This window comes from Coprococcus sp. AM14-16 (assembly GCF_003434675.1).
Taxonomy (GTDB): domain Bacteria; phylum Bacillota; class Clostridia; order Lachnospirales; family Lachnospiraceae; genus Coprococcus; species Coprococcus aceti.
Map to the genome: position 1 here is coordinate 1,130,952 of NZ_QTLL01000001.1, position 115,343 is coordinate 1,246,294.

Below are 115,343 nucleotides of genomic sequence, written 5' to 3' on the forward strand. Positions count from 1 at the left end.
TCAATGTCAACAACTTTTTTCATCTTTTTTCAAGTCATTTCGTCAGCTCTTATGAACTGATTTCGTGTCATAACCGGGTGATTATATAACGAATAAATCTCAAAATCTGATGCTTTATAGATGTTTCTGACACCGTCTCACGCGACAGCTTTTATAAGATACCACCATCATTTGGCAAAGTCAAGCACTTTTATTGAATTTTACACGAAATAATTTTGGCCACAATACCAAATGATACTGTGGCCATGCTCACCGCTATTATCGTGCTTTATATGATTGAATATTTTCTTCTATATATACTCCAGTGCCTGCTGTATATTTGCGACACCTACCACCTTCATGTCTCCAAGGTCTTTCATCTTCTTCACATTGTCCAGATTGGATCTCGGTATGATACAGGTCTTAAATCCCATCTTTGCGGCCTCGCGTACTCTCTGCTCAGCACCTGACACTCCACGCACTTCGCCTGAAAGTCCCATCTCTCCGAACATGACCATATCAGAAGGTATGGCACGGTTCTTGAAGCTTGATACAAGAGCAAATACTATTCCCAGATCTGCCGACGGATCATCAAGGCGCATACCTCCGGCTATATTCACATATGCATCACAGCCCGCCATAACTATGCCGCCTCTCTTCTCGAGAACAGCAAGCAAGAGATTTACCCTGTTGTAGTCGAGTCCCACACTTGTTCTTCTTGGCAGATTGAAGCTTGACTGGCACACCAGAGCCTGGATCTCAAGCAATATCGGTCTTGTTCCTTCCATTGTACATACTACTACAGACCCGGATGTGTCATCAGGTCTTCCATCCAGCATAAGCTGTGACGGGTTCTTCACCTCTGCAAGTCCGGTTCCCTTCATCTCAAATACACCGATCTCATTTGTCGAGCCAAATCTGTTCTTTACTGCACGAAGGACTCTAAACCCGGCATTACGCTCGCCCTCGAAATAGAGAACTGTATCTACCATATGTTCAAGGGTTCTTGGGCCTGCCACGGTTCCCTCTTTGGTAACATGTCCTACTATGAATATGGCGATCCCTGTCTGCTTCGCCATCCTCATGAGTCTGGCTGTAACTTCCTTTACCTGGGATACACTTCCCGGTGCAGACTCCACGTCATCCGTAACTATGGTCTGTATGGAATCTATAACAATGACCTTTGGAGTGTCCTTCTTGACATACTCCTCCACATCCTCGAGATTGTTGACACAGAGAAGCAGCATATCCTTTGTAAAATTTCCGATACGCTCTGCCCTCATCTTTATCTGTGAAAGAGACTCCTCACCTGACACATAAAGTATCTTCTGTCCCATCTCTGACATATTCCTGCACATCTGCAGCAATATGGTGGATTTACCTATACCCGGATCTCCTCCCACCAGCACAAGGGATCCGCTCACTATCCCGCCGCCTAATACTCTGTTTAATTCGCCTATTCCTGTGGTAAAACGCGTCTCGTCGGTGGTCTCCACCTCCAAAATGCTTGTAGGCGCCACGACAGTCCGCTTGCCGGACTGGCTCTTGGCGCCTACTGTCACTTTCTCCTCGCAAAATGAATTCCACGCTTTACAGCCGGGACACTGCCCCATCCATTTTGTCGATTCGAATCCACATTCCTGGCAAAAAAACACCTGTTTTCCTTTTGCCATAAATATCTCCTGTGTATGCTATATTAGTCAAATGCTCTCTTAACATCAACCTTGACTGGTCTGCCCTCTTCAAGATCTACGCTTATGCTCATCTTGCCACCGAGGTTGGTCTTGTTCTTGCCGACATATACATCGTCTACGTGAACCTTGTACTCTGTCTCAGGCTCAAGCTCAAGTGTGATGGACGCATTCTCTGGTCCCTCAACTACAAATGTAACATCGTTCTCATCAGCCTTGAAACCATGTACTGCTGTTCCCGGTACTGACTCATATACGAACATTCCGTTCTTCTCAAGCTTTGTGATCTCGTTGAAAGTCTTTATCTTGTAGATATCTCCCTGGAACTCAAAACCGTCCTTCTTGGTCTTTGCTCCAAGCTCATAATTACCGAATTCCAATGACTCCCCCTGTGCATTTATCAATTCATTTACTACTGACATTGATCTTATCCTCCTGTTGTTTTTGTATGATCTGAACTCTATCGCAATAATATCCTGATATATATCAATAATCTCTGTATACTATCCGTTAGTGATTTTCATTATACAGTAATGCATCCTTTTTTTCTACAAAATTATGCATTTTCACCAATATTTCATATTAATTTCTACTGCTATTTTTCCGCACTTGGCACTACTGTATATCATGCTCACATCACAAATATCTAATCCGACATCATTCCTCTGTCTTTTGTTTCGCTGTAAGTGATATTTTCTCAGTGGTTTTTCCGTCGGCTTCCTTCTTTTTCTTCGTTGACACTGTGACTGTATCACCTTTTTTGACATCACCTCTAAGCATCGCCTCCGCAAGCACATCCTCCACATATGTCTGAATAGCCCTTTTGAGTGGTCTTGCTCCATACTTCTTGTCATAGCCTTTTCCAAAGATATATTTCTTTGCATGGTCGGTGAACTTAAGCTCAATATCCATCTGTGTCTGGACACGGTTCTTAAGTTCCTTTAACATAAGTCCGGTTATATCCTTTACATTTGCCTCGCTCAGGGCATGGAACACGATTATGTCGTCTATTCTGTTCAAAAACTCCGGCTTGAAGGTTCTCTTGAGCTCATCCATTACATTGCTCTTCATCTTCTCATGTTCCTTTGTCTCATCGCTTACCGTGACAAATCCAAGCTGCTTAGGGTCAACTATACCCTGTGCCCCTGTATTGGAGGTCATGATTATGATGGTGTTCTTGAAATCCACCTTTCTTCCCTGGGAATCCGTTATATGTCCGTCATCAAGTACCTGAAGGAGAATGTTGAACACATCGCTGTGAGCCTTCTCTATCTCGTCAAACAGCACAACAGAATACGGATTGGTCCTGACCTTCTCGCTGAGCTGTCCGCCCTCCTCAAAGCCTACATAACCCGGAGGTGAGCCTATCATCTTGGACACGCTGTGCTTCTCCATGTACTCCGACATGTCAACTCTTATCAGGGCATCCTCACTTCCAAATACTATATCTGCAAGAGCCTTGGAAAGCTCTGTCTTACCGACACCTGTAGGTCCGAGGAACAGAAATGATCCCATCGGTCTCTTCGGATCCCTAAGTCCGACTCTGCTTCTCTTGATAGCACGTGATACGGCTGTAACAGCCTCCTCCTGGCCAACTACCCTCTTGTGAAGTTCACTCTCAAGGCGTTCAAGCTTCTTTGACTCCTTCTCCGTGAGCTTGCTCACAGGGATCTTGGTCCACACGGACACAACATCCGCAATATCGTTCTCCTGAACTGTGATATTTCTCCGGCTGGAAGACTGCTTTCTTGCATTCTTCTTTGCAATCTCCTTCTGTCTCGCGCTCACCTCTGCCGCCGCCTCTATATTGCCAGCCATGAGTGCCTTCTCCAGATCGTCGTTGAGCGTTGTAAGCTCAGCCTCCACAGCCTTTTTCTTCTCATAATTATGTCTGTCCGATGAGAATCCGAGCCTTTTTCTGGAGCATGCCTCATCCATAAGATCTATGGCTTTGTCCGGCAGGAATCTGTCTGTTATATATCTGATGGACAGATCCACCGCAGCTTCAACCGCATCATCGCTTATATCGACATTGTGATGCTGCTCATAGCATGGTCTGAGTCCCTTGAGTATCTCCACTGCCTCATCCCTTGTAGGCTCATCCACGTACACCGGCTGGAATCTTCTCTCAAGGGCCGCATCCTTCTCTATATACTTCCGATATTCGTTCAGAGTCGTAGCACCTATCATCTGGATCTCCCCGCGTGACAGGGACGGCTTCAGTATATTGGACGCATCTATTGCACCCTCGGCACCGCCTGCCCCTATGAGTGTGTGAAGTTCATCCACAAACAATATGATATTGCCATCCGATATGACCTCTCCGATAACCTTCTTTATCCTGTCCTCAAACTCTCCTCTGTACTTGGAACCGGCAACCATGCTTGAAAGGTCAAGCGAAAGGAGCCTTTTACCCTTTACAGTATCCGGCACTTCATCGTGGGCTATGAGATATGCTATGCCCTCCACAACAGCAGTCTTTCCAACACCCGGCTCTCCGACCATACATGGATTGTTCTTCATTCGTCTGCTGAGTATCTGCATGACTCTCTCTATCTCTTTTGTACGTCCGATGACCGGATCCATATTGCCCATCCGTGCTTCCTGTGTCAGATCTCTGGAATACTGATCCAGTGTAGGTGTGGATGTCTTGCTCTTATTTCTCGACTTTTTCAGTGCTGCATATTCTCTCTTTGCCGTATTCGCATCGCTTCCACAGGCCAGAAGTATGTCTGTGTACACCTTCTGGATATTTACATTCTCTGATGCCATAAGCTTTACAGCTACACAGTCTGTCTCCTTTATAAGTGCCAGAAGGATATGCTCTGTACCCACCTCCTGGGAATTGAGTCTTCTCGCCTCATACTGTGAGTCATCGAGAATCCTTCTTGCGCTCATCGTATATTTGTCTCTCTCCCCTGTGACTACTCCACCGGGTTCCAATGTATACTTCAACGCATCTATGATCTTAACTATATCCAGACCATTCTCGTTCAGAATACTGTACGCTGTTGTATCTGCTACGGATGCCAGTGCAACGATAAAATGCTCGCTTCCGACAAAATTCTGTCCAAGCTTCCTCGCCACCCTGTTTGCCTCTTTTATAACTATGTCAGATTCTTTGCTGTACGGTAATTTCATTCAGTCCACCTCAAATCTAAATAATCTAGGATTTTATGCGCTTCATTATAGCATATGTCGTCGTGCGTAAGCGCGATGACCTACGCACGCATCAGCGTGCTTCATTATAGCATATATATTACAGGAATACAAAAGAGGTTTTGAGACAAATTCTCTCAAAACCTCTTCCGTAAATATATATCTATAGATTACTGCTCGTCTATAGCCTTACCTATATCATGTCTCATGTACTTGTTGTCAAATGTGATCCACTCTGTCGCAGCATATGCATTCGCACGAGCCTCGAAAAGATCCTTGCCCTTTGCTGTAACACCGAGTACACGGCCGCCATTTGTCACGATCTGATCACCGTCAAACTTTGTGCCGGCATGGAATACAAAGTAGTCATCCTTGCCGTCAAACTTCTCAAGTCCATGTATAGGATAGCCCTTCTCATATGATACAGGGTATCCGTCTGATGCAAGAACTACGCACACTGCCGCATTGTCCTCAAACTGAAGATCAACTTTATCAAGTGTTCCGTCGATACATGCCTCCATGACATCGATAATATCATTCTTCATACGAGGAAGAACTACCTGAGCCTCAGGATCGCCAAATCTTGCATTGTACTCGAGAACCTTAACACCATTTGGTGTCATCATGAGTCCGCAGAACAGAACTCCCTTGAACTCTCTGCCCTCTGCCTTCATGGCAGCCATGGTTGGCTTGTAGATGTTCTCCATGCAATACTCGTCTATCTCTTTTGTATAGAAAGGACTTGGGGAGAATGTTCCCATTCCGCCTGTGTTGAGTCCCTGATCTCCATCCTTTGCTCTCTTGTGATCCTGTGCTGAAGTCATAGGCTTGATCGTTGTTCCATCACAGAAGCAAAGGACTGATACCTCACGTCCTGTCATGAACTCCTCTATTACCATGGTATTTCCGGCTGAACCAAAGTGCTTGTCAAGCATGATCTCCTTGACGCCTGCCTTTGCCTCCTCAAGGTCATTACATATGAGAACACCCTTGCCGAGTGCAAGTCCGTCAGCCTTTAAAACTATAGGGAATGTGGCTGTCTCAAGGTACTTGAGCGCTGAATCGGCATCTGTAAAGTTCTCATAAGCCGCTGTAGGTATGCCATACTTCTTCATGAGATCCTTGGAGAACGCCTTTGAGCCCTCTATGATTGCTGCATTTGCACGAGGTCCGAATGCTCTGATACCGGCTGCCTCAAATGCATCGACCGCACCTGCAACAAGCGGATCATCCGGCGCAACAACAACCAGATCGACTGCCTTATCCTTTGCAAATGCAACCAGCTTATCAAAATCCATCACACCTATATCAACGCACTCTGCAAGTGCTGCGATACCTGCGTTGCCAGGTGCACAATATATCTTGGATACTTTATCACTCTTTGAAATACTTGTAACTATAGCATGCTCTCTTCCGCCGCTTCCTACTACCAATACTTTCATGGATATTCCTCCTAATCTTCTACAACTGCAATTCCATCTTCAACATGTACTTTGCCATGGGCGATCTTGTCTATAACCGCAGGCAGAAGCTTCCACTCAGCCTGTTCCATCACACGCTGCTGCAGAGCTTTCGGTGTATCACCATTCTGTACTGCAACTGCCTTCTGCATGATGATCGGACCTGTGTCAGTGCCTTTATCTACAAAATGGACCGTAGCTCCCACTACCTTGACACCTCTTGCAAGGGCTGCCTCATGAACTTTAAGTCCATAGTAGCCTGTTCCGCAGAATGCCGGTATGAGTGATGGGTGTATGTTGACTATCTTATTCGGATATGCATCTATCACTATCTCAGGTATGACCACAAGATATCCTGCGAGAACTATAAGATCCGCTCCGGTCTCCTGAAGCTTTGCGAGGAGTGCCTCGTTGAATCGAGCTCTGTCCGCGTAATCCTTAGGGCTTACGACCTCCGCTGCTATTCCCACCTTCTTCGCCCTCTCAAGAGCAAATGCATTCTTATTGTTGCTTATGACCGCAACTATCTCCGTATCTGTTATGACTTTATTATCTATGGCATCTATGATGGCCTGAAGATTGGTTCCGCCGCCTGATACCAGAACTGCAACCTTTAGCATAAGTCTACTCCCTTTTCACCAGCTACAACTGTACCGAGAACAAATGCCTTGTCGCCGGCAGCTTCTATAGCTGCAATAGTCTTATCTGCGTCTGCAGGGTCTATAGCAAGACACATACCAACTCCCATGTTGTATGTGTTGTACATCATATGCTCATCTATATCGCCTTTCTTTGCGAGAAGCTTGAATATAGCCGGTACCTCATATGAATCCTTCTTAACCTGAGCACGAACTCCGTCTGGAAGCATTCTTGGGATATTCTCATAGAATCCACCACCTGTGATGTGACTGCATCCCTTGATCGTAATGCCTGCATCCTTCACTGACTTGAGAGCCTTTACATAGATTCTTGTAGGCTCAATAAGTGCCTCACCGAGTGTCTTGCCAAGCTCGTCGTAATATGTATCAAGAGATTCCTTTGTCATCTCGAAAACCTTTCTTACAAGTGAGAAACCGTTGCTGTGCACTCCACTTGAAGCGATACCTATAAGTGTATCTCCAGGCTTAATGCTCTCTCCTGTAATAAGATCCTTCTTCTCAACAACACCTACTGCAAATCCTGCAAGGTCGTACTCATCCTCAGGCATAAGTCCCGGATGTTCTGCTGTCTCACCACCTACGAGGGCAGCTCCTGACTGGTTGCATCCCTCTGCAACGCCGCTTACTATAGTTGCAATCTTCTCAGGATAGTTCTTGCCACATGCTATATAGTCAAGGAAGAAAAGTGGCTCTCCACCAGAGCATGCGATATCATTCACACACATTGCCACTGCGTCGATTCCGATGGTGTCATGCTTATCCATAATATAAGCGAGCTGAACCTTTGTTCCACATCCATCTGTTCCTGACAGAAGTATAGGCTCTTCCATATCCTTGATCTTAGCGAGACTGAAAGCTCCTGCGAATCCACCAATTCCGCCAAGTACCTCGGGTCTCATGGTTGTCTTGATGTGCTTCTTCATAAGCTCCACAGACTTGTATCCAGCTTCAATATCTACTCCGGCATTCTTGTAATCCAATTTCTTATCCTCCTGTTATCTGTTTTGTACAAGGCGCACCGGCACCTTTTCAAATATTCCAATAAATTATAGATTATATCGAATACTTTGTAAAGATTGAGATGATTACAAATTGATAATGTGGTGAACGTGTGGTATAATCACAATATATTGTGATTATAGCTATCCGCAATATATAACAGTCGATTATACTACAGTAAAAGCAGTTACTAAAGGAGCACCCGCATGACCAACAACAGATTGAACATCGGTATTTTTACGTGTCATATTGATAACGATTACGCAACAGAGGTTTGCAAAGGAGCTGAATACGCAGCAAAGGAACTTGACTGCAATCTCATCGTATTTCCGGGCATGTTTCTGAATGCCTCCTTTTATGATCCTGCCAATCAACTGTATGATTACCAGTATAATTCGATTTTCTACTATGCACATCCTGAGTGTCTGGACGCACTTATCATCTCCGTCGGAGCTATATCATCTCTGTTATCGGAGAAGGACATGAATTCTTTCCTTTCCCATTTTGATGGAATACCTATCCTCACACTGGAGGAGAAGCTTCCGGGATATCCATGCATCAGAACAGACAATTCAAGAGGAATGAGGGATGCCATAGAACATCTCATAAAAGAACACAAGAGAAAGCATATATGCTTTGTTGCCGGCAAGGATGACAACACCGACAGCAATCTCAGGCTCAAGATATACAGAGAGGTTCTCTCTGAGAACGGACTCAGCGTTGAGGACCGCATGATAATACACGGCGACTTCGCAGAATACTGTCAGGATGAGACTGCACAGCTTCTGGATGTAAACCCGGATGCCGATGCCATCGTATTTGCAAATGATCGCATGGCAATAGGCGGTTATGCAGAACTCAAGTCCAGAGGAATACGCATAGGAGAAACCATGTCAGTCATCGGTTTTGACGATTCACCATCTTCCGTCAACATGGATCCCCCCCTCACCACAGTCAATATCAATTCCTGTGAACTCGGTTTCCGTGCAGTGTATGCGGCGGTGAGACTTGCCCAGACCGGCAACATGAAATCCGAGACTCTGGATTCCAGACTTATAAACAGACTGTCCTGTTGCTGTCACCTGTGCACAGAGAGCGACTTGATAGATGCCGGCAGACATTTACTGGATCTTGACATACCGGACATCATCGATATTCTCGACGGACGACTCTTCGGAGAGATTGCAGATTCTTTCTTTGCCTCCAAAGTCATGTCCGCATACAACAGGATACTCATTGATATAGTATCCGTGATCAAGAGCGACATTGATACGGAGTATCCACAGAACAAGATCATCGATGAACTCAAATGTATTCTCGAATCTGACCTGACCGATTTTTATTCTGTCCAGAAAACAGCATACATGTTCCGTGAACTGGCTTCCATCTTCTCAAGCTGTAAATTGTCTGCAGCCAAGAGTCTCCAGTTCAACAGACTTAACACGACCATAACCAACACCATATCACTCTTCATCTCGAATCAGCTTTACAACACGATATACGAGAACAAGATGATGGGCTGGTCATCAATATACATAACCCGTGACACCCTGACATACGGCGAGGATCTTGGCAAGACATACACATCCATCCTCCACAAGCTTCAGGGGCTGAATTACGAAGGAGCTTACATCTACACCTACGACGATCCTGTGCGCATCACAGACACGGGAAGCTGGATCGTTCCAAAGTCAGTCTTCCTTCAGGCTTTCTTCAACCCGAACAATTGTCAGGTGCTTTTCGGAGAGTCCAGAAGGGTTCCTTCTGTAGAGATTTTTGACAACGAATATACATACTATGACAAGCGTTTTACATCCGTCATAGTTCCTATATTTACAAACGAAGATCACCACGGAGTGTTCATATGCAACACAGATGTGGCTCACTTCAGTTCCATATATTCCACCAGCCTGCAGCTCGGTGCAGCACTGAAATATATGTCGCTGCTCCGTGAGCAGAACATCACGCAGGAACAGCTCAGGATGTCTCTGAACGAGATCCACGAGAAGAACGAGCTTCTGAACCACCTGTCGACATCAGATGAGCTGACGGGTATATATAACAGACGTGGATTTATGGAGCGGGTTGAATACTATATCAACATTCCGTCAAACTGTGGAATGAAGGCCATACTTCTCTTCGCTGATATGGATTCACTGAAAGTTGTAAATGACAAATTTGGACACAAGGACGGTGACTTCGCCCTCAAGAACATCGCGAACATCCTGTCCCAGAGCTTTGGTCCACATGATGTCATCGGTAGAATAGGCGGCGATGAGTTCGTATGCTTTGCATTTATAGACGACTCCGATTACGTCACCGAAGTGCAGCGCAAGATCAAGGATTTCTCAGCCGAGCTGAACGCAACCTGTGGCAAGCCATACTTCATAGAGATGAGCGTTGGTGTTACTGAATTTGTCTGCGATGGAGAACAGACCATCGAGGATCTACTCTCACAGGCAGACACGGCACTTTACTCAAACAAGAGATACAAGAGAATGTCCATACTGAAGTAATCTTCAGTATCAGAACAAAGATATATACATAAAGAGAGACAGATATTTATTTCGACTGAAATAGATATCTGTCTCTTTTTGTCCTATAGGTCTACTTTGCCTGATCCAGCGCTTCATTGAGCTTCTCTGTTCCCGGCAGGACAAATCTGCCCTTCTCGATGATCGGAACTTCAGTTCCATCCGGATGAACGGAATATATTCCTCCTATCTCATCGTAAGGTATTGTTATGTCTGTATGGCAGTTGAAATACGCCTTTGACACATCTGTTTTTCTCAGAATAGAACACTCATTGTCCTTTGCCACGATCTCCTTGCCATCAGGATTATGGAGCACATTTTCCTCACTCCAGCTATAGCATGTATCTCCCACAGCAAAATGCGGTCCCATCTTCTCAACTATGAGGATAGGCAGTTTATACACTATGTCATATTTGTTTGCCATGACGTATGCTGTCGTATTTGTTCCTATTGCAAACTCTCCTATAGGAAGTGTATCCCTTCCGCCCAGAAGATTCTCCTTTATATACGCCTTGTTCTTCTCCGTATCCGGATAGTTGTCACATGTATAGTCCGCTATTTTTCCATCCTCAAATGTAAGCTTGAGATTCACATATTTCAGGCCGTCCAGGAATACTTCACTTACGTTTAATATTCCGTGGGTTCCGGTGAGCTTCGGTGAAGTGAACACCTCTCCAACAGGTATATTCACATCGGCTACGCAGTTCTCAAAGTTGGTCTCCTTCGATGGATCTGTCATCTCGTGCATCATAACGGTCATATCAGTCACATTTGCTCCCTGACCGACAACCCTCACGTGTTCAGCCCTATCAAGCTCATCTATCATACTCTGATGGATCGCCCTGAACAGATCATTGTCCAGTGTGTTGATCCTGACAGTATCCCTGAATATATCTCTGTATCTATCTCCGATCTCCGGCACAGGGTATGCTATTATAGTGAAGCTGCACTGATCCTGGGCTATATATTCATTTACGATCTGTGAACTCATTGTGCGGTATGAGATCGCAGCCTCCTGCTGTTTCTTGTCGAGCACAGGATTCAGTTCACTGTTCTCCGGCTCAAATGGGTTCTCGCCGAACACCTCGACCACCGCAGGGCCCGCATATACTGAAGCCTCATAGGCCATATTCTTGTATGCCTGTCTAAGCACCTCCAGCTTTCTCTCCATGAGCTTCTTGTCCATGAAGAGTGCCTCATCCATCCTGTGATCGTACTCGAGCTGTCTGTTAGGAACGCTTGACGAATAACCTATCCTGTGTATAAGTCTCCTGTTGATCCTGTTTGCCGCATATCGGTAGCATATCGGCCTCAGACCCATCTGCTCAAACTGCAGTATCGCGGCTCTTATCATCCTCTCCTGTCCAAGGAAATATCGGATATTTACAGTTTTCTTCTTCGAGAGATCTATTCCGGCAGCCTCGAATCCCAGTCTGTAGCCCTCGGTGAATGTTCTTGCCATGGCCTCTATCTCTGAATCCGGCAGGGTACTCATGAAAATCGCCGTGTCGATCTCATTTTTCCCTACATACTCTCCATATCTGTACAGATACGTGACATCGCCCAAATCGCTGTTCATGATGATATCCGTCGCAAATGTGAGATCAGGGTCAAGCTGCTCTCTTATCCTGTACGTGATCCAGAACTCGGCATAATCGTTCTCAAAATAATACACAGCGGATTCCAGATCCTTCACGGAAAAATCATCCTGAAACATGAAATATATCTGGACAAACAGCTCCGCAAACAAAGTTATGTCAACCACTCTGCCCTCAAATGCGTACACTGTCATTCCTCTTATCTCGTTGTACACAAATCCCAGAAGCTGGGCGATGCGCTTTATCTCCTCTTTGTCACGGGTGTAATCCTTTGAAAACTCACCCATGATATATCTGTAATTTGCATAGCTTCTATTGTAGTTGTCTCCCAGTATGTCATTGTACAGCCCATGGTTCATCGCCTGAAGCTGATCAAGGCTCCTGTCTGGCAGTGCGTCATTTTTTACCAGTTCCAGAACATCTCCTATTCTAGCTATAAATCCGGCAACATGACTGAAATAATCTCTGTACGGCTCCTTTACCAGTGATTCATGGATTATCTGTCTCACACGTTCCATGATAAGCTCATAGCGCTCTTCTATATCATCATATTCTTCTGTAAGATTCTTATAATAATTCATCGCATGCCCTTTCTATAATCCCATCAATAAAAATATAACAGACGCTCCAAGAACTATAACATTAAGTATGATCGCCATCTTCTTGTTTGTTATACCTCCGTTGTCCGCCCTGTAGCCTATGGCCGAGAATACCAGGCCTGTAAATGCCATCAGCATCGCGCTGACCATGAGGACTCCGTACACCCTCTGTACCTTTCCCTGGGTGAGTATGGATTTTATGATGGATATGACCACAAACACTCCGCCAAATCCGCCCAGAAAGTATCCAATTATGGTGTCCGTCGGCAGACCCGGTGTCGAAACTTTGAATTCCTTACTTCTTTGCATGATATCTCCTGATAAGTTTTGCTGTAACGTAATATATACAATATCCTATGACTCCACCAAGCGTATTCATGATGATGTCATCGATGTCGAACACACCCAGTTTGGTTATGTACTGCACCGTCTCTATGGCAAGTGTAAATCCCAGAGAGTACAGGAGAGCCTGTACAAATGTCGTGTTCTTATTTCTCGCCCATCTGAGCAGCATACCAAACGGTATAAATGCGATTATATTGCCATAGAGATTCAGAAATACACTCATTGGCGACATCTGATCACCGTATGTGATAAATCGATGTATTTCCTGCAGAGGGTGAAGATTGTATCTGCGTTCATCATATCCCCCTCTGCCAAACATATCGCTGAAAATAAGAAAGTAAACGATACAGATTATATAAAGCACAAACAACACAGAGCACACAGCCCTGAGTTTTTTTCTATCTATCTGCTTCAAAATATTACTCCTGTCAGGACAGGTCTGCAACTTTACGCATCTCCATTATTCTGTCAAGAAGCATGTCTGCACACTCTTCCTTTGACATCATCGGAAGTTCACTGATACTGTCCCTTGTAATGAGAGTGAGAACATTGGTGTCAACACCAAATCCCGCCCCTGCGACCTTTAAATTATTTGCCGCAATAAGATCTATATGCTTTGAATCTATCTTCTTCCTTGAATTCTCTATGAGATCCCTCGTCTCCATGGAGAATCCGCAGATGATCTGATCCTGTATCCCCTTTTCAATTCTCTGATTTCCAAGTGCAAGCAGAATATCCTTCGTTCTCGAAAGCTTGATGCTCATGTCTCCGTCAGCCTTCTTGATCTTGTGTTCTGCCACCTCTGCAGGCCTGTAATCAGCCACCGCAGCAGCCTTGATGATCACGTCCTGCTCTGTACTTCTGTCCATGACAGCCTCGTACATATCCTGAGCCGATGTTATGTCAACCACATTGACAAATCTCGGCGGTTCTATCTCCACCTTGCCTGTGACCAGGGTGACGTCCGCCCCTCTGAGCATGGCCTGTCTGGCAATGGCATATCCCATCTTGCCTGTGGAGTGATTCGTTATATATCTGACCGGGTCTATGGCCTCACGGGTAGGGCCTGCCGTAACCAGAAGTCTCACCCCGGCCATATCCTTTTCTTTCGCTATGGCCTTAAGGATATAATCCTGAAGAACCTCCGCATCAGGGAGCTTGCCCTTGCCTGTGTCTCCACATGCAAGGTATCCAGTTGCGGATTCCACTATCTCATATCCATATGACTCAAGCTTCTTTATATTGTCCTGTACTATAGGATTCTCTATCATTCCGGTATTCATGGCCGGTGCTATGATCTTAGGACATTTTGCCGGCATGATCGTTGTGCTGAGCATATCGTCTGCTATTCCCCCCGCTATCTTGCCGATTATATTGGCCGACGCAGGTGCCACCATGAACACATCCGCCCTCTTTGCCAGTGCTACGTGCTCCACGTTGAACTGGAAATTCCTGTCAAATGTATCGACCAGGCATTTGTTGCCTGTGAGCGTCTCAAATGTGATCGGATTGATAAAGTTTGTTGCGTTCTCCGTCATGATGACATGCACATCCGCATGCTTTTTCACCAGCATACTTGCCAGATTGGCTATCTTATATGCCGCAATGCTTCCTGTGACTCCGAGAACTACTGTCTTTCCTTTTAACATACTGTGTATTTTATCCTTTCTTCAAAGGCTGTATTCTATAACTCAGCTATAAAGTTGTCAATCAGTCTCGCCTTGCCAAACTTGACTGCCATTGCACAGAGTACATGTCCTTCTGCCTTCTCTATGGACTGCATGGTATCCATGTTGACCATCTCTACATAGTCGATAGTTGCAAGCGGTTCAGCAGAGATGAGCTTCTTCATCTCACCAACGATCTTCGCTGCGTCTCTCTCTCCGTCAGCTATCATGTCCTGACCAAGCTTTACGGCCTTGCTGAGAACTACTGCAGCCTTTCTCTCCTCTGGTGTGAGGTAGATGTTTCTTGAGCTCTTTGCCAGTCCGTCCGCCTCTCTTATGATTGGACAGCCGACTATCTCTATATCAAAGTTCAGATCCTTGACCATTCTCATGATGATGGCAAGCTGCTGGGCATCCTTCTGTCCAAAGTATGCTCTGTCAGGTGTAACTATATTGAAGAGCTTTCCTACAACTGTACATACGCCCTTGAAATGTATTGGACGTGTAAGTCCGCAGAGTGCATTTGGAAGTCCTGTCATGTTGATGAATGACACGAAGCCGTCTGCGTACATCTCCTCAGGCTCCGGATTGAATATGATGTCTGCACCTGTGCTCTCACAGAGCTTTGCATCAGCCTCAAGATCTCTTGGATAGCTCTCAAGATCCTCGTTTGGTCCAAACTGTATAGGATTTACAAATACGCTTACAACTGTTCTGTCGTTCTGCTCCACTGACTTCTTGATAAGACTCTGATGTCCCTCGTGAAGATAACCCATTGTAGGAACAAGACCAACTGTAAGTCCCTGCTTCTTCCACTCTTTAACCTGCGCTCTTACCTCATCTATCTTCTTTAAAATTACCATGATCATTTTCTCCTTTAGTATAACTTCTCTATTACTTCATCGTCTATCTTGTATGTGTGCTCAGGGCCCGGGAATGTTCCGGCATTTATCTCATCGATATAAGCCTTAACCGCACCTCTCATAACATCGCCCACATTTGCAAACTGCTTTACGAACTTTGGAACAAAGTCTGAATACATGCCAAACATATCCTGATTTACAAGCACCTGTCCATCGCAGTAACGGCCTGCGCCTATTCCTATGGTAGGGATGCTTACTGTCTCTGTGACTATCTTCGCAAGCTTCTCCGGTACGCACTCCATTACGAGCATGAATGCGCCTGCCTCCTCAACAGCCTTTGCATCCTCTATGAGCTTCTTGGCTGCAGCCTCTGTCTTGCCCTGCACCTTGAATCCGCCAAATGCGTTGATGGACTGTGGTGTGAGTCCAAGATGTGCACATACAGGTATGCTCGCCTTGACTATGGCGCTTATCTGCGGACACATGTCCTGACCGCCCTCAAGCTTCACCGCTCCGGCACGTCCTTCCTTCATGATCCTTCCGGCATTGACAACCGCATCATACACGCTGGTCTGATAGGACATAAATGGCATATCTGTGATAACAAGAGCATTCTTTGCGCCCCTTGCCACCGCTGCACTGTGATGTATCATATCATCAACAGTTACAGAGATCGTGTCCTCATATCCGAGGATAGTGTTGCCCAGGGAATCTCCAACAAGAATAGTGTTGACTCCTGACTCATCCACGATCTTCGCCATGGTGTAATCATACGCTGTGATCATGGATATCTTCTTGTCCGTTCCCTTCATCTGCCTGAGTGTTGCCGTCGTGTTCTTCATAATTAAATTCTCCTATTCCGTTCAGTAGACGTATCAAACCGCTATAATCTCTGTCCGGGTGCTTTCTCTCTGCCACCGGCACAAGACATCTGGACACCGCAGCATATGCGCTCCGTTCATCTCCGCTCAATGCATTCAGATGCTTTCTCACAGTTTCTGTATCGCATCTCTCAACAGGCCCTGTCAGGCTGTCAACCGTTCCCCTGTCAGCCGCAGCTTTCGCATTGCCGAGGAACAAAGGCACTATAGCCCTCTGTGCCTCCTCCGCCGAGAAGCCGCACTGTGTCAGAAGCTCCTGTGAAACCGCCAGCAGCCCTGTTACCAGATTGCTTGCAAACACCGCAGCGCCGTGATACTTCACCTTGTCGGTACCATCAATGCGCACGCAGCTATTGCCGAGGGCTCTTATGACAGAACATACCTTATCGACATATCTGTCATCTCCCTCAACTGTAAAAAATGAATTGTCCAGTTCTTTATAGGATTCGTACTTTGAACTTATTGCATACATAGGATGAATCGAATAACCAAAGGCTCCCGCCTCTGTTATACCTGAGAAAATATCTGATGTCATCGCCCCACTGGCGTGACAAATGATCCTGCCACGAATGTCAAGATCCTTTATACTCTTCCACACCTCTCCTATCTGTCCGTCAGGAACAGTGAGAAAAATAATTTCACTATACTCACACAGCTGCTCCAGGCTGTCGTACACACAGGTCTCGGTAAACTCTGCTGCAAGCTCCGCACTCTGTCTGCTGGCGCTAAAATATCCACCAACATCCAGGCACAATGCTCCATCCGTTTTCTCTCTGACAAGCTCTCTCTTCTCTGCGATATACCTGCCAAATGTGAATCCGACTTTTCCAGCTCCAATAAATCCAATCCTCATACAATCACCTGCTTAAATCTGTTGTCAGTATCCGTGTATGCGCTTCCTGTGGAAGCATGATTCAGGTACAGCTTCTTTCGAATACCATCCATCCAACATACTAACATTCCACTTTTTAATTGTAAAGTTAGTACTTAAACTTTTCTATTACTTCTTCGTTAGCTTTCATGGCAGCCTTTTCCATGTCTCTACGCTCATCCTGAAGCTTTAATCTGACTGCCTCGTTGTTGACACCGATTATCTGAAGGGCAAGATATGCAGCATTCTTGCTTCCGTTTATCGCAACTGTTGCAACAGGGATTCCTGAAGGCATCTGAACGATAGAAAGAAGTGCATCCATTCCATCAAGAGTTGCGCCTGAGAGAGGTACTCCAATAACAGGGAGAACTGTCTGTGATGCCACAACTCCAGGGAGTGCTGCCGCCATTCCTGCAGCCGCGATTATGACCTCTGTTCCGTTATTGTTAGCTTCCTCGATGAATTCTGAAAGTCCTGCGTGTGCTCTGTGTGCTGAAAGGCATCTCACATCGACCTCCACACCGTAATTCTTAAGAATTGATACTGCCGGCTCAACCTTTGGCAGATCACTTGTCGATCCCATGATAATTGCTACTCTCATTTTTCATTTCCTCTTTTCTTGTTTATTTATATTGCAGCGCAGGCTTATTTTGCCTGCGCACTTTATATAATGTTAGATACTGTTGAGATACTGGTCTATCATCTCACTGGAGGTCTGGTAATCTCCGGTTCCCACATACTCCTTAAGTGCAGTGAAGAACTCTGTGTCTATATCTCCGTAGGAGTACCTGTCAATATCACGTATAAGGTCCTCCACAGGTTCGCGGTCCCCCGCTCTCAAGAATGCCCTGAGCTCCTTGAGCTTGCTCTTGTTTATTCCATCCCGGACTTCCTTCTCAGCAGGCTCCTCCACATGATTTATCTTTGACATGTACTTGTCTATCTGCTTGAAGAAGTCGTTCATCATAGCTATAAAATCGCGGGTATTATCGCGGGCATACTGCTGGTTTCCGATATTTATCGCAGACTCCAGGTTGGCCGCCTTGCGCTCGATTCCGTAAGCCCCGATATTTGCACTGCTGCTCTTGATGTCATGGATTATATTTTTGTACTTTCTCACATCGTCGTCTATATATTTTCTGAGCTGCTGTACCTCTTCCCGGTACTCATCCCTGTAATTTCTGACAAATGTGTTAAAGGTTCTGAAGCTTCCACCCATGGCTTTGACGGAATCTTCCACGGACACAAATCTTCCAAGCAGGACTGCATCCTCCATATAGTTGATGTCATCATCGGACTGGGAAAGCTCTGTGTCTCTCTCCTTTATCTTGTCCTCCGATATATAAGTCCTCAGCATGGATTCTGCCTGATCGAGCTCTATCGGCTTAACTATGACATCGTTGAAGCCCGATGTGAGTATCTCCTCTCTGGATGTCTCGACCGTGTTGGCGGACAGCGCAATGATAGGCATCTTCTTGTACTCCTCACCGTCAAGATTTCTCATCTCCCTGACGGTATCCAGTCCATCCATGACAGGCATAACGGTGTCGATAAATACCATATCGTAATTCTCCACCATGACCTTATCAAGTGCATCAAATCCCGATGTGGCTGTGTCGCACGCCAGACCATATGTATCAAATATGGTCTTCTCCACCTGTAATGCAAGCTCTGAGTCGTCCACTATAAGTATGCGGGCATCCGGCAGCCACAGATGTGAATTGGCATTTCTTCTCGCCATCTCCTTGCGCTTTCTCTCATTGTAGTTGACATAACTATAATCAAACACTGACTGCTTGATGCTGAAGCGTATGGTCGTTCCTGCGCCATATATGCTCTCTGCGCTGATGCTTCCATCCAGCATACGCACAAGCTCCTTGGCTATGGCAAGGCCAAGACTGACTCTGAACATTCCTATATCTGATCTCTCATAGGAATCATCCAGCTCAAACAATGTTCCAAGTCTCTCTTCCTTAACTCCAAGTCCTGTATCCGATATCTTGAAGTCCAGATATATCTCATCGTGATCCCTGTCAAATATTCGGGATATCTCAGTCTCCGGTTCCTCTATGAGCTCCGAGAATTCACTGACTGTGTAATCCTCGGCCTCCGCCTCATCTACATCCTCGTCAGCTCTTCTGGCTATACGCCAGTCAATGTCTATGCTTATATAGCCCTCTTTTGTAGTATTTGCGGACCATGCAAATATGTTCTCAAGAATCTCTCTCACCGCCGTCATATCTCCTATGAGTCCGTTCGGTATCTTGTCCTCAATGCTGACCTTGAGATCGATGAGATCACTGTTCACCATGGACTTGAATTCGTCGGAGAGCTCATCTATGAGATCCGAGGCAAAATACTGCTTGTACTCCGGCTCTATGATGTCGTCCTTGAGGTTTGAAAGCTTCGATATTCCATCGGACATATCGAGTATCTCTCTTCCCGCAGCATACATGGCACCGTACTGTGCATACTCATCACTCTGGGTATCCTGACAGTTTCTCATGGCAAGCTCTGAGATGGCGATTATGTTATTGAGTGGAGTCCTTATCTCATGATTAAGATAGTTTACATAATCATTCTTTGCCTGATTGGACTTCTCCGCCTCCTCACTCTTCTTGCTGAGCTCTTCCACCTGCTCGTTCTGTCTTCTGAGAAGCTTGAAGATACTTCTCGCAACAGCTATTCCCACTAAGATAAGAAGAACTATAAATATCACAAGGAGCATCTTTGCCAGATTCGTCTCGAAAAAACCAAGTTCCTTGTCTATGACAAATGTAAGCGGCTGTTCACACTCCACGCCGTCCGCATTTTTTGCAGTTAACATAAAACGGTAAGTACCTCCCTCAAGATTGGTGTACTCGACCTCCATCTTGTCAGTTCCCGTGAGCGTTCTCTTCTCGCTCTCAAAGCCCTCAAGGTAATACTCCACTGATATGTCAGCACGGTTTACATAACTAAGGACTGAGAACTTGATAGTTATTCTGTTGGTGTTCTTCGGCACATCTATCTGTCCGTCCAGATCTGAGAACTGAGGCTCAGTTCCATCCACCTCTATGGAGGCAATACGAACCCTAGGAGCTACCTCGTTCACATACTCTGAATTGAGATTTATCCTGCACAGCCCTTCATCGCAGCACACATACACAACGCCTGTCTTTGACACATAGTTGGTTGATTTCTCTGTTATGTTGGATATTATTCCGTCGTTCTTCGTAAAGCTTATATATTCAGGTGATGCATTGCTCAGTATATCCTTCTCATAATATCTGTATAAACCTCTGGAACCAAACATCCACAGGTATCCCTGATCGTCCATTATGAGATCGTATATACTGTTGGTGTTATCCACGGTGGTGACCTGTCTGATGGTTCCCTCCTGATAATACAGACCGTTGTCCGTTCCTATCCACAAACCGCTACTTCCGCGGACCATACTTGACACAACGCTCATCTTCTGGGTATCATCCAGCTTCATCTTGCCGACAGTATAATCCGTGTCAACTATAAACACGCCAGCGCCGTTGGAACCGGCATACAGCTCGCCGGTCTCGTCTGCGTACAGGCTGATTATGTCAGGGTTATCAAGTCCATCCAGTCTCGATATGCTCTTTACGACATCATCGCCCTCTATCACAGATATACCGTTCTCTGTTCCAACCGCCACCGTTCCCGGCTTTATCTCAGTTATACAGTTCACGGCATTGCTTATGAGTGATGACTCTCCACGGCTGTAGCTCTTGTACTGCCAGTTTCGGCCCACCTTTATTACACCATATATCTTATATGTAGCTATCCACAGATGATCGTCCGAATCCACATACAGATCTCGTATACTTATACCGCTGAGCTTTGATACGAGCTCATTGTCCGCACTCATCACAAGCTTGCCATTTGAATCTACGATATACAGACCTTCATCAGTTCCTATAAACGTGTTGCCATTGTAGCTCGTCACACAGTTCACGATGGAGCTGTCTATGCCGTACTTCATGGTGACATTCTGGAACTTGCTCCTCTCCAACTGAAGAATACCTTTTCTGTATGACGTAAACCAGTAATTGCCCTCAAAGTCTATGATCATATCGCTCATCGACTCGTTAAAGCTCAGTCCCCCGATGGCTGTCACATTACCCTTTGATGAGATATATCCAACACCGTCATCGGCAAGCGCCCAGATGTTGTCGCCATCCGAATATATCTTGTTGATTCCGTGAAGGCTGCCCGTGTTGATGATCTCATTCTTGCCGTCTGTTCCTATCTTAAGGATGCTGTATCCGGCGGATCCATAATATCTGTTGCCATTCTCGTCAACATACAGTGAGTTTATATCGTCGACCCTGTACTCTGACTTGTTGGTTATGGTGACATGTCTTTCAGGATCAACGGTTATCAAAATATCATTATTGGCTATTGCATACACATAGTCCCCATGTCCTGATATATTTCCCACGCTGAGTCCTGACACGACATCATCAGCCAGAGCTTCCGCACCGTCAGATGACAGACGAAATATTCCCGACGAGGCCGCTATCCACAGATTCTTGTTATCGTCCTCGTACATGGCGTTGATGGTTGACACACCCAGATTGTACATCTCGGAAACTCTCTGAAAGGTTCCGTTATCATACATGTAGAGTCCATAGTTGTCCGTTCCAACATACAGCTTCTCATCACTTGTGAGATAAATGCAGTTGATCGAATATTTCGTGGCATCCTCGTCACCGTCCAGTGAGAACAGTGTAAATTCACTTCCGTCATACCTGTAAAGTCCGTTGTCCGTACCTATCCATATGTATCCACTCACAGATTGGCACACACAATTTGCCTCTCCACTGTCAAACCCATCGGTATCGGAGAATGTCCTCTGGTTATAATTTGATGTAAAATCCTCATCTGCAAACACACTAAGCCGTGGCCACATCACTGTCGCCACGGCAAGTATTATCACGTATATGATAAGTTTCTTTTGATGATCTCTCATTTTTTCCTCCGAAGATATGTCCGCTCCTACGCCTCTTTGAGGAATGCAACATATCCTTTCTTGGTCTCATATATATCTGCCTTGGATGTCACTTCCCATGGTGCATGCATGTTGAGTACAGCCACGCCACAGTCTATTACCTCCATACCATACAGTGAAAGTATATATGCGATGGTTCCGCCGCCACCGACATCTACCTTACCGAGCTCGGCTGTCTGGTATGTGATCTCCGCATCATCCATGATCTTTCTTATAGCCGCCATGTATTCTGCATTTGCGTCATTTGATCCTGACTTTCCTCTTGATCCTGTGAACTTGTTAAATACCATTCCCTCACCGAAGATAGCCGCATTCTTCTTGTCAAATGCTGACTCAAATGTAGGATCAAAGCCCGCAGATACATCCGATGACAGCATCCTTGACGATGCAAGACATCTTCTGAGTGAGATCTCTGAGAAGCCACCCATGGCGTTCATGATCTCAGCTACAGTATTCTCGAAGAAGTGTGACTGCATTCCTGTTGCTCCAACACTTCCTATCTCCTCCTTGTCAGTGAGCAGACAGCAGGTCGTCTTCTCCGGATCGTCAGCCTCAAGCATGGCGACAAGGGATGTGTATGCACACACTCTGTCGTCCTGGCCATATGCCATGATCATACTCTCGTCTATACCGCAGTTCCTTGCCTTTCCTGCAGGAACGATCTCGAGCTCTGCTGAGAGGAAATCCTCCTCCTTCATATCGTACTTCTTCTCAAGTAGCGCAAGTACAGCTTCCTTTACAGCCTCCTTCTCCTTGCCCTCAAGCGGTCTGCTTGCAAACAGTATGTCAAGCTGCTCTCCCTCTATCACTGAATCCGCTCTCTTCTTGAGCTGCTCCTGAGAGAGATGTATGAGAAGATCTGTAACACAGAATACCGGATCATTCTTGTCCTCTCCTATGTTCACTGTCATAACGTCACCATTTGTCTTTGCAACAACACCGTGTATGGCAAGTGGGAGTGTTACCCACTGATACTTCTTGATTCCGCCGTAATAGTGAGTGTCGAGATATGCAAATCCGCCCTTCTCATAAAGCGGATTCTGCTTCACATCCATTCGAGGGGAATCAATGTGTGCACCGAGTATGTTCATGCCCTTCTCAAGCTTCTTCTTTCCTATATTGAACATGGCGACCGTCTTGTTCATCCACACGGCATACACTTTATCTCCAGCTGCAAGGCTCTCCTTGTTCTTAATGATCTTCTTCAGATCTCTATAGCCGTGATCCTCTGCCTGTCTGACGATCTCTTTAACGCATTCTCTCTCTGTCTTGCCATTGTCAAGGAATTCCCTGTAGTCCTTACACAGGCTCTCCAGCTCCTTTATCTCATCCTTCTTGTATTTGTTCCACGCATTTTTCTGTGCCATTTTCATTGCCTCCTGTTAATAACTGTACACATCAGTGTCTATATTCCACGCACTCCTGCGCATAGTAATACTGCGCAGGATAACGAGTATAGCTCCCATTATTATAAAGAAAATAATATATACTGCATATGACGGGATCATTGTAAACTTGAAAACAAGATATCCTGCCACACACAAAACAATTGCTATAACAATTGCAATAGCCATATTAAAGAATGCATTCAGATTGCCTCTGAGCGCACCGTATTCATCCTCCCAGTCAAGCTTCGGATGTGTTGAATCGAGAAGCACACCTGTGTATGTGCAAATGCCCGAGCCGAGGATTCCCAGCACAACATAATACACACTGTCTATAACACTACACTCCATATATATACAGAGGATAACCGTGGTAACCGCGATCGTCACTCCGCTGAACAGCATGCTAACCCAGACCTTTGCGCGGATCTGGAGATCATATGTCATCGGGATGTGCTTTATAAATGATATATGGCTTCCCTCTCTGGTGAACGCCGTGGATGCGATACTGTTCATCGCTGTTGCAAAGAATGCCAGGGCGATGACCGCAACCAGCATGACCATGTCAGCCAGGAAAAGCCCTCTTCCAAATGTGTCTCTGAATGCCCTGATCGAATCCGCAGTTGCAGGTATATTGAACAATGCCACAACGAGTATCGGCCATATCAGGTTGACCACAACGCAATACTTCCTGTATGCCGGAGTCCTCACCAGTGTCTTTATCTCCTTTGTCATATATGATCTGAACGGTGTCTTTATGGCAAAGTCCTGCAGCCCGACAACTTCCTTCTGGCGGCGTCCTGACCTTCCGGTGGATGACACAAGGTATACGCCCCTGAGGTACAGCAGATTTCCAAGGAAAAACAGAAGTGCCACACAGCCAGCGTTCACAAGCACAAAGAGCAACATATACACGATGCTGTTACTGCCCAATGCCTTCAGGAACAGCGGAACCGTGAAAAATATATTGTTCATTACCTTTATGAATATATTGTCACCATTTTTAAGGCTGTCTATGTAATTATTTATATTCACAGAGTCCATCTGTGCAAATGACCATATGAAAAGGCCTGCAAACACTACAACCGCAAGTCCCACCATGAAGTCCACATTTCTGAGCAGTTTGAGTCTGCTGAAAAACGCCATGACTATCAGTGCAAATATACCACAGTACACCAGCGGCAGAATCGGAAGTAAAAATACGCCAAGTAATGAGGTTATCACGGATACCGGCTTTATCTCTGCGGCTACAAAGTAACCGATAAATCCACAGAAGAGAACCATAAACTCCATGACGCTCTCGGCAAAATATGCGTGTGTAAACTTGGCGGCCACAAGCTCTGCCGGTTTCACAGGCAGCGGCAGTAAATGATCAAGATCAGATGAAAAATAAAGCAGATTGAATATGACCATTATACTGAATATAACGCCGAACACCGACATGAGCTGGATAACGAGGTTGAGTCCCTCTGTACAGCCTCCCGCCTCCATGAGTGCGGCAGTCATTATGTAAACTATAAATCCCACAACGATACAGCACGGGATCATGATACAGCACATGGCGATGATTCCCATGACCTTATATGCCTTTGCCTTGTCCCCGTGCTCCGGCATCTCCATATCATTATTCCTGCTTATCATACTGAGCAATATCCTAAAATTCTTCATGCGTCATCTCCACAAATATCTCTTCAAGAGATTTGTTCCTGTGCTGTGTCTCAAGCTCATCCAGAGTTCCCTGGTATATATCCTTTCCCTTTCTTATCATGATTATCTTGTCGCAGAGCTTCTCTGCAACCTCGAGAACATGTGTTGAAAAGAATACACAGTTTCCTGCGTCGGCATGTTCACGCATCATCTTCTTGAGCTCATATGCCGCATTCGGATCAAGTCCCGTCATAGGCTCGTCGAGTATCCATACAGGTGGATTGTGCACAAGCGCAGCTATGACCATCATCTTCTGGCGCATACCGTGGGAATAGCTGACCATCTGTCTGTTCAGGCTGTCCTCCATACCAAAGCGTTCAGCCATCTGCTCTATCCTCTGCTTTCTCTCGGTGGTCGATACTCCATATATATCAGCGATGAAATTGACATACTCAAGTCCCGTAAGTCTGAGAAATATATCAGGATTGTCGGCTATATAACCCATGGACTGCTTGGCCTCCATCGGCTTTTCTCTCATATCGAAACCATTTATCTTTACTCTGCCCTCCGTCGGCATAAGTATACCTGTCAGCATCTTAATGGTAGTTGTCTTACCCGCACCATTCTGTCCAACAAATCCTACTATCTCACCCTTGTGTATATGGAAACTGAGATCATCAACTGATACAAAGTCTCCGCCATACACCTTCTTAAGATTCTCTGCTATTATCATGCGCATGTCCTTTCACCACTATATCGTTTTTGCATACCCGGTCTTATTATATCAATTCAGCGTACGGTTTACAAGTTTACCGTTGTATCAAGACAGAATGAATATATGACCTTCTCCTTAACCTTCATGCCGGTGAGCTGTTCAAGCACATCGGCGTATTTGTCGAGCTGGACATGGTATCTCTTAACCAGCTCCGACGCATCCTTCACGCTGTCTGTCTTGTAATCCAGAAGAACTATGCCGCCATCCTCCTCGAAGTAGGCATCTATGATTCCCTGTACAACTATCGTCTCGTCTCCGCAGTCCTTAAGTGAGCTCATTATTTCTCCGGGCTCCATCATCATGTAGAACTGTCTCTCACGGTACAGTCTGTCCGACTTGTCCGCAGCCGCCATGCGCTGTCCTATCTCACTGTGTATCATCTTATATATCTTCTTTGGTCTTATCCGCTCTCTGTACACCTCATCAAATAACCCAAGCTCAAACACTCTGTCGACATCCTTCTCCGCATCCGCAACAGTTTTCCCTGAGAAGTCTGCAAGCTCCATGATCTTGTGATAAATGTTTCCTATCTCATTTCCATGGACTATCCTCTCCTCACTCATGAATGCTGGGATTGGGACCTCACTTCTGGCACTGTACTCCCTGCTGGTTAGGATATCCGGTGTAATGGCATCCTCACCGTGCGCCTGAAGTCTTTTTATCTCGGTTATGGACATCTTGCTCTTAAGCCCCGAATGTCTGTAGCCATACCTGAATTCCAGTCCGTTCTTCACATGGTCATACAGTTCTTTGTCGAGCTTCGCTTCAGAGGCTTCCACTGTCATATTTTCTGCTTCATCCTGATCAGTCTCAGGAGACATAAAGCTGTAGGCCTCCACCTCGATGCTCTTCACATGATCGCACTCTCCCACATATCTGAGCGCGGTATATATCCAGGCGGCATAGCCATTTGCTTTCATGATAGATGCATAATTCATCCTGTCTCCGATTATATACATATCACAGGCTGCCTTGAATTTATCTGCATCCTTCACGCACCCGGTCATGTACAACTTTTCCTTTGCCCTGGTTAACGCCACATACAGGACTCTCATCTCCTCGGCATAGGTCTCCGCAACGATATTCTTACTCATTATCCGCTTGAAAAATGTCATTCTTCTGGCTCTTGTTCTGAGGTCGACCTGGTCGCACGCCAGATAATGATCCTGGTGGACAAGCACATTTGATCTGGTGTCCATCAGATTAAACTCCTTGCCGAGCCCAGACACAAATACAACAGGGAACTCCAGTCCCTTGCTCTTGTGCATGGTCATGACTCGGACGACGTCCTCATTCTCACTGACCACATCAGCCTCTGCAAAATCCAGATCATTTGTCTTGAGCTCATCAACATATCGGATGAAGTTGAACACGCCCTTGCTGTTCTCCTCGAAATCATCCGCCTTCTTGATGAGCATGTCGATATTCGCCTGGCGTCTTCTTCCCATCGGTCTGGCACCGACAAACCAGTAAAATCCGGTGGTGTCCAGCACGTATCTTATTATGTCGCTTATGGACATATAATTTTTATTCTTCTTGAGATAGTCAAGCATGTGAAGGAATTCCCACAGTCTGTCCACAGCGTGTTTTTTCTCGCCCACATGGGTGTCCATATAATCTATGACCTTGTCATAAAGTCTGGCGTTCCAGTCCGTGCCGTTCTTCTCGTATCTGCTGCGGTATTCACCCACTATAACCGCAAGCTCCTCCTCATCAAGGCCCACCAGTGGCGACCTTAAGACAGCAGCCAGGTCGTAATCCACGTAGCTGTTATCAACTATGGAGAGCATGCTGACCAGTGTCCGTATCTCAGCAGCATCAAAGTAGCCACTCTCACTCTCAATATACAGAGGTATGCCCTTCTCCTGAAATACCCTGTCAAATATGGTGGATGCTGTGGACACACTTCTAAGCAGTATGACGATATCCTTATATCTGACAGGTCTCCTGTCAGCACCACTTCCAACATACAGAGGTTCACTTCCGTCAACAATATCACGTATCTTACCGGCGATATAATTCGCCTCAACCTCAGGATTGCCATACTCCTCAGATACATCCGCTTCTCTCATATTGTTGTCTATGAGTATGAACTCTGATACAGGGCCATGATCCACGTCATCCGGCTCCGTCATCCCTTCTCCGTCACTTATGGCAAATCTGGAATTGAGCTTTGCGCCCTCATCGTACTCTATGTCTCCTATCTCTCGCCTCATGAGCTGGGCAAATATTGAGTTCACCGTCTTTAACACATTTATCTCACTTCGGAAGTTTCTGGTCAGCAGTATGCTGTTGCCATCTATGTCCGGGTCCGCTATGTCGGCATCACCCAGCCTGCGGTAGCTGTCATACTTCTCTATGAACAGATCCGGTCTCGCCATTCTGAATCTGTATATGCTCTGCTTAACATCGCCGACCATGAATGTGTTGTGGATATCCTCACCGTGTCCCGACACACTTGCCAGAATGTATTCCTGCAGAAAGTTACTGTCCTGATACTCATCTATAAGTATCTCCCTGTACCGCCTTGAGACTTCCTTTCCAATCTCTGAAGGAACGGCCCTGCCATCCTCTATTCCATCGCACAATATCCTGAACGCAAACTCCTCTATGTCGTGGAACTCGAACATATTCTTGTCCATCTTGACCTTCATGAGTTCATCCATGTAAAGCCCAGTGAGCTTCAAAAGTGATGATATCACTGGCTCAGTCATGGCTGCCTGCCTCAGAATGTCATCCACATCCAGGACGACCGAAACTATGTCGTCTATGATCGACTTATACACATCCCGCCTTGATTTGACAAATTCCTTCTTCTCCGGGTCAGCTCCACCGCCCGGGTTCACAAATCTGTCAAATGCATAGCATATACTCCGGCCCTGGGCATCCTTCTCCATCTTGAGTCCCTCCGGTCTCAATGACGATCTGTATATATCTCTGAGTTCAAACAGGTCAACATGCAGGTCGTCTTCCCCGCCACAGCTTCTGAGCATGTGTGTTATCAGCTCAACATCCTTATCCACACGGAGTCCGTACGCCTCAAGGCCATACGCCTCCGTTGCATATTTCTGGCACTCCCTGGCCATATCATCCGCAGTTCTGAGCATCATGTACACCCTGTCCGCAAATGTTCTGACCATCGGAAGTTCCATGACAGCTCTTCTTTTCTCCCCCTCAGTGGATGATGTGTCCACGGCAAATTTCATGGCATCCGCCGCCTGCGCAAGCCATTTCTTCGGCTCCGGATAGCTGGATATAACCTTTATTATCCTCTCAACTATATCCGGCACGGCACTGTCGCTCTCATTTCTCGCAAATGTCCTTATCAGCCTGTCGAAACCGGGCACGACCGATTCATCCTCATAGCACATCTCCATGACCTGATCCATCACGTCGTGCTTTATGATCTTCATCTCCGTGTCGTCCGCTATGCCAAATGCACAGTCGAGCTCCACCCTCGCAAAGTATTCCTTCACTATCCTAAGGCAAAAGCTGTCTATGGTGCAGATGTCAGCGTGGTTGATCAACGTCATCTGCTTTATAAGATGCTCGTCATATTCGCCCTTCGCCATCATCTCATCTATCTTTTTCTGCAGTGCCTGTCCTATCTTCTCCTTCATCTGGGCCGCTGCCGCATTTGTAAATGTAACCACAAGGAGCTCATCCACAGACACAGGCTCGCTACCCTCTATTCTGTCACCACGCGAATTCCTTCCGGCCACCATCTCTATGATGCGCTCCACGAGAACCGCAGTCTTACCTGAGCCCGCCGCTGCAGACACAAGAAGATTGCCCTGTCTTGTGTCGATGACATGTGCCTGCTGGTCTGTCCACTTTATTCCATTGTCAGTCTTCATATCTTTTCCCATGCCATCATTCCTCACTTATCTCTATATCAAACTTTGCAGCTCTCTTCGCTATCTGTTCAGCCTGTTCTCGCAGCTCCTCAAGATGCGCCCTCTCCTCCGCCAGCTTCTTTCTGGTGCTCTCGAGAGTCTCCCTCATCTTCTGTGTTGCCTTATCGCCGCGGTCATCGACCTTCTTCTGTGCATCATCGTACTTTTTCTTGGCGCTGTCACATGCCTTAACAGCCTTCTCCATATCCCCCCTGACCTTCCTGTAGTCAGTCCTGATATTCTTTATATCCTCAGCTTTGCGATTGTAATTTTCCGCCTCGCCCCTATAGATCCTGGAGTATGAATTGCCTGAATACTTGCTGTCAAATGCACATATGCCCTTAAAATCACAGTATTTGCACGCATTTGCCTTGCCCTCATTGACCGGATTTATCTCGATGCTTCCCTCAGCTATACTGCCGGCAAGCCTCTCTATGTTCCTGCGGTTCGCCTCCATGAGATCTGTTATAAGAGTCTCCTCAAGGCTCTGTCCGTTCTTGAGTGTCGCTGAGCTGTTGTCCATGACCTTCAGCGCCCTGTTATCTCCATTGTACAGGCCTGAATATCTGGACTCCTCAAGTATCCTCTTCTCGAAGGTGTCCACAAGCACTCCCCCGAACACCTCGTCATCGGCCGCAAATCCCATGCCGTCATCGGTGTATCTGATCTTATCTCCCATTGCCGTCACGTCACATGCCGGATTGTCAAAGGTATAATACAGAAGTCCGCCCACATGTATACCACCAGGTCTTCCAAGCTGTGCCATCCTGCGCTTTTCAAGCTCGCAGGCTATGGCGCCGTATGTCACGAGCTGCATCTGGAGTCCTCCGAGCACCTTGTCTATATCGAGCTTCTTATCAGATGACTTGTAATCTATGATCTTGAAATAAGCATCCCTGTCATCCGTAAATTCATCTATTCTGTCTATAACTCCCTTGAGGCTCATCGTGAGTCCATTTGGAAGATTGAATATATATCTGTCTATGTTGTCTGCATTTTCCGATGTGTTGAACCGCCGCTCAAAATTCTCCGGGTCCATCTCCCCACATCTGATAAATGTGCGGAGCGTCCTGGCTGTCCTCGACGCAACATCCACCAGAAGCTTTTTCATGTATGCCGCTCTTGAAGAATCCTCAAAGTACGGCCCGGCTTCATCCTCCGCAGATTCATTTGCAAATTCCACCGCCTTCTGTTCCAGCTCCGCCTCGTCCAGATGTACCCAGTCGTTGTCCCTGAACATCCTGACAAATGAGAATATCTTCTCCATGGTGCTGTGAAGTATATTACCAACATTTGCAGCGCCTATCCTGTATGTCTCCCTCTCTCTGAGCGAAAGTCCGTATGTCAGGAAATACTTGAACTGGCACTCAGCATACCGCTCAAGCTTGGACACACTCTCCACCAGATTCTCTCCATATATAAGGCGTACAGTATCTGGAGACAGATTTTTTGACGAGTTAACATAATTCTGCCCGAAGTTGATCGATCTGAGCTGTCTGCCATATCCCATCTTCGAAAGCAGTTTTCTGACAGCGTCCAGCGTCTCCCCGGCTTCAGCGTCATCAGAATGTCTGATGATGTATCTGAGCGCTCCCGCCGCAGTCTCCGGCATCTGACCGTCCACATCATACTCCTCCGTCCGTATATCCGGGAATATATTCTTTATCCTGTCTATCAGGTATGACGGCTTCATGGACTTGAGATCCTCTCCGATCTTTCGGCACAGCACATAGATCATATCCGACGCCTTGGTGAGCGTGGTGTATATATAGAACTGTTCTATATACGCATTTGTCTTATCTGATGGGGCCAGCTCTATACCGTAGTCCTCAAGGCTCTGGCGGTCTGCACCGGAGAGTATCCTGCCCTTCTTGGCCGGTTTCGGAATTATGCCTTCGTTCACTCCCGCCATGAACAGCACCTTTATATGGTTGAGCCTTGATCTCGTCATATCGCCGACCACCACGCGGTCTATAGTCGGAGGCACTATACCGATCTCCATATCCGCTATGCCTGCATCCAGGATTCCCGCATATTCTTTTACGGTAAGCTTCTCATCGCCGATTATAGCCTCCATCTTCTCAAACAGGGCAACAACCTTGTCAAATATCCTTCCGTATGCATCTCCCTCATCCCATCTCTCCTGCTCATACAGCACTTTCTTATGAGCCTCAAGCTTACCGCACACATCAAGCTGCGCAAGGAAGCTGTAAAGAGATTCCGTATATGTTCTCACTGTGTTCTTGGAGCCAGGGCTTGCCGGCTTCCACACATCGATACATTTGTCCGGGAAAAGCTCCATGATCTGGGCTCTTATAGACTCCATGTCTGCCGCATAGTCAGGATTCCTGTCATCGGTTATCTCCTTCGTCCAGCTCCTGTAACCCCTGAGATTCCTGAGAAGCACATAGTTCTCCATCCTCTCAATGTCGTCCTGATCCACACCGGTCATTCCTGACTTTAACAGTCTGAACACGCTGTCAAATGAGAAGTTGTCCGTCATCACACCTAGGAAAGCCCTTATGGTGTCTGAGCACGGATCTCCCTTAAGAGATATATTTGCATCTATGAACACAGGGATATCGTATTCCTCCATCGCCTGACGGTAATACCTTGCCACATCCTGCAGATCACCCGCAACCACGGCTATATCCTTATAACGGTATCCCTTGTCCCTGACAAGCTCTCGTATTCTTCCCGCTATATACTCAGCCTCGTCTGCCGCCCTGTCCACAGCGACCACATGTATGTCTCCGTCATCGCCTGTGACTCTGCCATGGGGATATCTGAACAGATTGGCCTCAAGTCCGGCAAGCTCCTTGCTTTTCTCGAATCTGTACGGTCTGCGATCCTGACACATAACGACATTATCCAGTATGTCCACCTGCTCATCACCCGCCATTCTCACAAGCGCCTGCACAGTCTCCTTGGTGAGTCTGAACAGCTCGTACTCCTTCGGCTTTGTGAAGCCTATCTGCGACGCATCTATCGTAAATACAAATATCATGCTCTCAACGCGTGTCATGAGCTTCCTGATAAGATCCATCTGTACCGGTGTAAATCCTGTGAATCCGTCAAGATACAGATGGCTGTGTGCCAGCATATCCGACCTGTCCACGCATTCAGCCAGCAATTCAATGAGCTGCTCCGCAACTATATAGCTGCCATCCCTGTTGTACTCCTCAAATCTCTTATATATAAGCCTGATGTCATGCATTTTTCTGTATACCAGACTGTCCTTATCCAGCTTGTCCATGACTGCGTCGATCGAATCCCTGTCAACCGCATACTGAAACAGCTCAGACATCATGGATTTCATCTCATCTATAAAACCCATCTTGTTGATATAGCTTCCATACACAAGGAGCTCGTCCTGTGACTCCATAAGTATCTTCTTGATGAGCATGCTCTTTCCAAAGTCCTCAAGAACCCTTCCCGGATTCACTGACAGCTCATCGAATACCCGGTACGCAAGCCTGTTGAAGCCTATGGCATCTATGTTCATTGTTCCATGCCTCGGATGCATGGTCACTATATCTCTCTGCGCCTCCATGGAGAACTGCTCTGGAACCACGTACAAATAATTCAGGTCTCCGTGAGCCATCGACTCCTCTATCAGCTTCTTTATCACATATTCTGTTTTTCCTGAACCGGCGGGTCCCAGTACAAACTGTATTGCCATCTGTATTCTCCTTACACCTCATATACTGTTATCTATGCTGTTTTTCATCTGCTAATAATTTTCTCATAAAATCGCTCTCTTGTGAATAAAATATATAAAAAACAGGGAGAGCAAATAATGTCATCAACAAAACTTATCGTATTAAAATCAAAAGAACTCATATACACCGCCATACTGCTGGCACTTGTGATCGTATTTGTCATTATACTTATCACCATGTTCCGCGGCAAAGATTCGGATGACACCAGTGGTTCAGCCAGGAGCATCGCAACCTCAGCCCAGACTGATCCGTCTCCTAAGCTCGACGAGATACATTACACACCGGGGACATACTCATCTTCCCTTGTTCTGGGAGAAAACACTCTGTCCGTCATGGTCACTGTGGATGAGGACTACATCACAGATGTGTCATTCAAACAGGTGGATGAGACTGTGACCACCATGTACCCACTTCTTGAAACGGCACTCGAGGATATCAATACTCAGCTTCACTACATATCTTCCGTGGACGATATAACACCTTCCGGAGACAGCACATACACTACCAGACTTATCATAGATTCCATACGAAATGCTCTGAAGGATGCCGTGATCAACTAGCTGTCACGGTGCTTTCCGCCAAAACAAAAGGACATATGACCGTATATATCTTGTATTATATACGGTCATATGTCCTTTATTTATCCCACCGTTTATACGGTCGTTACTGCTTTGCAACTATGTTATCCTTATCCTTGAAAATACTGCCTCCCGGCACATATCCCCTGACTCTTGATACAGGATAGATGTTGCTGAATCTTCCTATTACGGTTCCAGGATTGAGGACGCTGTTGCAGCCAACCTCAACATTATCTCCGAGCATTGCACCAAACTTCTTAAGTCCTGTTGCAATGTCAAAGCTCTGTCCGTCCACATTTCCCTTAACGTGAACCAGAGTCTTGTCAGACTTCACATTGGACGTGATGCTTCCGGCACCCATATGTGACTTGAAGCCGAGAACTGAATCTCCCACATAGTTGTAATGAGGAACCTGAACGTTGTTGAATATGATGACATTCTTGAGCTCTGTTGAATTACCTATCACACAGTTCTCTCCGACCAGTACGCTTCCTCTGATAAATGCACCCGGGCGAACCTCTGTACCGGCACCTATGATGGTCGGTCCAAGGATGGTTGCTGTTCCATACACCTTACAACTCTTGTGGATCCACACATGCTCATCCACCTCATTGTACTCATCCTTGTCCAGGCTCTTTCCAAGCTCAAGCACGAAATCCTTGATGAGTGGAAGCGCCTCCCATGGATAGGTAAGCTTCTCAAGAAGAGGCTTTGCCATGGTCTGATCCAGGCTGTAGAGCTCCTTTATTGTTACAACTGACTGTATATCTTCCATAATAATAGTCTCCTTTTCTATCACATATAACTGATACATACTATGTTATACACCTTTGAATCAGTATGTGCAATCACTGTGTATCCGCATTCTTCTCCGCCTTTGCGCCTGTTCTGGCTGTGGCTCTTGTCTCCTTCTTCTGGGCACCTCCGCCCTTGGCGTAGAACACCTTCGTTTTGTCGAATACACCGGTTATTCCATTCTGGTTCTGTATCTGCTTCACAAGGTTTGTGTATTTGGTGACAAATGTGGTCATCTTGTCCGTGTATTCCTGCTTGGATATCTGACCTTCAGCGACACCTTCAAGACCCTTCTCCCAACTCGCCGTCAGGTCTGCTCTCAACAGACCATTGATGGAATAATACACTATGTCGTATATTATCTCTCCAAGAAATGTTGGAGTCACTATCTGAGTCTTCTTGTTCAGTGATATATATTTGTTCTTCTCCAGCTTGGTGATGATCCCGTCTCTTGTGGCACTTGTTCCGATTCCGGCACCCTTGATCTGCTCTCTGAGTGCCTCATCCTCTATGAACTGTCCTGCATTCTCCATGGTCAGGATCAGTGATCCTGAGTTGTATCTCTTAGGCGGGGATGTCTCGCCCTCCTTTATGTCGATTCCCTGGACGCTCAGCTTGTCACCTTTCTTTATTTTCGCAAGCCTTGCTATGAATTCAGGGCTGTACTTCACATCATCCTTCTTCTTGGAAAAGCTGTTGGCAGCCACCTTGAGGTAACCATCGTTTATCAAATATTTGAAGTTGGCAAATAGCTTCTCTCCATTCTTGGAGAGTGTCATTGCAATCTTCTGGTACTCTGCAGCAGGGTAAAATATGCTGAGGAATCTCCTGCATATGATCTCATATACCTTGAGAGCTGTAGGTGCCAGACTTCTAAGTGCTCCAAAGCCCTGTCCGGTAGGTATGATGGCGTAGTGGTCGGTGATCTGCTTATCGTTCACATATTTCGTCTTTGCGATTCCATTATATGTGCCGCTCTCCATGGCCCCCTGTGCAAATTCTGCCACAGGCTGGAAATTCTTAAGTCCCGATATGTTCCGTCCTATCTCCTTTGCCACGGCCGTTGACAGCACTCTGGCATCTGTTCTCGGATAGGTTACCAGCTTCTTCTCGTAGAGCTCCTGGACTATCTTGAGGGTATCGGACGGACTGATCTTGAAAAGTGATGAACAGTCATTCTGAAGCTCCGCCAGATTGTACAGCATCGGAGGCTGTTTCTTCTCTTTCTTGCGCTCCACAGCCTGGACCACAGCCTCGGGCTCCCCTGCCTTCAGCTCCGCCAGAAGCTGCTCCGCTGCGGGTCTCTCTTTAAATCCATTCTCCTTATACAGAAGAGGCGACTCGAAATACTTTGTGCCCTTCACTGCCTTCCATTCTGCATCAAATGTCTGTCCTTCCTCGCCCACATTTGCAACGAGTCTGTAGAACGGAGTCTTTACAAACTCCCTGATCTCACGCTCTCTCTTCACTATTATACCGAGGACACAGGTCATGACACGGCCCACGGCTATGACACATCTGTCCATGCCGAGATACCTCTGGACTACATTTGAAAACTTCAGCGACAGCGCCCTTGAAAAGTTGATACCCATAAGGTAGTCCTCCTGGGCCCTAAGGTACGCTGCGTCGCTGAGACTGTCGTACTCTGAGAGCGGCTTCGCCTCACGGATTCCCCTGAGGATCTCCTCCTCGGTCTGTGAATCGATCCACACACGGCGTTTCTCCTTGCCGGTTACGTGAGCCATTGAATCCACAAGCCTGTATATGTATTCTCCCTCTCGTCCTGAATCCGTTGCCACATAGATACAGCCTATGTCATCGCGGGTAAGCAATCCCGCAACGATATTGAACTGTTTCTTTGTGTCAGGAAGAACTTCATATTTGTATTCAGTTGGAATAAATGGAATAGTTGAAAGGCTCCACTTCTTAAGATTCGGATCGTAGACCTCCGGGTAGCTCATGGTGACCAGATGTCCGACACACCATGTGACAACCGCTGTATCCGACTCCAGGTAACCATTTCCCGCATTGCCCTTCACCCCCAGCACGTCGGCAAACTGCCTCGCCACGCTGGGCTTCTCTGCTATATATAAATTCTTCAAATTATGCTCCTATTCTTTCAGCATTCGCCGCACACATGATCCTGTTTATACCGTGGCCGGTGCAAAAATACATCACAACACATCTGTATATAATAGCAGAATTTGAAGTAAGGGGCAAGCTCTCGCATGTGCGCGCTTCTCTACACACATTGCGCGTTAATACCAAATTGCTCCGCACTTCGTGCTCCCGCAATTCTGCGCGGCATTCACACTCCGGCCTGTCGGCCTTCGTGTTCATGTCGCGTCATCCCGTCAAATGCGCTACATGCCGCGAGCAAGCTCTCGCATGTGCGCGCTTGACGGGATTTTAACGCGCAAAAAGCACCCCGCCTGCGACATGCGCAGACAGGATGCCTCTAAGCTATTTTATATAGAATTTAGTAGGATTAGCAAACTCAATCTATGTTTTACTGCTCGAATAACAGCTGCTCGTATGTTGGGAATGGCCAAGCTGTCTTTGGAAGTTCCTTCTCAAGTTCATCAGCAGGCTTTCTCACTGTGTCAAATGCTGCAAATACTGTGTTGTGGAAATACTTAGCCCAGGCCTCTGTATCTCCCTCGTAATCTGCTGCCTTTGCAACCAGCTCCTCAAGGGCTACTGTAGCGCTCTTGAGCTCTGTAAGCTTCTCTGAGATGGTGTTCAGAAGTGATACCTGAACTGTAGGATCAATTCCGAGAGCCTTGATCTCAGCTGCGCCCTTTGCAAGCTCTGCCTGATATTCCATAACTGCAGGAATGATCTCCTCATTAGACATCTCTATCATAGTGAGTGCCTCGATGTTGATCTTCTTTGCATAGTTCTCAAGCATTACATCAGCTCTCGCCTCAAGCTCTGCCTTATCCATAACTCCAAGGTTCTCGAAGATCTTAACGCTCTTATCTGCTGCAAGATAAGGAACAGCATCAACCATGCACTTGATATTTGGAAGACCACGCTTTGCTGCCTCCTCAACCCACTCATCTGAGTAACCATTGCCATTGAAGATGATTCTCTGATGTGCTGTGAGTTCTCTTCTGATGAGTGCCTTGCAGGCTGTCTCGAAATCGTCAGCACCCTCAAGTTCATCTGTCATCTTCTTGATCTGATCTGCAACTATTGTATTAAGTACCATCATTGGGAATGCGATGGACTGTGTTGAACCAACCATTCTGAACTCGAACTTGTTACCTGTGAATGCAAATGGTGATGTTCTGTTTCTATCTGTGGCATCCATTGTAAATGTAGGAAGTGTTGATGCACCTGATACATATGTCTTGCCCTTTGGTGACTCTGTAGCCTCACCCTTCTCGATGATCTGCTCAACGATCGACTGGAGCTGCTCTCCAAGGAATGCTGAGATGATTGCTGGAGGTGCCTCGTTAGCTCCAAGTCTGTGATCATTTCCTGCTGATGAAGCGGAAAGTCTCAGAAGCTCAGCGTTGTTATCTACTGCTGCCAGGACTGCTGCCAGGAAGAACTGGAACTGGAGATTTGTCTCAGGATGCTTGCCTGGATCGATGAGGTTCTCGCCCTCGTCTGTTGAGATCGACCAGTTGTTGTGCTTACCTGAACCATTTACACCGGCAAATGGTTTCTCATGGAGTACGCACTCAAGGTCATGCTTTGCAGCGATCTTCTTCATGGTTGCCATAACCAGATGGTTCTGATCTGTGGCGATGTTGGTTGTTGAGAAGATTGGTGCAAGCTCATGCTGTGCAGGTGCAACCTCATTGTGCTGTGTCTTTGCAAGGATGCCGTATTTCCACAGCTCCTCGTTCAACTCTGTCATGTATGATGCGATCTTATCCTTGATCGCTGCGAAATACTGATCATCAAGCTCCTGTCCCTTTGGAGGCATTGCTCCGAAAAGTGTACGTCCGCAGAGCTTAAGATCTGTTCTCTTTGCAAATTTCTTCTTATCTATCAGGAAGTACTCCTGCTCAGGACCAACTGATGAAGTAACCTTCTTGGCTGTTGTGTTGCCGAACATTGCAAGAGCCTTAAGGGCTTCCTTGCTGATGGCATCCATTGAACGGAGAAGAGGTGTCTTGTAGTCAAGTGACTCTCCTGTATATGATGTGAATGCTGCCGGGATACAAAGGATGCATGTTCCCTCATCTGTTGTCTTTACAAATGCTGGTGATGTACAATCCCATGCTGTATATCCTCTTGCAGCACATGTCTCACGAAGACCGCCTGAAGGGAATGATGAAGCATCCGGCTCTGACTTGATGAGCTCCTTGCCTGTGAACTGGAGGATAACACCGCCATCACCGACTGTGCTTACGAATGAGTCGTGCTTCTCTGCTGTTGTCTCTGTAAGTGGCTGGAACCAATGTGTATAATGTGTTGCACCAAGCTCCATTGCCCATTCCTTCATGGCTGCTGCAACTGAATCTGCGATTGATGTATCGAGAGGCTCGCCCTTGTCAATAGTCGCCTTGAGTGACTTGTAAACTGCTTTTGGAAGTCTCTCTCTCATGACCTGATCTGAGAATACGTGTGAGCCAAATACGGCTGAAATTTTGTTCATCATAATTACTACTCCTTTTCTTGATCAAAAATGAATCCTTAACGTATCCTCAAAAAAAGAGAAAGGTGTCCTCCTTCTTGAGAACACCTTTGTCCATTTCGTATCATCTAATTGTTGAATATAAAATACTCCATATTCTTTCAAAAATCAACCCCTAATTTTAAAAAATTTATCAAACATATATTGCACTGTTCTCATCCACACAGTAGCACGCCAGCTTTCCGCCCCTGTTTCTCTCTCCATTTCCGCAGTCGAGATCCGTATAGTATGATGTCACATAAGCGTTATATGAATGATCTTCATTGAGTCTGTTCGTCGTCACATGTCCGCAGAACACATACCTGTCAAATGCCTTTTTATACGAAAACAGAACATTGTGGATATCCGGCGATATGAGAAACCTGTATTCATCTCTTCCCACGGCATTCGTAATAGACGCGGTAATGTTGATCGTCCTGTCAGCATTTCTGACATACGATCCACAATGAATTCCCGGATGGGTGACAACACAATCCCCGTACTTTGGCGAATATATCTCTGTGTAATGTGGCAGATGAGCCAGATACCCGTGCAGCTTCATCTGTTCATCTACATTGAGCTTCTTTATATCTCTGACCGTACCACCACCGCCGAATATGATCCACTGTCTCTCTGACATGCTCCCATCTATGTACATCTGGGCAAACAGCTCATGGTTGCCCTTTATGAGCTGCATTGAACCATCCACAAGATAGTCCGACATAAACTCAAGAAGAGAAATTCCCTCATCGTTCCAGTCAAATATGTCTCCCATGACTATCATGTGGTCCACGGCTGGATCAAAGCTTATCTTTTTCAACATTTTTCTGAATGACATGACATCTCCGTGGATGTCGGATATGAGATATAGCATTTATTCTTCCTTTGATAATCGTTCTATCAGTCCAGCCTCTTAATAAGCTCCTCATATATCTCCTCCGCCACCGCCAGCTTATATGCAAGTCTTGTCGGCTGAGGCGGGAGCTCCACATAATACTCTTCCACATCACCATCTATGTCTATGGCAAAGTATACCTGTCCCGGAATCGAAGCGTCTGGATTTGCCGGATCCACATTTCCCATGGTTCCAGTCACGCCGATCCCTATATTCGCATTATACGCCTTTCTACACGCCTGCGCCATTGAACCTGCAGTTTCCTTTGAATAGACTGTATACTTGTCTATGATCTCTGCGGGAACCCCCTGCATGATCTTCGCCTCATTGCAGTAGGTGATAAATGCACCTTTCAGCACTGCAGAGGAACCTTCCGTGTCGGTGATGAGGGATGCAATCTGCCCTGAGGTGGCAGATTCCATGGTGGTGATGGTGAGGTGTCGGGAGATAAGAAGTTGTGTGAGATTCCGGTAATTCATTCTGATCTTATTCTCTATATTGCATTCACTCTCCATAAAGCGTCTATTCTCCTTCTTTTCCTTTTCACTTTTAGAATAGTAACTTTCCTCAAATACGTCAAGCGGGATAATATACTATTACTGAAGCATATCCAACCCCAATCCGGTATTGCATTTTGTTTTCCCAATATGGACATATGTATTAAAAAATTGCTTCTCCTTCAACTCTCTCGGACTGTTTTCAAATATAAGTGTAACAGATTCTTTTACTAGTTTTCTATAATACATTAAATTCCGAATCATCCCTTAGCAACAATCAATCATTATATCAAGGATTGCTAAAATATCTGATAATTCTTTTCTAAACTTTTTCCTGTATAATTCGATATCGCTATTATCTTTAATTTCTCCAATTAATTCAAATGAATTTTTCTCGTTGTAGCAGGCAATCACGCCCATATTTCCAGAAAGCTGAACTCTTGTACGTTTTCCCATTTTCTTCAAGCCTGAAATAAACTGAGGGGTCAAAATAGAATACGCAAGGTCATCCCCCGATGCATTAACCTCAAACCGGTCATCAAATACGCGATCTCCCGTTTTCAAGTAGCTTGATATATTGTTTTTTTCATCTATGTATACGGCCTTTCTATTTTGCCTCATTTTCCCAGAATTACTCTTGCCCATTATCTGTACAAATCCATTCACGCTTTTACTCAACGCCATTGTCATAAACTGTCCTGAAAACTCTGTAATAGTAGTTTTCAGGTTGTTTTCATTTGCAGTATAATCCTGACTTTCTGTTTTCAATTCAAGATCACTGTATGTAAATTCTACATTTCTGTATATTCCATGAATATAATCTGAACCTGTTGCTCTATTATAAGTTGGAAGAATACTGCATTTTTTTAAAAAAGATTCATCCACATAACCACTTGGCGAATAATCAATAACCTGAATTCTCTCCTCGAGAACCCCGAGCACAATATTCTGTCCTATAAACACCCTGAGGTCTTTCATTTTTTTATTACACAGTATAGCAAGTAAGAAGCCAATAAATATGCATACTACAGGCACCACTCTAAAAACAGTATCAATAATTGGATCATATATATCAAATATTACCCCCACAAACGGAAGGAGTATTCCCACTAACGACAAATACATGGGGATTTGTATTATTTTGATATTTCTTTGTTTTGCTTTTATTATACTCTGCATTTCTTCATCATTTTTATAATTAACTATCTGCTTATTCATATATACTCCTTGTTCCGTAATAATCAATGATGCAACTGGTAAACTTTTTCATTGACATTTACACATTGAAGCAGGATTTTTCATTGTGGCTGCCATCTTCTATGAAAAACATTCTAAATCCCAATATCATAACCGGAACCACCTCGTTCATATGCAGCAAAAATGTCACTGCCGGCTTGATAAATCCCAGTTCCGCCAATATAGCATATATGATCAGAAATGCTTCTATCATATATATTCCAAGCACAAACGTTCCACGTCTGGCAGATACCTTCATAAGCTTTGCTGCAGACAGAATGACAGCAATTGACAAAACAACAAGCAATATGAACCACAATATACACAAACCAATCCCAGCCTGATGTTCAATTATCGTAATATTATATCTTGCTCCAAAAATTCTGTCTGGCATACTTCCAGCCTGATCCAGTTCATCCATGATCGAAGAACCTGAAATCTTATTCTTACTGGTAAATACATCATCACATCCGGCAAATATAAGTATAGCTCCACAAAGCAGTGATAACAGACAAGTCACAATATTCAACCTGTGCTGAACAGCCATGTATACAATAAACATAATCGTTTCTGCGCATACAATAGCAAATGTGAGATCATCTTTGGCAGTCACAAATTTTACACTCACAACATTTGCAAGTTCGATAAGAAACCAGAACAAAACTCCACTCCAACTTTTCTTTACAAGGTCAATTCCCTTTACCATAACCACAAAAGCGAGTATCGTTATCACTACAGCATATATTTCGTCACTTCCCGAACCGAATAATCCCCAATGTCCTCCATCATCGAGTCCACTGTCGGTATGTATTGAAAACGTCACACTTGCCCAGCAGATAACGGCATACAGAAGCGTAAGCACAAACAATGCCGCCGCATCTCTAAATTTCTTTTTTTCTGTAAAAAGCGATCCACAATAACGCACTGCGCCATATGTCTTATCACATATCTTCTCAAGTGGCAAAACAAAAAGTATCGCCCCTACAAGAATACATATAAGAATGTTCCTTATCTGGCTGACTGCACCTCCGCCGCCTATGTATCCAGCCAAAAATGTATTCTCCGTTCTCGTCATTATTCCCCACATTGCCGCATAACATATAGCTGATATCACAAATGCCGGTATTGCCGTTTTTAGAATCTTCTGATCGTATTTTTTCATCTTTCTCCGCCTCCATATATCAGTTTTTCTACCTGTAAATCATCCTTTTTTAAAAGGTTTAAAAAGGCTTAATAAAGTTAAATAAGGTCACCGTATACACTGCGACCTTATAAGTTCCTGCCTTATCTCCTCATTTGGCACAAATGCAGAATTACTCTTCCTCTGATAAGCCAGATGGATCAGATAAGTAAGAACATCGTCTTTATTTGCAGTCCTTAACCCATCAAAATCCATATTTATAAGAGGTCCTATGGCACTGTATGATGCCGTTCCAGACCAGTAGCTCTGAAAATCACCCTCAAGCATTAGACTTACCAACGCATTTGGATTGTATACACCATCATTATAACCGCTATATTTGACAAATGAAACCTTCAAATAATTCAGTATTATGCCAATCTCTTCACAAGTTCCTCATAAATCTCCTCCGCCACAGCAAGCTTGTACGCAAGCCTTGTCGGCTGAACCGTAATCTCCACATAATAAGCTTCCACATCGCCATCTATGTCTATGGCAAAGTATACCTGTCCCGGAACTGAAGCGTTAGGATTCGCCGGATCAACATTGCCCATTGTTCCAGTCACACCGATCCCTATATTCGCATTATATGCCTTCCTGCACGCCTTCGCCATGGCACCTGCAGTTTCCTTTGAGTAGACTGTGTACTTGTCTATGATCTCCGCCGGAACTCCCTGCATGATCTTTGCCTCATTGCAGTAGGTGACAAATGCCCCCTTAAGCACAGCAGATGAACCTTCCGTGTCTGTGATGAGGGATGCAATCTGCCCCGAGGTGGCGGATTCCATGGTAGTTATGGTAAGTCCTTTGAAAATAAGTAACCTGGTAAGTTTTCTATAGTTCTCTCTTATATTGTTTTCTCTATACTGTTTGTAATCATTCACTTTATTATCAATCATAGATTAACGCCACCTTATTAGTTGAATATTTACAGTCTATCTAACATATCAGTGACAGTAATCTCCGCCACAAGTCTTTAGGCCTTTTATCCCGCAAAAATAAGCACTTTCTTGCCCTCAAATGCAAATCCGTAATGTACAATATGGTCTTTGTCTATCCCCTCATCCACAAGCTCTGTATCATATTCTTTCTCATTTATCTGAGTCAAAGCTGCAAGTGCTGTATCCTGAAGTGTATGTTCGTCTTCCTAGTTTTCATCCTCATCACTATCATCATCTGTATGGTCCAAATCATCAAAATCATCAAGATCCATACATTCATCATTATATTTCGCTTCCATAATCTTAAAGATCTGCTCACGTTCCTCGTTTCTGATCTTCATAAGTCTACTATATAGCTCACTATAGTTTACCGGTTCTCCATTTTTCTTTTTCTCATCCATAAGCTTATCAGCTTTTTCTACAAAATCAAGAAAGTCGTGAAGTTCCTCTTCACCCTCATCTTTATCGTCAGGAATCACCAGTGCTTTGTGTGCCATGTCTACTTTTATATCTGTCAGCCTTGTCATTTTCACTAGAGCATTAAGCTGTTCCTGAAGGCTGAGTATCTGAATCTCCAATACTTTTCTATCATACCCGCTATCGATTATCTCCTGATCAGTATTTATGAACCTGCACTTCAGATCCGGCTGTGGCTTAATGGGAATGATCAATAGTCTGACAGCTATAAACACTGCTATCATACTACCCATGTCAAATAATGAATTACTGCTGAAACTGTTGTCCACAATTCCTGCCTTTGCACATATTCCAAATATCAGAAGTCCCAAAACACTTACATCTATCCATATCAGCATCCACATTCTTTTATGTGAATAACGTTCAACTATCTTCGAAGCACATGCCAGCAGAACGATAATAAATGCCAGCAATGCAATCATCCATATAACAACTGGCGAATTCAACGGTTCGCCCACAAACGAATAATCACCTGATACATTTCTGCGCAATCCGTTCTCGAATCTAACCAATACAGGAAGTACAACATAGCCATAAGCTATCCCCAGCATCACACTAATGATTATATAAATCAGCCATTCTACTATCGAATCGCTATTATATAATGCATATATCATAAGCACTTCCACAGCTGCACTGAACAGCACCATTAGAACCCATATGGCATATCCAGTCATCTGCCAGGCAGAAGATAATGAAGTTTCAAATAACAAATCTGCTTTTGCACAAATCCGGTTTGCATATATGTATGTAATAACGACAAGATAAATTACCGATAAGATAAACCATACAATACCACTCTCAAAGAATTGCCTGCATATATAACATACTGCAAGACTCAACGCAATCACGCAAAATATGTACAAGCCTGCCCGACTAATCTTCGTATAAGGGATATAACAAAAAATGGCAATCAGCGAGGCAACCACAAGTACCGCAACTGCAAATACTCTTGTTTGCCTAAGATTCGGATTTCTCTCTTTACAAATATAAAGATAAAATTTATACATGAGTTCCCACGGGATCAAAATAAATACCATGCCGGTGACTAGCATCTGCCATCGATCCCTAACCCACCACGGCAGGAACTGCGCAAGTCCGGTTGCTTCAGCGTTAAAACTGAATACTCTCTTGAATATAATAAAGTCTTTTACCACAAATGCAGCCAAAAGTAGTACTATGATAACTGCTGCTTTTATCTTGTAACTTCTGGATGTTATTGGCTGCTTCTCCTTGTAAGCTTTTTCATGAAACTGGCAAACTCTGTCATCAGCATCTAACATCTCTTCTGATGTATCATTCGTTTTTTCAGTTGAAGTTCTGCTTGAAGTTTCATTTGAAGTCTCTGTTGAATTTTCGTTGGTTTTTTCCACTTGCTCTCTCCTTTTCCTCGTTTTTTGTAGTTAGTTTTTGTCTTATTAAGACAAGAATTTCACTATCGCTGCACTATATGTCTCTCCTCCTTTGTATTGTGGCTTATAGAATCAAGCGCCACTTTTTAATATATTAAATTATACACAGGACTTAATTACTTAACAATGTAAGATTGAAATCTGCTGCCCTGATGGCTTCTTCCCGACTTCAAGCTCGGAAATCTTCAAATGTAATGTAACTATAAGCATTAAACTCTGCAGATTAGTCAATTAAAAAGGCATCGCTAGGATGGAGTGCTAAAATAAAAAGTACTAATAATACAAAGGAGAATAGCCATGAAGATGAACAAAATCAAAAAAACATTAGGTATTTTACTTATGACTTGTGTATTGCTGTTTGCATCCATAACTCAAAGCGAGGCAGCTACCGCAACTATGACACAAGCTGAAAGGAAAGTATATACCAAGTGGTTGCTCAACGGAATCACCAAAACTCAATACGGAACATATTACAAAAGCAAAACCCAAGGAATAATGTATAATCCAGAATTCTATGTTTATGACATCAATGGAGACGGACACAAGGATATCATTGTAACAGGTCGATTAGGTCTCAGAACTATGACTTATTCAGAGGTTTATATGCATGTGAACGGTAAGTATAAAGCTATTCCTGTAAGAGGAAGCCTGTACGGAGTATCAACTACAGGCATCTATACAATTGAAGATGATTACAGTTCCGCTGGGGCTGTACGTTATCACACCTTATCCACATACAAATTCAGTAAGCACGGAAGAATTTCGCAACACTTTACTTTCAGCAAAACCACCATGTATTATGACATCGACAGAAATATCAGATATAAAAACGGAAAAGTAATCGAGAACAAATGCACATCCTCAACTGGGAAGAAAATAAGCTTAACAACATTCAGAAAAACTAGAACCCAGGTCAACAAGAAGAATGTGTCTAAAAAAATGCACCCGGTAAGCAAGAGTGGTATTCAAAAATACTTAAAATAAAGCTTTTCTGGCATTCATAAAAATCAGATTAATTGACACACTTTACCTGACAGACGCTTCTGTTGTGGAAAACTGAAATGGCACGGTCGTAATCCAAGTTGTTACGATCGTGCCATTATTTAATCTGTTATTCAGATCACAGCTTTGATCTTACAAGTATAAGAGCATATCCTAAAAGATTTCGTCCACGCCAATTTCTCATATCAAATCTTCTTTCATCTTTGATAGATAAACCAATTCCCCATACACTATCACTCGCTGCAGCTTCCGCAAGGATTGCGTTTCCTGTTGCCTTTAGGGCTTTTCTAAGCGCAATGTTCTGTGTGAATTTCGCCATCAATCCATCATATATAATAATCTGTCTCAAACCATTCCACACATGATCATTGTATCCTGAAACCTTACGTCCCAAATCTTTTATCACAGCTACGTCCCTTGTATTAAGAATCTGTACAGCTATATTCTTATCTCCAAAACACATTGCTTTGCTGTACATCATATACTGTTCCATTGAACTGAATTCAATACCATCCACTATAAAATCCGAATAATACCAATTACTCATATATCCCCATTCCACATCAGGTGCATGAAAGCAAATAATATTCATAATTTTATCCCCCATTTCCATCTCTCTTGTTGTTTCCTATCGCTATTTTCCACAATCTCTTCTCATATCCTGTAATAAAAACCATTGCTATTTATATAATGACATTTCTCCTACACCACCATAATAATAAGAATCTAAAAATCCACCTCTAAATCCATCAAAATATATTACAATATCTTCTATTCCTGTCACGTCTATCGAAAAATATTTAGGATCATATCCTGAAACCAAAGTGTCCCTATACAGGTCATTTCCATCACCATCTCTTATAAGTAAAAACACCGGCGAGTCACTTGTTGCCTGATTATCCTGCTGTACAAACATAGTACCTGAAAGCCTAGAATATTTCCCACCAATATGATATGCGAGACTGCAGCCGCCACCTACCAGGCAATTATTATGAACATTTCCTGCATCATCATATACACCATCTTCAAACTCTAAGTCTCTATTAGACCACCCTGAATCAGCGATTTTTTCAGCTTGCTGCCATTCACCTTCCTCATATGGCGTAAGACTACTCACATATACCGGTTTATAGGCTTCTATAATTGTATTTGCCGCCGTCGAATTAAACAGCCCATTTTCTGAATCAGCCACATATTTTTCAAAAGAGTCATACCCCTCACTATATAGCAAGTTAAGGGCCTCATTCTCAACATTCTCTGCAATTTCACTTATGTACATATCCTTTTTCTTTTGTGTTTTCTTATATCCATCTGGATACTCCGACTTCTCATCACACAGTTCAATTACACCAGCTAATTCATCATACTCACCATTTTTATAAAGTTGATCAAGTTGATTGTAATAATATGAACCTATCTCATTGAGATAACTCTTTGAATCCTTGTAATCCTCTATCTGCATGTATAAACTTTGGGCAGTCTCATAATTTTCTGCATTATAAGCCTCACATGCCATTTCATACGTTTCTTGTCGTGGATCTTCTGTTGCAATTTGTTCTGTTGTGACTTGTTCTGTTGTAGAAACTGCGGATATCTGCTCTGTTGCTGATGTTGATTCGTCAACTGACTCTCGCCCATTCTTCATCACTACGCACACTATTATAACCAGTACGGCAATCACAACAAGAAGTCCAACTTCCAATATTATAAAGCGCATATGTCTGTTGTTTTCTTTCCGAATAGAAGATGTTCTGGTCGTTGCAATATTTTTCTTTTTATATTGCTTCCTATCTTCTACGCTTAAAGTTGACACCGTTGGATATCGTTTGTCCATATATTACTTCTCCCCTCAACCAATCAATAACCTATTCCTCTTTATTCTCTTTAAATATAACATTACAATTTGATTCATTATACTTCGACATATCCAAATTGCCTTTTTTGCCTTCTAATTCTGATAGTATCGCCCCTAGATGTCTCAATTTAAACTCAAAGCCGTCAATATTTCCCATTATTATCCTTATACCATTCCTATACAAAACAAAACCAAACCCATACCTTACCCGATCAAACTGCATATCATACTTATTTATCAACTGCAACACAGTAAGTATATCATTCAAAACTGTGGCATCTTCGGTATTGAGTTTATATCCTGTTTGTACGCTTTTCTACATGAACCCCATATATGCACAGCACATCATCATATAGCTCAAGGGTCGAAGTCTCAATTACAACACCATTTTTGTTAATATAAGTATATTCTCCAGCGTGCACTATACAACCAACTATTTGGTTGTCATCATATTCAGACTCAATATCTGTATTCTGCTTTAAATCACTTTCTTTCGCAGTTGTTCTCTCTGTTTTTTTACTCGTTTTGCTGGTTTCTGTTGTACTCTTTTTTTCTGTAGAAGAAGCCTGTTGTGTTGAAACGGTTTTTTTATCATCTGTAACTGTATTCTTTTGTTTCATGCTGCTAATCCCTACGCCAATCAAAATACAGATAATCAACTGCGCAGCAAGCACAGCTAGCAATATCCTGTTCCGGCTTTTCTTTTTATTTTTTTCTTTTGGTATGATAACCTGATCTTGAGTATATGCTTCTTTGTGCGCATCATTTGGTTCCGGCTTAATACTATGTATCCCATTATCATTTATACTTTGCCTCTCCGGCTTTACTTCCTTGCTTTTTTGCTCTGTCGCTACAGGTCTTGGCTGTTCTGTTTTTACATTCGTTTTATTTGTATTGTATGCCTTATTTTCTGCTAACAGTTTTTCCTCACCAAGCGCTTTTAAGACTATGTTCAGTACATTATCCACCTGAGGTTCAGCAAAAACCTGCTTAAGCTGCTTCTTGCAATTTTCTATATCTCCATATTCAGGTTTTCTTTCACTTTCAAGTAATTTCCCTAATCCAGCATCATACATTACACCAAAGACACTTATTTCATTGACAAACTGCGGTGCCAGATTATATGCCATCGACTGTAGACTGGATTTATTCCTATAACGCCTGTCTTTCAGATAATATTCCTGCAATACGTACAGCATAACATCATCAAAGCTTGATAATGACTACTTCTTCTGACTATCTTTATATTGTTTTCTATCTTCTATACTTAACCTTGAAATTGTTGGATACTTCATCATTTATTTTTCCTTCGATTATATGTTTTTTCTAATTAGCATACTAGCACTTCATCCACAAGGCAGGTCGGACACCAACTGAGAGATTGTTAACATAAATGCCCTCGTAATTTATCCACCCTGCACCACCTATAGTTGCTGCCGTTCCACTGTCAGTTCCCTGAGAACGAAGCCACCACCGTGCAGTTCCTGTTTTTTCATAGATAAAATATGTCAAAGCATCTTCTCCAACTTTCGATTTTGCATAGTCTGTTGCCTTTGCCTTTCTCTCTGAATCATTTTGAAAATATTTTTCAGCTTCTTCTACACTCAGACAAAATACTTTATCGCTCTCACCAGCTCCATCTATGTCTAACTCTTTTTCTTTATTTTCGTTATCAAGCTTTACACTTTCTATCTTTTCACGTTCCTCATCTGAAAATACTTCTTTATAAAGCACGTCATTCAAATACTTACGAAGTGAGCTTTCAGCCCATGTCGTTTTTATGTACGTTGAACTACAATATGGCTTTACATCCAAGACATCATTTGCCAGAAGCAGCACTCTGGTGGCTTCTGTATCAAGGACAGTCCATTCTACAGACAGCCCGGCACATTTGCCCAATTTTATTATGTCACCTTTTTTGTAATTATGAAGCTGCTGCGATTTGCCTTTCTTTTCTATTTCCGTACCTATCGCATGTGAAGATAAAAACATTTCTTTCATCGCACACAACGGACACTTAGAAGATATAGATGTGAAATATATTATTCCACATTCCTGACACAGCTTTGGACTTTTCAGTGCATTATCCATATTGTAACTTTTTTTATCGCAATCACTAAGCACTGATATCGTAGCATACCGAACATATTCAGATTTTTCAGTTCCAGACATTCCCATTATCTGATTCATTATTTGATCCATTTCTACTCTTTCCCTGATATTGAACTTCAGCTATATTCTACAACGCGTTTCCATCCACCCACATGGCAGGTCTTAATAGCCCTCGAGAACTTCCAGTATAACAGCCACCTTTAACTATAACTCCATCTGCGGATACATAAGCCGCATAGATATCCTTCTCACCTGGCGTACGCAGCCACCACCATCCTGTACCTGTTTTCGCATCTGCAAATGCGCCATTATTCTTTGCACTTTCAGTCACCTGGCATTTTCTAGCTTGATTACTATTAAACATCATTTTTACTTCATCAATTGACAATAAGAACAACCGATCACTCGTATCCTTGCCGCCTGATACTCCTGTTAAAACATTGTCATTAGTTTTAACACTCGTAGTTTGTATTAGTTTCTGTTCTTTTATGTCAAAACATTTACTAAAGAACTCATTATTTAGGTACTGCCGTATTGTACTTGTCTCCCATGTTACAGAACCACTCTTCGAATGATAAGCTTTCGCTTCAATACCATACTTAGACAACACAAGCAGTTCATTTCCTTTAACCTGTATAATCTGCCATTCAATTGGCATACCATCAAGACTTCCAATCTTTACGATCTCTCCGTATCTATAGTTATGAGTAGACATCTTAAAGCTTTTTTCACTTATTTTTTTATTATCATTTACACTATCTTTGTTTGTTTCTACTTTTATTACACCATTATCAGCAACTATCGTACCTATCTTCAATGCTGCCAGCTTTTCATTTATCGCACATACCGGGCATTTTGACGCAATACTTTCACTATATTCCACACCGCAAATCTGACATATAACTTTACTTCTACTCACATTATCATTGCTATATTTTTCTTTCTCCTTCTCTGTCAGATGCGCCACTGTCGCATATCTAAGACATTCCGGCTCTTTCTCCGAAGCAACTGTAGTATTTACAGTATTTCTTGTCTGACTAGTTTGTTTCTCTGTCTCTCTTTTATTATTTTTGTTCTTATGCATTTTCTATCCCTCTTATCTGATTGAACACCATACACACTATATATTCTATTTTATAACCATTGCCTAAAACTGCATTTATGCTTAAAGTAATCATTCATTAAACTTTCATCCATAACGCAGGCCTAATACCGACAGATGAATCATTCACTTTAAATCCACCTGCATTAATCCAGCCTGTCCCATCGACACACGATGCGAGTTTGCTATCAAAGCCTGGGGATCGCAACCACCAACTGGCTGAATTAGTTTTATCATTGATAAAAAACTTTACAAAAGATTCATTCACACGGGATTTTGCAAACTCTGTCGCTTCCGCCATTCTTTTTTTTATATCATTCTCTAGATATTGTTCTGTCTCATCTATACTCAGGCAAAATATCCTGTCATACGTATCTTCTCCGCCATATGTTCTATTGTGTTTTCCATTATTTCTATTATCTACATTTACATTTTCTATCTGTTTGCGCTCAAGTGCTGAAAATACGTCTTCAATAAAGCCATGATTCAGATATTGCCTAAGTGAACTCGCTTTCCATGTAACAGCTCTATGTACAGAATTATATGGAATCACATCTAAAACGTACTTTGACAAAAGCAAGACTTTATCCTTATCTGCCTTTAGAACGATCCATTCTACAGTTTTTCCAGCATATGAACCAAATCTGACGATATCACCTTTCATATAGCTACCTCGCTGCTTAGAATGATCTAATCCCTGCGTTTCAGTCTTTGTCATTTCTGTTAATCTTTGTGTCAATATTTTATTTGTTTTTTTCAGTTCGCACATCGGACATGTCGAATATTTATTTTTATCATACTCAATATCACAAATGGGACACGTGGCTTTTCTTTTTGAACCACTGCGTTTTTCGTACCTCCCTTTGTCTGTATCACGCAAACAGGAGATTGTCGGATAACTGGCAATCTCTACAGAATTTTGATATTCTATTTCCTGTATATCACATCCACATTTGGGACACTTATAAATCGGCATACTTGTTTCTCCAGTATTGTTTTTATATTTGAATGCACTTCCAAATACATTTTTAAATAAAGTCACTTCTCATTCACTAAAACTTCATCCACAGCGCAGGTCTGATGCCACTAAACCAATAAGTATTATTAACGGTGCTGCCAACCTCATTAATCCAACCTGAACCATCAACATGCATTGTAAAATCTTCATATATTCCAGGAGTACGCAACCACCATATGCCACCGCCTGTTCTACGTTTTACAAAACGCTTCTTTATATCATCAGCCTCAATTACAATCCGATCCGTCGGTACTGCAATTCTATCTTTTTTCCGTGGAAAATATTTTTTCACTTCTGAATAACTCAAGCAAAAAATTTTGTCCTCTGTGCTCTTGCCACCGCTTCTGTCATTTAAAGTATTATTCCCACTTTCAACTTTTATTTTCGCTATACCTTTTTTTTCATCATTTGAAAAAACCGTTTCCAGAAAATCGGTATTAAGGTATCTTCGAAGCGAACAGCTTTCCCAAGTAACTCCACTGTTGTCCAAGTTATATGGTTTTATATCCAATATTTTTTTAGATATGAGCAAGGCTTTGTTATTATCGACGTCTAGTACCATCCACTCAACAGGCTGACCTCCATATTTACCGATTCGGATTATGTCGCCCTTTTTATATTCAGCACGCATATTTGCGGAACTCGTAACTTTATTTCGCTTTTCGCTAGCCAGCTCTCTCTCAAGCTCATTATATCTTTTTCTCAATTCACATTGCGGACATGATTCATATTTTTTGCTGTCGTATGAAATTTTACATATTTTACATAATGTCCTTCTCTTTGCCGCCAGACTTTCCTCGTACCTTTTTTTATCAACTGCGCCCAGTGCGGAAACCGTTGGATATATGAAAGTTTTATCTGAATCAGTTATTATCTCCATGTCATATCCCCTCACACCATACATTTATTGCTTTATACACACTGTTATAAGTTTACTATATTTTCTTATATTTTTCATCACATTTGACAAATAATTTCAAGTGAATTTCAAGTGAATGTACAAATTATATTATTTCAGTTAATTTCTGATTCAACATGTGCCCAACTATGCTTTCTTATCTATATTATAAACTCTACAACCTCATTACCTTTCCGTTTCTGCAGCCATCAATATATTCTTCAAATATGTCACTTCCCAATGTATCCGGCTTACAAAGAACAACCTCGACGTCCGAATCGTTCAATAATTCATTAACCTCAAGCCGGTTCTCTCTCTGTATCACTATACTGTTAACACGTGGCAGATTCTCCTCTGTAATATAATACAATCTTTTTTCATCATCACTTATCTCTTCAAGCATCTTAAAACCGATAAAAAAAACGTGACTCATATTATGGTCATCAGATTTTTCACACACATCCCTGTAGCAAGGCTGCGTCTCACCATTTAATATTTCAAATTTCCTTACACCCATGAGGCCAGGAGTTTCATAGACATATGCCACATGTATTTCATTGTAATCTGTTAATTCTTCCTTTAACCTTTCAATCGTCTGGTATATCAGGTAGTTGATTCTGCTCTCTGTCCCACATCCTGTTTTTTGATTTATGCAAATTACAGTATAGAGATTTCTTTTCTCCAACTGAAATTCCTGTGAAAAATCACTTAGTGCCATATGTAATCCCTCTCTTCTTCAAAGTTATTCGTCTTTTATTTATCTGATCATATTTTTTTATCTGTTTTTGCTTTATACTATTCTGGGTTTATTACGTTTTTCTGTTTTGCTATATTATGCACTTTGAATAATTTTTTTTGCCAGCATTTCTGCCATAATCAGTGTTCCTTCCTCGTCCTTGTCCAAAATATCCTGAATATCATAGTATGAACACGTATTCACATTATTTTCTGTAAGAGAATATTCTAAGTTCACAATCCGAAGCTGTGGCATATAATCTCCGCCATTCGAAATGATAAATGCCTGCTGCAATCCATGGTTTGTGTAATCACCGTACACACCTGGTTCATTTTGTGTAAAATTCTGAAACTCCTTTCCTACAGCAGCCGCCGAATCTGTTAATATTATAAGCTGCTGAGAAACTGACACATTTTTATCCTGCTTACACACAGAGTCCATGTACTGGTTTATAGTCTTCAGCTGAAGATTTAACGCAGAATTAAGTTCTTCATGTCCATCATCACTTCCACCATAAAATGAGATATCTGCAAGGCTTCTGAGTACCTCATCCTCATCTTTTGAAATTGATCTTTTTCCGGAAAATCTCATATTTTCTGGTTTATCATGCAACAGAACAACACTGTAACTGATATCTATATCACATTTATCTTTCTTTAACGTTTTCAGATTGATGAGCAAATGTTCTATCAGATAATAAATCTGTCCATACACAACTGAAAAAGATAGTGTTGCATCCAGTACCACTCCAAGAACCAAAGCTTTTGTTTTATTTTCACCCGATATAACCTTTGTATGTATTATTTTATTATCACCCATTCTAACCACCTTCCTGCACTAATCACATTCATTGTTTTCTTCTCAATTTATACTATCTGATCGTAAGCTCAAATGCTGCGCCGTCACACACGACCTTATCTCCGTCTTTTATCTCCATTTTCAAACTTTTATGGCTGTCACTGCCTTTTTCGCTATCAGCTCCGATTTCCTGTCTGCTGCATATATCAATATCTCGTCCCGGCAGCGGTATTACTGTGATTTTATTTTTATAATTACATACTGAAAACATAATTTTTCCATCCCAGATTATATCCCGCACAGAAGCTTCATAAAGCGGGCTTCCTGTTTTTTCGCCATCTGGATTCTTGCATACAACCATAATGTGTTTTCTTTCTTTTACTGACTTTTCTTCGTGATTCAGTCTTGATTTCTTTAACTCAAGCTTTGTTTCCAGTAGATCCCATGAGCCATTGCACTGATCAAGCAGAAAACTCTTCATATCCGAAATTATGTCTGACACTTTTGTATAGCACTCATTTGTTTCCGGATTGCAGCACATCTTTGCCAGAATATCTCGCAGTGGCTCATATTTTTTTCCAAGATACTTCTTTTTGAACCTGTCCTTATTTGCCTTAATTCCATAGCCGATCTCTTTATCCATGCAATATATCGTTGAAGAAAGTAAATTCTCATGCTTTGTTTTTAACTGTTCATCGGTAAAATACTCTCGTCCATTTAACCAGAAGAAAAACAATCTTCCAGCAGAATATACATCCGTGGAAATATCCCACTCTGTTATTTTCTTATCTGTGAATATTGCGGGCGACGTATAGCCATTGCTAAAACCTATGTCCCACCCTGCGACATTCATCGTTTTTTTACTGCCTGCAATGTGTGAAAAATCAAAGTCCACAATGACAACATCAGAATTTCTATCTGAGATCATTACATTTTCCGGCTTGATATCCCTGTGCAGATAAGCCTGCCTGGAATATTCCGTATAATATTTCATTCCATATAAAAACTGCATCATCTGGCGATAAACAAGCCACTCTGCCTGTTCTTCTGTGATCTCATCAAATGCGATCTTTTTTTCCAAATCAAAGCGAAAGTCCTTCAATGTCTTTCCTTTGACAAATTCAAGTTCCACCCCATATATCTTTTCACCGCTTGGAGTTATCCCCGTAAAATTGCCATATACATGCTCTATATACGGATGATAAAAACAGAAAGCCCCTTCTCTCTGCAGATTGTTCAGCTTATACGAGTCATCCGTAATCTCCACGAATTTGAGAAGACAGTCCCTGTTTGTCTTGGTTTCTACCGCTCGTACTACATAATATTTGTCATTGTATCTTGCAGGAGTGGCAAGAACATACAGCGGTTCACCATTCTCGTCTGTGATGTAATCTCCTGTTTCAAAAAATAAAGTATTCATAAATCCCTCCACCTGCTATTCGGCTATACACAAAAAAGCTGTCTGGTCATCATCCTTGTCCATCCTTGCCAGTGAAAATATCTGATTGAGCAGAAATCCCTCTTCCTGTGTGCTGCATTCATTCATTATCCTTCCAAGTATTTTCTCATTCATATGCCCAAAACATCCATCTGAACCTGTAAGGATTGCATCTCCACTTTTTAGATTTCCAATTGAACTAACATATATGTCATCTTCCAGTATTTTATCATATTGTCCCAGGCTACAGTATAATATATGATCATTTCTATAGTATTCTGGAGAATACCGTTCATACGTACCTGCAGCAACTGCCTGCTCTGCAACAGTCTGGAGTTTCGACATCAGCTTCATCTTTTTGGCGTTTTTTCTGTATAGGTATATTGGAGAATCTCCAACATTCGCAATCACAGCGCAGTCATCAATCAGACAGACCGCACTGATCGTAGAACCAGTAGCTTCGAATTCATCCGCTCCATCACACACTTTTCTGTTTGCAGCCTGAATTGCTTTTACCATTATTTTTTCTATATCACCAATACTGTATTTCAGTGAAAATTCATCCATATCCGAGCTCATATACTGCTCCATAACATTCACGTAAAAAGTATTCATAAAACCTTTTACTGCGTTCTCAGAGGCTCGTCTGCCCTCGCTAAGGCCTCCCATTCCATCCGCAACAACGATCAGCTGTATTTTTTTATCTTTCATAAAGGAAAACTGTGAATACATAAAACTATCTTCATTTTCACGATGATTTTTGTCAGCAGCTTTCTCTGTTTCTGAATATATTCTATAATCCATAAACGCTCCTATCTTACATATTTCTATGATATTTTATTCTTCAAATTCCGTAAACAGGTAATTATATATATCTGCAACTATAGGTATCATATCACTGCCTTCCTTACCTCTTACCTTGCACTGATTTGCAACCACAACATATCTTGGATCATCATATGGTGCAAAGCTTATATACCATGCATTCATAGTATTATCAGCATCACCCGTTTCAGCAGTTCCTGTTTTTCCAGCCACACCGTATTCATCAAATACTTCTTTTTCATATTCCAGGCCATGAAGAGAGCAGCACTCCTGCGCAGTGGATCTCATATAATCTGCAAGTATTCTTGAAGCCCTCTTACTCGTGGCACGTCCCATTTTCTCTGGTTTTCCACTGTATACTGTCTTTCCGTCTGCATCTATAATTGAATCAACCATGTAAGGCTTCATCAGATTTCCATCGTTTGCAACTGCCTGGGCTATCATTGCAGCCTGAACAGTTGTTATCTCTGTCTCCCCCTGTCCAAATCCTGTCTGTGCAAATATGTCTTCAGCAACATCTGTATTCCAGTTATATCTGACCTCACCAAAATCAAGAAGGAAGCCATCACCATCATTTGTAAGCATGAATTTTTCAGCTGTTTCATTAAGCCGGGCTTCTCCAAGAACCAAGGCAGCCTGTGCAAAATAAACATTTGAAGATATATTTAATGCCGTTTCCAGATCTATCTCATCACCATTTTCAACATCCAGAGTACTTGTCCTGTAACTGTAGGCGTCACAGATCCATCCACCATCCATCTGCAGTGAAGTATTCTTCACTGTGAAATCTTCCATATCATGATCTATAAGAGCCGCTGCAACCAGCACCTTAAATATACTTCCCGGTGCCTGCGGATTCTTATATGTTACTGGGTATCCAGGCTCTAATACAGTGTTCTTCTGATCCTCAACCATTTTCTGCTGGGCTTCTTCCAGATTGTTAAAGTCATATGTAGGGAAACATACATCTGCAAGAATTGCTCCGGTTTCCACATCCATAACGATTGCTGAACCTATATCATCCGTTGAGCTGATGTAGTTACTCATTGCCTCATACACATGGTTCTGTAACCCATCATCTATAGTTAGAACAGCACTCTCTCCTTTTCTTCCGTCCAGATTAACCGTATTGTATATCGAACCGTCCTCGTCAAAATAATTTTCATCAAGGAATGCCATAAGACGTGCATCATTTCTGCTTCCGACTACATCCTCAGCAGTTTCTGCCAGTGGATAAAATACATGTCTTCCGGTGTACCCAAGCAGTTGTGCATAAGCCATGCTGTTGCTGTATACCGTCTTGACTTCGTTCTTTTCATCGCCGTCTACATAATCGGTAACAGCAAGAGCGTTTCCATTTCTGTCATATATATCCCCTGGCAGAATCGATTCGTCATCCTTTTCCACTTTAGCATATACCTTGAGATTATCCGCACGCTTGTTTACCCCTTTTACTACGCCCGAGTTCATATACAGTGCGGCAATTTCCGCAATCAGCATGCTTCCAAGTATCATACATACTGCGCTTATTCTTTTGTTACTCTCATGTTTATTCATCTGGCATCCACCTTTCTATTCCGTCATTTCTTAGCTCAATGTCTCTTCTGATTCCAATTCAATTTTTGTTGAAATAACAAGCAGTATTGCTACCAGGCACATGCTGGTTACAATTGCTGAAAATCCCTGCGAAAGGAAATAAAGCGGTATACCTGTTATCGGAAGCAAAGCCATGTTGTAACCTATGTGAATGATACTCTCTACCGCTATCAGACACGCTATTCCAGCTGTCACTCCCTTACTATAGTTATTCTCGCACTTCTCTGCTATATACGTTGACCTCTTGACGAAGGCCAGAATAAAAATGATCAAAATAATTCCTATCGAAATTCCGCATGTTTCTATAATATTTGCAAATATAAAATCATTATTTGCTTCAGGAAGATCTATCCTGTGTCTTTCTGTTCCAATTCCGAACCACCCACCTGTTGCAATAGACATAAGTCCTTTTGTACCCTGATATCCATAATCATTCATGTATAATTCAGGATGAAAAACAGCTCCAAACCGTCTTACTATCTTTGATACAATGCCCGGCAGGGCACCCTCATTTTGTACCATGATTGGGAACAGGATCTTTGCACTCACTAACCACACGATCACAAATCCGGCTGCAGATACTATCTTCAAAGCTGCGGTCCATCTGTTGTGCGAGCCGAACAGGTGGAGCATGATAAGCCCTGTAATATAAACTATCATCAAAGTTCCGAGCTCACTGCACAAAACAAATACAATGCTGAGAATTGCTGTGTGTACAAACAATATAATGCCTCTGTTAATCTCCCATTTTATTATTTTTATAGTATCGCTATCCTTACACAACAGCCCGGCAGCTACAAAAATATACATGATCTTTACAAACTCAAATGGCGTTGTGCCTGCAATAGAAATTGTTGCCCCCTGGTCGCCTCTGTCACCAACAAGCTGTCCTAAAAACAATACTGCTATAGATATGCCATACTGGAGAAACATCATTCCAATTACTACTTTATCTTCAGATATCCATTTTGATAATCTTGAATATAATGCAAATGCTATAACAGCAGATCCTAGTACCACCACCAGCTTAATCAACGCTGATATCACAGCTCCGTTTCCTCTATCCTGGATATTCTGCACCAAAAATCCAAGATTTAAGAGAACTATTACGATTATGAACAGCTTTTTATCTGCCTTTGCAAATGTTGAACCTATACATCCAACAACTGTAAATAACATCATAACCAGCGAAACTGGAATATAAGAAACACCACATCCTTTATAAAGTGCCACAAGCATCATTCCAAGCTCCACAGCCAGAACTACCACTATGCTTTTAAGGTCAATATAAGCAAACAATCTTGAGCACATGCTCTTCATCCTGTAGTCTGTAAATCTTTCATTGGCATTTCCGTCCATGCTCTCACCTCCAAATCTCTAGTCTGCTTTGTGCATACAATCATACACTCTTGTTGGTTCAATTCTTTTTGTCGGTTCTGGAGCAGGCTTTGCCGATGCCACCTGCGTTTTGTCATTGTTCTCGTCACTCCTGTTTTCTGCTCCGGCACTCATCACAAGTCGCTCCGTTTTACTTGGCTTATGATTGTTCGTCGGGCATGTAACTATTATCTTGCTTTCTCCGATATAGAATACTTCCTTACCGTTAAGCTTCAGTCCCCGTCTGTATCCTATCGTTTCATAGTCATTTATATCCTGGTTAAACCACTGAACCGGATTGTATTTTGACATATTTACTAACTCATAATAACTTCCGCTGTCCTGAGCGATTTTTTTTACAACTGCATGAACCGGTTCTGCAAACTCATCATTTAAAACGATTTCATTTCCATTGCCACTTCCAATTCTTGCACTCCTTGTAACAACTTTTATCTGTCTATACTCCACCTCCCCTGGACACTTAACACATACAACCGGACCGTTTGCAATCTTCACGTTCTGAAGATTCTTTATAGGTCCGCAAGAATTCAACGCTTTGTTTTTCTTATTCTTTACGTCCTTCCATACTCCACTTCCATGCGAAAGATACATCACCAAAAGTGCCACCAAAACAAAAAGTCCAAAACCAATTAAATAACCTAACATAAAAACCATCACCTTTCCTTCATTTGAATTTGTTGTTGTAATTGATGGTCTTATTATATGGTTATTTAATGGCCTGGACTACCAACCCAAGTTTTGGCATCGCCGCTACTTCTGATCTGCATTTTCCTGATCACTTAACTCAACAATTGCCTCATATATATTTTCCAGAGTTTCTCCAATATCTAAAGCTCTGGTTTTATTATTTAAAACATGGTTAATTACATAATATTTTCCTTTTTCATTTTCATATATGGTTTCCTCGCCTATAAAAATTCCAAATAATGTCGAGAAAAAGCCATATATAAATTTATTCAGACTTGTGTCTGTTCCTATTATTATCTTTGTTTCAAGCAAATCTTTGTCCATAAGTTTGCCCTCATATTTTTTATTGAGGAGCACGGAATAATACATCGCAACAAGAAAATGCATCATCTGTATTTCATCTCGCGTTTTTACTCTGGTTATCTGTCTCTCATTCAGTTCCGTATATGCCTCATACCCTTCGCACTCAGTCTGATATAATCTATCATCAAGATAAACAGCGTCATTTTCCATGTCCATATATTCAGCCCACGCCCGATACCTCTCTGTTGCAGCAAACACTTTCCAGATATCTTCAAATTCTACATCCAAACTTCCTTCACCTGTCTTACATGAGTCTAATACTGTGCTGTAAAACATCTCGACAAGAGATGCCCCCTGATCATATATAGAAAATGATTCCAGAATCCGCCTAGCTGATACATATTCCGGCAATTCACCATGATCTTTCATATATCCACCTAAGATTAACATAATTATCAATTTGTCATTAAGGCTTTTTTCAGAAAAACTACGGCTATTATCCGCAACTGCCATCAACCCGCCTTCCGTAAAATATTTTTCTGAACTTTCATACTCCGATAACTGTACCATATGTGCAGATTCCAGCATTAATGAGACCTCTTCATAATTAAACCGCAAATGAACACACAGGTCGATCAGCCATTCTCTGGATATGAATGAACTTGAAAACATCCTTACATAACTATTCCGGTAATTTGGTGCAAGATTAACTATCGCCCGCTCCAAAGACACATGTTTATAATACCTGTCTCGTTGTTCATATATATTTCTGAACCTTACACCTATTGTTCTGTTCGACGATGCAAATGAATTTTTATGTACCACTGTTATCAAATTGATCAGTTCATCAACATTTCTTACCCTATTTAAGTCGGCGCTGATTGAAACAGTATTCCTTTCCATCGCATAAACATTTTTTTCTTCTGTTGAAAGTTCAATTTTACTCAGCTTACTTTCAAGTTCTTTCTCTAACTCCGGGACCTCTTTAAATTGTAAAATGCCGCGTGCGACCTGAATAAGCAGTGCATCATGCAGGTTTTTGCAATATAAATCCAATCGGAGCATTTCAAGGAGTCTTTTCCTCGCATGCTGGTATCTGCGGTTTCCAGACATGTTTTCGTCAGAGTCCACCTCTTCTTCCGCACTATACACAAAATGATCATACTCCCATAATGCAAGAGATAAAAAAGTCTCAATATCTCTTGGCATACTGGTTTTACCGTTTTCCCAGTTTCCAATCGTATTACGGTGTACTGTATCACATTCACTGCCATTCTTTTTAAATACATATATATGTTTACAGAACTCTTTCTGCCGCATCCCGTTTCTTAACTTTTTTACCCATTTTCCCGAATATTCATCCTGCATATATTACAAAATCTCCTCTATATTTCTTCTATGTTTCTTCTATATTTCCTCTATAGTTCTTCTATATCTCCTCTTATGCCCAATTTAATTCTTTTATCCTGCTTATAATACATGAAATAACAGGATCACCAACATTAACCGGCGCATAAGCTCCCAGCAAATGATCATTCTCCACCGCATCACATCCTGTGGAGCTGATACTGTGCCAGCTTATACCCTTCCCGTAATCTTTCTCAAACATATGAAGGCTGCTTCGCCCCAGCATTCCATAAGATTCCAGCATTTTCTCAGCCGCCTTACTTCTTCCGGCAATATCTTCTGCATCCACAGCAGATGTTTTCTCACGGCTGTATAACAATTCATCATAGTCGCTAGATAACTTGCCGCGCAGCAGATCACTTTTTGATATCACACCTAAAAAACGCTTATTAGATAAATATTCCGGAGCTGCATATCTTCTATACATCGACACAACATGTTCATAAATCTTTAGTGTCGGGATGGAATTGCCTGCTTTTTCTCCTGTATCGCTTTCATACCCTGCTTCAAGTATTTTTTTTGCATGAACAACCGCATCTCTGTTTTCCTTCTGAAATTCTGCCTGCTCTGCCAAGGACATCACGCTGCATTTTTTGAACCGGCTGTGTCCCTTCATTCTTTTCAGGGATATATTTTCTATTCCCATATCACGAGGATCGAACAGATACATATCAGCATATAGATGATTTATCAGCTGATTTCCATTAACGCTAGTTACTGTATCCATACGGTCAATAAAGCTGACTGGATTATCATATATTCCTACTATCAATGTTTTGCGGTCAGCACCTTTTCCATAATCTGCTCTGAGAAAAACAGGAACATTTTCACCACACTTTTCATTCACTGGACATTTTCCATTCTCAGTGCACATTTTTTCTGCCTGTTCTGACACATATGCATAAATTGTATCTTTTCTATCTTTTTCAAAATGGGCCGGTCGTATCGACAATGATTCATTTTTCAGCAATACAGTCTGCGCCAGACTTTCCGCCTTATTGTTGAATAACGAATATAAGAAAGAAGTCTTTCCTGCACCATGCGATCCAAACAGTGAAATGCCTATAAAGTCATCAGCCTCATTCCACCCTGCCGGCAGTCTGTTATGACAATATGGACAGCATGGCAAAGCATAAAATACCGGATCTGCTGCTTCATTCAAAAACGTACATAATCCATTTTCCGAAGAAAACTGTAATCCTGTTCCTGAAATTTCGCATGTTTTTAATCCTTCTGTATCTGCTTTAGTATCTGTTTCATTCAGATCAAAACGCATACTATATATTCTTTTCATTTTATCCTCAAATCTGTCTGAACTATGTTTCGAAATTTCTTCAACTTCTTTTTGTTCTTCATTTTCCCCGTTCTGAACAAGCTCTTTTAACAGCTCCAAGCCATTTTTACTATTTTCCCGTTGACTTGCCAACAGGATTACATGCTGCTCTCTGTCCACAAACTGAAGATTTTTCTGACGTGAAACATCATTTTCCAATATATATGATCTGATTTTATTTGATATTACAGTCTCGTTCTTTACACGATTCCAGTCCCAGTCATCTGCACATATTACCTCGTATGCAAGATTATTCGGATCTATCTTTTTTCCATCATACGGACAAAAATCTAATTTTCCCATAACTTATCTCCATATAATTTTCTCTGTATAAATTCTCTATATAAACTTCTTCATATAAATCTGCGAATCACTCGTCTGCTTTGAATATATACATCAGTCTTTTGCACGCATATTAAATAGATATCTCTCTAATCTTTTTCCATACTGCTGCACACTCTTATAAAGATCCTTCATGCTCCTCATATCAGATTTGATGCTCTTTCCGCCTGTTCTCATATTCTTCACACTAAAACAGTCTCTCTGTTTTTTTATTTCAGACATCTTAATATATACTTCTGCTATATCTTTGCGCATTGCATGTATCCCCGCACGCTCTTTTTCTGAATAATCATTTTCTTTTTTTAATATTTCCTCAACGCAATAAGCGTAATTGCGTTTATATTTGTCATACTCTCTGTCAAAATTCTCTAACAGTTCACGAAAATACTGTGAATTCTTCTTATCTTTGTAAGCCCTCATAATTCCTATTACACACAACACCGTGAGCAGTACCGCTATAACTGCTATAGGCCAGTTAAGGTTTCGCCAGTTTTCGGTAGCATTTTCAGTCGTTACCTTATCTTCTTTTTCTGTCTTTTTTTCGTCTACAGTATTCTCTTCGGAATCTATTTTCTCCGGGGTTTCCAAGTTGTCAATTTCATTTGTGTCTGTTTCTCCCGAAACATTGTCATTCTGTTTATCTGCATAACCGTCTTCTGTTGTGACAATATTTTCCTGAACGTCTGCATATACCTTATACGGTGTTCCCGCAAGGAACACAAGCAATGCGATCAAAATAGCTGCCTTAAAAATAAAATTATGTTTCATATCAATACCCTCCTGTTCCATTGAACACCAGCCATGCAAAATTTGCCTTCGGCAAATGGCTGGCACTACATGTCAAGTTTTCATAGAAAACTTGACACATCCTTATTAGCTGCTTTCTCAGTTACTATCAGAATGGTATCATAATTATTTAGCATATTATACAAACCCGGAATTGTGCAAAAAGAGATTAAAGATTACCTTTAACCTCTTTTTTATTTTCATACTATCCTATTGTCACACATAAACGCTATCTGCTTTCTTGCCTCTTCGCTCCCTTTATCAGCTGATCTTTGGAAATAGCGCTTTGCTTCCAGATTATTGCCCTGTACATAGTAGATACAGCCTAAAAGATATGATGAAAATGCTGTATCAGTTTCAATCAGTTTTATTATACCTGGCTCATTTTTACAGTCCAGCTGTCTTATATCCATACTTTTTTCCGCGAGCATATTGATCGCATTTTGTATGTTTTCGTCTATCTCTGCGGATTGTACTTTTTCCTCGCGAATTGTATATGTATCTTTATTGATTACACTTCTTATATTTCTCATAAGTTCCGAAAAATGATTTCTTTCATCCAGATCGAAATTAATAGCCTGATAATCTGTTAGTTTTCTTGGAAGATCCTGTATAGACATCCCTTTATACATCGGAACAAGAAGCTTTTCAGTAAGATCCCCCTTCATATATGCAAGAAATCTCTGCCATTCACTTTTTACCCAGGTACTTCTGAAATACTCTGGTCTAGATCCCAATACGATCATAACCTTTGCAGAACTAATAGCATCAAATATAGCCGCCTCATATAATACACCGGCCCTGTTTCTCAGTGTCTTTTTTGAAAAGAATACATTATATCCTTCTCTTTTCAATGTATAATACAGCATTTCAGCGTCAAAACTGTCCACTGTTACGCCTCTTCCATCAAGTTCTCTCTGCTTGTAGCATATAAAAACATCGTATTTTTTTTCGCCATTATTTCTTAATTTTTTTATTTCTGCCTGTATCTGTGAAAACCGCTCCACATCACTTATCAGACGCCTGTATTTTCCCAGCCAGTGTACTGTCTTAAGCATTAAGTAATCTTTATCCTCAAAAATATTTGTATCCACTAATTTGTGGCAGGTTAAAGCGCCATTTCCATTTTCGTCCTCTACATATACTACCCCATATCTGCAACACAGTCTGCCCCATATTGCATCGTAGTTATCTGGAGAGATCTTCAATATTTCCTCATACAGTTCTAAAGCCGAGTTAAATTCATAACTATCACGATACTTAACTGCTGCTTTCAGCCATCTTTCTACGTCCTCACGCTGTCTTTCTGTGTCGTCACCAATTTCATTGACTGCACCACAGTATTCGCATCTGCATTTTCCATCATGCTGCGATGCCAGATTAAGTGGTCCGCCACAAAGTTTGCACTTATTATCTATAATACCTTTTTTTTCATTCATGAATACAATCCCAGCCTTCTATCAATCCTGTTGATCATCCAAAGGAGCTCGCCTTTGCATCATTCGTTTTGTCATAAGTTTTGCACACTGGAACAGTTGCTCTTCATCCTTGTTCCCCTTTATCATCTCTGAAATAAGGTTGTCAATCTTTTTATCAGCATTTCCTGTTCCTGCCACATTAGTATCAATACAGTTTTCACATCTGCTGCATACATTTCTCGCAACAAAATCTGCCTCATTTCGGATATGAATATCGCAGCCTTGTGTACAGGCACATTCAGCAAACGGCAATATATATGCATCCTGCATTTTTTCTCTTACAAATTCGTCACTTATATCACTTGAAATCTTATAATTCTGTCGTATGTCATCCATCTGTACCAATATAGGCTTTGGCAATCGCTCACAGGAAATGTAAAACTGCCCAACTTTCAGCTTTGAAATTCCGTTATAAACATTTTCTGATAAATTTAAATTGTTTTTCAAGAACATTCTCTCTTCGTACGATTCCAGATGCATGACTACTTTTATATTGGAATTATTGACAAAACTCTCTAATATAGCCAGTGACTGATCCGCAAATATCATTCCTGTTCCATACACTCTGTTTACCTTCACCATATCCAGCAAATAGTCTTCTAATGTATCGACCGAACTCACCTCACCAATACCCGTCCGGGAATGTGTCTGGGCTCCAAGCAGGACATGGGCCTCGTCAACAAGTATGAGATTCTTAAGTCTGCTGTCTTTAACCTGTTTCTGGCGAATATATAGTTTGATCTGCAATAACAACATAGACATAAACAACGTCTTCTGTTCCTGGTTATCTATCGCATCCAGTTCAATCAATGTACAGCCAGTCAGCATTTTATCTAAATCCACCGTCTTGTCTGTATCAAACAAGTATGGATTGTTATTGATAAGATTCTGTAATCTATATACTCCACCGCTGTTCAGATTCTGCTTGGATTCATAATCATACGAAGACCTCTTTATCTCTTCTTTAAATTCACAAATAAACTCATGAAGTCCAAAGTGCCTTACCCCAGCACAATCTCTGGTACTGTCATTACGCCACCCGTATTTTGCATAACAATTTCTGACAGATTCTGAAAATATGACATCAAGCGGTGTCGTCATAGAGAATGCAACCTGAAAAGAGGATAACAGACTCGGCAGAAACTGTTCAAGAGTGACTCCTTCCGGTGGCAGAAACGGATTAAACATAATTGGTGAAATTTTAGTATTTCCCGGCGTATAAATATTCATATCAGGAATAACATCAACCAATTCCCTGTATTCCGTCTTTGTTGGCTCTATTATAAGAAATGGTATCTTTTTCTTTTGGCATTCAATCAGTATATTGAATAATAGCGTCGTCTTTCCTGCCCCCGACATACCAGCTATTGTCATGTGTTTTGTTATCTGTGGCAATGGTATATATATCGACTGATTCTTCCTGTCTTCTGTTCCGATTTTTATACCTTCTCCATCGAGAAATTCCTCTGGTATCTTTATGTCATTTACTTTTCTTTGACCGTCTTCACTCTCCTGACTGTCTGCGCTAAATATACAATCCAGCATATCCGCAGTCATCAGATAATCCAGCCTGTTAAACCCCTGCGGGATAACTATATTAAAATTAGACCTGTAATGTGCAGCTGCCGTTGCATATCCCGGCAGCATCTGTCCTCCATCCAGCAGATAATCTCTCTTATAAATCAGTTCATCAGGCACTCTCTGTATCCCATAACCTTTACCTCTGAAAACGTATGCGATTTGGTCAGAGGTCTCATCGTCACCCCAAAAACTCAGGCATGTGAAGAAAATATTCTTCATCGCCATTGATTTATAAAGCTGATACATATTTATCGCATACCCGATTTCATCTGAATTTGTGAATGTTTTCTGTATCCAGTCTAAAATCTCTTCAATTCTATGATTTTCAATCTCTAATATACGTGTGGTAGTAAATTGAATACTAAGTCCTGCATTTTGACTTGATTTTATAATTGACATTAAATACATAAAATCAACCGGTTCAACGCGGATATATCCACCTGGAATATAACACAGCCTGAAATCTTTTGATTTGTCCCCAGGAACACACAGATACAGTCTTCTTCTACTGTTAAGTCTTTCTATCAGTTTTTTTGTATCTTCAGGTTTCTTCAGTGAAATTTTATAGTTTTCGTATGTTAGTCTATCGATCAGCAGATTTACAAAGCTCTCAAAAGTATTTCTGAGTTCTCCCAGGTTGAAGCTATTCTCTCTAACCAGTAAACTACAGACTTCTTTACCATCACTGTCCGTTTCAAATATCATTTCATACGAGCATCCCGATCTGCCAAATTCTTTTAGAAACTCTGACAGCTGTTCATTCGTCACAGCATCAACAATTTCTGAAATATCCAGCACTGTAGCAAACATCCAGCTTTTATCAGGCATTTTCTCACTATAAAATTCCACTTTCATTCATCAAACCCTCTCACTTAAATTTTTTAGTTCCACGATATCTGACCCTCGGCTTATTCAAAGTATCCCGTTCTTTGAAGGAATCAATTTTTTCTTTTTCGCTGTAACCACAGACTTTCTGTATAGGTTTTCCTTCAACAAAACTGTACTGATCTTTGGTCCTTAGAAACTCCAGCGCATCATCAAACATCGAAAGTTCCGGATCGTCAAATGCATCAATTCCCGTCTGCTTTTTAAAACTTTCTTTAAAACTCTGTTCTAATTCCGCTAAATCCGATTCTTCAAAATACTTTAATAAACGTACTGTCTCGTTTCGTTCTCTTGCTATACACTGTCTCACTGCGTGTTCGAAAGTCCTATCCTTCACTCCCTTTTTCTCTTCCATTTTCTGGGAAATGTACTGCAATACCTGTTTTTGGAACCGTCTTGCATCAAGCTCAATCAACTGTGCTTCGTACAATGTGTGACTGATATCAAGTAGTGGCTCATCTTCATCATCGGATGGACTACAATACATTACAATATTCATCATAATTTTATTTCTTGTTTTTTCATCGACAATATTTTTTTCCGGATGATCAACAACATAATGCTGCCATGCATGCCTTCCCTCATGTGCTATTGTCCCAAGTGCCTTGGCAATGCTGAAATTGGAAATTGTACCAGCAACCATACCTTTACCTATAAGAAATCTTGGATTAATATTAATACTTTTTCCATCAAAATATCCCATAGTTCCCGGTGATTTCCTATATTCTTCTTCAGATATAACATTTATTTTAAGTGCATCTCTCTGCTCTGATTCAGCCATCACATTCTCAAACCTCTGCAATATTTCAAGGCGTTTGTCTGGCGGCAGATTATCCCATCCTGATACATCTATTTCCTGTATGAATGCATCTAATTTACTTCCATTCGTCATTTTCTAATATCATCCTTTTCAAATTGTAATATTGCGTCCATATAAATATCTATATCCTTTGTAAGTGCATTCATAAAGCACAGTGCCCGAAATTCAGAACATGACAGTTCATCTGCCACATCTGAAACAGTAGACTCGTTTAATACGAATTTTGATACATCCCTGCCCTCTGCCCAGTCGATTATAGTATCCCTGATTTCCGGGTTATAACAAGTTAATATATTTGCTGTTGTAATTGCCGAATCCAAAATACTGTATTTTTCATCCAGAATCAGCTTATTCTGGATTTTGCTAAAAACCTCATCATTCACGATTTATAAACCCTCCTGTTACACATTTCACAAATTATTTTGAACCACATCTTGGACAGCAAAAGCTTCCAACAGGAATTAAAGCACCGCATTTGCTGCACCAGGAAGCTCCCGGCTGGCTTCCCTGATAAGCAGATGATGAACTACTCATTCCATCTGTTGTCTGCCCATCATAAGGAGATACTCTGCTGCCATTATTTCTTGAATCCCCATAGTTTGGAAATGCCGAGCTGCCACTATTTCCTGAGCCGCCATAATTAGTGTACGGTGAGCTGCCATTAGTCCTTGAATCCCCGTAGTTTGGAAATGCCGAGCTGCCGCTGTTTACTGAGCCGCCGTAATTAGTATACGGTGAACCGCCATTATTTCTTGGATCTCCATAGTTAGGAGTTGCAGCTGTTCTTCCATAATCGTCCGGAGCTCCATAACCTCTATTTACATCATCTCTCTTATTTTTTTTGCGGGAAGATTCCTTTATAGACTTTATATTCTTCTTCATCTTCCTCATCATTTCTTCCATCTCTGCAATTCTTGTCTGCATATCATCACAGAACTTTTTGCTGTTCTCATCAGCCATTGCAGAATGCTGTATAACCGACTGTGCAACGTTTGACTGTGCTTCTGCTGCAGCTTTCACCATCTGGACATTTGCGCTTGCATGAATAGCTTCTTTTTCGTTTATAAACGAATACTTCTTTACCGCAGCATCAATTGCCAGAACCTGGCTCAACAGTTCGTCCAGCCTGTCCATATATTTGTTTTCAAGGTCTATCTCTGCCTGATGCTTTTTCTCCTCCAACGAGGCAACCATGTTGTCATGCGATGCCCTATACATGTTTTCAGACTTTTTAATCTCAACATCAGCTGATGCATATATAGAAGCCTTTTGTACATCATTATCATTCAGATGTGAATTGTATTTTAACTTCTCTCTCAGTTCCTCTATCTGCTTATCCTTTGTTTTAAGCTCATATTCCATATCCGATCTGTGTCTGTCACGCTCGTATTCCATTTCGGATTTGTATTTATCTCGCTCATACTCCATCTTCAGGATAGTCATCCTGTATTCATTGTCCCGCTCCTCTACCTGCATTGAGCGGATAAAGTCTGCATTTTTTCTTTTTTCCATTCTGGCATCTGCTCTGCTTTGAAGTTCTTCCATCAGATCATTCTCTTCTTTTGTGAGAATATTTTTTAAATGAGCCGCATTATATTCAAGGTTTGCTGTAGCATTTCCCTTATTAATCATATGTCTCAGCTCATCCTCCGCATCCAGATTTCTCAGCATACGATTATATGCTGCCTTCTTTTCAGCCAGTTCCAGATCGCTCTCTGAAATTTTGCGCATAATGCTGTTTATAACCCGCTCGTTTTCTGTAGCTGCCTGCTCCAGCTCATGTTCAAGCGCCGACTGCTCACGGGTGAACTTCTTTTGCGCATTCCACTTCATTTCTTCCATCTGAATGGCACTGCTAAGCTGGTCGTGCTGATTTCTGTTGTCTGCCTCCCATTTTGTCCGGAGTTCCTTTGCACGATTTTCAATTTCCTGCTGATTAAGATAATGTAATTCCTGTTTTTCCTCTTTGTTCTGACGGATATTCTGAACGTTCGCATCATGAACCGCTGATGATATCTCTGACTGATATCCATAATCCTGCATCTTTGAATTATGTGCTGCACCTGCAAGTTCAGACTGATACTGATATCCCTTCAGTTTCTGGCTATGCTGCCACTCATTTTTCGACTCAGCATCCTCTCTTGCCCAGGATTCATACTTAAGCTTCTGCTGTCTTTCAATATCATCCTTCGCATTGACAACATTGTTCTGTATGTACATATTGTCGATGGTATTCTGTGCTCTGCCATGATTATTTCTGGTTATGGCAGCTTCGGTGTTTACCGCCTGTGTATCAAGATCTATTTTCGTCTTGTTTTCAATCGCTGATTTGTCCACCTTCATCTGCTGATCAAATGAGTACAAATCTTTATTTATATTCTCAACGGACTTGTGTTCTTGAGCACGTCCCAGCGTCATGAGTGCCGGTGACTCCATGCGCTCTTTCTCATGCATAGTGAACATTTCTACCGCAAGTCCATATCTCTCAAAGAATATCGAAAGTGCCTTTTCTGCATTATTTCTCATATACTGGTGATATACAGCCAGATCTCTGATGTCTGCATCAACATCATTTATCATCTGCTGAAGAATATCCCCAAGCACTTCCCCTGCTGCCTGCTTTACAAGATCAGTAGCATATTTCTTTATCGCCTGCTCGTCAGCACCCTTTTTAATCCAATACTGAACCTCGGAGATCTGGCTAAAGAGCTCCTTGTTGTTGATTCTGAACTTAATTGTTCCGCCATACTTAACATCTGCAGACAAGGTAATATCATTCTTCATATGAATTGGAACAATCGGAGACTCCCAGTCAAATAAAGTTTCTATATGCCTGTCTATCATTTCGGCTGTTTCAACATGTGCCTTGTTCTGCTCTTTTTCCTTTATTCGTTCTTCATCTTCCTCAAAACGCACAAAATCCAAAGAGAACAGACTTATTTTCAAACCAATTTCATTAAGCTGTCTGTCTATTTCCGTCTGTGCCAGGCCCTTAAAATACGAACTATTCTGATCAAGTACCGTAAATGCAAAGCCATTAGTATATACTGCTGATTTCAGCACCTGTTCCACTACCTCTGCACAAATCGACTTAACCTTCTCATACAGTTTTGAATTGTTACCATCCTCTGCCTGCGTCACTATAAGCTTATCTGCTGAAGCATTTTCGTATCCTACAAATTCAACAAAACGCTTTGCATCACTAACTGAAACTGTAATTCCACCGCCAAAGCTGAGTGAACCAGCAAGTTCGCCGTTTGGATATGAAACCGGCTGCTTTATAACTACCCATTTCATCTGCTTGTCTATATTTTTACGGACATAAAATATCTGTACCGAAACCTGAGCGTTCTTCTCAAGCGTTGCATACTCAAGCTGTTCTGTAATAGTTCTTATAGTATCCGATAATAAATATTTACCCGTTCCGGCTGGCGATGAACATATTCCGTCGCGCAGTATCAACGCACTGTACCCTTCCGGAACAACAACATGACTGGCAAATGGGAAATATGTCATAGGATGTTTCCATATGACATCTGTGTTATTATCCGGAACTGTTATAACTGTTGCAGCTCCGCTTTCAGATGCATTCTTGACACCCTTTAATTTTTCAACATTAAACGTGAAATTACAAATAGGGCACGTATGGGTAATCTCATTGTATTTCACTCTCTGATTCATATGACATGAAGGACATGTAAGCTCTATATCAGAAACATTGTGCTGTGAAAGTGAATATCCACACGCCGGACAGTTCTGATCAGATCCTACTCTCGTGTCATGTATTACAGTATTTCCGCAATGTCTACATACCACAGTTTCATACGAATCATTCTTTGGATTTATTTTTTTTGAACAGCTGGGACATGTAAATTCCTGTTTTAAAAATCCATATTTTCCTTTTACTATTGTACCGCAGTCTGGGCACTTCATTATGACTTCTTTACTCATCATACCCCTCCATAAATCTCATCTGTTTCTAATTTTCTTAAAGTATCTGCAAAGACATCCTTCTCATGTCTTATCTGATCATTTGTTTGTTTTCTCACAGTTTCAAGAGCTGTTCTGAGAGTTCTTACCATCTCATAGCCATTATTGTTGTCATTGTTTTCATATGTTTTTTGCAGATTCGAATCCTTTACCAATTCAAGTAATGGTTTTATCTGATCCGCCAGCTGCAACTGTTTCTTTTCAAGATTTTCATGCTGAATCTGAGAATTTCTGATCACACGCTCCAGATCTGCTTTCAGAATATAAAACTCTATCCTGGCATTCTCCATTCGCTTTTTCTGATTATCTATATCCTGACACTTATCTTCCTGCTCCTTCTTTATTTCAGCATACCGGCTCTTATACAGCTCACGCATCTCGCTGCTATTAGATATCTTAGCCTTTTCTTCCTCGCATTGTTTTTTTAAGATATCTATTTCGTTAGAGAGCTTTCTAGATTCCGTTTCATATTTTTCAGCATTGTTTTTCGCCTCAGCATGATCCTGTAAAATCCTGTCATATTCTGCCTGGGCTCTGTCCTGTTCCACCTCCCAGTAATTCTGGTCGGCCAGTACTTTTCGAACAGCATCATCCAGGCTCATCTTTTTGTCTTTTATAATTTCTATCTGCTTTATTGCATCATCTTTCTGTAGTTCAAGAGCTTCTATGTCTTTTCCTATCTGTTCTTCCTCTACCCTCAGATTATTCGACTCTTCCTGTAAGCCCGTCTTTGTCTTCTCCGCCTCGAATATCTTCTGTCTGTAATTATCACGCTCTAACTGGGCGCTCTCCACAGCCTTTTCCTTGTCTTCAATTTCCTGCTGTATTTCACGGTTTTTCATAACAGCCTCATCATATGCACTGCATAGATCCGAATACTCCTGATTCAGTTTACCACGTGTTTCTTCGCACGTCTTTATCTGATCTTCAACATTTGGTATCTGAATCGAAGTGTAGTTATCTATCTCCTGCTGCATCGTATCGACTCTGGCAAGCATATCCTCGTACTTTGATTTCATTTCCTCTAACTGCCTACTTTGAAACTCTATAGAGTGCAGCTCTTCTTTTTTCTTTTCCAGATCATTTTTTCTGCTTTCCAGTTCCTGCTGTTTCTCTTCTGCTTCCTTTATCTGCTTATCCAGAATAACTGCCTGTGCCTCAACTTCGCTCAAAGCATCTATTGCCTTTCGTTCAATAACAGTCATGCTGTTCTCGCTAAACAAATCCTTATTGTTGTTATAAATACGCCCCATTGAGATAGACATTTTGCACAGGTTCCTGATAAATCTGTTATCATCCTCGACTCTGATATCCTCGACTTTACTTACCCCCTGAATATTTGCGTTCTTGAAACTTCTACCTGCAGCATTAAACATATCAACAACCAGTCCCAGCAGATCCTCCATTGTAAATTCATTTTCACTTTTTTCCTGATTTGCCTCTACAGCCTGTATAACTGTACCAAAATTCATATTTTAATCTCCTGTATTTGAACTCCAGCCATATAGAATTTGCCTTTGCCAAATGGTTGGAGCAGCGTATCATGTTTTCATAAATAACTTGACACATTCTATCATCCAGTTCTTATTTTTCAACTCTACTCTATCCTGTGCTGCATAATTTTATGCATATACTCCGGATCCTGAAAAATCTGGAATAGATCATTTTGATCACTCACTTTTAATTTAAATAGAGTTGACTTACCATCTTCTACCAGTCTTTTATATAATAATCTTGAAACCACATCTATTGCACTGTTATCGTATGTTTCCGAAGAACTCAACAATGCACGCTGTATCATCCGGTTTATCTGTTCTACGCTAAATGCCTGCCACGTCTCACAGTCCACATTGACCGTCTGTAGTTTCATTAATAGAGAATCAAAATTACCGCTGATATTTATCCTTTTTACAATCTCTGTTGAAAGAACAATCTCCGGAAAGAAAGGCAGTGGGCCTGTATAATTTTCATCTACTACAATAAGAAAAAGTATTCTGGAGTTGTTTGCCTTATCCTTTTGGAGTATTCTATTTATCTTTAAATTATCATCCAATGATATGATATCGCTGTAACTCCTAATATAAAATACAAATGCACAAGACTCTGATATTGAAGTAAGCGATGCCATATTCTCCAGAAACACCTTCTTGGGATGTTCGTATACATACATTGATCTTTGCGAATTTGTCCGCATTCTCTCCTTTTTGTATGCTGGCACGTCTGCAGTTTTTTTAAATAAACTCTTTTTGGTCTTTTCACAATACCGCCTGAGTTCATAATAATTCTCGCAGTTTAAGCGTACCATTTCATTATTAGTCTTAGGCTTATTAAAATAATAAATGTTCTGGAAGTTTTCATTTTGCAGTTTTAAATGAACGTATTGCTCAAAATCAAGTTTTAGCAAATGATTTGAGAAATATATATCTTCCGTATCGGCAAAAACAAAGCGAATATCTACACTCCCCATTATCCATTCTAACCTTTCAAATTGATTTCTTCTGAATCTGAATATGTCTGTTCATTCCCAACTCGGATCGCTATTCTAAGTCCTGGCTTTAAAACGCATCCCACTCTCCAGAGTCCTGATGTTCCTGGTGCAACAACTTTTGCCACTTCTTCATGGCTGTAACCATTCGCATATTTTATAACAACATTAAGTGTTAATTCCTCACCTGCTGTCTGTCTGGCATATTCAGTATTTCCCCAGACAACATGTCCAAAATCCAAGTCACCCATATTCTGAACAATAGGGATGTCCTGTCTTGATCTCTCCACAAGCTCACCGTCGACATCTTTCCAATAATAACTTCTCAGTTCTGCAGATACACTACTCAGCATTATCCGACGTTTATTGCTTGCCATTGCAGCAAACTTCTTCTGCAGTTCATCAGTCATGTCACCTACTACTGCAACAACCTTTTCACCACATACCGGACATACCGTCATCTGATTGAGTTCATTTCCACACACTAAACATTTCATATTATCCTTATCCTCCTCTTTTATCTCGTTATCTTCTCAAAGACATCTTCAAACTTGCCTATCTCTTCAACAGTATCACTTTCAGCAAATTCTCCCTGTATACAGTCATACTCGCGTATATGAATCTTCAAAATATCAGATTCACCAAATGACACGCCAAAACAGCATGTCTTTAAATCGTTCTTTACAAGGTTTGCCAGTTTCTCTTTAAACTTCTTTTTTGCTTTAAAACGGATTGCCTCTCCATTGCCCCTTCCATAATCAATAACAAACTCTTCAGCCCAGTTGCTTGCCAGACACAGCACCTTATTGTCACCATTGTCATCTGTTATGTAATATGGCTGATTCATCTCTATCTCCTCAAGATAATGAATCATATACTCTGTTTTCAGCTGACCATTGATCGTCGACCTGATGCCTATAGAATACGGAGCAGTCTTACACGTTTCGAATACTCCCGATGCGATCAGTGCTGCGCCATAGGATATCGCGCGCTCTCTATCCTGTTCGTTATGTATGATGCCTTTTTCCCTGTCATCACTGTCTGAAAAACCAAATTTCTCATGCATCTGCTCACGCACAAGATAAAAGTTTCCAAAACCACCGACTAAGGCTATTTTCAAATTGCCATCTTTTATCTTGGACACATCAATACCATGGTCTTTCTTTGCCCACTGTATCATCTCATCCATTTTCTCATCAAAAACATGTCGTATCACATTGTTATATGTTCTTACCAGATCAGCATAGCTTATCTCAAAATCTTCACCACCACATTGAACTGTTTCTTCAAGGACACAGTCCTCCAAGGAATCCAGATCATCTATACCCATCATCTCAAATGTATCTTCAATCTCTCCTGCTTTATGCCCCTGCTTTAAAATCTTCTCCAGCTCATTTACTCCGGCATAAAATGCGGAAGTACCTATAAGTTTTTCAGCCTCTTCTTCCGGAAGTTCCTTGCGTATTAAATCTGCAAGCAGTGTTTCCATATATACAATTCCGGCGTTGCCTATGTGCTTATCTGTGTTCTCCCCAGCGCCATTACTTTCAAGCATCTTTATCTCATACGCAGAATTTCTGCCTTTTCTTATCTCTGTAAGACTCAGGTCAAGAGTTCCGCCACCATAATCAATTATCAGGATTGCGCCATCAAACGGTTGTCCTGTGGCCTTCTGAAAATTATAAGCGAAGTAAGCACTTGCAAGTACCGGTTCACTTACTATTTTCACATTCTGGACTGTATCTATAGAACTACATATATCGCGGACCATCGCCCTGCCACTGAGCGTTTCAAAATTGTGAAACCAGACATCCGGAGCTCCCACAACCAGCTGCTCTACTGTATTCTCTCCAAACGTTTTCTCGGCCTCAAAAACAACTTCATTCAAGAATGTCTCAGCTGCCCACTTTGGAGTGAATGCATCATCATACTGTCTGTATTCCACAAGCGATTTGTCCGGCTCCATCATCAGCATCTTAAAAGCCTTAAACGATCTAAAGCCCTTTTTTCCGGTTCTCGCCTTGGCCACAAATCCTGTTGATGTTTTGTTATTATTCGAATTTACTGCCACAACAGACGGGATGGCAACTCCATCACCAGTGTCATACGCTTCAAGTACCTCATGATCCGTCCTGTATCTTGAAACCGTTGTATATGTACTTCCAAAATCTATTCCTAAGTTCATTTCAAGTCCTCCAGCATGATTGTTAATAATTATAAAATCATTATAAAATTATACAATACATCCAGTTTTTTCTCCATATAATAATTAAATTTATTTGATTTTATATAATCCTGCCCACGCAACGTAATTTTTTGACCGATTTTTCTTTTCTTATTTTATCCTTCATCCAATATCTGCCCTGCAAACTTTTGAAATAGTTGGATATTCTAAGTATTGACCAGTTCGATGTTCAGGCTATCATTGATGTTGAAACCTGGATAAATAGCCTTCCAAGAAAGCTTCTGGGATACAAAACCTCAGATGAACTATTCGAAGAAGAACTAGATAAAATCTATCATGTGGATGCTGCATAGCCAGTGTCCAACTTATTATTGCAATTTAGAAAGAATATCTTTTCATCCAAAATTATTGCATTTTTTTCAATTATCAAACATATCAAAAAATAGTTTCCCAAAAATTGTAATTATTGCTATACTCTCGAAAAATACTATCATCGTCATTGTAATGCTAGCTGTAAATTTTTGTTTCTTAGTTCACATAAAGGACATGTCAAAGAAATTTTCTTATCATAACCCATTCCACAAGTAGGACATGTTGTTTTATTACCAACACTCTGTTTCACATTACCATTTATAGTTTTTTTCTTATCCTCTGTACATATAAATGAAATAGTTGGATAACTAGAAATTTCAATTCTTTTTTGCTCAGTAACAGTATCCTCTATTTCTTCTTTACTTAACCCACGACCCGGACATTTGGAAACCCTAGACGATATTTCTCTTCCACATTCTGGGCATTTAATTAATGACATATTCTCTTATTCCTCCCTACATCTCATTTTTTAACTGATGACATTATACATATCACCGAATGTATATCAACAATACTTTATCCACATCGCAGGTCTGACAACTCCACGTTCACTGGTGACATTATTTCCTCCAACAACAATTGTGCCATCACCACTGACATAGGATGCATAGTAATCATAATTTCCTGGCGAACGAAGCCACCAGCATCCCGACTCAACCTCACCATTGAAAATCCCATTGTTAAGTGCATATTCCGCAACAGTACACAACCGCTCTGTATCACTTGTGAACAAATCTCTTGCTTCCTCCAAAGAAAGTAAAAACACCTTGTCCTTTGTGTCACCACAACTACCTAAAATTTTCTTTATTTTCAACGCTTATTTCTATAATTCTTGATTGCTCTTTTTCGCTAAAAAAATAGTAAATAATTTCATCATTTAGATATTTACGCAAACTACTTTTCTCCCAGCTTACTGACCACATTCTATTGTTATATGACATATATGACAGTCCATATTTTGCCAATAGCAATGCCTTGTCCCTCATCGTGTCTAATACAATCCACGCTATAGCATTTCCGTTAAGTTCACCCAACTCAATCTCATCGCCTTTTCTTAAATAGCTTACAGTGCGATCCTGATTTCTTTGCAACTGCTGCATGCTTTCTTTTGTTTTATCCAACAATTTTCGTCGCATTTCACATAGTGGACATGATGAGTAAATCCGTCTGTCATATTCTATTCTACACTTCGGGCACTTACCTTTTTCTTCAGATCCCATGCTATATTTTCTATCCATATTTTGGAGTACTGCAATGGTTGGTCTACTGCATCGTTCTTTATGCTGCAGTCTTTCTATATCAGTCTTCGTAATTCCGCATCCAGGACAACTTAATGCAAAATATGAAATCTCACACCCGCATTCTGGGGCATATAAATAAAGCCATCCTTACACCTCTCTGCTAACAAATACCTCTTATCACTTATCCTTCTACATATGACATGTCCACCCATAATGCTGGACGAACAGAGCACAAATCAGTTACCTGGCACCCACTTTCATCAATTGTCCCATCAAAAGTCACATCCGCTGACACTTTTCCGTACCCAGGATTACGAAGCCACCATCTGGATGCTTCTCCACCTATCCCCAGCGCACTTCTGTAACTGTCTTTTACAAAATAACCTTTTGCCTCATCAGCAGTTAAACAAAATACAAAATCCTCCGTGCATTTATGTTTCGTGTTTTGTCCCACACTATTTACAACATTTGTAAACTTGATAACTTTTTTCTCCTGTGTATTAAATGCTATATCAAAAAAGCTCTCATTAAGCCAATTTATCAACGTACATTCTCTCCATGTAACATTCTCAAAGCTTTCTTTGTACTGAACCAGTCCAAGCGTTTTTTTCAGATATCAACAGAACCTTAACATTCATACGGTCTGTACATAAGATAATCCAGTTTATTGGGAATCACCTATATCTTCCTAGCGTTACAACTGTTTTCTTAAACTCAAAATTAGCTAATTGAACATCAATAATATGTTTGAAACGTATCCCCCCCACTTCCATTGCTACACTACAATCTATTCTAGGTGAAAGTAACCGCCAATCACCATTAGAAAATGTATTTTTTCCAATACGAAACGCAACGCTAATGCACAGACAATCCTTACTATTTATAATATAACTTTCACTACTAGATTTAACAATTTAATTTGATCCATAATGCCGGTCGGATACCACAATAATCACTATTCACGTCAATTCCAGATTCTTTAACGAAGCCATCCCCCGAGACAAACGCAGCCAAAACACCATTCAAACCCATCGATCTCAGCCACCAACTAGCGCCTTTAGTTCTTTTTCCCATGAATCTTTTCATACTTTCTGCTGTAACTTTACCTTTAGCATAATCTGTTGGAATAGCCATTCTATCTTTGTAACATTCAAAATATTCACACACCTCACTTAAGCTCAAACAGAATACTTTATCTAAAGTCTCATTATTATCCATTGTTCTACATACATTGTCTCTTGATTTCTTTATAAAAACTTGATCTATGCATAATTTCTCTTCTTTAGAAAAACTTTTTTCAACGAATTCGCTATTTAGATATCTTCGCAAATAGGATTCTTCCCATTTTACTAATTGTCTTGTTTTATTATAAGGAATAATATCAAGAATATTTTTAGATATAAGCAGCATCCTATTATTCTCTGTTTTCAATACAAGCCATTCTATCGGCTGATCCGCATATTTTCCAAACCTAACAACATCTCCTTCTTTGCATGTATCATATTCAGACTTGCCATCTTCCACTCTGCTCTCACCACATATTCTTTTTCCCCTAGCAACCTCACTTCGAGGATAATCTATTTTATCCGAATCAAATACTAAGGATAATGTTGGGTAAGCAACAATTTCTTCAATACTATATTCTTTACTATTGATTTTCTCATTATCTATATTCGGCTTTGCATCACATATCGTTTCCTTCACAATTTGGATGTTCTTTTGTTTTTTTTCAATCATTACTTGTAAGTCTTCTTTTACCATACCACACCCAAAACATTTTAATGCCCGATCTGATATTTCTCGTCCACACTTTGGACATTTTATTAACAACATACCTCTCCCACTTTCTACTAATAATCAAATTCATTACAAATTATCACTATTTTATATACGTACTACTCGATAATTTAAAATAAACAGTAACTATTTTCACTTAATGCATATCCATAACGCTGGTCTAACACCACACGAAATGCTATTCACTAAATTTCCCGGCTCCATAATGAAACCGTTCCCCCCCACAGCTGGTGCTAGAAAACCATCAATTCCCATTGAGCGCAACCACCAGTCACCGCCACCACGCTTTTCATCTAAAAGATATCTTATATTATATTCCGAAGCTTTTCTTTTAACATATTCTGTCGGAATCGCTACTCTATCCTTATAAAACTCAAAATATTTAAAAACTTCACTTAAACTTAAGCAGAATACCATATCTACTGTTTCTTTTTTTCTAGACATTTCACCACTTCTATTACTCGTATCCTTTACACAAACCTGCTCTATTAGTAGTTTTTCTTCTTTTGAAAAACTTTTTTCAACAAATTCATTATTCAGATATCTTCTCAACGAGCATTCTTTCCATATTGCATCTTCTCGTTTCTCATTATAAGGTAATAAATCAATAATATTTCTTGATATAATTAGAGCTTTATTATTTATAATTTTTAATACAATCCATTCTATAGGCTTATTCGCATAATTTCCAAATCTAATAATATCGCCTTCTTCACAAGCTGCATATTTAAACTTACCATACTTCATTCCACATGCACTTTCACCGTTAACCCATTGGTTTTTAGCATAAAGTATTTTATCTGAAGTGGGAACAATAGATATAGTTGGATAATCAGCAATCTCTCTGAAATTAAATTCTTTCTTTTTAAGTTTATCATAGTCTATATGCAATTTTGCATCATTAGCATTTTGCTCTACAAACATTTTTTGTATATCATCCTTTGCTATTCCACATCCCGGACAACTTAAGGCTCTATCCGATATTTCTCGTCCACATTCTGGACATTTTATTAATGCCATTGCGTTCCTCCACTCGTCTTCTACTACATTTCTATAACTTAGATTCTTAAAATTTATATCAATTACTGTTATATTTTATATTATTTTATAAAAATATGCGATAGAATTGCATAACAACATAACATTATTTTGGATAATTCAATACAGGATGAATAACAAGCTATCCTCCCACCACATCACCATACCGTCTTCCAATCTTTATCACCGCACCATCCATCATTGTGACAGTCTGATGATTATATTGCTTTATATGATTCTTATTAACCACAGCTGATGCGGAACATCTCACGAAATTATCCGGCAATTCTTTAATTATCTCACTTAATGGTCTGTATTCACAGAACACTCTATTTTCATTCTCTTCAGTCCTTGCGGTATAGAATTTGGTTACTCGATTTTCTATCTTTATATACATTATCTCCTGGCAATCCAATATAATAATATTTCTGTCAAATCTGATCTTGATAAAAGCCTTACTCTTCTCACTCATTAAAGTTTCAATTAGTCTACCGGTAGTCATAACCAACCTGCCATCATGACGACCTTTGAGCATACAGTTCACATGTCTGCTTTCGTATATATCAAGTTCATTAGGGATTTTATTTGTATAAAAAATGATATTGCAGGATGGTGCTGCTTTATTGATACGTTTTGCAAGCTCTACGCCATTTCTGCCGTTATAGAATGACAATTCAGTTATAAATATGTCATAATCAAATTTCTGATCGTCCAGATCTAACATTACCGACTCAAGGGAATGTGAAACGATCGTCACATTATCCTTATCAATAACGCCATTTCTCATTTGAGATTCCAAAAGATACACTGTTCGACGTGTTTCGTCCTCATTCACGTCACACACTCCGATTTTCACCATATTGAATTTTCTCTCCCCTCATTTATCTATGCGGTTCTCGCCTCATTACTATCTAAATGTATCGGATTATGGGAATATATTCAATTATTACCATACATTATAAAGTCTGAAGTAATATTCGATTTAGTCATTCAAACAGGTATAGCAATCAGTGCATTGTCTATTATTTGTTTTTCAGTGTCTATTCTGCATTAGGGGGTTTTCCGTTAAATTAATGGATAAAAACCAGATTTTTTATGACCAAATCTCGTCTTCTTCTGTTGAATCCGACAAATATTTATTATATATTCATATATAATTGGTAAATTATTCTATAATAACTGGAATCGCAGTTTAACTATCACGCCTAAATAAACACCTGAGGGGGAATGCAATATGAATTACCGTACCAGACCAGCTGAAAACGTATATTCTTTAGAGGAATTATTTATAAAATATCTTGGTCTTGATATACCAATCGTCCCACAGACATCTTCATATTCGAATAAGCACACATTTAGCCAACTATTTTTCACACGTAATCCTAATCAATCTGACGATATTGATGTTATCCTGTCGTATTCTGTGTTTAAAGAGTCGTCCATTGATGAGCTTAAAAAGGTTGCCTCATCACCAAAACTGCCTCTTTACTATCTCATCCACCCAAATGAGAGTTATCCTACTGGGCAAAAGCTTGGATCGTTTTTTTCTAATCTTGCTACTAAGAATTACAATGGAAGCATGCAGCCGATTCCTATACGTGAACTTCTAACTTCCATAGACTATGATAAATTATGTGACCATTTGGATACTATGATCGAAAAAAGATGTGACATAGATGACTCTTTCATAACCAAACTTCAGACCTACCTGAGTAATGTCATATCAACAGACAGTCATCTGCCACATTACTGTACTGTGTTCAAATGCACATCACCATCAGAATATCTGGCCACCATACTGCTATATTCCCTGTTTGATGATGTAAACTTCCCTGCATATGCTTCAGAAATCGCCCTCACAAGAAAAGATTTTACCGACAAACGGGTCAAAGAAAATGACCTCAACAACCCACACTTCCAAAAACTGATGAACGATGCCAGCAGAGTAAACAAACTCCAGGCATTTGCCACATACACGCTCATAGTGTTGTACTCGGTCCAGATGCTGGCAACCATATTCTCATCAGTGTGGATAAGTAACTATGATGAGACGAGCTTTAAGGGGACTCTGTTCAGTATCGTGATGCTCTGCGCCTCCATCATCCTGACGGCGCTGAGATTTATCCCTTTCTCGCTCCACAAGAAATATTCCGACCTGAGTCTCGTACTGGAGCATTCCGTGCTGGATGAGAAGAATAATACTTACAGCATTACATATAACCATTTTCAGAACTGTTCGGAATCATTCAATGCCATACAGAGAAATCGCAGACTGATCATCACTCTATTTTGCATAGCGGGCGTACTTTTTGTCGTGATATCATTTGTGTTCAACAGCTTCCCGCTTCTGGTTGCTCTGGTCAGCGCATCATTTGGCGGGGTGATGCTCATAGACAGCATGCTGTATGACCACATTGCATACAGGAAATACGATTCCTACTTTTCCGATCAGGCCTCCGGACACACGCCGTCATCTGGATATGGGGTGGCGCGCATGTGCTCGTGGGATTACGATCCCAAACTGGATTCATTCAGACATACCGGATACAACAAGCTCACCAATTACAGTGAGGACTGCATACGACATATATACGACCAGGTATCCGATTGCTCCAGATATAGCTGGGCGACCTTGACCGCATTTATCATCACACTGTCGTCCCTGGGTGTGATTGCGGAGATATTGCAGCTTGTGAAACCGGATTTTGGGTACTTTCGTATGCCAACAGCCTCCATGCTGTATTCAGTGTCCATGATCCTGATTCTGTTAAATGGTATCCTGAACATACTGATCCTTCTGAGGGCCAGAACCCACTATCAGAAAATGGCTGATTTCTCGTTCTATGCGGGCAATCCGGATTCTGATAACCTTGCCGTGAGCCAGCTGTTCAGGCATCACCTATACGCGGGTAATATCTCAGATCTGGCGATCGCAAGGGGTATATATAACTATAACTTCTGCAAATTTGAAGAGGGCGTATGCACTTCAGACATACAGCCTCCGGATGACAGATATCACCCGATGTACATTGTAAATCAGAAGATCCATCTCATCACGGATGTGGCTCTATGTATATTTGTGGCATATTTCAGCGTAGCTGTGTGGCATACCAACAAGCTGTCGAACATTATCGCACTGCCATTTCTGGCTGGCATCTATGTCATATGGGCATTTCTCCTGTATCCGCTGCTCAAATACAGGAAGATAAAGAAAAAAATCAGAAAACTTTTAAATGAACAGAAACAGGCATAATAAAACTCCCGGAACGGCACATTCATCTGTACCATTCCCGGGAGTTTTTCACGCCTGACGGTCTGATCTGATTTTCAGATGTCTATTTATCACTATCATCGCTGCCACGAGCGGTATGCCGAGGAACATCAGTTTTGTCCACCGCATTCCGGCTATCCCCACCACAATGCTGATGGTAAATATTCCAAGCTGATCTCCTATTCCATAGGCAAATGTGGACATAGCCGAGGCTCTACCCCTTACCTCCGGAGCAGCACTCTCCATCACCATCATATTGATGAGCTCCTCTGAGGAGTAATAAGATCCGCTCATACTTCCCCACAGGATTCCCATCAGAACAGGGGATGCTATATGACCTGCTCCAATTATGAATACGCAGCCTGACACAAGGCTCAATGTGATTCCGGCTGCAACCACGTATTCGCGGCGTGTTCTGTCAGCCGCTATTCCTGTGATAACATTCACCGCGAGCGCTGTCATCGGCTGCCACACCAGGACTAGATTGACATTTTTCTCAATCATTCCGCCAAATGCCAGAAGTGGCTCATTGTAATACTGTATGCCAGCCGTGGCAAGTCCGACAGCACAAATAGATATCAGCAACGCCTTAGTTCTATTTTGTTTACATAACGCTCCAAGTGTCTGTATAAAATGAATATTTCCATCTTTTACAGATTCCCTTTTTATGAATGTTTCGTTTGTGGCCGTTTCATTTTCTTGTATTTCATCACCGCCGCAACTGCCTTGTCCCGCTGCAGATCTCACCACCATGTATATTCCCATGCACGCAAGTATTACAACACCACCGGCAATTCCCACAACATATATCTCCTGCCAGCCATGCCCGGATCTATTGGCAACCAAAGATCTCATCAGCGGAATACACATGGCCGCTGCCATGGCTGTTCCACCGCATATTCCCCTCACTGTGGCACGCCTGTTTGCGGGCAGCATATCCACTATGTATATCATATGTATATCCAATGAGTAGCCGAGTATCAGTATTCCATTTCCAAGGAGATAGATTATAAGGCTGTCCGCCAGCATACATATGACACTGCCCACCGCCAGAAGTGCAACATTTATGAACAGCATCACCTTTCTTCCAACTATGTCCGCGTAAGATCTCACAAATGGCGTGAGCATCCCGATGAGATAAAATGGTAGCATCATCCTGCTCATGTAAGCCACACCTTCATCCGCACTCATTTCACGGGCATCTATGAGGAATGTAGTAACCGACAGTGACTGCGTTCTACCGAATATCTCTGTGCAGTAGGAGTCTATGAACTGGACTAGTATTATTAAGGCGGCAACTGCAATAGCAGTTCTCCCCAGATTTTTCTTATTGCAATCTACTGTACTGTTATTCATCCAACTCTAGTTTCTCCTGTATCTCATCTTTAAGATATTTCAAGTTGCCTATATCACCATAAGTCAATATATGATATTTTTTCTCACCTGTTTTCTTTTTCAACACATGTGATACTGAATATATCTTATCTGATTTACTGTTTTCTATTCCCTCAACTCTGAACGAATACGGGACTTTACAATTACCCTGTATCTCGCCTTGCGAATTTTTGTCATCCCCTAAACATACTGTAAACTCCAGATTTGCAACTCCTAACTTATAAGAAAACGTCTTTGTCTCTATATCCATGACCACACTGGAATCTTTAATGGTAATATCACCCAATCCAATAAGAATACTAGTTTTCTTATCTGCAAGGTCGTATGGATGATCTTCATTAAAAAATATCTCTCCCGGTCGTAGACCTCTCTCAGTCAATGCATGATTATAAAAATCATCCGCCTTTAGGCATGATGCCACTCCTGTTAAATGCATAAATGAAGATTTCTTAAACATAACCTCAACATAATCATTATTGAATACAAACATATATGTATTTCCAACAAATATTTCTTTATATTTTAATGCCGACCTATGTATTCTCCGTATTATCTGTGACTTCCCCAATATTTTCCTCCTTATAGTACATAAAAAGGGAAGCTCATCGCTTCCCTTTTTTGAATAACCACTGGCCGTTCGCCTTGATATCACTCAAAGCATCAGCGTATGACCTAATCCTCATACTGGATATGATATTGTACTCTAAGTACTTCGTATCACTCGAATCATTATATTGATATAATCGCAATAATATAGCCACGGATCTTTGTTGCTCCGTGTGCAACCCAGTGCTTTCTTATCTATTATATTATACTAAACATTTGTATATGTCAACCTATATACTTTTCTCGCGTGCTTACTTACTAACCTTCCTGAAGTTCTTCTTACCACGTCTCACAACAACGCCCTCGCCATCGAACTTCTCCTCTGGAATTGTAGTCTGGACATCTGTGATCTTCTCACCGTCAACAGCAACACCGCCCTGCTCAACGGCACGTCGGCCCTCATTACGGGATGTGACAAGACCTGACTTAACGAGAACTGACACAATGTCAATAGCGCCGTCCTTGAAATCGTCTGCTGCAAGTGTCACTGATGGCATGTCTGCTGCAACACCCTTGGAGAACAGTGCTCTTGCACTCTCCTGAGCCTTTGCAGCCTCCTCCTCGCCGTGCACAAGCTTTGTGAGCTCGTATGCAAGGATCTCCTTTGCCTGGTTGAGCTGGCTGCCCTCCCAGTTGTCCATCTTGTCAATCTCCTCAAGTGGAAGGAATGTGAGCATACGGATGCACTTTAATACATCTGCATCTGCCACATTTCTCCAGTACTGGTAGAACTCAAATGGTGATGTCTTGTTAGGATCAAGCCATACAGCGCCCTTCTGTGTCTTACCCATCTTCTTGCCCTCTGAGTTGAGGAGAAGTGTGATGGTCATGGCGTATGCATCCTTGCCAAGCTTTCTTCTGATGAGCTCTGTACCACCAAGCATATTGCTCCACTGGTCATCGCCGCCGAACTGCATGTTGCAGCCGTACTTCTGGTACAGTGCGTAAAAGTCGTAACTCTGCATGATCATGTAGTTGAACTCAAGGAAGCTGAGTCCCTTCTCCATACGCTGCTTGTAGCACTCTGCACGAAGCATGTTGTTGACTGAGAAGCATGCTCCAACATCGCGGAGAACATCTACATAGTTAAGGTCGAGAAGCCAGTCTGCGTTGTTGACGAGAAGCGCCTTGTCATCTGAGAAGTCTATGAACTTGCTCATCTGCTTCTTGAAGCAGTCAACGTTGTGCTGGATAGTCTCCTTTGTCATCATCTGTCTCATATCTGTACGGCCTGATGGATCACCGATCATGGCTGTACCTCCACCTATCAGCGCGATAGGCTTGTTGCCTGCCATCTGAAGTCTCTTCATCAGACAGAGCGCCATGAAGTGGCCTACATGCAGGCTGTCAGCAGTCGGATCAAAGCCAATATAGAATACTGCCTTACCATTATTTACCAAATCTCTAATTTCATCTTCATCTGTTGTCTGCGCTATAAGCCCTCTGGCTACAAGCTCGTCATAAATCTGCATGTCCCTCTAGACCTCCTGTATTTATTTATTCAATGTGCGGTTCACTAGCACCACACAGGCAAATATTATAACATTTTGCTATGCACTGTGGCAAGTATATACACACAATTCCCTGTATTATTTTCTTATAAATCATATTTCATACATCATTTTCTGCCGCCGATTCCTGATCGACACCTGTATCTGCGGCACAGTCCTCCTGCCATGGCTATAAGCAGAAATATGTATGGCGTTGTGAGTGACTGGTTCAGATTGACAAATGCCTGAACGGCATACCCGGTTATCCCGAACAGCACAGCTATCATACCGCCCTCATCCGCAACGTACCCAATCAGACACTCCAAGCCAGTCCTTGAATCTCTTGCAGCCCTTGAATCTCTCGATGTCTTCTTCTCCTTCGATCTTTTTCCTGCAGATTGTCCGCTTGCGTTTTCATTCTCATTCATCACAGCTCCTGATACCGCGGTTCTCACAAGAGCACCACCTGTGGTAACCAGCAGTCCTACGTAACTCACTGCACCGAATATTCCTGTGGTTATCAGATACTGCAGATACTCATTGTGAGCATTATCATATATAACACCCACCGTATTCATCATATCGTCATAGTACCTGTCCGTCATGACCGACTTCACCGATTCATTTCCATAACCGAACAGCTTCTGTGGAACACTGAAATCCCCGTACGCCTCCATGAGTCTTCTCCACACGAACCCCCTGTAATTCCCCCAGGAATCCTCAAATGGAAATATACCCATGTGGTTGTGCACCGCATATATCACTGCAGCCACGATGCCTGCAAGCGATACGCCGACCGATACAGCAAGTGCTGCCTTTCCGCGGAACTTTACAGTCCACTTTGAAGCCAGCCTTATGGCCGCCCATACAACGAGAACGACCACGGACACTATCCACACCACCCGGCTGTCACTCACAAAGCAGCTCAGTCCGTCAAGCTCCGAATATCCACTGTCCGTCTGTCCCAGCATAATACTGATCGCCAGGACTCCGCACGCCATGACCAAGCACACATCCGCAAATTCTCTTATCCTTCCACGGTATGACGCCCATATCCACGCCACTATCATGGCACCTCCCACACCTGCATATGCAAGGTTTGCATTGGATATGATCACCGCACCCGTTCCCGTGAGCACTGCGATAACTGCTGTTATCCTTATCAGTATGCTCTCTTTTCCCGCCGAGCTGATATACGCCCCGGCTGCCACCGGAACCAGCACGCACAGGAAGCTTGCAAATATGTCGATATTTCCAAATGTGGATATGTATACATTTCTAATGCTCTGCATCAGTCCGTCCCTGAGTCCAAGGAAATCATATCCCATGAACTGGCATATGCCGACAATTCCCACAAATGAGCCCGCAAGCATGAATATGACCACCACATACCGCCTTATCCTGCAATATCTCGCCATACACACATACAGGAAAAAGGTCAGCAGCACGAACTGAAGTCCGCACCTTCTGCCCTCCTCGCCTGTATATGCTGCTGCCTTATTCCCTGACATAAAGAATGCCATAACACTTGCCAGAACAAATCCTGACATGAATATATCCATGGCCATGATATTATGCATATCCATAAAATGTCTCAGGCGTCCAATAAACCTGCTGCCATGTGCCGCCCCTGCTGAAGCATCTACATTCCCGCCTGAGCTCTGCGACCCATGCCCTGTGCTGACATTCCGTCCCAGCACATCCACCAGCACCGCCAGCACCATGAGCACCGCATATATGCACAGCGCAATATAGAACGCCCTGTACTTGGTTACTGTTATATCAAAATATTTGTCATGCATTATCAGGGGATATGCAGCCCCCATATATATAAGAAATAATGTGGTTATTCCGTTCTGAAGTTCCCACCTGCCGTCTCCTGCAATGTTGTCTTTTCTGCCCATACGGCTATACTCCTTTTATAAAAGCGGTGACAATAATCTGAGTATCGCACCAAGTATATTCACCCTGCTTATGTTATTTCTGCACCACGGAATATCTATCTCCTCCGACTCGGCAAATGTATCCATCATATCCTTCTTCACATCTTCTATGGCCTTGCAGTCATACAGGAGAGTTCCACACTCAAAGTGGTGATAGAAGCTCCTGTTATCCAGATTGATGGATCCCACAGATGCAAGCTTGCCATCCATGAGCAAAGTCTTTGAATGTATAAATCCAGGCGTGTACTGATATATCTTCACACCCGCCAGAAGCAGCTCCTTGTAGCTAAACTGGGTCATCTTGTATATATATTTCTTGTCCGGGATGGCCGGCGTAACAATACGCACATCCACGCCCCTCTTGGCTGCCAGCTTCAGTGCCATCATGAGCTCGTTACACACGATAAGATATGGGGTAAATATATAAATGTACTCCTGTGCATCATTTATCATCTGCATGTACAGATTCTCACCCACATTCTCTCCGCTCAGAGGACTGGACTTGTACGGCTGAACATATCCGTCACTTACGCCACTATAGTCGATTTCCGCCGGTCTATAGTTGTTGTAGCTTCCCTCTGAATATCTGAAGCTGTTCCACATCTGAAGGAACATAACAGTGAAGCTCCAGGCGCCCTCGCCCTCAAGTCTCACTCCACTGTCCTTCCATTTGCCGTACTTCTCTATCTTGTTGATATACTCGTCAGCCATGTTGTAACCGCCGGTGTGAGCTATCTTGCCATCAATAACAGTGATCTTCCTGTGATCCCTGTTATTGAAGATAGTGGCAAAGAATGGAACCACCTGATTGAACGCCATACATTTGATACCGTAGGATTCAAGTTCCTTCCAGTAATACTTCGGCACATTGAACACAGATCCGATGTCATCATACATGAACCTGACATCAAGTCCCTCCGCAGCCTTGCGCTTCAATATCTCAAGTATGGTATCCCACATATAACCCTTGTCCACGATGAAATATTCCATGAATATATACTTCTCCGCACTCTCCAGGTCTCTGATGAGATCATCCATCACATCATCGCCTATGGCATAATACTTTACACTGGTATGCTTGTACAGAGGCGCCTCAGCCACATTCTCCATATAATTACATATCCTGTATGTAGGCTCCGACTTTAAATTCTCCGCTGGGACCCAGTTGTCCCCCTTGACGTTCTCATATACCTCCTGCTGGAGAACCCGCAGAAAATTCTTTCTGAGTTTTTTAGGTATCAGCACATGTCCATAGAGCACATACATGAGACCTCCCAGCACCGGGAATATGAGTATCGGCACCATCCATGCCATCTTTACCATAGGGTTAGTATCCTTTGTTATAAGATACATTACAACTATTACGCTGAGCAGCTTGAGAGCACCCGATATATAGATATATCTGTCCTGAAGAAAAACAACCCCCAGTATCATGATCGCCAACTGGACGACCACAAGAAAGCACGTTATTACCATTCTGCTTAGCAATCTGTTCAGTATCTTCTTCATATATTTCCTGCCTTTACTGAATTGATGTCACCTTATAATCCTGATCCTCTACTGTCTTCTTGAGCACGCTGTCATCAACGTCTGCCTTGAGAGTGACAACCGCTGTTCCTGTCTCATGGCTGACTACAGCCTCCTGCACCTGGTCAAGGGCCTCAAGACTCTTCTTGACTCTGGCTTCACAATGTCCACACATCATACCTTCGATCTTCATTGTCTTTGTCATAACTTTGTCCTCCTTGATTCTATATCTTTTATTTTTATCATAAATGTCTGTCAAATTCAACCTCAGCGCATTTGTAACAACACAAAAACTTGACAGGCTCATGGCAAACGCTCCGAACATAGGATTGAGCGTCCAGCCAAATATCGGGATCCACACGCCGGCGGCAAGTGGTATTCCAATTATATTATATATAAATGCCCAGAAAAGATTCTCTTTTATGTTCTTAACTGTTGCCCTGCTGAGTCTTATGGCCGCCGGAACATCTGTGAGCTCACTCTTCATGAGAACAACATCCGCAGCATCTATGGCTATATCCGTGCCTGCACCTATGGCTATTCCTATATTTGCCCTTGTGAGTGCAGGGGCATCATTTATTCCATCACCAACCATGATCACATGCCCCTTCTGCATGAGATCGCGCACAACGCTCTCCTTGCCGTCCGGACGCACGCCCGCTATTACTCTGTCCACGCCGACCTGCTCTCCTATGGCTTTTGCGGTTCTCTCATTATCACCGGTTAACATAACTACTGAAAGTCCCATTGACTGAAGCTGGCTTATGGCCTCAGCGCTGTCCTCCTTCACAGTATCCGCCACGGCTATTATTCCAAGGACTCTGTAATCTCCGTCAGCCTCCTCGGCAAAGAACATAGGTGTCTTTCCCTGCTGTGATACCTTCTCCGCACTGTCCTTCATCGTCTCAGGTACATCTGCATATCCCTTTATATAATCCATATTTCCGCCGATGATCTTTCTGCCGTTCAAACTTCCCATCAGACCGTTGCCCGCAACAGCCTTGAAATCGGATACCTCATAATTTTTATCCTTCTGTGCATCACCTGTCTGGTAATTCTCACTGTAGTATCCAACCACAGCTCTTGCCAGAGGATGCTCTGACAGCTTCTCCAGAGCCGCAGCCTTCTGCATCAGCTCGTCACCACTGACATTCTCGGCTGCCAGTATATCCGTCACTACAGGCTCTCCCTTTGTGATCGTTCCGGTCTTGTCCATGACCACTATGCTGCTCTTTCCTGTCTCCTCAAGAGCAGTCGCAGTCTTGAACAGTATTCCGTGCTTGGCACCTATTCCATTTCCCACCATGATCGCAACAGGTGTGGCAAGTCCAAGTGCACATGGGCAGCTTATAACAAGTACCGATATTCCTCTCGCCAGCACATAACCGGCATCCTTACCCACTATTATCCACACTATCATCGTGATAAATGCTATCAGTATGACAACAGGTACAAACACTCCCGAAACCTTATCAGCAAGCTTTGCTATTGGAGCTTTGGTAGCCGCCGCATCACTTACCATATCTATTATCTTGGACAGTGCGGTATCCGCACCTACCTGTGTAGCACGACATTTCAGATAACCCGACTGGTTGATAGTCGCCGCAGACACACGGCTTCCTGCAGTTTTATCCACAGGTATACTCTCACCCGAGAGAGCTGACTCGTCCACAGCGGAATCCCCCTCAAGGACTACTCCGTCCACAGGAACGCTCTCACCCGGTCTAACGGCAAATATATCTCCAACCGCAACTTCGTCTATATCCACGGTGACCTCCTCACCATCTCTGATGAGAACGGCTGTCTTCGGGGCAAGATCCATCAGACCTTTGAGTGCGTCCGTGGTTCTTCCCTTTGAATATGCTTCAAGCGTCTTGCCGACTGTTATAAGCGCCAGTATCATGGCCGCAGATTCAAAATAAAAATCATGCATGAGCGTCATGACACGCTCACCGTCACCTGCTGTCTGCGCCGCTGTCATGGCATAGAGCACGTACACGCTGTATATGAATGAGGCACCTGAGCCCATGGCCACCAGCGTATCCATATTAGGCGAGCCGTGTATAGCTCCCTTAAATCCACTCACAAAGAATCTCTGATTTATCACCATCACAATTATGGTTAGCAGCATCTGCGTGAGTCCCATCGCCACATGATTGCCGTCAAAGAAGCTTGGCAGCGGCCAGTTCCACATCATATGTCCCATTGATATATACATGAGGGGAATAAGAATTATAACTGATGCCACCAGTCTCTTCTTCATTTTTCCAAATTCTTTGTCCGCCTCACTCTCACCGGAACCGCTGCTCTTCCCACCTGAATGTGAAGTATTTCCGCCAGCAGATCTTCCACCCGCCAGACTCGCACCGTATCCTGCCTTCTCAACTGCAGCCACTATAGTTCCACTGTCGGCTGTTCCATCCACCATCATGGAGTTGGTCAGGAGATTCACCTGACACGAGATAACTCCCTCAACATTGGATACGGCCTTCTCGACTCTTGCACTGCATGCACTGCATGTCATTCCTGTCACATTGTACTTGTCCATATATTTCACCTTCCTTTATCAAGCATCAGTCTGTTCGTAACCGCACTTGCCAATAACTGACATATCTATTTCATAAGTCTGGTAACCGTATTTACCAGATCCTCTATAGTATCATCCTTGCCATTTCTTATATCATCTGCAACACAGGTCCTGATATGTTCGGCAAGGAGCTGTCTGTTGAAGCTGTTGAGTGCCGCATTGATCGCCGACACTTGGAGCACGATGTCTGTGCAATAGGCATCATTTTCCAGCATACTCTTCACGCCTCTTATCTGCCCCTCTATCCTGTTCAGTCTGTTGAGAAGCTTCTTATACTCCTCGTCTGTCCTTGTCCTCACCCTGGCTTCCACATCGCTTATCTCTCCGCCATGATGACAGCAGCATTTCTTCTGTTCTTCCATATATCTTTCCTCCAGCCTTATTGAACTCCAGCCATGCAAAATTTGCCTTCGGCAAATGGCTGGAGCTACATGTCAAGTTTTCATAGAAAACTTGACACATCCCTTGTACATCAGCCATTTCTGTTCACATTTCAAATGACGCTGCATATATGCCATCTGTTTATTATCTGCACATTACGGCTGTTAAATTCTCTTTTCATCCACGGATTATATACCCCATGGGGGTATGTGTCAACAATAAAAAATCCTCATAGACCAATATTTATACCACTTTATCAGTCTATGAGGGTTTTTCTCCTTTAACCTATATGTCTGAGTTTTATTTACTCTGTTGTATCCTGATCGCCCATGTCGATATCAGCATCTCCGATATCAATCGCATCTGCGCTTGACTCATCACTGCTGTCTGCATCGTCAGTATCAGTTATATCAGTCTCATCAATGAGGCTGTCGTCACTTATATCAAAATCTGAATCACTGTCAATAACAGAATCAACTACAGATGAATCATATGTCTGCTGGTTCAGGACATCCTTAAGATCTATCATATCTCCTGTGGTAGCATCTAACATGATGAGCTGTATTGGATAATCCTTATCGAGGCTTCCATCCTCCATCTTGTCGCACTGTGCAAATACCCATACAGGGCTGTATGTGTACTTATCTCCATCCTTGAGCTTGTAGTATGTAAGTCTTACATCGTTGAACTCAATGGTGCTGTACTGTGTCTTGTTGTCTGTGTAATACTTATTTACAGCCTCCGGAAGCTTCTTGAGTGCATCATCCCAGCTTATAAGATCAACATTGTCCTTCTTGTCTCCTGTTGCTCTGAAGGAATCAAGGCAATATGCTGAGATAAGTCCATTGTCATCAATGCCGAGCTGGAATGTCTCATCCATGGTGTCATACCACGTTTCATCACTTGTTGCGAGTGTGTCAAGGCCGTATACATTAGGTGTATATGGAGCCACACCGTCCACAGAACGCTTATATGTTACCATGTAACCATTCTTCTCTGCGGCAACTGTGCTGTTTGATGCATCGCTGTAATCCCACAGCAGATCAAAATTACTTGTTTCTATGACATCTGAGATTCCACATGATGCAAGGAAATCTGTTCCCTTCTGCTCAGCATCTGCCGCACTGATAGAAGCTGTGTTTGCGGAAGCCTCCTCGTCAGAATATTCACTGCTGTAGCAGTATACACTTGTTGCGCCATCCTTAGGTCTGTACTGTATAAGCTGATCCGATGGATAGTAATCCAGTGAGAATCCACCGCCTGTGGACATGTCATCGCCACTTCCATAGAATGTTACAATGAACTCGTTGTCCCCTACAGATCCGACGAATGTGTCTCCACTGTAATCTCCGGCACCCTCTCTCGTATCAGACGCTGTCTTGAGCTGATCCTTGAGGGTCTTCATGTAATCCTCATAATAGCTCTTGTCATCATCCGATGTTGCCTGATCCATCATAGCCTGAAGTGAATCTATCTCTCTCTGTACATCCTCCTTGTATGGCTTATCCCAGTTATATACATATACACCGGCGCTCACGTCAAATATATTCTCGCACACACGCTTCTTATAGTCATTGTCTACATTGTTACGCTCATAGTAAAGCACTGACATCTTATCTGTGTCAGGCACCTCTATCTCTGTGGCATTTATGGATACATCTGTGAGACCTGTATCTGCATTGATACCCTCAAGCTTGCCATTGTATGACTCCGGTACGTCGAGTCTTGATGCCAGCTTACCGCCGCCACCGCCGTTCTCGTCGTCTCCCATGTTGTAATCCACCTTCTTCTTGCCACATCCTGTGAGCGCAGTTCCTGCCACAAGTAATGTCACCAAAAGCAGCGCCGCCGCTTTTTTGTAACCCGCTTTTCTCATATAAAATACCAACCTTTCCTTACTTAATTGAAGTAATTATAATATATTTTCCCCGCTGACACAACACCATCTGCTATCACTCTTTTGTGATGATGACCTTGCCGTCAACAACCTGAACCTTGACCTTATTGCTGTCGATTCCGGCAGCAGCCAGCATATCAGGGCTTATCTGTACACGATTTGCCTTATCGAGTATCGAGAACTCCTCATGTGAATCATCAGATGAGAAGCCATCTGTCGTCAGCTCGTTCATTCTGTCCTTGTAAGATTCCTTCATGATCTTCTCTGTGCTAATCTTGCCGTCCGCAATCATAACCACACGTCCCACCTTATTTGCAAGACTTATATCATGTGTAACTATGATTATCGTTATCCCGAGCTCTTCGTTCAGCTTTCTGAACAGATCCTGTATCATGTTGGATGTCTTGCTGTCCACGGCTCCCGTCGGCTCATCCGCAAGAAGTATCTTCGGATTATTTGCCAGGGCTATGGCTATGGCAACTCTCTGCTGCTCACCACCTGACATCTGAGATGGATATGAATTTATCTTGTCCTCAAGTCCCACTCTGCAGAGCAGATCATGGGCTCTTGCATACTTGTCTTCCTTGTTGCTCTTGTCGAAGTACATAGGTACCTGAACATTCTCTATGGCTGTCATATATGGCAAAAGGTTTCTGGAGTTTTTCTGCCACACAAATCCTACAGTGTGCTTTCTGTACTCCACAAGCTCCTTATCCGTCATCGCAAACAGATCCTTGCCGTCGACATACAGCTTTCCGGCCGTAGGTCTCTCAAGTCCTCCGATCATATTGAGGAGTGTGGACTTTCCTGATCCCGACTTTCCGATGACCGCCATGAGCTCGCCGTATTTGATGTTGAGCTCCAGCCCCTGAAGAGCCATGACCTCCACATCGTCAGTCTTGTATATCTTGACAAGGCTGTCACACTCTATGATATTCTCCTCAGAACCAAGGCGTTCCCCGCCGGCTTCTTTATCTGTGCCAGCCTCAGGATCTGCTTCCACGGCTTTCCCGCTGTCAGTGCCCTCGTCTTCCTGAAGATCCATGCCGTACACGAACTCCTGCGTCTCCTGGCCATCCGTGTTCTCCATGTCCTGTGTCTCCACATCCGGTGCTATAGTTTCAGGCTCCACAGCATCGTTCTTCTTTTTTCTGAATAAATGCTTATCGCTCAACTATCTCACCATCCTCTATCTCATATACTACATCACCGAGCTCCATAAGCTTCGGATCATGTGTCGTCATGACTATCGTTATTCCTTCCTTGTACACCAGCTCCTGGAACAGCTTCATGACTGCAAGTCCCGAAGCCGTATCAAGGGCTCCTGTAGGCTCATCCGCAAATATTACCTTTGGCTTATGAGCCACCGCTCTGGCTATGGCAACTCTCTGCTGCTCACCACCTGACATCTGATTTGGGAAATGCGTCATTCTGGATGACAGTCCCACCAGATCGAGTACCTCTTTTATACGGGCATCCCTGTTGCCCTCATATTCCGCAAGTCTGAGTCCGAAATCGACGTTCTCATACGCACTCATAATCGGGATCAGGGCAACCGACTGGAATACAAATCCTATATTGTATCTTCTCAGCTTCTCCTTTTCCTTCTCGTTCATCTCGCTGTACACGTGGCCGCCGACTATCACTTCGCCCTCAGTAGGCTCATCCAGCGCGCTCAGGATATTGAGCAGTGTCGTCTTACCCGATCCTGAACGACCTTTGAGTATAGTGAGCTTTCCAGCCGGGACTGTTATATCTATTCCCTTGAGTGCATAGAAATCTTCTCCGCTTCCAAGTCTGAAACAGCGTTTGATTCCATGTGCCTCTATCATAATTTCATCCATAGATTAATCCTCCCCCAGCTTTAATGCCTGTGTTATATTCATCTTCTTCAATATAGTTCTTATGACTACGAAACATACAACAAACATAAATACAACAACCGCTGTGAGCTTTATGATGTCGTAAGGATCCACAGCTATCGATATCGCTATGTTGTGTGATTCCGGCAGATAAACCACGGCAACCAGCTTGACGAAAAGCGCCGTAGCCGCAGCACCAACTCCGTATCCCGCCAGACTGGCAAGTACCGAGCTGAATATCTGCTCATTTATGAGCATCTTGTTGATTTCACGCATGCTCATACCCATAGCTCTGTAGATACCAAACAGAAGTTCTCTCTGTTTGATGGATGTTATCCAGTATATCAGGAATCCCACCGTACAAAGTATGATCGCTATGATAAATGACAGTGAGAACAGACCATTTGTTATGAGCACCAGAGGTGACTCCTGCATCTCTGACACATCCTTATCCACACTCTCATACTGCACTATATTGACATCCTCATCACTGAGTGCCTGAAGTACATCCTTGTAGTCCACACCATCCTTGAGATGCATCCATACCTGGTATGGTGTCTGACTGAATGCACCAACAACATATGCATAGTTGGCAACTACGAGGTATCTCTCCACCTCCTGCATCTCTCCCTCGGAATCCTTCTCATACACATACTGTTGGAATCCTGGGAATGCATCCACTATGGCACATACCGTTCCGCTAGGAGATGCGATCTCCTCCTTCTCCTTGCTTGCAATAGGACTGTATCTCGCATAGTTTATGGAATCTCCAACCTTTATATTGTACTTCTTTGCAAGGTTTGATGAAATGATGACTCCATTCGACACTGTTGCAAGATCATTCAGGTAATTGTACCAGTGCTCCTTGTTGAGTCCGCTCTGCAGTCTGGCCGTCTCACCGAACTCCTTGGTGTTGATACCCATGAGTACGCTGCCCGCCAACTCCTCGCCGCCCGCTTTTATGACGGTATTGTCGTCGTATATGACTCTTGTCACCTTGTCGCACAGGCTGTCCTCGAGCTTTGTAAATCTCTCAAAATCCTGCTCTGTGTAATACCAGTGGGTCTTCTTGTCTTTGTCTATGTATGTTCCTCTGGTCCACTGCTCCTGTACCACAAGATCCGTTCCCAGATTGTAATCTATTCGCTGTGTCTTGTTCTTATTTATGGTTCTTGCCATGTTCGAGTTGAACATACCCATGGCTATTGTCATTACAAGGAACACCGATATGAATCCCTGCTTCTTGACCGTACGTGTGATCTGCAGGAATGATGCGTACACAGCCGGTGACCATCTCTTTCTTCCGATCCTGTATATCAGTCTTATCAGGTATTTGATGAGTCTGAGCACCAGAAGTCCCACTGCAAATATAAAGAGTGAGGAGTTCAGGAAGATGACCGGATCAGGTCTTGAACCCGCAAGTATATCGAGTGCTATCGTCGATTTCTGCTTGTTGTAATTGTACAGGAGGTATATTGAAAGTGCCACAAGGATGACGTCCACAAAGAACTTCTCCCAGAATGGCTTGTAATTTACCTTTCCTGTTCTGCTCTTCTGCTCTACTATGGAGTTCTTGGCGTATTTGAACACCGGCAGTGTCACAAATAATATAGCTATAACAGCGGCAGCCAGACTGTATACTATCATCCACGGATCTACTCCATAGAAATGTGTATCCTTAAATCCAAACTGCAGGAACGAATCCGTGCTTGCTGCAAGCTTACACAGAAGATATCCTATAGGGATTCCTATCACTATGGCTATCGCCGACAGTATTGCCGACTGTCCAAGGTATATTCCGAGAACCTGCTTCGTGCTGGTACCACGGCTCTTGAGCATGGCAATCTCTCCATCCTCCATCTCAAGTATCTGACTTGATACCATGTAAATGAATGCCAGAAGCAGAACCAGTATTGGGAGCTCCAGAACCCATATGATTATACCGATGGTTCTTGCATCGCCTTTATAATCTATGAGCACACTGCTGAAATTCTGCTCAAAATATTTATCTGACTTCTCAAATGACTGGAGATAATACAGCGTGTCCATGGCATTCTTGTGTGTTATCTGTGAGTAGTCAAGCATGACGTGATCCACGTAGTATATTGTGAGGAAGCCGTACTTGCCTATCATGTCGTTGAAGTCATCCTTCTTCACATATACCTCGCTGTCGAGATCTGCAAGCTGGTCATACCAGAAGCTGTCTGAGTAATCCTTCTCCTCAAATACACCTACGATCTGATACTTCATAGGATTGCCCTGTGTGTCAACGGCATCGCTGAGTCCGGTATCTATGCTGAATACCTCTCCAACGACAAGGCCGTATTTGTCAAGGTTTCTCTGTGAGATGATACACGGATACACACCATCCTCTGTCTTGGCATCCTCGAGTGACGTTCCATATGTTATGTTCACATGATCCTCTATCTGTGGCATATATGTCATGTTGAAGCTGGTCCTGTGATTCAGGTTGCTCTGGGTGTAGCCCGCCTGAAGTGACAGGCTGGTCTGCTTCTGCAGAGCATCTATCTCCATGTAGTAGTTCCACATGTCCTCATATTTGCCGATCCTGCCAAGTACTGCATCGGCATCGGCATAATCGTCTACTGCGCATGAGCCTGATCTGCCGATAGTTGCCGGATACTTGTTCTGCTCTACCATCGCCGCGTCAAACTTGGACGACATGAGCATATCCAGCGCTCCGTTTTTGAACATTGGGTTGCACGATGCAACAGCCACCAGCAATATGATTCCAAGCAGGAGACATGCATTTAACCACTTCTTGTTCAATAATTTATGTGATAAAAATTTAAACATTATATCTCCTCTCTGCTACTCTGCTGTTGTCGCATCTCCGTCAGATGAATCCGATCCGCCATCCGACTGGCTGTCTGCGCCTGACTTTGAATTATCGGAACCATCTGATGAACTCGATGAGCCACCGGTGGATGTTGCTCCTGATTCCTTAGCTATGACATCGCCCTCTGAAAGACCTGACAGTATAACCGTCTTGGTCTTGTCTGCCTCGCCGAGAGTGACATACTGCTTTATGATCTCATCATCCTTGATGAGCCATACATAGTCATACTCATTTGAATTGTTCTTGCTCGTCTCATGATAGATCATGTTGTTAGGTATCATGACCACGTTCTCATAGGACTTTGTCGGGTAGCTGACCTGATATGACTTCGGCTTCTTGTAAAAGCTTGCATCATCAACCTTTATATAATACTTCAGTTCATCACTGCCTGAACACTTGGTTACGTGAACCCCGCCCTCTGAATCAGTACTGATATATGACTTGGAGCTGTCTCCGGTGCTTCCGACACACACTCCGCTTATCTTCTTACCGCTGTTGTTCTTATTTGATATTGAAACCTTCTGGTTTACAGCAAGTTTTCCCTCTGATATGGATATCGCCAGGATCACATTGTCGTTGCTTCCGACTGTGAGTACATTTGCACCTTCCTTGACAGCCACATCAGTCTTCGCGCCAACCGAGAGGACTGTTCCCGCCTGGTCAGCGTAGACAGTTATCTTTCCGCTTCCATCATTGTTCTTGTTGAGCTTTTCTCTCTGTGCGTTTAAGCTCTTGATGGTTGCATTGTGTGTATATATCCTAAGATCCTTGTTGTATGTAACAACATTTCTCTGGCACACGAGCTGCTCCGCCATGTAGAGAGTGTTCTCTGCATCCGTCGGCGTTGCCACCTTACCCTTCTGGTATCTCGTAATCTCATTTGTAAGCTCATTTATCTGATCATCAAAATCCTTGAGATCCGAACTGTAAGTCTGGTTCTCCTCGCTGATCTGGTTATCTATATCCTTGACCGCCGCTGTTCCGCCGCCACTGTCAATGACAAACAGCACATCCCCCTTCTTAACCTTCTGGCCCTTCTTGACGTTGAGTGACGTGAAACGTCCATCGCATGGTGCAGTGTAGCTGACACTGTTGAGGTCCTCCACCGAGAACGAATCGCTCTTCACCGTTGCTGTCTTCGTATATGAATCGAGTGCCACCGTGTATTCTGTGTAATCACTAGGCATGACCGCATCTGAAGCGTAGTAGACAAGATCGCCTTCCTTGAGTCCGCTGACTACCTCTGTGTAGTTATTGTCGCTGGCACCGGTCTCTATATCCCTGCGCTCCTTCTCACTGGAATCTGTCTTGACATATACAAATTTCTGGTTGTTCTCCTCGTATATGGAATCATTTCCCACTGTGAGTACGTCCTTTGCATCGGATGTACTGAAATACAGTGACACCGTGTTGCCCACGCTGAGGATCTTATCTGCATCCTTCACACCCTTGAGCTTAAATCTTGTGTATGGAAGACTTGACTTGCTCTGTGCCACAGCTATCTCCTGATTGGTGTAGTTGTATGGCACTATGTCATACTGCTTTCCATTTATCACAGTGTACATGTTCTTATACATGCTGTATGTATTCTTCTTGAAGCTCTCACCGGTTATCTCTATATATGGATCACTGTAATCTGAAACCACGACCACGTTCTCACCGCCGCCGACAGTATTCTCACTGCCGCTTATCTTCTTGGCGTATGTTACCGTGCCCGGACGGTCTGCCTTGAGCGTTCCGCTCTGCTTGACCTTGTCCTCATCCTCGTCCTGCTGTGTGAGCTTTTTCTGCTCATACTCATATAAAAGATTATCGTACCTGTTGTTCTCCTCATTTATGGCTTTTTCTGTTCTGGCCTCTGCAGCGCCCTTTGAATCACCGATCTCTTCGCACGCCTTTATCTTCCAGTCCAGCTCAGCCTGATTCTGCTCATATATCTTCTGCTTGATCTCATGTGAATACTTCTTCACATCCTGGGAATCAGCTCCCGAGCTGTCATCCCCATCCATCGATGTTGAAGAATCATCCACTATTGAGCCTGAATCTGTACCACTGCCATCGTCTCCCGATGCTGTGGATGCATTGCTGTCGGTCTCTGCAAGAACCGTGTCCTTCTTGACCTCATCGCCCACATTCACATACACCTTTGACAGAGTCACAGATGTGTCATAGTAATAACAATAGTCAGTTGGGACTATCGTTCCGGTCTTGATGACCTTTTTGCCTATATCTCCATATGTAACCGGTCTGTATGCCTCGTTTGTACTTACAGGTTCAACGAGCTCAGGAACCTTCTCGCTGTTCTCCTTGCCACAGCCCGCCATTCCTCCTGCCATGACAAATGACATTACAAGGCATGCTATTCTGGCGGTCATATTCTTTTTTGTCCGTGTGCTGCCTTTATGCATAATATTCTGTCTCATCAATTTATCACCACCTGCTCTCCGGCCTTCAGTCCTGATTTGATAACTGTATAATCATCCACCGTATCTCCAACGGTAACTTCTACCGCATTCCTGTATCCGTCCTCATTTACAGTGTACACATACTTCTTCTCATCCGAGCCGTCAAACACAGCCTTTTTATTCACATATACAACGTTCTTTACAACCGGCTTATCTATGACCATCTTGAGGGTATCCGCTTCGGTCACTCCGGTCATATCACTGACAGGCTGAAATGTAAGTTTCTGCATCTCCTCTCCGGTGGCAGAGCTTGTATACTTCTCACACTTCGTGAGCTTCAGTGTAAATGTTGCCTCCTGAAAATCAGCATCGTAGGTCTGCCCCTCCTTGAATTCGTATGAATCCGCAGTCTCTGATACATAATCAGACGAACCCGAATCCACCGTTATGAGCGTATCACCCGCTGTGACATATCCATACTGCAGATCTGAGTTGACATAAGTCACTGTTCCGTTCTTGTCTGCAATGACCTGATACTCATTCATTCTCTCGTTCTGCTCTTTGATGTATGTATCCGCCAGATCCATATCCTCCTTCGCCGCGGATATGTCACTGGAGTAATCCTGGCTGCTGTCTATGCTCGCCAGCCTGTTGTAATGGTCTATAAGAAGCTGATCCCGCTCCTTCTGATCCGTATACTGATCTATGGTCTTCTGGATATCCTTGGCCTCAAACTGAATCATCACATCGCCTTTGGCCACCTTATCGCCCTCTTTTACCTTGACCTCCTGAACCTTGTAGTCAGACTGCTGTATCGAGTAATCATTGCTACTGTAACCATCAGGCTTGAGCTCCAATGTCAATGAGGACTGGATATCTCCGCTCTTAACCTGATCCGTATTGAATTCCACCTTGCTATACGGCTCTATATTTATTCTGGAACTTCCTGTCTGTCCACCGGTACTGCCTCCGCAACCAACCAGCGACACGGACATCAGACCGGCAATCGCTGCCGCCAGAACCTTCTTATTGAATATCGCTTTTGACACGCTCTATTCCTCCTGTTTTTATAAATATATTTGATTCTACCCCCTGTCAGCCCATATATCAAGGAAATCTCCCGGGAGTTAATATTAGTTAAAAAAAAGAGAAAGCTTATGTTTTAAGCTTTCTCTCGAAATAAAAAATGCGGGAGATGGGACTTGAACCCACACGCCGTTTCCAGCACTAGATCCTTAGTCTAGCCTGTCTGCCAATTCCAGCACTCCCGCATATTCTATATGTAATTGATAACCGCCCATTCTCTCACATCCGAAATTCCATAGGACTTTCAAAATAAAAATGCGGGAGATGGGACTTGAACCCACACGCCGTTTCCAGCACTAGATCCTTAGTCTAGCCTGTCTGCCAATTCCAGCACTCCCGCATATTTATGTGATGTCGACTTCTGTGCTCGTCACCAACGAATAAGATAATACCATCTATCGAATACAAAGTCAACAACTTTTTTCAGATTTTTATCATATTAGTGAGCTTTCTGTCCACATCCTTCATAAGGTACTCCTTGAACGCTGTGTAATACTCATGTGTGAACTGTGTATACAGGAACTTATTCCAAAGATTACTGCAGTATGTACTGTCAAAATCATAATATGAATCAGTATATACCAGACCATTGCTGAACCTGGTCACATCCAGATACGGTTCCTTTCCTGCATAGTTAAGTCTCATAACGAGGTTCTTCTGCTCACTACAGCAAGCAAAAGTCTCAAGAAACATCTTCATCTGATCCTTTGTTATTCTCTCTACGAACATATGTGCCTCCTACTCTGTGTCTTTACTCTCATTGGTCATCCCCTTAACCTCTATAATTATAGCATACGCCTCCGAATTATAAAACCTTTTCGCGCAACAAAAGAACCGGATGTGTAAGTTTATACCACATCCGGTTCTTTTTACTTATATATAGAAGATTCTATATTCTATATTATGATAACTGTGCCTTTGCAACCTCAACAAGCTTTGCAAATCCCTCAGCATCGCTGATAGCCATCTCTGAGAGCATCTTTCTGTTGATGTCAACACCTGCCAGCTTAAGACCATGCATAAGCTTGCTGTATGAGATATCGTTCATTCTTGCTGCTGCGTTGATACGAGCGATCCAGAGCTGTCTGAACTGTCTCTTTCTCTGCTTTCTGCCAGCGTATGAAGATGTAAGTGCTCTCATAACTGACTGCTTTGCTACTCTATACTGCTTGCTTCTTGCTCCTCTGTAGCCCTTTGCAAGCTTTAATACCTTATTGTGCTTCTGCTTTGCGTTCATTCCGCCTTTAACTCTTGCCATTGGTTTTCTTCCTCCTGATCTATTAGATATAAGGTAATATCTTCTTCATTACCTTCTCGTTTGTTGCGTCTGTCATTGTAGCCTTTCTAAGATTTCTCTTTCTCTTAGTGGTCTTCTTTGTTAAGATATGACTCTTATAAGCTTTAGATCTCTTTAAACCGCCGTTAGCTGTTTTCTTGAAACGCTTAGCTGCTGCTCTTTTTGTCTTTAATTTAGCCATTTTACTTACTTCCTCCTTGAATTATATGTCTATAATAATTTAACGCTTTTGTGTTAAAAACATTATCATGCTTCTTCCTTCAAACTTAGCAGGCTTATCGATAACTGCTATCTCTGCAAGCTTCTCAGCAAAGTTGTCAAGAATAACCTTTGACTGCTCTACATGCGCAAGCTCTCTTCCCCTGAATCGCAGTGTAACCTTAACCTTATCGCCATGCTCAAGGAACTTTCTTGCCTGATTGATCTTGGTATTAAGGTCATTCGCATCGATGTTCGGTGAAAGTCTGACTTCCTTGACTTCCATGGTCTTCTGCTTCTTCTTGGCCTCTTTCTCTTTTCTGGCCTGCTCATAACGATACTTACCATAGTCAACTATCTTGCACACCGGTGGCTGTGCCTTAGGTGCTATCTTCACAAGATCAAGTCCTGCATCCTGAGCCATCTTGTATGCATCCCTGGATGACATTATTCCAACAAGCTGACCATCTTCTCCGATGAGTCGTACCTCTCTGTCTCTAATCTGTTCGTTGATCATTAAATCGCTAATGACTCTCTACCTCCACACTTTTAAAATTCAATTCTCTGACATAAGAAAAGTGGATAGAACCATCTATCCACTTTCTTAATACAAAGCATATTCAAACTCAGGAAAACCCTGTAAATCTTCTAAGCTAAATATTAACCCGAGTCATGTCAGACCATGCTAAGGTGAGAGTGGATACTCTGCTTCTATGTTCACTGTTTCACACAGCAATGGTAGAATACCACATCGCCAGCCGTGTGTCAACTGTTATTTTTCTTTTGTCGATATGCCTCTGTGCTGCCTTTATATCACTCATTATCGCCGTGGGATTCAACCGGGATGAACACCCTGTCATTGTCCTCTTCCTTCACCGGCTTCTGACTCTCCTGCGCAAGCTTCACAAAATACATCTGTGAATCAAGCTTTGCCTTGCCCCTGAGATCCTGCTTCGCATATGAGCCGTCAGGCTGCATGATGTGAGCCTTGAGTGTATCCTCAAGCTGTATCTTAAGGATATTCTTTATCTTCTTCTTAAGCTCCGGATCCTCTACAGGGAACGTTATCTCAACTCGCTTGTCCAGATTTCTAGGCATCCAGTCCGCACTTCCCATGTATATATCCTCAAATCCGTCATTGTAGAAATAGAATATTCTCGAGTGCTCAAGATAATTTCCAACTATGGATCTTACTGATATATTATCTGAAAGTCCCGGAACTCCTGCCTTGATACAGCATATTCCCCTGACGATGAGTTCGATCTTTACGCCTGCCTTTGAGGCATCGTAGAGCGCATTCATGATCACCGGATCACAGAGACTGTTCATCTTGGCAACTATCCTTGCCTTTTTGCCCTGTCTCGCATTCTCTGCCTCACGGCCTATCAGCATGAGGAATTTGTCCTTCAGCCAGATCGGGGCAACTGCAAGCTTGTTCCACTTCTTCGGCTCTGAATATCCTGACAGCATGTTGAACACCGCCGTCGCGTCCTCTCCTATGGCATCGCTGCAGGTGAGAAGTCCCATGTCAGTGTAAAGCTTTGCGGTCTGATCATTGTAATTTCCTGTTCCCAGATGCACATATCTTCTGATTCCGTCCTCCTCGCGTCTGACAACCAGTGCGATCTTGGAATGTGTCTTAAGACCCACAAGGCCATAGATAACATGACAGCCCGCCTGCTCCAGCTTCTTGGCCCACGCTATATTGTTCTCCTCGTCAAATCTTGCCTTGAGCTCGACGAGAACAGTTACCTGCTTGCCATTTTCGGCAGCCTGTGCAAGTGCCGCGATGATAGGTGAATTGCCGCTGACACGGTAAAGTGTCTGCTTGATCGCCAGGACATCAGGATCATTTGCCGCCTGTTTTATGAACTCAATGACCGGAGTGAACTCATAATATGGATGGAACAGAAGGATGTCTCCCTTCTTTATCCTGTCAAATATATGGCTGTAATCACCCATTCCAGGTACAGGCTGCGGTTTGTACTTAGGATACTTCAGATGGTCAAAACCATCTATGCCGTTCACCTTCATGAGGAATGTGAGATCCAGAGGTCCGTTGATCTTGTATACGACCTCGTCATCGACTCCGAGATGCTTCTTGAGCTCCTTAAGGAGCTTCTTGTCCATGGCCTCGTCCACCTCAAGTCTTATGACCTCGCCCCACTGTCTCTGCTTGAGCTGCTTCTCGATCTCCTTCAGCAGATCTGCGGTCTCCTCCTCATCTATGGAGAAGTCTGCATTTCTCATGATACGGTATGGATATGCACACACTATGTCGTAGTTCAGGAACAGCTTGTCAAGGTTCTTCTCGATAACCTCCTCCAGAAGAATTATCTCGGTAACGCCCTTCTCCTCAGAAGGAAGTCTCACGATCCTTGGAAGTACAGATGGAACCTGGACGGTCGCTATATCCGTCACGTCCTTTTTCTTATCGTATATGAGTGCACCTATATTCAGTGATTTATTGCGCACCAGCGGGAATGGTCTGGACGAGTCCACCGCCATAGGTGTGAGTACCGGGTATACATCCTTCTCAAAGTATTTGTCCACGTACTTTGCCTGCTTTGGAGTGAGATCCTCATGGTGTCTCACAAGCTTCAATCCGTTCTGGGCAAGCTGAGGGATGAGGGATCTGTTCAGTGTCTGATACTGGTTCTTCATGAACTCTTTGGTGCTGGCATGGAGTGCGTCAAGCTGCTCCCGCGCCGTCATTCCGGCTATATCCTTCTTGGTGTATCCGGCATGCACCATATCCGTGAGTGATGCTATTCTTACCATGAAGAACTCATCCAGATTGGATGCCGTTATACTCAGGAACTTTATTCTCTCAAACAGAGGAATGGTCCTGTCCTTCGCCTCGGACAGACATCTCTTGTCAAATTCAAGCCAACTGAGCTCTCTGTTATAAAATATCGGATTCTTATCTGCCATCCTTTACAACCCCCTTTTCTGTTTTAACACAGGCTTCACTCCAAAGACCTTTCTGAACAGTTCAGTCTTGGTCTTGAACACCCCTGCCTCAAGCGTAATATCATTCAGTGTATCTACCGTCATAGTGAGCACGTAGTCCTTGAAGCTGAACTTCATATCACTTATCTTCTGCCTGTGGCTCTTGTCAAGGACATCCGCAAGTCTCAGTATGGATGCCAGCTTGGCGACCTTCATGTAATCCGCAGTCATCAGCGATACCTGTGCCTTTGTCTGTGAAGGGAGATAATACTCGTTGAACTTCACAATATTTGCAATCTCCTCCCTCTCCTTGTGGGACAGTCCAAGTATCTCCGTGGACATGATTATGTGATAGGACATCATGGTGCCCTCGTTCATATTTACAAATTTGCCACAACTGTGGAGCATGGCTGCGATCTGGAGCTGCAGTCTCTCTCTCCTTCCGAGTCCGTGGACGCTCTTGAAGGAATCAAATATATCCAGTGCGTTCTGCGTCACATTCTGTGTGTGCTTCCTGTTGACCTTATATTTCTTGGCTATGCTGTTTGCCGATGCAATGATATCCTCGTCGAAATTCTTATTCAGCAGAAGAGTTCCGTTCTTATCCATATAATCGGCAACTATTCCGTCACAGAACGTAACATCCGGCGTGATGATATCCTCCGCCCTTGAGTTGTCGAGGAATGACTGGTAAATGATCGCCATCGGAAGCATCAGTGTCGCCCTCTCGTATGGCACACCGTATTTTTCTGAAAGGACCTCCGGGGTGGTCTCAACTACCTTGTGATAAAGCACGCGGAACTGATCTCTTGTGATCTTGTCTGTGATATTCAGCTCCGGTCCGACCTTCTTCAGATTTGCGATTCCGTCTCCTATGGCTATTATGCTCTTGATGTCCTTATCGTTTATAAAGAGGTTCCTGAACTCCTCTATGAAGTTCGATACGAACTCCTCCATGATATTCTCCAGAGCCACCGTGTCTGCGCCGTATTTTGCCAGATAATCCCTTATTCTCACGGCTCCTATAGGAAGGTTCTGTGTCTGGATCAGATTCTGCTTGTCAAATATAGATATCTGGAGACTTCCCGCTCCTATGTCCAGAAGCGCCCTGTTCTTCGTGTCGGCATCCTCAAACTTCGACTTTGCCGCATACGCCTTGTAGTTCATGAATCTCTGCTCCGAGTTGCTGAGCACTGAGACGTCGATGCCTGTGTGCTGCTTTATCCTCTCAAGGACCATGACTGAATTCTCCGCCTCACGCACAGCGGACGATGCATACGCCTTGTATTCACGCACATCGTATTCCCTCATCTTCCTGCGGAATTTGTTGAGGATCTCACATACCTTCATTATGGAATCCTCGGTTATCCTGCCACTGTTGTAGGTATCACTACCGAGCTCAACTGTGCTGTTGACGTAATCGATCTCCCTCGCCCCTTTTTTGGGAGTTATCTCATACACCTTCATTGACAGCTCGTTAGAACCTACATCGATGGCTGCAAATACCTTACTTGCCATATCTACCCCACCTTTCATGTTACTTATCAGTATGTTCCAATTATCTTGAAATCCATAGAATCCCTATTTATATGGTCCAGCGCATCTATCGTCGCCGGATCCATGAGACTTCCCTCAAGAGTTATGAAGAATGAATATTCCCATTTTCTTCCCCTGAGAGGCCTCGACTCAATGCTTGTCATATTGAGCCCGTTATGTTTTATATGTCCAAGTATACTGTAAAGGGTTCCACTCTCATGTGGCAGTGCAAAGCATACGGATATATTTCCCGCACTCTTCACATACTCCTTTTTCTTTGACAGTATGATAAATCTCGTTGTGTTGTTCTCATTGTTGACTATATCGTCCTTAAGTATCTCAAGTCCGTATATATCTGCGGCAAGAGCGCTCGCTATGGCAGCCTGGGTAATATCACCTTCATCCCTGACCTTCACCGCACCCACTGCAGTGTTCGCAACCGGGCACTGTGCGTATCCGGCTCTGTTTAGGAATTCACTGCACTGCAGAAGCCCCTGCGGATGGGAATATACAGTCTGTATATCAGAAAGCTTTGAGCCTGGAACTCCCATGAGCATATGTGCCACCTTGACCTCGTCCCCGCCCACGATGGTCAGACCGCTGCTGCCAACCATATCATATATACCACTCACAAATCCGGCAGAGGAATTCTCTATAGGCAGGACTCCGTAATCAGCCTTGCCTCTCTTCACCGTCTCTATGACATCCTCAAATTTTGCAACATTTACATTCTTTATATCCTTGCCAAAATAGTCATGCATAGCCTGATGACTGTAAGCCCCCGGAACACCCTGGTATACAACCACCGTGTCTTTATCGACCTTCAGATGATCCACGGGCACAAACCCGCTCACCACATCAGAGCTTATATGTGCCAGCGCAACATCTCTGCCCTCAACACACGCTCTGTCGATAAGCTCATTCTTTCTGGTGATAAGCTGCTGTATCTGCTCCTCCAGACTGTTTATCTCTTCCAATGTATTCATTCTATCTATCCTTCCACTTGAAGTGTCAATTTTGTCACTGTTTGTCCAGCCCGGCACGAAGCTCGGATATTGTCTTGCCAAGCAGCGGGTGCCTCTTGTATCCCGCTATCGCGGACAATGGTTCAAGTACAAACTCTCTCTTGTGCATCTCCACGTGTGGTATGTGAAGATCCTCACTGTCATACACGACATCATCATAAAGCAGGATATCGATATCCAGAGTTCTCGGTCCCCAGTGGATCAGCCTCTCTCTTCCCGCCGCTTTCTCTATTCCATTCACCAGTCTCAGCAGTTCCTCAGGAGTCCTGAGCGTCTCTATCTCCAGACAGCCGTTCAGAAAATCATCCTGCTCAACGCCGCCATACGGCTCGGTCTCTATAAAATCTGATACTCTTGTCACCTTGGTGTATTTATCCTTGTTCAGCTCATCTATGGCCATGTCCAGATATGATTCCCTGTCGCCGATATTTGACCCAAGTCCAAGATATGCTGTGTGCTTTTTTCTGCTTATGGACACGGACACTGTATCTACATGTACCATGACCGGAGCCCACGGCTTCTTCACCGTCACATTTACCCCTCTCACATCATCGTAAGTGAGAAGTATCATGTCTGCTATCTCCTCAGCCACAGTCTCTATCAATTTATAATTTCTGTTCTTCATGACCTTCTGTATGCCATCGCACACGCTGCCATAGTTCACAGATTTTCTTATATCATCACTTCTGCCGGCCTCCTGGGTCGACACCTGCATGGATACGTCCACCACGAACTTCTGTCCAAGGACATTCTCCTCCCTGTACACTCCGTGATGTGCAAATACCTCAAGTCCTTTTATATTGATACTGTCCATACCGCACCTCCGCTATATGTTATCTGGCACTCAGCATCGCATGCGTCATCTTGAGTGCTCTGTAGTTGCTCTTCACATCGTGTACTCTGAAGAAATCGCAGCCCTTCACAAGCCCAAGCACTGATGTGGCAACTGTTCCCTCCTCGCGCTCGGTCACCGGAAGATCAAGTGTAAGTCCTATCATCGACTTTCTCGACGTTCCGAGGAGTATCGGGAGATCCCATTTGTGGAGCAGCTCCAGATTGTTCATGAGGAGCAGATTCTGATGCAGATCCTTTGCAAATCCTATTCCCGGATCCACCATGA

General features: G+C 42.8%; 90 protein-coding genes, 2 tRNA genes and 1 pseudogene (1 of these 93 only partly in view). 4 read left to right on the forward strand and 89 right to left on the reverse strand.

What is annotated here, in order from left to right; translation table 11 throughout:
• Window positions 1-290: 290 nt before the first annotated feature.
• The 6 genes from radA to purM all read right to left on the reverse strand — a co-directional run bounded on the left by radA (window position 291) and on the right by purM (window position 7,928).
• Window positions 291-1,652: a DNA repair protein RadA gene (gene radA, locus DW159_RS05055; RefSeq protein ID WP_117549143.1), complete on the reverse strand. Its 1,362-nt coding sequence runs from the start codon at window positions 1,650-1,652 to the stop codon at window positions 291-293.
• A 23-nt stretch (window positions 1,653-1,675) separates the two neighbouring features.
• The gene (locus DW159_RS05060; protein ID WP_022216880.1) at window positions 1,676-2,092 is read right to left on the reverse strand and encodes a hypothetical protein; all 417 of its coding nucleotides are present in this window, start codon (window positions 2,090-2,092) and stop codon (window positions 1,676-1,678) included.
• A 235-nt stretch (window positions 2,093-2,327) separates the two neighbouring features.
• On the reverse strand, window positions 2,328-4,811 hold the full coding sequence (locus DW159_RS05065; protein WP_117549144.1) for an ATP-dependent Clp protease ATP-binding subunit: 2,484 nt from the start codon (window positions 4,809-4,811) through the stop codon (window positions 2,328-2,330).
• Between the two features lie 188 nt (window positions 4,812-4,999).
• Entirely contained in the window at window positions 5,000-6,271 is a 1,272-nt protein-coding gene (purD, locus tag DW159_RS05070) for a phosphoribosylamine--glycine ligase (RefSeq protein WP_022216882.1), read from the reverse strand.
• A gap of 11 nt (window positions 6,272-6,282) precedes the next feature.
• A complete protein-coding gene (purN, locus tag DW159_RS05075) occupies window positions 6,283-6,909 on the reverse strand; it encodes a phosphoribosylglycinamide formyltransferase (protein ID WP_022216883.1) in 627 nt (208 codons plus the stop codon).
• Window positions 6,903-7,928 (reverse strand): phosphoribosylformylglycinamidine cyclo-ligase, encoded by a 1,026-nt coding sequence (gene purM, locus DW159_RS05080; protein WP_022216884.1) that lies wholly within the window; start codon window positions 7,926-7,928, stop codon window positions 6,903-6,905. The genes purN and purM overlap by 7 nt, the downstream gene beginning before the upstream one ends.
• Before the next feature lie 225 nt (window positions 7,929-8,153).
• Between purM and DW159_RS05085 the strand changes: the two genes are divergently transcribed.
• On the forward strand, window positions 8,154-10,463 hold the full coding sequence (locus tag DW159_RS05085) for a diguanylate cyclase (RefSeq protein ID WP_117549145.1): 2,310 nt from the start codon (window positions 8,154-8,156) through the stop codon (window positions 10,461-10,463).
• 91 nt (window positions 10,464-10,554) lie between these two features.
• Here the strand turns inward: DW159_RS05085 and DW159_RS05090 are convergent, their stop codons facing one another.
• The 14 genes from DW159_RS05090 to DW159_RS05155 form a co-directional block, all read right to left on the reverse strand.
• Entirely contained in the window at window positions 10,555-12,660 is a 2,106-nt protein-coding gene (locus DW159_RS05090) for an aminopeptidase (protein ID WP_117549146.1), read from the reverse strand.
• Between the two features lie 12 nt (window positions 12,661-12,672).
• A complete protein-coding gene (locus tag DW159_RS05095; protein WP_015535076.1) occupies window positions 12,673-12,987 on the reverse strand; it encodes a hypothetical protein in 315 nt (104 codons plus the stop codon).
• Window positions 12,974-13,438, reverse strand: a complete 465-nt coding sequence (locus tag DW159_RS05100; RefSeq protein ID WP_117549147.1) for a VanZ family protein — start codon at window positions 13,436-13,438, stop codon at window positions 12,974-12,976. Before DW159_RS05100 ends, DW159_RS05095 begins: the two co-directional genes overlap by 14 nt.
• 13 nt (window positions 13,439-13,451) lie before the next feature.
• Window positions 13,452-14,672 carry a bifunctional phosphopantothenoylcysteine decarboxylase/phosphopantothenate--cysteine ligase CoaBC gene (gene coaBC / locus DW159_RS05105; RefSeq protein ID WP_055223400.1) on the reverse strand — a complete coding sequence of 407 codons (1,221 nt, stop codon included), beginning with the start codon at window positions 14,670-14,672 and terminating at the stop codon, window positions 13,452-13,454.
• A 35-nt stretch (window positions 14,673-14,707) separates the two neighbouring features.
• Window positions 14,708-15,553, reverse strand: a complete 846-nt coding sequence (gene panC / locus DW159_RS05110; RefSeq protein WP_015535078.1) for a pantoate--beta-alanine ligase — start codon at window positions 15,551-15,553, stop codon at window positions 14,708-14,710.
• Between the two features lie 14 nt (window positions 15,554-15,567).
• Window positions 15,568-16,395 carry a 3-methyl-2-oxobutanoate hydroxymethyltransferase gene (panB, locus tag DW159_RS05115; RefSeq protein WP_015535079.1) on the reverse strand — a complete coding sequence of 276 codons (828 nt, stop codon included), beginning with the start codon at window positions 16,393-16,395 and terminating at the stop codon, window positions 15,568-15,570.
• Window positions 16,322-17,287: a Rossmann-like and DUF2520 domain-containing protein gene (locus DW159_RS05120; RefSeq protein ID WP_117549148.1), complete on the reverse strand. Its 966-nt coding sequence runs from the start codon at window positions 17,285-17,287 to the stop codon at window positions 16,322-16,324. The genes panB and DW159_RS05120 overlap by 74 nt, the downstream gene beginning before the upstream one ends.
• A 127-nt stretch (window positions 17,288-17,414) precedes the next feature.
• Complete coding sequence (purE, locus tag DW159_RS05125) at window positions 17,415-17,906, reverse strand: 5-(carboxyamino)imidazole ribonucleotide mutase (RefSeq protein ID WP_015535082.1); 492 nt, start codon at window positions 17,904-17,906, stop codon at window positions 17,415-17,417.
• Window positions 17,907-17,978: 72 nt separating this feature from the next.
• Window positions 17,979-22,289 (reverse strand): hybrid sensor histidine kinase/response regulator, encoded by a 4,311-nt coding sequence (locus DW159_RS05130; RefSeq protein WP_117549149.1) that lies wholly within the window; start codon window positions 22,287-22,289, stop codon window positions 17,979-17,981.
• A 26-nt stretch (window positions 22,290-22,315) separates the two neighbouring features.
• Entirely contained in the window at window positions 22,316-23,695 is a 1,380-nt protein-coding gene (locus tag DW159_RS05135) for an aminopeptidase (protein ID WP_022216893.1), read from the reverse strand.
• 15 nt (window positions 23,696-23,710) lie between these two features.
• Window positions 23,711-25,381, reverse strand: coding sequence for a hypothetical protein (locus DW159_RS05140; protein ID WP_117549150.1), 1,671 nt, complete (start codon window positions 25,379-25,381; stop codon window positions 23,711-23,713).
• On the reverse strand, window positions 25,368-26,093 hold the full coding sequence (locus DW159_RS05145; protein WP_117549151.1) for an ABC transporter ATP-binding protein: 726 nt from the start codon (window positions 26,091-26,093) through the stop codon (window positions 25,368-25,370). Before DW159_RS05145 ends, DW159_RS05140 begins: the two co-directional genes overlap by 14 nt.
• Window positions 26,094-26,161: 68 nt before the next feature.
• Window positions 26,162-30,004, reverse strand: a complete 3,843-nt coding sequence (gene addA, locus DW159_RS05150) for a helicase-exonuclease AddAB subunit AddA (protein ID WP_117549152.1) — start codon at window positions 30,002-30,004, stop codon at window positions 26,162-26,164.
• A 4-nt stretch (window positions 30,005-30,008) separates the two neighbouring features.
• Entirely contained in the window at window positions 30,009-33,713 is a 3,705-nt protein-coding gene (locus DW159_RS05155) for a PD-(D/E)XK nuclease family protein (RefSeq protein ID WP_117549153.1), read from the reverse strand.
• A gap of 117 nt (window positions 33,714-33,830) precedes the next feature.
• On the opposite strand from DW159_RS05155, the gene DW159_RS05160 reads away from it, so the two are divergent.
• On the forward strand, window positions 33,831-34,313 hold the full coding sequence (locus tag DW159_RS05160; RefSeq protein ID WP_055146811.1) for a hypothetical protein: 483 nt from the start codon (window positions 33,831-33,833) through the stop codon (window positions 34,311-34,313).
• Window positions 34,314-34,416: 103 nt separating this feature from the next.
• Here the strand turns inward: DW159_RS05160 and DW159_RS05165 are convergent, their stop codons facing one another.
• The 11 genes and pseudogenes from DW159_RS05165 to DW159_RS05210 form a co-directional block, all read right to left on the reverse strand.
• The gene (locus tag DW159_RS05165) at window positions 34,417-35,106 is read right to left on the reverse strand and encodes a hypothetical protein (protein ID WP_015535088.1); all 690 of its coding nucleotides are present in this window, start codon (window positions 35,104-35,106) and stop codon (window positions 34,417-34,419) included.
• 73 nt (window positions 35,107-35,179) lie between these two features.
• A complete protein-coding gene (locus DW159_RS05170; protein WP_117549154.1) occupies window positions 35,180-37,228 on the reverse strand; it encodes a DNA topoisomerase in 2,049 nt (682 codons plus the stop codon).
• A gap of 407 nt (window positions 37,229-37,635) precedes the next feature.
• Window positions 37,636-39,744: a glutamine synthetase III family protein gene (locus DW159_RS05175; protein ID WP_117549155.1), complete on the reverse strand. Its 2,109-nt coding sequence runs from the start codon at window positions 39,742-39,744 to the stop codon at window positions 37,636-37,638.
• Window positions 39,745-39,913: 169 nt separating this feature from the next.
• Window positions 39,914-40,633, reverse strand: coding sequence for a metallophosphoesterase (locus tag DW159_RS05180; RefSeq protein ID WP_117549156.1), 720 nt, complete (start codon window positions 40,631-40,633; stop codon window positions 39,914-39,916).
• 26 nt (window positions 40,634-40,659) lie between these two features.
• Window positions 40,660-41,169 (reverse strand): CinA family protein, encoded by a 510-nt coding sequence (locus tag DW159_RS05185; RefSeq protein ID WP_117549157.1) that lies wholly within the window; start codon window positions 41,167-41,169, stop codon window positions 40,660-40,662.
• Window positions 41,170-41,418: 249 nt separating this feature from the next.
• Window positions 41,419-42,369 carry a DUF3137 domain-containing protein gene (locus DW159_RS05190; protein ID WP_117549158.1) on the reverse strand — a complete coding sequence of 317 codons (951 nt, stop codon included), beginning with the start codon at window positions 42,367-42,369 and terminating at the stop codon, window positions 41,419-41,421.
• A gap of 58 nt (window positions 42,370-42,427) precedes the next feature.
• A complete protein-coding gene (locus DW159_RS05195) occupies window positions 42,428-43,549 on the reverse strand; it encodes a hypothetical protein (RefSeq protein ID WP_117549159.1) in 1,122 nt (373 codons plus the stop codon).
• Between the two features lie 108 nt (window positions 43,550-43,657).
• A pseudogene (locus DW159_RS05200) lies at window positions 43,658-43,906 on the reverse strand (AAA family ATPase); the annotation flags it as partial.
• Between the two features lie 32 nt (window positions 43,907-43,938).
• On the reverse strand, window positions 43,939-44,466 hold the full coding sequence (locus tag DW159_RS05205; protein WP_187115851.1) for a CinA family protein: 528 nt from the start codon (window positions 44,464-44,466) through the stop codon (window positions 43,939-43,941).
• Window positions 44,467-44,552: 86 nt separating this feature from the next.
• Window positions 44,553-44,675 (reverse strand): hypothetical protein, encoded by a 123-nt coding sequence (locus DW159_RS14010; protein WP_278320890.1) that lies wholly within the window; start codon window positions 44,673-44,675, stop codon window positions 44,553-44,555.
• Window positions 44,676-44,714: 39 nt separating this feature from the next.
• Window positions 44,715-46,358, reverse strand: a complete 1,644-nt coding sequence (locus DW159_RS05210; protein ID WP_117549160.1) for a hypothetical protein — start codon at window positions 46,356-46,358, stop codon at window positions 44,715-44,717.
• A 336-nt stretch (window positions 46,359-46,694) separates the two neighbouring features.
• Here DW159_RS05210 and DW159_RS05215 point away from each other — a divergent pair, with 336 nt between their 5' ends.
• Entirely contained in the window at window positions 46,695-47,381 is a 687-nt protein-coding gene (locus tag DW159_RS05215; protein WP_117549161.1) for a hypothetical protein, read from the forward strand.
• Window positions 47,382-47,517: 136 nt separating this feature from the next.
• Here the strand turns inward: DW159_RS05215 and DW159_RS05220 are convergent, their stop codons facing one another.
• The 34 genes from DW159_RS05220 to DW159_RS05385 all read right to left on the reverse strand — a co-directional run bounded on the left by DW159_RS05220 (window position 47,518) and on the right by DW159_RS05385 (window position 84,692).
• Window positions 47,518-47,991: an NADAR family protein gene (locus tag DW159_RS05220; RefSeq protein ID WP_187115855.1), complete on the reverse strand. Its 474-nt coding sequence runs from the start codon at window positions 47,989-47,991 to the stop codon at window positions 47,518-47,520.
• Between the two features lie 87 nt (window positions 47,992-48,078).
• A complete protein-coding gene (locus DW159_RS05225; RefSeq protein ID WP_117549162.1) occupies window positions 48,079-49,233 on the reverse strand; it encodes a hypothetical protein in 1,155 nt (384 codons plus the stop codon).
• Window positions 49,234-49,264: 31 nt separating this feature from the next.
• A complete protein-coding gene (locus tag DW159_RS05230; protein ID WP_117549163.1) occupies window positions 49,265-49,522 on the reverse strand; it encodes a hypothetical protein in 258 nt (85 codons plus the stop codon).
• Between the two features lie 25 nt (window positions 49,523-49,547).
• Entirely contained in the window at window positions 49,548-50,453 is a 906-nt protein-coding gene (locus tag DW159_RS05235) for a hypothetical protein (protein ID WP_117549165.1), read from the reverse strand.
• A gap of 139 nt (window positions 50,454-50,592) precedes the next feature.
• A complete protein-coding gene (locus DW159_RS05240) occupies window positions 50,593-51,456 on the reverse strand; it encodes a DUF6273 domain-containing protein (RefSeq protein ID WP_117549167.1) in 864 nt (287 codons plus the stop codon).
• A 37-nt stretch (window positions 51,457-51,493) separates the two neighbouring features.
• Window positions 51,494-52,450, reverse strand: a complete 957-nt coding sequence (locus DW159_RS05245) for a DUF6273 domain-containing protein (RefSeq protein WP_117549169.1) — start codon at window positions 52,448-52,450, stop codon at window positions 51,494-51,496.
• Between the two features lie 97 nt (window positions 52,451-52,547).
• Window positions 52,548-53,444 (reverse strand): DUF6273 domain-containing protein, encoded by an 897-nt coding sequence (locus DW159_RS05250; protein WP_117549171.1) that lies wholly within the window; start codon window positions 53,442-53,444, stop codon window positions 52,548-52,550.
• Window positions 53,445-53,520: 76 nt separating this feature from the next.
• On the reverse strand, window positions 53,521-54,366 hold the full coding sequence (locus DW159_RS05255) for a DUF6273 domain-containing protein (RefSeq protein ID WP_117549173.1): 846 nt from the start codon (window positions 54,364-54,366) through the stop codon (window positions 53,521-53,523).
• Window positions 54,367-54,559: 193 nt separating this feature from the next.
• Window positions 54,560-55,102 (reverse strand): hypothetical protein, encoded by a 543-nt coding sequence (locus DW159_RS05260; protein ID WP_117549175.1) that lies wholly within the window; start codon window positions 55,100-55,102, stop codon window positions 54,560-54,562.
• Between the two features lie 114 nt (window positions 55,103-55,216).
• Window positions 55,217-55,939 carry a hypothetical protein gene (locus DW159_RS05265; RefSeq protein WP_117549177.1) on the reverse strand — a complete coding sequence of 241 codons (723 nt, stop codon included), beginning with the start codon at window positions 55,937-55,939 and terminating at the stop codon, window positions 55,217-55,219.
• Between the two features lie 52 nt (window positions 55,940-55,991).
• Window positions 55,992-57,338, reverse strand: coding sequence for a protein kinase domain-containing protein (locus DW159_RS05270; protein WP_117549179.1), 1,347 nt, complete (start codon window positions 57,336-57,338; stop codon window positions 55,992-55,994).
• Window positions 57,339-57,353: 15 nt separating this feature from the next.
• Window positions 57,354-58,160: a PP2C family protein-serine/threonine phosphatase gene (locus tag DW159_RS05275; protein WP_117549181.1), complete on the reverse strand. Its 807-nt coding sequence runs from the start codon at window positions 58,158-58,160 to the stop codon at window positions 57,354-57,356.
• Window positions 58,161-58,193: 33 nt separating this feature from the next.
• On the reverse strand, window positions 58,194-59,738 hold the full coding sequence (locus DW159_RS05280) for a penicillin-binding transpeptidase domain-containing protein (RefSeq protein WP_117549183.1): 1,545 nt from the start codon (window positions 59,736-59,738) through the stop codon (window positions 58,194-58,196).
• Between the two features lie 30 nt (window positions 59,739-59,768).
• Window positions 59,769-61,136, reverse strand: coding sequence for an FtsW/RodA/SpoVE family cell cycle protein (locus tag DW159_RS05285; RefSeq protein WP_055280530.1), 1,368 nt, complete (start codon window positions 61,134-61,136; stop codon window positions 59,769-59,771).
• A gap of 18 nt (window positions 61,137-61,154) precedes the next feature.
• Window positions 61,155-61,820, reverse strand: a complete 666-nt coding sequence (locus tag DW159_RS05290; RefSeq protein ID WP_147323104.1) for a hypothetical protein — start codon at window positions 61,818-61,820, stop codon at window positions 61,155-61,157.
• Window positions 61,821-61,925: 105 nt separating this feature from the next.
• On the reverse strand, window positions 61,926-63,533 hold the full coding sequence (locus DW159_RS05295) for a helix-turn-helix domain-containing protein (RefSeq protein WP_117549187.1): 1,608 nt from the start codon (window positions 63,531-63,533) through the stop codon (window positions 61,926-61,928).
• Between the two features lie 73 nt (window positions 63,534-63,606).
• Window positions 63,607-65,208, reverse strand: coding sequence for a hypothetical protein (locus DW159_RS05300; protein ID WP_117549189.1), 1,602 nt, complete (start codon window positions 65,206-65,208; stop codon window positions 63,607-63,609).
• 93 nt (window positions 65,209-65,301) lie between these two features.
• On the reverse strand, window positions 65,302-66,015 hold the full coding sequence (locus DW159_RS05305; protein WP_117549191.1) for a hypothetical protein: 714 nt from the start codon (window positions 66,013-66,015) through the stop codon (window positions 65,302-65,304).
• A 218-nt stretch (window positions 66,016-66,233) separates the two neighbouring features.
• Window positions 66,234-67,472 carry a toll/interleukin-1 receptor domain-containing protein gene (locus tag DW159_RS05310; protein WP_117549193.1) on the reverse strand — a complete coding sequence of 413 codons (1,239 nt, stop codon included), beginning with the start codon at window positions 67,470-67,472 and terminating at the stop codon, window positions 66,234-66,236.
• Window positions 67,473-67,493: 21 nt separating this feature from the next.
• Window positions 67,494-69,947 carry an ATP-binding protein gene (locus DW159_RS05315; RefSeq protein WP_055280524.1) on the reverse strand — a complete coding sequence of 818 codons (2,454 nt, stop codon included), beginning with the start codon at window positions 69,945-69,947 and terminating at the stop codon, window positions 67,494-67,496.
• 13 nt (window positions 69,948-69,960) lie between these two features.
• Window positions 69,961-70,869 (reverse strand): hypothetical protein, encoded by a 909-nt coding sequence (locus tag DW159_RS05320; RefSeq protein ID WP_055280523.1) that lies wholly within the window; start codon window positions 70,867-70,869, stop codon window positions 69,961-69,963.
• A complete protein-coding gene (locus DW159_RS05325) occupies window positions 70,866-71,180 on the reverse strand; it encodes a hypothetical protein (protein ID WP_117549194.1) in 315 nt (104 codons plus the stop codon). Before DW159_RS05325 ends, DW159_RS05320 begins: the two co-directional genes overlap by 4 nt.
• Before the next feature lie 34 nt (window positions 71,181-71,214).
• Entirely contained in the window at window positions 71,215-74,748 is a 3,534-nt protein-coding gene (locus DW159_RS05330) for a hypothetical protein (protein ID WP_117549196.1), read from the reverse strand.
• A complete protein-coding gene (locus DW159_RS05335) occupies window positions 74,748-76,259 on the reverse strand; it encodes a hypothetical protein (RefSeq protein WP_117549198.1) in 1,512 nt (503 codons plus the stop codon). Before DW159_RS05335 ends, DW159_RS05330 begins: the two co-directional genes overlap by 1 nt.
• A 125-nt stretch (window positions 76,260-76,384) precedes the next feature.
• Window positions 76,385-77,254: a hypothetical protein gene (locus tag DW159_RS05340; protein ID WP_117549200.1), complete on the reverse strand. Its 870-nt coding sequence runs from the start codon at window positions 77,252-77,254 to the stop codon at window positions 76,385-76,387.
• An 8-nt stretch (window positions 77,255-77,262) separates the two neighbouring features.
• A complete protein-coding gene (locus DW159_RS05345) occupies window positions 77,263-77,769 on the reverse strand; it encodes a hypothetical protein (RefSeq protein ID WP_117549202.1) in 507 nt (168 codons plus the stop codon).
• A gap of 20 nt (window positions 77,770-77,789) precedes the next feature.
• The gene (locus DW159_RS05350; RefSeq protein ID WP_117549204.1) at window positions 77,790-79,457 is read right to left on the reverse strand and encodes an Hsp70 family protein; all 1,668 of its coding nucleotides are present in this window, start codon (window positions 79,455-79,457) and stop codon (window positions 77,790-77,792) included.
• A gap of 496 nt (window positions 79,458-79,953) precedes the next feature.
• The gene (locus DW159_RS05355) at window positions 79,954-80,268 is read right to left on the reverse strand and encodes a hypothetical protein (protein ID WP_117549206.1); all 315 of its coding nucleotides are present in this window, start codon (window positions 80,266-80,268) and stop codon (window positions 79,954-79,956) included.
• A 66-nt stretch (window positions 80,269-80,334) separates the two neighbouring features.
• Window positions 80,335-80,643 carry a DUF6273 domain-containing protein gene (locus DW159_RS13815; RefSeq protein ID WP_278319469.1) on the reverse strand — a complete coding sequence of 103 codons (309 nt, stop codon included), beginning with the start codon at window positions 80,641-80,643 and terminating at the stop codon, window positions 80,335-80,337.
• Window positions 80,618-81,049: a DUF6273 domain-containing protein gene (locus tag DW159_RS14015; RefSeq protein ID WP_055280512.1), complete on the reverse strand. Its 432-nt coding sequence runs from the start codon at window positions 81,047-81,049 to the stop codon at window positions 80,618-80,620. Before DW159_RS14015 ends, DW159_RS13815 begins: the two co-directional genes overlap by 26 nt.
• Before the next feature lie 202 nt (window positions 81,050-81,251).
• A complete protein-coding gene (locus tag DW159_RS05370; RefSeq protein WP_330410602.1) occupies window positions 81,252-81,683 on the reverse strand; it encodes a DUF6273 domain-containing protein in 432 nt (143 codons plus the stop codon).
• Window positions 81,684-81,976: 293 nt separating this feature from the next.
• Window positions 81,977-82,903 (reverse strand): DUF6273 domain-containing protein, encoded by a 927-nt coding sequence (locus DW159_RS05375; RefSeq protein ID WP_117549208.1) that lies wholly within the window; start codon window positions 82,901-82,903, stop codon window positions 81,977-81,979.
• Between the two features lie 96 nt (window positions 82,904-82,999).
• Window positions 83,000-83,887: a DUF6273 domain-containing protein gene (locus DW159_RS13820; protein ID WP_242992615.1), complete on the reverse strand. Its 888-nt coding sequence runs from the start codon at window positions 83,885-83,887 to the stop codon at window positions 83,000-83,002.
• 160 nt (window positions 83,888-84,047) lie between these two features.
• The gene (locus DW159_RS05385; protein ID WP_158547579.1) at window positions 84,048-84,692 is read right to left on the reverse strand and encodes a LytR/AlgR family response regulator transcription factor; all 645 of its coding nucleotides are present in this window, start codon (window positions 84,690-84,692) and stop codon (window positions 84,048-84,050) included.
• Between the two features lie 447 nt (window positions 84,693-85,139).
• Between DW159_RS05385 and DW159_RS05390 the strand changes: the two genes are divergently transcribed.
• Entirely contained in the window at window positions 85,140-87,158 is a 2,019-nt protein-coding gene (locus DW159_RS05390) for a hypothetical protein (RefSeq protein WP_117549212.1), read from the forward strand.
• Between the two features lie 48 nt (window positions 87,159-87,206).
• Here the strand turns inward: DW159_RS05390 and DW159_RS05395 are convergent, their stop codons facing one another.
• The 24 genes from DW159_RS05395 to folP all read right to left on the reverse strand — a co-directional run.
• On the reverse strand, window positions 87,207-88,532 hold the full coding sequence (locus DW159_RS05395) for an MFS transporter (RefSeq protein WP_117549214.1): 1,326 nt from the start codon (window positions 88,530-88,532) through the stop codon (window positions 87,207-87,209).
• Complete coding sequence (locus tag DW159_RS05400) at window positions 88,525-89,139, reverse strand: PBECR4 domain-containing protein (RefSeq protein ID WP_242992616.1); 615 nt, start codon at window positions 89,137-89,139, stop codon at window positions 88,525-88,527. Before DW159_RS05400 ends, DW159_RS05395 begins: the two co-directional genes overlap by 8 nt.
• A gap of 289 nt (window positions 89,140-89,428) precedes the next feature.
• Complete coding sequence (gene tyrS / locus DW159_RS05405; protein ID WP_117549216.1) at window positions 89,429-90,649, reverse strand: tyrosine--tRNA ligase; 1,221 nt, start codon at window positions 90,647-90,649, stop codon at window positions 89,429-89,431.
• A gap of 146 nt (window positions 90,650-90,795) precedes the next feature.
• Window positions 90,796-92,571, reverse strand: coding sequence for an O-antigen ligase family protein (locus DW159_RS05410; protein ID WP_117549218.1), 1,776 nt, complete (start codon window positions 92,569-92,571; stop codon window positions 90,796-90,798).
• A gap of 15 nt (window positions 92,572-92,586) precedes the next feature.
• Entirely contained in the window at window positions 92,587-94,119 is a 1,533-nt protein-coding gene (gene cls, locus DW159_RS05415; RefSeq protein ID WP_015533874.1) for a cardiolipin synthase, read from the reverse strand.
• Between the two features lie 13 nt (window positions 94,120-94,132).
• Window positions 94,133-96,685, reverse strand: coding sequence for a heavy metal translocating P-type ATPase (locus tag DW159_RS05420; protein ID WP_117549220.1), 2,553 nt, complete (start codon window positions 96,683-96,685; stop codon window positions 94,133-94,135).
• 65 nt (window positions 96,686-96,750) lie between these two features.
• On the reverse strand, window positions 96,751-97,086 hold the full coding sequence (locus DW159_RS05425) for a metal-sensing transcriptional repressor (protein WP_022216248.1): 336 nt from the start codon (window positions 97,084-97,086) through the stop codon (window positions 96,751-96,753).
• A 323-nt stretch (window positions 97,087-97,409) separates the two neighbouring features.
• Window positions 97,410-98,981, reverse strand: a complete 1,572-nt coding sequence (locus DW159_RS05430) for a hypothetical protein (RefSeq protein ID WP_117549221.1) — start codon at window positions 98,979-98,981, stop codon at window positions 97,410-97,412.
• Between the two features lie 76 nt (window positions 98,982-99,057).
• Window positions 99,058-100,176, reverse strand: a complete 1,119-nt coding sequence (locus DW159_RS05435; protein WP_308936782.1) for an ABC transporter ATP-binding protein — start codon at window positions 100,174-100,176, stop codon at window positions 99,058-99,060.
• Window positions 100,166-100,846: an ABC transporter ATP-binding protein gene (locus DW159_RS05440; protein WP_015533878.1), complete on the reverse strand. Its 681-nt coding sequence runs from the start codon at window positions 100,844-100,846 to the stop codon at window positions 100,166-100,168. The genes DW159_RS05435 and DW159_RS05440 overlap by 11 nt, the downstream gene beginning before the upstream one ends.
• Window positions 100,847-100,849: 3 nt before the next feature.
• Window positions 100,850-103,681, reverse strand: a complete 2,832-nt coding sequence (locus DW159_RS05445; protein WP_117549223.1) for an ABC transporter permease — start codon at window positions 103,679-103,681, stop codon at window positions 100,850-100,852.
• A 15-nt stretch (window positions 103,682-103,696) separates the two neighbouring features.
• Window positions 103,697-106,147, reverse strand: a complete 2,451-nt coding sequence (locus tag DW159_RS05450) for a biotin/lipoyl-binding protein (RefSeq protein ID WP_117549225.1) — start codon at window positions 106,145-106,147, stop codon at window positions 103,697-103,699.
• A complete protein-coding gene (locus DW159_RS05455; protein ID WP_117549227.1) occupies window positions 106,147-107,178 on the reverse strand; it encodes an efflux RND transporter periplasmic adaptor subunit in 1,032 nt (343 codons plus the stop codon). Before DW159_RS05455 ends, DW159_RS05450 begins: the two co-directional genes overlap by 1 nt.
• Before the next feature lie 138 nt (window positions 107,179-107,316).
• Window positions 107,317-107,400, reverse strand: a tRNA-Leu gene (locus DW159_RS05460).
• A 71-nt stretch (window positions 107,401-107,471) separates the two neighbouring features.
• A tRNA-Leu gene (locus DW159_RS05465) sits at window positions 107,472-107,555 on the reverse strand.
• Window positions 107,556-107,638: 83 nt separating this feature from the next.
• Window positions 107,639-107,944 carry a hypothetical protein gene (locus DW159_RS05470; RefSeq protein ID WP_015533881.1) on the reverse strand — a complete coding sequence of 102 codons (306 nt, stop codon included), beginning with the start codon at window positions 107,942-107,944 and terminating at the stop codon, window positions 107,639-107,641.
• A 172-nt stretch (window positions 107,945-108,116) separates the two neighbouring features.
• The gene (gene rplT / locus DW159_RS05475; protein WP_004849136.1) at window positions 108,117-108,473 is read right to left on the reverse strand and encodes a 50S ribosomal protein L20; all 357 of its coding nucleotides are present in this window, start codon (window positions 108,471-108,473) and stop codon (window positions 108,117-108,119) included.
• A 22-nt stretch (window positions 108,474-108,495) separates the two neighbouring features.
• Window positions 108,496-108,693: a 50S ribosomal protein L35 gene (gene rpmI, locus DW159_RS05480; RefSeq protein ID WP_004849138.1), complete on the reverse strand. Its 198-nt coding sequence runs from the start codon at window positions 108,691-108,693 to the stop codon at window positions 108,496-108,498.
• 39 nt (window positions 108,694-108,732) lie between these two features.
• Entirely contained in the window at window positions 108,733-109,227 is a 495-nt protein-coding gene (gene infC, locus DW159_RS05485; protein ID WP_015533882.1) for a translation initiation factor IF-3, read from the reverse strand.
• A gap of 296 nt (window positions 109,228-109,523) precedes the next feature.
• A complete protein-coding gene (locus DW159_RS05490) occupies window positions 109,524-111,644 on the reverse strand; it encodes an RNA degradosome polyphosphate kinase (RefSeq protein WP_015533883.1) in 2,121 nt (706 codons plus the stop codon).
• A gap of 3 nt (window positions 111,645-111,647) precedes the next feature.
• Entirely contained in the window at window positions 111,648-113,180 is a 1,533-nt protein-coding gene (locus DW159_RS05495) for a Ppx/GppA phosphatase family protein (protein ID WP_015533884.1), read from the reverse strand.
• Between the two features lie 26 nt (window positions 113,181-113,206).
• Window positions 113,207-114,184, reverse strand: a complete 978-nt coding sequence (locus tag DW159_RS05500; protein ID WP_117549229.1) for a prephenate dehydratase — start codon at window positions 114,182-114,184, stop codon at window positions 113,207-113,209.
• A 34-nt stretch (window positions 114,185-114,218) separates the two neighbouring features.
• On the reverse strand, window positions 114,219-115,037 hold the full coding sequence (gene folK, locus DW159_RS05505) for a 2-amino-4-hydroxy-6-hydroxymethyldihydropteridine diphosphokinase (RefSeq protein ID WP_015533886.1): 819 nt from the start codon (window positions 115,035-115,037) through the stop codon (window positions 114,219-114,221).
• A gap of 19 nt (window positions 115,038-115,056) precedes the next feature.
• On the reverse strand, window positions 115,057-115,343 hold the 3' end of the coding sequence (gene folP / locus DW159_RS05510; RefSeq protein WP_117549231.1) for a dihydropteroate synthase. The gene runs 523 nt beyond the window's last position; the window shows 287 of its 810 coding nt (coding positions 524-810); its start codon lies off the right edge, out of view — the gene reads right to left on this strand; the stop codon is at window positions 115,057-115,059.

Excerpts from the sequence above, each read along its gene's own strand:
- DW159_RS05425 (WP_022216248.1), bottom strand. The coding sequence starts at position 97,086 with ATGGAAGAACAGAAGAAATGCTGCTGTCATCATGGCGGAGAGATAAGC.
- DW159_RS05175 (WP_117549155.1), bottom strand. The coding sequence starts at position 39,744 with ATGATGAACAAAATTTCAGCCGTATTTGGCTCACACGTATTCTCAGAT.
- infC (WP_015533882.1), bottom strand. The coding sequence starts at position 109,227 with ATGATCAACGAACAGATTAGAGACAGAGAGGTACGACTCATCGGAGAA.
- folK (WP_015533886.1), bottom strand. The coding sequence starts at position 115,037 with ATGGACAGTATCAATATAAAAGGACTTGAGGTATTTGCACATCACGGA.
- DW159_RS05140 (WP_117549150.1), bottom strand. The coding sequence starts at position 25,381 with ATGAAGAATTTTAGGATATTGCTCAGTATGATAAGCAGGAATAATGAT.
- DW159_RS05440 (WP_015533878.1), bottom strand. The coding sequence starts at position 100,846 with ATGGATGAAATTATGATAGAGGCACATGGAATCAAACGCTGTTTCAGA.
- DW159_RS05285 (WP_055280530.1), bottom strand. The coding sequence starts at position 61,136 with ATGGACGGAAATGCCAATGAAAGATTTACAGACTACAGGATGAAGAGC.
- DW159_RS05270 (WP_117549179.1), bottom strand. The coding sequence starts at position 57,338 with ATGAATACTTTATTTTTTGAAACAGGAGATTACATCACAGACGAGAAT.
- DW159_RS05280 (WP_117549183.1), bottom strand. The coding sequence starts at position 59,738 with ATGAATAAACATGAGAGTAACAAAAGAATAAGCGCAGTATGTATGATA.
- purN (WP_022216883.1), bottom strand. The coding sequence starts at position 6,909 with ATGCTAAAGGTTGCAGTTCTGGTATCAGGCGGCGGAACCAATCTTCAG.
- panC (WP_015535078.1), bottom strand. The coding sequence starts at position 15,553 with ATGGTAATTTTAAAGAAGATAGATGAGGTAAGAGCGCAGGTTAAAGAG.
- DW159_RS05450 (WP_117549225.1), bottom strand. The coding sequence starts at position 106,147 with ATGAGACAGAATATTATGCATAAAGGCAGCACACGGACAAAAAAGAAT.
- DW159_RS05305 (WP_117549191.1), bottom strand. The coding sequence starts at position 66,015 with ATGAAACATAATTTTATTTTTAAGGCAGCTATTTTGATCGCATTGCTT.
- DW159_RS05265 (WP_117549177.1), bottom strand. The coding sequence starts at position 55,939 with ATGGGTGATAATAAAATAATACATACAAAGGTTATATCGGGTGAAAAT.
- DW159_RS05135 (WP_022216893.1), bottom strand. The coding sequence starts at position 23,695 with ATGGCACAGAAAAATGCGTGGAACAAATACAAGAAGGATGAGATAAAG.
- DW159_RS05205 (WP_187115851.1), bottom strand. The coding sequence starts at position 44,466 with ATGATTGATAATAAAGTGAATGATTACAAACAGTATAGAGAAAACAAT.
- DW159_RS05195 (WP_117549159.1), bottom strand. The coding sequence starts at position 43,549 with ATGAAAAAATACGATCAGAAGATTCTAAAAACGGCAATACCGGCATTT.
- DW159_RS05330 (WP_117549196.1), bottom strand. The coding sequence starts at position 74,748 with ATGAGTAAAGAAGTCATAATGAAGTGCCCAGACTGCGGTACAATAGTA.
- DW159_RS05090 (WP_117549146.1), bottom strand. The coding sequence starts at position 12,660 with ATGAATTATTATAAGAATCTTACAGAAGAATATGATGATATAGAAGAG.
- DW159_RS05240 (WP_117549167.1), bottom strand. The coding sequence starts at position 51,456 with ATGGATCAAATAATGAATCAGATAATGGGAATGTCTGGAACTGAAAAA.
- addA (WP_117549152.1), bottom strand. The coding sequence starts at position 30,004 with ATGGGAAAAGATATGAAGACTGACAATGGAATAAAGTGGACAGACCAG.
- DW159_RS05245 (WP_117549169.1), bottom strand. The coding sequence starts at position 52,450 with ATGCATAAGAACAAAAATAATAAAAGAGAGACAGAGAAACAAACTAGT.
- DW159_RS05345 (WP_117549202.1), bottom strand. The coding sequence starts at position 77,769 with ATGAAATGTTTAGTGTGTGGAAATGAACTCAATCAGATGACGGTATGT.
- DW159_RS05185 (WP_117549157.1), bottom strand. The coding sequence starts at position 41,169 with ATGGAGAGTGAATGCAATATAGAGAATAAGATCAGAATGAATTACCGG.
- DW159_RS05490 (WP_015533883.1), bottom strand. The coding sequence starts at position 111,644 with ATGGCAGATAAGAATCCGATATTTTATAACAGAGAGCTCAGTTGGCTT.
- DW159_RS05355 (WP_117549206.1), bottom strand. The coding sequence starts at position 80,268 with ATGTCATTAATTAAATGCCCAGAATGTGGAAGAGAAATATCGTCTAGG.
- DW159_RS05290 (WP_147323104.1), bottom strand. The coding sequence starts at position 61,820 with ATGTTAGGTTATTTAATTGGTTTTGGACTTTTTGTTTTGGTGGCACTT.
- DW159_RS05085 (WP_117549145.1), top strand. The coding sequence starts at position 8,154 with ATGACCAACAACAGATTGAACATCGGTATTTTTACGTGTCATATTGAT.
- DW159_RS05215 (WP_117549161.1), top strand. The coding sequence starts at position 46,695 with ATGAAGATGAACAAAATCAAAAAAACATTAGGTATTTTACTTATGACT.
- coaBC (WP_055223400.1), bottom strand. The coding sequence starts at position 14,672 with ATGTTAAAAGGAAAGACAGTAGTTCTCGGAGTCACAGGAAGCATTGCG.
- DW159_RS05155 (WP_117549153.1), bottom strand. The coding sequence starts at position 33,713 with ATGGCAATACAGTTTGTACTGGGACCCGCCGGTTCAGGAAAAACAGAA.
- DW159_RS05300 (WP_117549189.1), bottom strand. The coding sequence starts at position 65,208 with ATGGGAAAATTAGATTTTTGTCCGTATGATGGAAAAAAGATAGATCCG.
- DW159_RS05220 (WP_187115855.1), bottom strand. The coding sequence starts at position 47,991 with ATGAATATTATTTGCTTTCATGCACCTGATGTGGAATGGGGATATATG.
- DW159_RS05395 (WP_117549214.1), bottom strand. The coding sequence starts at position 88,532 with ATGAATAACAGTACAGTAGATTGCAATAAGAAAAATCTGGGGAGAACT.
- DW159_RS05255 (WP_117549173.1), bottom strand. The coding sequence starts at position 54,366 with ATGGAGATAATAACTGATTCAGATAAAACTTTCATATATCCAACGGTT.
- DW159_RS05295 (WP_117549187.1), bottom strand. The coding sequence starts at position 63,533 with ATGCAGGATGAATATTCGGGAAAATGGGTAAAAAAGTTAAGAAACGGG.
- DW159_RS05340 (WP_117549200.1), bottom strand. The coding sequence starts at position 77,254 with ATGGGGAGTGTAGATATTCGCTTTGTTTTTGCCGATACGGAAGATATA.
- DW159_RS05310 (WP_117549193.1), bottom strand. The coding sequence starts at position 67,472 with ATGAATGAAAAAAAAGGTATTATAGATAATAAGTGCAAACTTTGTGGC.
- DW159_RS05385 (WP_158547579.1), bottom strand. The coding sequence starts at position 84,692 with ATGAGAAATGGCGTTATTGATAAGGATAATGTGACGATCGTTTCACAT.
- DW159_RS05190 (WP_117549158.1), bottom strand. The coding sequence starts at position 42,369 with ATGAATAAGCAGATAGTTAATTATAAAAATGATGAAGAAATGCAGAGT.
- DW159_RS05250 (WP_117549171.1), bottom strand. The coding sequence starts at position 53,444 with ATGCCGATTTATAAGTGTCCCAAATGTGGATGTGATATACAGGAAATA.
- DW159_RS05060 (WP_022216880.1), bottom strand. The coding sequence starts at position 2,092 with ATGTCAGTAGTAAATGAATTGATAAATGCACAGGGGGAGTCATTGGAA.
- DW159_RS05065 (WP_117549144.1), bottom strand. The coding sequence starts at position 4,811 with ATGAAATTACCGTACAGCAAAGAATCTGACATAGTTATAAAAGAGGCA.
- purE (WP_015535082.1), bottom strand. The coding sequence starts at position 17,906 with ATGAGAGTAGCAATTATCATGGGATCGACAAGTGATCTGCCAAAGGTT.
- DW159_RS05235 (WP_117549165.1), bottom strand. The coding sequence starts at position 50,453 with ATGCTGTACGTATTGCAGGAATATTATCTGAAAGACAGGCGTTATAGG.
- DW159_RS05335 (WP_117549198.1), bottom strand. The coding sequence starts at position 76,259 with ATGAATTTTGGTACAGTTATACAGGCTGTAGAGGCAAATCAGGAAAAA.
- cls (WP_015533874.1), bottom strand. The coding sequence starts at position 94,119 with ATGAAGAAGATACTGAACAGATTGCTAAGCAGAATGGTAATAACGTGC.
- DW159_RS05275 (WP_117549181.1), bottom strand. The coding sequence starts at position 58,160 with ATGGATTATAGAATATATTCAGAAACAGAGAAAGCTGCTGACAAAAAT.
- DW159_RS05165 (WP_015535088.1), bottom strand. The coding sequence starts at position 35,106 with ATGGAAGATATACAGTCAGTTGTAACAATAAAGGAGCTCTACAGCCTG.
- radA (WP_117549143.1), bottom strand. The coding sequence starts at position 1,652 with ATGGCAAAAGGAAAACAGGTGTTTTTTTGCCAGGAATGTGGATTCGAA.
- DW159_RS05315 (WP_055280524.1), bottom strand. The coding sequence starts at position 69,947 with ATGAAAGTGGAATTTTATAGTGAGAAAATGCCTGATAAAAGCTGGATG.
- DW159_RS05180 (WP_117549156.1), bottom strand. The coding sequence starts at position 40,633 with ATGCTATATCTCATATCCGACATCCACGGAGATGTCATGTCATTCAGA.
- purD (WP_022216882.1), bottom strand. The coding sequence starts at position 6,271 with ATGAAAGTATTGGTAGTAGGAAGCGGCGGAAGAGAGCATGCTATAGTT.
- DW159_RS05160 (WP_055146811.1), top strand. The coding sequence starts at position 33,831 with ATGTCATCAACAAAACTTATCGTATTAAAATCAAAAGAACTCATATAC.
- DW159_RS05120 (WP_117549148.1), bottom strand. The coding sequence starts at position 17,287 with ATGAGGATTGGATTTATTGGAGCTGGAAAAGTCGGATTCACATTTGGC.
- DW159_RS05420 (WP_117549220.1), bottom strand. The coding sequence starts at position 96,685 with ATGGACAAGTACAATGTGACAGGAATGACATGCAGTGCATGCAGTGCA.
- DW159_RS05410 (WP_117549218.1), bottom strand. The coding sequence starts at position 92,571 with ATGGGCAGAAAAGACAACATTGCAGGAGACGGCAGGTGGGAACTTCAG.
- DW159_RS05390 (WP_117549212.1), top strand. The coding sequence starts at position 85,140 with ATGAATTACCGTACCAGACCAGCTGAAAACGTATATTCTTTAGAGGAA.
- rpmI (WP_004849138.1), bottom strand. The coding sequence starts at position 108,693 with ATGGCTAAATTAAAGACAAAAAGAGCAGCAGCTAAGCGTTTCAAGAAA.
- DW159_RS05495 (WP_015533884.1), bottom strand. The coding sequence starts at position 113,180 with ATGGCAAGTAAGGTATTTGCAGCCATCGATGTAGGTTCTAACGAGCTG.
- DW159_RS05500 (WP_117549229.1), bottom strand. The coding sequence starts at position 114,184 with ATGAATACATTGGAAGAGATAAACAGTCTGGAGGAGCAGATACAGCAG.
- tyrS (WP_117549216.1), bottom strand. The coding sequence starts at position 90,649 with ATGCAGATTTATGACGAGCTTGTAGCCAGAGGGCTTATAGCGCAGACA.
- DW159_RS05225 (WP_117549162.1), bottom strand. The coding sequence starts at position 49,233 with ATGGACAAACGATATCCAACGGTGTCAACTTTAAGCGTAGAAGATAGG.
- DW159_RS05430 (WP_117549221.1), bottom strand. The coding sequence starts at position 98,981 with ATGAGAAAAGCGGGTTACAAAAAAGCGGCGGCGCTGCTTTTGGTGACA.
- DW159_RS05320 (WP_055280523.1), bottom strand. The coding sequence starts at position 70,869 with ATGACGAATGGAAGTAAATTAGATGCATTCATACAGGAAATAGATGTA.
- DW159_RS05095 (WP_015535076.1), bottom strand. The coding sequence starts at position 12,987 with ATGCAAAGAAGTAAGGAATTCAAAGTTTCGACACCGGGTCTGCCGACG.
- panB (WP_015535079.1), bottom strand. The coding sequence starts at position 16,395 with ATGAAGAACACGACGGCAACACTCAGGCAGATGAAGGGAACGGACAAG.
- rplT (WP_004849136.1), bottom strand. The coding sequence starts at position 108,473 with ATGGCAAGAGTTAAAGGCGGAATGAACGCAAAGCAGAAGCACAATAAG.
- DW159_RS05470 (WP_015533881.1), bottom strand. The coding sequence starts at position 107,944 with ATGTTCGTAGAGAGAATAACAAAGGATCAGATGAAGATGTTTCTTGAG.
- DW159_RS13820 (WP_242992615.1), bottom strand. The coding sequence starts at position 83,887 with ATGGCATTAATAAAATGTCCAGAATGTGGACGAGAAATATCGGATAGA.
- DW159_RS05445 (WP_117549223.1), bottom strand. The coding sequence starts at position 103,681 with ATGTTTAAATTTTTATCACATAAATTATTGAACAAGAAGTGGTTAAAT.
- DW159_RS05145 (WP_117549151.1), bottom strand. The coding sequence starts at position 26,093 with ATGATAATAGCAGAGAATCTTAAGAAGGTGTATGGCGGAGACTTTGTA.
- DW159_RS05350 (WP_117549204.1), bottom strand. The coding sequence starts at position 79,457 with ATGAACTTAGGAATAGATTTTGGAAGTACATATACAACGGTTTCAAGA.
- DW159_RS05130 (WP_117549149.1), bottom strand. The coding sequence starts at position 22,289 with ATGAGAGATCATCAAAAGAAACTTATCATATACGTGATAATACTTGCC.
- DW159_RS05375 (WP_117549208.1), bottom strand. The coding sequence starts at position 82,903 with ATGTTGTTAATAAAATGTCCAAAGTGTGGACGAGAAATATCAGATCGG.
- DW159_RS05260 (WP_117549175.1), bottom strand. The coding sequence starts at position 55,102 with ATGGCACTAAGTGATTTTTCACAGGAATTTCAGTTGGAGAAAAGAAAT.
- DW159_RS14015 (WP_055280512.1), bottom strand. The coding sequence starts at position 81,049 with ATGGGATCTGAAGAAAAAGGTAAGTGCCCGAAGTGTAGAATAGAATAT.